Here is a 115,343-nt window from a genome sequence, read left to right on the forward strand (position 1 = left end):
GGGCGGGAACGCCCGTACGGGTGCCTGGCTATCCGCACCGATCGGCTCGATCAATCCGTCCACAGTTCGGGTCTCCTGATCGTTGGGGTTTGAGGCGACCACTTCGAGGTGGGTGGTCGTTGATGGCACGACATGGTGAGTCGTGCGGGTTCAGTCGATGCGGGTGCCGATGCGTCGGAAGAGTTTGGTGGCCAGGATGTATGGCGTCGCGCCGAGTGGCCATTGGGATACGATTTTGCCCCGTCCGGAATGGGCGCGGAAGTAGTTGGTGGTTCCGGCCCAGACGGTCTTGGCGAGTTGATCCTGAACCCAGTCGTTGTATGCGACGAACACCGAGTTACGCACTCGGACACGACTACCGGTCTTCCCGCGGAGCCGCCCGATGAGCGCGGCGGCGAACTTGGCCTGCGCCTGGTAGAACGACACCAGCGGGATCGAGTTCGTGTTCGGTCCGTACATGATGAAGAAGTTCGGGAAGTTGGGCACCATCAGACCGAGCAACGCCTCCGGCTCACCGGCCCACTGCTCGTGCAGGTCGACGCCATGTTCTCCATGAACGCGGAAGTTGCCCAGATAGTTCGCCGCATCAAAACCGGTTGCCAGGACGATCACATCCAGGTCGTGTTCGTCACCGTTGGCATCGATCGCACCTGACTTGGTGAGTCCTTTGACCCCGTGGGGCACAAGCGTCACATGCGGGCTTGTCAGCGCACGATAATAGGTATCACTGACAACGGTTCGGCGGCCTTCGAACGGAAACGTCGGCGTCGCGAGTTTCAGAAGTTCTGGATGATCACCCAGTTCACGCCGCATGAACTCCTGCGCCTCGGCATGCTTACGCCGATTGGTCCGCCCAGTCGATCGTGCATGGCTGGAAAAGTACTGACGCTTGTCGTAGTCGAAGTACAGACGCAGCCGCCGGTACCAGTAGACCGGCGCAAATCGATTGAGCCGACGCTCGACATCGGAGAAATCCCTGCTGTTCTTCGGAAGAAGCCAGTTCGGTTCCAGCTGGAAGATCTTCACCTCAGACGCGACCTTCTCGGCCTCGGTGACGATCTGCACCGCCGAGGACCCCGTGCCGACGACCCCGACCTTCTTGCCCTCCAGCGAAAGACCCTCGATCCAACGCGAGGTGTGACACATGGCCCCCTCGAATTCGGTCTCACCCCGCGCGAACGGCGGCACCAGCGGAATATTGAGGAACCCCACAGCACTGATCACCGCAGTGAACACCCCGTGGTCCTCACCCGAACTGGACGTGACAGTGTACTGGCGCGTCTCATCTGACCACGTGATGTCCTCCACCGTCTCGTTGAACTTCATGTGCTCCAACAGACCATGTTTCGCCGCGACATGATTCAGATACCCCAGCAACTCACGCCAATCAGCATGCGTCCGCGTCCAGTCATACCGCTCATAGGAAAACGAGTACACATGTGACTCGAGATCAACCTCGGCACCGGGATAACGATTGTAAAACCACGTACCCCCAAGCCCCGGCGCCTGCTCGAACATCACAAAATCCTCGATACCCTTGCGCTGCAGCTCGACCGCAGCAGAGATCCCGCTGAATCCGGTACCGATGATTGCTACTCGTACTGGTGTGGCCATGAAAGCTCCTGCTACTGATCGAGACGCCGACAACCGGCTGATACCTATTGGACTAGTGTTTAGTCCTTTAACGGGTTTGTCAAGGACTGCGAGCAGACGAGTTCACAACCCGCCTACTTGACTTGAGCACTCCAACCGCCATCGACGACGATGTCGGTGGCAGTGATGAACGACGCCTGATCCGACAACAGGAAGGCGATCGTATTCGCAATCTCTTCGGGGAAACCGAGCCGACGCATGGGAGTACGGGCCTCCATGTCGGTGCGCCGCGCGGGATTCTCGAGGTACAGGTGCTCGATCATCGGTGTGAGGATCGACCCGGGACACACCGTGTTGCACCGTATCCCCTCCGGACCGAGTTGCAGTGCAAGTGATCTCGAGAGGGAGACAACTGCCGCTTTGCTCACCTGGTAGGCGTCGAGAGGCGAGTCCATTCCCCTCGTCCCGGCGATACTCGCCACGTTCACAATGCTCCGCCCGCGGGCCCGCCTCAATGATGGGAGTGCTGCTGCGATGAGCATGCGAGTGGCGTGCAGGTTCACGCCGAGGGTCACGTCCCACACGGTCTCGTCAGGCTCCAGCGCTGACCCGTCGCGTTCGAAGAACGCGACGCCGGCGGCATTGACGAGGTAGTCGAGACCCTGATCCGCGAACGGCGCCAACAGTGTTGCTTGGGCGCCGGCACGCAGGTCCAGCGGGATGTACGTGGCCTCATCGGGCAGCTCGGCGGGTCGATTCGGCTTGACGTCGGTCGCGACGACGTTACAACCATCGTCGATCAGTCGTCGCGCAGTCGCCAGCCCGATGCCGCCGCCGGCGCCGGTGACGAGCGCAGTCCGTGTCATTCGCCGGCCACGCCGGAGAAGGCCGTGCGCAGGCGGTCGCCGGCGAACTCCATGGCTTCCGATGCGGACGGGAACACTTGGTTGAGACCGAAGAACCCGTGGATGAGGCCCTCGCTCTGGAAGACCTCGACCGGCACACCGGCATCGCGAAGAGCCTGTGCGTACAGCTCGCCCTGGGGACGAATCGGGTCACACTCGGCCAGGACCACGGTTGCTCCGACCAGCCCCTCGTGTTTGGCGTCGAGAACCGCGACCCGATGGTCGCTCGCCCAATCTGCACCTGGCAGGTAGTTGTCCTGGTGCCATTGGAGTTCGTCGCGCTCGAGCATGATGCCGTCGTACTCGGGGTCGAACCCTTTGCTCAGATCGCAGGTCGTCACCGGGTAGACCAACAATTGGTGTGCGAGCGCAGGCAGCGCCTGATCGCGAACATCGATGGCGACCGCGGCGGCGAGATTGCCACCCGCACTGTCTCCGGCCACCGCCACCCGCGTCACGTCGACCGGCAGGTTTCCTTTGGTCCGTGCCCACTCCAGGGCGTCGATCGCGTCGTTGACCGCCGTCGGGAATCGATAGTCCGGGCCGCGGCGGTAGTCCACAGAGAGGACCGCGGACCCTGACGCGGTGGCCAGCAGCCTGGTCGTCACATCGTGCGAATCGATGCTTCCCAGCAACCACCCGCCCCCGTGGTAATACACGGTGAGCGGTAGTCCTTCCGCGCCGGAGGGCAGGTAGAGACGGCCCCGGATCGACTCCCCGTCCTGAGTCGGGATGGTGACTTCACGCGTCGAGTGGATCTCGGGCTTGTCCAGCGCCCCGAAGGTGTCCTCGAAATTCGCGCGGGCGGTTGCCACAGGCAACAGGTGCGCATTCGGACGGCCGGAGGCCTTCGAGTCGTCGATCATTCTCTGCGCGATCGGGTTCAGTGGCATGCTTGTCCTTTCGTAATCAGCTTCGGGAGAGTGAGGAGTCAGACGCGTTCGTAGTAGCGCTTCTTCTCCCAGTCGGTGACCGCCCCTGAGTCGTAGGCGACGAGCTCGTTCTGCGAGGACGCGAGAATGTGCTCGAACTGTTCGTCGCCAAAGGCGGCCCGCAGCATCTTGCATTCTGCGAATCGATCGAGAGCCGCGTGCAAGGACGTCGGCACGGTCTCGATCTCGTGTGCCTGATCCCAGGCATTGCCGGTGAAAACCGCTGGGGTCGGCAGTTCCCGTTGAATTCCGTCGAGTCCCGCCGCGATCGTGGCGGCATAGGCGTAGTACGGGTTCACGTCGGCACCAGGGATGCGGTTTTCCACGCGGAAGGACGGCCCGTGCCCGACCAGACGGAAGGCGCAGGAACGATTGTCGGCACCCAGCGCGATTGCCGATCCGGCGAATTGATCCGGCTGAAAGCGTTTGTACGAGTTGATGGTCGGTGCGAACATCAACGAGATGTCGGCAGCGTGCTCGAGTTGTCCGGCGACGAAGGAGCCGAACTTCGTCGACATCCCACCAGGCGTCATGTCCGACCAGCAGAGGGGCGACTGAGCGGCGTCTGCACTCCACATGCTCACGTGCAGGTGGCACGACGAACCGACCTCGTCGATGTCCGGCTTGGCCATGAAGGTCACGGTGAGATCGGATTGGTGCGCAAGCTGTTTGACACCGTACTTGAAGAGTACGTGTCGATCCGCCATCTCCAGCGTCGAGCAGTAGTCCAGCGTGACCTCTTGCTGCCCCAAACCCCACTCGGGTTTGGACGATTCGATGGGGATTCCGAAGTCGGGCATCAGGTTGCGGATCTGACGGATGAACCAGTCGTCTCTTGCAGACTGAATCATCTGGTAGTCGGATCGATAGTCCGTGGTCATCTTGAGGTTCTGGTAGCCGAGATCCCACGCCTCACGTGGAGACGTCTGCGACAGGAAGAACTCGAGCTCTGAGGCGAACTGAAACGCCAAGCCGACCTCGTCCGCCCGCGCTATCTGACGCTTGAGGATCGTCCGGGGCGCCACGGAAAGGAGTTCGTCATTGTCGCTTTCGTAGGCATCGCAGATCACCATCGCGCAGTTCGGTTCCCACGGCACGTGGCGCAGTGTTGCAAGGTCCGGCACGAGCCGGATGTCGGCCCATCCGTTGGTCGCGTTCGACACCGGCAGGTTGAGTGGATTCATCTCGAGGTCGACCGCGAAGATGAAGCTACTGGCGTTGATGCCGTCGCCGTCGATCCCCAGTGACCGGAAGGCGTTCACCGTCAGGCGTTTACCGACGGTACGCCCGTACGGGTCGGGGGCGGCACAGATGACTGTGTCGATTGTGCCGTCCTCGACCAAGGCGTCGAAGTCCTCGAGGGAGAGAAGCGCCGCGTTACTCATTGATGCTCCAGGTGTCGTGAAAGCTCGAACGGTGTGATGAAATTCCGCAACCACGTCTCGTAGCGCCGCAATTCGGCACTGCGGGTCGCTGCGTACGACTCGACGAAGGGCTTGCCCAGTATCTTGGCCGCGAAGTCACTTGTCTCGAACGCCTTGATCGCGCTCCCGAGATCGTCGGGCAGCGCCGGCCGCCCCTCCGAACCCGATTCGGGAAGATCCAGTTTGTCGTGGAGACCGACCAGGCCGCCGGCCAGCAGCGCCGCAGCGACGACGTAAGGGTTGGCGTCAGCACCCGGCCGGCGATGCTCGATCCGAGCGGACTTCCGACCGCCCAGAAGGGCTCGGCAGGTGGCGTTGCGGTCGTCGCGACCCCAGAACGAGCGGTTGCCGACATACATGGCGGGATCCGCGCGCTTGAAGGAGTTCACGTACGGGTTGAACAGCACAGTGAAATCGTTCATCGTGGCGAGGAGGCCCGCGAGATATTGCGATCCGGTGTCGGACAGCATGTTCGGTTCGTCGACCATGACGTTGCTACCGTCCCGGACCAGGCTGGAGTGCACATGTCCACCGGCTCCGGAGAACTCGCCGAACGGCTTCGCCATGAAGCTGGCGCGCAGGCCGTGCTTGGCGCACAGGTCGCGCAGGTACTGGCGTGACCGTGCTGCACCGTCCGCGGCTTCTTTCGCCGGCGCGGGCGCCAGCGCATATTCGAAGAACCCTGGTCCGAGTTCGGAGTGGAACGCCTCGATCTCGATCCCGACCTGAGTCATCCGGTCGATGTATTCGGATGCCAGAGCGTCGACCTCAACCGAGCGAGTGAGGCTGTACGCGTTCTGTGTCCGCCCGAGCGGCGTCAGCCCCGTCGTCCCGTGAAACTCCGCGCCGGGGGTTTCGCGGAAGATCCAAACCTCGTACTCGTAACCGAGCACGGGCTCGAGTCCGAGCGTGCGGTATTCGTCGATCAGGCCGAGCAAGACGCCTCGCGCCGACGGTCCGAAAGGTTGCGAGTCGGGCCCGACGAAGTCGGTGATCACGGCATCAGTGCCGTCCCTCCACGGGATCGCCACGCGGGTCGACTCGTCGGCGACCACGACGCCGTCGGGGTACCCGTTCCCTGCGTTGCTGAACGTAGTGTCGGCCACGTCGTCGACCAGCGACATGCCATATGCGATGGTGCAGAAGGCCAGCTCCGCCACCGTCTTATCGGAGCGGACCAACTTCCCGCGCAGCCCGAGATCATAGTCGGGAACTTCGATCTGAGTCATCGGCCGTAACTTCGTCATGTCCGTCCTCCTGGTTTCTGCGGTGTACGCCCGACTTTGTGGTAAACGCTCTCCGGGATGAGTGACGGATCGCGGTAGACCCACCAGGTACACGCGGTAGAAGCAGACCTCCCGCTCCACAGCGGAGGTTCGATGACCCGGGTGGGAAAACCGAGTCGATCGATGGGCATCACGACGTTCAGCAGGCAGCAGTGAACGCAGTACGAGCACACACCGATCTCATTCCACGCCCAGTCATGTCGGCGCGAGGTCGTCGCGAAGTCGAACGGAGCCGCGGACCGCGGTGCGCCACCGGTCACCTCCGCATCGAGCATCCGTCCGCCGGATCCGCAGGGCGCGAACCGGAATCCGATCCGGTCCGACTCTTCGATCACTTCGATGTCACCCTGCCGTTCACCGCCGACCAGGTGCGCGTGAAAGCCGTCGACGATGGCGACCATCAGCTGATGGGCGGAGACCTCCCAGGGCTGATTGGACAAGGCGAAACGCTTCTCGTGCAGGTCGTACCAGTCCGCCATGAGGAAGTCCCATAGGTCGCCGAGAACGTCCTCCCCACAGAGTGTGACTGCGATGTCGATGTGGCCGGCCACTCGATCCACGGCACGATCGTGGATACCCAGCCAGATCTGATGCGCCAGGTCGATCAGATCGGCTGCATCCTCATCGCCCACCCTGCACCGCCTGACTGCGTGCATCGTCGCCTCGTGATACTCCGGCCATTCGGCCTGGATGCCGCCCATCGCTTTGTTTCCGATGAGCGCCGCCAGGCGATCAAGCTTCACCTCCACTGCCGCAATGTCCACACCACGGCCCACAATCCATTCCGCGATCTCGCCCGGCCAACGCTCGTAGATGTCGCGGAGCTCGTCGGCCTCCTGCAACGACACCTCGAGCAAGTCGGCGGCGGCATCACCGTCACCGGCTGCCAGCCTCTTCCGAGCTGTGCGAAAGGTGCCTTCAGAGAGTTCCTGCCAGGAGCCGACCCGCGCATGGCGACCGAGAAAGTCGCTGTGGGCGACGACCGTGGAGTTCGGAGACGGGCTCATGTGAGTTCGAATCCGCCGTCGACCAGGAGTTCGCCGCCGGTGATGTAGTCGGCCTGGTCACTCAAGAGGAAGGCCACTGCGTTGGCGATCTCGTCCGGATGGCCGAACCGACCGGCCGGAACCCGCGCATGCAGACTCTCCGGCAGCCGGGTGGTGTCGCCGTGAGCGGCAGCCATCGGTGTGGCGATGAAACCGGGCGCCACGGAATTGACCCGGATCCCACGCTGCGCAAGGGCTCGCGCCGCAGTGCGGGTGAGCATCGACAGTCCGGCTTTGCCGGCCGCGTACTGCGGTGTCGGATCTGGGTCGGTGAGTGCCACCACCCGGTGTGACTCGATGGAACTGATGTTGACGATCGCGCCCACGGTCGCCCGCTCGAGGTGGGGAGTGCCCGCGTCGATGACGTTGTACGCGCCGACGAGATTCACGTCGAGCGCGCGGCTCCACGCTGTCTGGTCGACTCCGACGAAACCGGTGGTCTCGAGAATCCCCGCGCAGTTGACTATGTAGCTGAAACCGTCGCCAGCGTGGCTGTCGATGACCGACTGCAGCACCTCTCGATCACGGACATCGACCGCAGCCGGAACATGCAGATCGGCATGGGGCCCGTCGATGGACTCGGGCTTCCGCAGATCCAGTGCGAGCGTCCGCACACCCGCCGATACGAGGAGCCGCGCGACGGCCGCCCCGATTCCCGATGCGGCACCGGTGACGATCGCTCCTCGTCCGGAGAACGACAGGGCGATGTGTGCGCTCGACTGGCTCATCGTGATTCGTACCTCTCCGCGTAGGCGTTCATGGCTTGTTCGAAACACTCACGCGGTGCGCGAATGACGCCCGCGCCGATCTGTCCGCCGTCGCGCCCTGCCAGACCCACGTCCATGACCGGGAGGATGCCCTTGTCCAGGACCTTGCGCGCATCGACCCCGGTCGGCGTGCCCTGGAACGAGAACAAGGGGATTCGGTACGTGCCGTTCTCACCGTGAGTGATTTCGTACATCTCCCGGTTGCGCTCGATCATGACGTCCGGAGAACCACCTTGGTAGTCCTGGAGCGATAGTGCACACGCCTGCGCGAAGCCACCGAGTCCAACGGTTTCGGTGATCGGACTCTCGCCGCCCATCCAGGTGATCTCGTCCTCGGTGTGACCTTTGAACAACTTGCCCTGGTGGATCGGGGGAGGCCCCTCGAACCACTGGTCACCCAGGCCGGCGAGTTTGATGGCGAACCCTCGACAGCTGAACGCCATCGCTGAGACGAGAGTCGAACCTTCGACGATCATCGCGTCGGCCGAGGCCTTCGCGGCCGCCATCGACAACCGGAGGAAGAAGTAGTCGTTCTCGGCGAGATGTAGCATTGACTCCTGTACACCCGGTACATCATCGCGAACCATGTCGAGGATGGCGGGCAGGATCTCACGGTTGAACAGAATCGACGCCGCCGCGTTACGACTGTGGACTTCATCGCCCATCCGAAGCGCGCGCGCAATGAGGGGTTTGAGGGCGACACCCTCAGTGCGCCGGATCGCTTCTCCGACCACCGGAGCCAGGACTGTGTTGACGTGGAGTAGCCGTTGGTGCACGCCCTCGTCGTAGCAACCGTAGTTCAGTCGGCGCGGTTCTTTACCTTCGTAGAAGTTGCAGAACCCGATGTTGCCGTGCGCTCGATTCTCGACGACGAACACCGGCATCGATGCCGTGTAGATCCCGGCCAGCGAGCCCACTGCCGCGTAGTCATGACAGGCGCCGATCTCGATCTCGCCGCTGTCGAATCCGGCAATAGCCTCCTCGCGCGTCGCCGCCAGACCCTCGAACAATGCTCCACCGATGAGTGCTTCGCGCTGACCGCCGACGTATTCCGCCCACTCCATCGGGGCGCCGGAGGTCAGCACGAGGTTCGCGCGGTAACCGGGGAGCACGTCGCCCGCCGGGGCGACGTCGACGACCCACGGATCAGCCGCGTCAAGCCGAGCGAACGCCTTCTCGTTGGCCGCGTCGATGAAGGTGGAGTCCACCGTCCCGGCCCGGGTGCCCGCTGCATTCACCACGCGACGACACCGCCGTCGACGAGCAGTGTCTGGGCGGTGATGAAGGAGGCACGCGGCGACAGCAGGAACTCGACGGCCTCGGCCACCTCGGAAGGTTCGCCGATGCGCTTGAGCATTGCGTAACTCGCGCTCTTCTCTTCCCCACCGGATACGCGAGCCATCGAATCACTCATAGGGGCGCGGATGACCCCCGGAGCGACATTGTTGACTCGGATTCCGCGGTCCGCCAGTTCCTCGGCAATGTAACGTGTGTAGGCTGCGATGCCCGCCTTCGTCGCGCCGTACACCGAGGCACCGCGGAAGCGGCCGAAGTGGCCGGTGAGACTTCCTACATTGACGATTGCGGTTCCCTCATCGAGCAACGGCGCCACCGCGTCCGTTACCCGCGCCATGCCCGCGATGTTCACCTGAAACATCAGTTCCAGCTTGGCTTCGTCAATCTCTCCCAGAAATGAATCACGGAGTACACCAGCACAATTGACGAGTCCAGCCAAGGTCTCACCCTCGTCGAGCACGGATTGGATGGCCGCGTCCACACTGCTGCGCTCAGCGACGTTCATCTCGACCGCGACGATCCCGTCCCGCGTGATCGTCTGCGGTTCAAGAGCATCGACAGCCGGTCGAAGGTCTGCGGCAACGGGCGTGTAACCCGATTCGTGCAAGCGGTGACAAATCGCTTGACCGATGACCCCGGCGCCGCCGGTCACGATGACTTTGTTGCCCACGAAAGCTCCTTGTAACTCCGAAAGTATCTCTGTGCGAGTAAGACCAGTGTCACGGCTAAAGGGCTATTGGTCAAGTTTTCAGACCATATTTCGTCCGACGCAGACCCGAGGGACTTTTTTCACGCACGCGCTCACCGACAGCAAGTTAAGTTCCATTGGTCGGACAAAGCGCACGTTGCGTACTTTCCATGCGATATGCTAGGTCCAAACGAAGGGAGTGCCCGATGGCTGCCAGCAAGGCATCGTTGGTTCCGGTGCGCCAGATTCCGGCTCACGAATTGGTGCTCGACCAGATCCGGCGCTCGCTCGAGCTCGGCCAGTTCCGTCCGGGCGACAACCTGCCTACTGAGCGGGAGTTGACAGAGCTATTGCAGGTGTCGCGGACCACCGTCCGCTCAGCACTGTATGTCCTCGAACGCGAGGGATTGATCAAGGTGCGTCGCGGACGCGGCGGAGGATTCACCGTCCAAGCACCCAAGTACGACCCCTCCGAAACCCGCCAGGAGATGCGCAAGAACAGAAAGGCGATCCGTGATGCCTTCGAGTACCGAATGGCCGTGGAAGTCGAGGCCACACGGTTGGCTGCGGAACGTCGGCGCGCCGGTGACGTCTCGGACTTGCGCAAACTCCTGACTGCGATGGATCACGCCCTGCAGGTTGCGATGTCAGACCAGACCGCGCATAACGTGGTGGAGTTCCAGACCCTGGACAATGCGTTCCACATGAACATCGCGAAGGCAAGCCAGAACGAGCTCCTCTTGGATGCGGTCGCAGACGCGCGCCGGAAGATGTGGCTACCGGTAGGGGCGGTGTTTGGACGACTAGAGGCCAACGCGAACGACTTCCACGAGGTCATCGTCGACGCCATCGACGATCGAGACGGCCCGCTGGCCGCCGCGAAGATGCAGGAGCACATCGAGGGCACTCGCAAGACCATTGAGTCTTGGCTACGACGCTGAGCGCATGACCCGTCATCCGGGTCTCAGAACACCGACCACTCGGTGAGTTCGGCGAACCTCTCGATGGCTGCTACGCCGCCGGCCGAGTTCCCGTCTGCGTCCAGCGGCGGGCTCCACACGCATACCGTTCCCCGTCCGGGCATCACTGCAAGGACGCCCCCGCCGATACCGCTTTTCGCCGGAAGCCCGACTCGGTAAGCAATGTCCCCCGCGGCGCCGTACATCCCTGAGGTGAGTAGAACCGCGTTGATGCGCCGAACTGTGGCCGGAGCCAGGCCGGAGGGGAGCCGCCTTCTGTCCGCGAGGAACAGCGCGGCCCTGGCGACCGTCTGCACATCGGCCGTGATTGCGCACTGGTGGCAGTACTGGGCGAGCAATCGTTCAATCCCGCAGGACAAACGCCCGTGCTCGGCGAGAACGTGCGCCAACGCCGAGTTCCGATGATCGGCAATCATCTCGGAGACGGCCACATCCTCGTCGACGCTCACCCGCCGTCCGCCGGACTCACGCCGGATCAGATCGACGGTGGCCGCAACCGCGTCGCCTGTACGTTCCAGCAGGCGATCGGTGACCACCAACGCCCCCGCATTGACGAACGGGTTCGCCGGTCGGCCGCCCGACCGCTCGAGTTCGGCGACCGAGTTGAAGTGTGCATTCGTGGGATGCCAACCGACATGAGACCACGCCGAAGGGTCTTGCTGGAGAAGGGCAGTCAAGGCAAACAGTTTCGACAGGCTCTGGATGGAGAACTCGGTCGTGCTGTCGCCGGCGTGGACGATCTGTCCCTCCACCGTCGCCACCGCGATCCCGAAACAACTCGCCGGCACTTGCGCCAGCGCTGGGATCTGGGCCGTCACGCGCCCGTGCTCGGCGGCGCCGGCGCCCACGGTCATCGCCTCTTCGAGACAGGACCTGAGTGCCTCCTCTGTGTGAGCAGGTTGCACGGGTTGAACGGTTGAACGCGACATCGCGACGACTCCATTCAGGGTACGAGGTAGGGCGACCCGGCGAGTGCCGGACATGTGTATCGCCGATGTTAAATTGGCTTAAATAGCCAGTCAATAGACCTTTTCTACCTGCGGTTATGTACTCGACTCAGATCACAACCCTACTTGGCAGCCCTGGAAGTGTGGTCCACGTCTCGTTCATGTGGTCTACTGGTCTTGTTTTTAGTCCTTTAGACCGCGGCTCGCCACCTTCCGGCGGCCCCGGTGTCAAGAAAGGTGGGAGCGATGGCTCTCGACTCGACCAGACCCTCTCCAGGATCGCCCACGGCCGACCCCCCCTCGGCCCATCGGCCCCAACTCAAACGGGGTGCCTTGGGTCTAGCGGGTGTGGTGTTTATGGTCGTGGCGTTCTCCGCCCCCATCACCGCGATGACCGGAAACCTGCCGGTGGCCGTCGGATTCGGCAACGGGATCGGTGCACCCGCCGGGTTCATCATCGCGACGGTGGTTCTGACCATCTTCAGCGTCGGCTTCATCGCTCTCGCCAAGCACATCACCGCCGCGGGCGCGTTCTACACGTTCGTGTCGAGGGGGTGGTCGCGGATCGCCGGCCTCCCGGCCGGAATCCTGTCCATGTTCACCTACATGACGATGGAAGCCGGCCTCGTCGGGATCTTCTCGGCGTTCGCACAACAGGCTGTCGAGGCGCAGTTCGGGCTGGACCTGCCCTGGCTGGTGTACGGCATCGCGTGTCTTGCCGTCATCGCCGTACTGTCACACAAGGACATCTCCCTGGCGGCGAAAGTCCTCGGGGTCGTCCTGATCTGCGAAATCGCGCTGCTGAGCGCAACATCGCTGGTGTCGCTGATGAACGCCCCCGCGGGACTATCGCTCACCTCCCTAAACCCGGCGACCGCGCTACAGACAAACGGGGTCGCAGGCGGAGTCGTCGGACTCGGACTCCTGATGGCATTCTGGTCCTGGGTCGGGTTCGAATCCACCGCGATCTACGGCGAAGAGTCGAAAGACCCGAAGCGGATCGTTCCACGCGCCACCTTGATCGCAGTGGTCGGTATCGGCGTGTTCTACACATTCATCTCGTGGGGCGTGATCGTCGGCAATGGCGGCGACCTGGCAGTCGAACGCGCAGCGAGCGACGACCCGTTCTCCCTCATCTACGCTCCCAGCGCCGCCTTCTTGGGCGAATGGAGTGTGGATGCGTATCAGTGGCTGGCGATCGGGGGGTCGTTCGCCTGTGCGCTGGCCATTCACAACTCGGCCGCCCGCTACCTCTTCGCATTCGGTCGCGATCGACTACTCCCGCACAAGCTCGGTGCAGTACACCCTGTCCACGGGTCACCCTGGATCGCTTCGATCACCCAGACGTTGTTCGCTGCCGCCATCATCGTCGCGTGCGCCATATCCGGGTCGGACCCCTACGGTGTGCTGTTCGTACTCGTCGGCATCATGGCGACCCTGTGTCTGCTGATCGTGCAGGTCATGTGCTCGGTGTCGACGATCGTCTACTTCCACGTGCGCGGCGAGCACCCGGAGACGAAGAACTGGCTGAGAACCCTGATATGTCCGATCATCGGAGCGCTGGGGATGGTGTTCGTCATCTACCTCATGGCGTCGAACATGCGTGCCGCCGCCGGTGGCGCCTCGGACACGCTGCTCTTCAAAGCCATACCATTCATCGTGATCGTCTTGCTGGTCGGCTCCTTGCTGACTGCTCTGTATCTGCGGCGGGCGCACCCAGACGTATATGAGCGCATCGGGTGCACCATTTTCGATGACCTCCCCGCCCGGGACAGCCATGTCCTCGACGATGACCCGAACCCCGGTCACCGCTCCGGCACAGCCGGTCCGGTGACCGGCCAGTAGTAGACACAACACAGCGCTGCGGGAGGCCGGTCACGATGTGGTCGGTCTTCCGCGACCACGATCCGCACCCGAAACATCGCCCGCTCGGGTCGAAAGGAACACATGTCATGACCGACTGGTCGAATAAGAAGGTTCTCGTCACCGGCGCCAGCCGCGGGATCGGCGTCGGGATTGCCGCTGCTTTTGCTCGGGCCGGGGCACGGGTTGCCATCACCGGCCGGGGCCGCGACGCTCTCATCCGAGCGCAGCGCAGCCTGTCAGAACAAACCGGCGCGACATGCGAGATCATCGAAACCGACGTGGCTGAACCGGATTCCTGCCGAAAGATGGCCGACCAGGTGGAGAGCCTCTTCGGCGGCCTGGATGTCTTGTGCGCCAACGCCGGGGTGTATCCCGAGAAGCTGCTCGACCAGATCAGACCCGATGACGTGGCACGCATCTTCGCCATCAACACCTTCGGTACGATCTTCAGCACCCAGGCATGCACCCCTTTGTTGTCCGCGAGCGGGCACGGCCGCATCGTCCTCACATCATCCATCACCGGACCGACGACGGGGTACGCAGGCTTGAGTCATTATGGCGCCAGCAAAGCCGCGCAGCTCGGATTCATGAGGTCAGCAGCACTGGAATTCGCCCGGTCATCGATAACCATCAACGCAATACTGCCCGGGAGTATCCGAACAGAGGGACTGTCCGGACTCGGCGAGGCCGCAATCGCCCGCATGATCGAGACAATCCCCTGCGGACGACTAGGGGAAATCGGCGATATTGGCGCTGCCGCACTATTTTTGGCCAGTGAGGAAGCCAGCTTCATCACTGGGCAGACCCTCACCGTCGACGGCGGGCAAACGCTACCCGAACACGCAGATGCGTTCTGACTCCCTCCCACCGACAGAAAGGTCAGTACCTACATGAATGAACGGCCGGTCATCGCCGTCACCTACAATCTCGAAGAACTTCACGTTCTGGTGCACTGGCGACAGATGTTCCGCGGCATTGTAGAAGCTGGTGCAACCCCGATGGCAATTGACACAGGATCACACCTCATCGACACAGAAACCCTGATAGCCAACGTCGACGGCCTGATCATCTCCGGTGGCGGAGACATCAGCCCGCACCTGTACGGAGGACTCGTCGATGATCCGACACTGTGGGGGGTCAATGACGTCCGAGACGCCAACGAAATCAACATGCTGGCCAGCGCCCAGCGAGTCGGCCGGCCCGTACTTGCGATCTGCCGCGGTCTCCACCTGGTCAACGCGACGATGGGCGGCACGATCTGGCAAGACCTGGACCGAGATCATCCGACGAACGTGTCTCACCGACTCGGCGAACATGCGCTTCTTCAGGCTGCTCATCCAGTCGCTCTCGACCCCGACAGCGCGGTGGCGCGCTGGACGTCGACAACTGCAATCACTGTCAACAGTCAGCACCACCAAGGAATTCGTACGCTGGCACCCAGACTGCGCGCCACCGCGCGAAGTCAGGACGGTATAGTCGAGGGCTTCGAGAACCAAGACGGATCGCTGGTCGGCATTCAATGGCACCCCGAGATCTTCTGGCCCAACGACACCCACTCACTGAATGTTCTCTCGGGATTCGCAAGCGACTGCGCCGCAGCGATCATCCCGAGACGGACTGCAGCCAGCGGCACCATGTGAGAGCCCCTCCACACTTCGTCGTCACTGACCGCCGACCTACCGGTGATCGCCGCCAGGGCGGCCCACGGGGTCACGGCGGTTCTCGTCGTCTCGGTCTGCACGAACGAACTCATGGGGCTGGCCTCTTCGGTCAATGTGGGGATGCGGACCACATTGCGCCCCGGAAACCGAAGATGGCAACTGGACTTGCGAAAGATGCAATCTGAACAGAACAGCGATCCGCCCGGAGCTGTCGTCGACAGCATGCGCGGAGCGGTCGGACCACATCTGCGGGACCTGCGTAAACGCCGGCAGATGAAGCTGTCCGACGTCGCGGACGCGACGGGCCTCTCGACCAGCACGCTCTCACAACTCAAATCCTGTCACCGCCGGCCCACTTTGGATCTGTTGATCCCGTTGACCCAGACCTACCGAGTCACGCTCGATGAGGTCGTCGGCGCCCCCCACGGGGGATCCGCGCATCCATCCGAAACCCATCCGACGACACGGCCGCGTGTATCTCCCCCTGACCCTGGCAGGAGCTCCCGTGCAGGCCTCAGTAGCCGTCGGACCCGCACGCCGTGGCCGGTGAACCACCTCAACGCTCGGTGCAAGAATCCTGCACTCGTGAGGTCTTTCGCCTCGGACACTACTTCGCTGCACGCCAACCGAGTGCGGTCGTCGATCGCGGTGTGCACGTTGTCATAGCCGATCTTAGTCTTCTTGTGTCGGTTGGCAACTGAGATCGCGGCGTCACGGCCGTGCAGGCGCCACCCGCCGCCGGTGGGGGATGCGGCCGAGCTCTTTGACCTCGACGTGGACCATCGATCCCGGAGTGCGGTGTTCATAGCGGTGGGGGTCGCGGCGCGAGTGCCCTCCATACTGGGTTGGGTCTCGCGCTCCTCGCCTATCGCCCCACAATCGACACCTCGGGAGCATTCAACAATCCTGGACGCTCAAGGCGTGAAGGACACTCACCCGACGCTGGCATCTGTATGACTGGCGGTCGGTGACAAAGCAGCTGTCGTCGGCGATGTGCCGCCCTCATCAAATCGGCTGGTCACAATCATGGTCCGCCCGCCGCTGCGCGTATCCGGCCTCCATGAGCCGCATGAGATTCCCGGCCACGGCCACCGCGACGTGGTTCAGATCACGGGCCGTGGTGATCAGCAGGGCGAGCGGCAGCGAGGTCGACGTGGTCATCTCACAGTACCACCGGAACCGAGCCGGCGCGGCAGCCCGACCGGTCGAGCAACGAGCCCAGTCGCTTCGGGGTCTCGAGCGTGACCGAGCGGTCGGCGACGACGAGCCCCGGCACCCGACTCTCGAGCTGCTGCTCGAAATCGGAGAGTTCGCCGACGGTGTGCAACCAGACGCCCATCAGGATGTTCGCGGTGCCGGTGACCTCGCAGCAGACACGGACCTGGGGCAGTTCGTCTAGCGCGTCGACGAGCGTCGAGATCGATCTCGACGATGCCCGTGCCCACACGTTCGCGGTGACAGGCCATCCGCTGATCACATGGGCCACCTCGCATCTGATGGACAGGACGCGTTCGGCGACGAGCGCGGTCAGCCGGCGCCGGACGGTCGGCGCACTCAGTCCGCTCACGGCCGCCAGATCGACCGCGGAACGTCGGCCGTCCTCGGCCAGGGCGGCGATGAGCCGCAGATCCATGTCGTCGGGTTCGTGCGCCAGCGGACGACGCTCGGGACGGTGCTCGGCGAGCACCGACTCGTCGGCGTCGGAGAGCGTGTGCACGCGCCAGCGTTCGCTCTCGCCGAAGACCCGCATCACCACCCTCGTCCGGGTCCGGGCGACGCCCTCTGTCTCGGCGAGGCGCTGCACCCAGTCGCCGAGGAAGCCGAGGTCGGGAACCATCACGGTCAGCAGTAGGTCGCTGTCGCCCGCGGTGCGCTGGATCGTCGCCACGTGCCGGTCCCGGGACAGACACTCGACAAGCGCCTCGCGTCGCGACGACGCCTGAACTTCGACGAAGGCGCTGCAGCGGGTGTTGAGGTACGCGGCCCCGGGGTAGGTCACGATCCAGGCGAGCCCGCGGTCGACGAGCCGTTCCCAGCGGCGGGCCGCGGTCGCCGCGCTCACGCCCACGACGTCGCCGACCACGCCCCACGGCGCCCTCGGGGCTACTTGCAGAGCGTGAACGATCTGATAATCGAGGTCGTCCGGCACGCAACAATCCTGCATCATGCGGGGAGATTTTTTCGGTATCGGCAGACACCGGGACAGTCCCCGGACGCGCTCTTACGTTTCCTTCCAACACCCCAGCGGCCGCCCCGGCGGCCCGAGATCGAGGAGGACGATTCGTGAAGGTCTGCATCATCGGCGGAGGTCACGGCTCTTACGCAGCCGCGGCGGAGCTCAACGAGAAGGACCACCATGTCACCTGGTGGCGGCGGGATGGCGCAGCGTTCTCGTCCCTGGTCGAGCGCGGGACCCTCGACATCGATGATCACCGCGGACGTAGGCAGGTCGGCGTCGACGGTGCCGATCATGTCGAAAGCGGTTCGGGCGGTGGCATCTCGATCGTCGCCGACCTCGCCGAGGCGGTGTCCAATGCCGAGGTCATCGTCGCGCCGGTTCCTGCCTTCGCCCACGAGTCGCTGGCCCGGCAGCTCGCCCCACACCTGCGCGACGGTCAGGTCGTCTACCTGCCGCCGGGCAGCTTCGGGTCCATCGTGTTCGCGCGGGCGGTGCGGGCCGCGGGCAACCCCGCCGACGTCGCGTTCGCCGAGACCGGGACGCTGCCCTACCTCGCTCGCAAGCACGGCGACACCCGCGTCGTGGTCAGCGGATACGCCACGCGTCTGCCCACCGGCGTCTTCCCGGCGCGCCACACCGATCGGGCGCTGGCGGTCCTCGGGGAGGTCTACCCCGCCGTCGAGCGCGTCGAGGATGCGCTCAGCGGTGCCCTGATGAACGCCGGCCCGATCATCCATCCGCCGCTCATCCTGATGAATGCCGGTCCGCTGGAACACTTTCCGTCCTGGGACATCCACAACGAGGGTACTCAGGACTCCGTCCGTCGCGTCACCACTGCGCTCGACGCCGAGCGCATCGCGGTCCGGGAGGCGCTCGGTTACGGCGCGCCGCACTTCCCGCTCGCCGACCACTACACCGCCGACGGTGACGAGTGGATGTACGGCAACGCCGCCCACGAGAAGCTCACCGACAGCGGCGACTGGCGGGAGAACATCGATCTGCACACCCACCGCTACATGACCGAGGACGTCGAGATCGGGCTGGCGCTGCTGAGCTCCGTGGCACGGTGGGCGTCGGTGCCGTCTCCGGTGGCCGACGGTCTGCTCGCCCTCGCCGGTGCGGTCACCGGCCGCCCGGCCGCGACCGGCGGGCGGACCCTGGAGAACCTGGGACTGGCCGAACTCGACTCGTCCGGCATGCGCGCACTGCTCCACGACGGATCGGCACGGTGACGGGCCGCCACGTCGCCGTCGTCGGCGCCGGCCGGATGGGCCAGGGCATCGCCGCGGCACTGGCCTTCGGAAACGTCTCCGTGACGCTCGTCGACCTCCGCGACCGCGGCGCCCACACCGCCGCCTATCGCGACGGGGTCCGCGCGTCGGTTCGGCAGGCACTGGAGCACAAGGTCGCACTCGATCTGCTGGCGGTCGAGGACCTCGAGAACGTCGCAGAACTGGTGACGGTCGTCGGCGAGGTCGACGCCCTCGCGCCGATGGCCGGGGCGGAACTCGTCTTCGAAGCCGTGCCCGAGGTCGCAGAGGTCAAGCGCGACGCGCTCGCGTGGATCGAGGCCATGGTCGGCGGCACCGTCCCCATCGCGTCGACGACGTCGAGCTTCCTCGTCGACGAACTCGCCGGTGCATTGTCGGCGCCGGAGCGCTTCCTCAACGCGCACTGGCTCAACCCCGCTGATCTCATGCCCCTCGTCGAAGTGGCGTCCGGCACGGCGACGAGTCCGGTGGCCGTCGACGCCACCCGCGACCTGCTGCTCGCAGTCGGCAAGGTACCCGTGGTGTGCGCCCCGTCGCCCGGGTACATCGTGCCCCGGCTCCAGGCACTGGTCATGAACGAGGCCGCCCGCATGGTGGCCGAGGGCGTGGCCAGTGTCGAGGACATCGACACCGCGGTCCGCATCGGATTCGGTTCGCGCTTCGCGGTTCTCGGTCTGCTCGAGTTCATCGACTGGGGCGGTTGCGACACCCTCTTCCACGCGTCGAACTACCTCAGCCGCGAGCTCGGGGAGAGGTTCGCACCCGCGCCTCTGGTCGAGACGAACATGACCTCCGGTCGTCGTGGGATGACCGACGGCGCGGGCTTTTACGAGTTCGACCCGGCGACCGTCGCCGACTACCGGGCACAGCGGATCGCCGACTTCGCGCGGGTGCTCGACGCAGTCGGGCGCCTCGCCCGCCACGAGGAGTTCAGCACGGTCGACTGAGGTATCGGGCGACGACCACACCCCGCCACCGGAATCGCCCGGCGGCGCGGTGCGGCACGCCCTGCTGCGTCCGATTCGAATGACCCAAAAGATCGACGCGGTAAAGCTTTTCCCGATTCCCCGCCTGGCGCGGGTTCGACACAATCGATCCATCCACGAGTACAGCCAACGAACGCAGGCCCGCCGGCCCGTTCGCCCACCGATGAGGAGTGATCCGTGGTAACTCTCGACAGTTCTGCACCGCCCGACCCGTCGGCATCGAGCGCCGCCGCGCCCAGGCGGGAGCGAACCACTCGCGTCGCCGTCGCGTCCGGCGTCGGTACGATCATGGAGTTCTACGACTTCGCGATCTACGGCACCGCGACGGCGCTGGTGTTCAACAGGGTCTACTTCAACGTCGACGATCCCTGGTTCGGCACCTTCCTCGGATTCGCGACCTTCGCGGTCGGTTTCGTGATGGCGCCGATCGGGGCCCTGATCTTCGGGCACTTCGGGGACAAGTTCGGTAGACGCAAGTCGCTGACGGCGGCGTTCCTGCTCATGGGCGGGTCGACCCTGGCGATGGGTGTCCTGCCCGATTACCAGGCGATCGGGATCGTGGCCCCGATCATCCTGATCTTCCTCCGCATGGTGCACGGCGTTTCGCGCGGCGGTGAGATCGGCGGCGCCGCCCTGCTCGCCGCCGAGCATGCCCCGACGCACCGGCGTGGTCTGTACGGTTCCTTCGTCACCCTCGGTTCGCCGGTCGGCGGCATCCTGGCCAACCTGTCGTTCGCACTCGTACTGCTGATGCCAATGGAGCAGGTCTTGGCCTGGGGCTGGCGCATCCCGTTCCTCATCGGCGGCATCGTGCTGGCCATCGGGGTGTGGACGCGGTCGAGGGTGAGCGAGACGCCGGACTTCGTCGAGTCCAAGCGGGCCGAGGAGAGTTCGCCGCCGGCCTTCGCCGTCCTCCGGCAGAACTGGCGCCGTGTCGCCCTGGCCGCAGGGATCAACGTCGGCCAGAACTGTTACGCCTTCCTGTTGTTCACGTTCATGCTCTCCTTCTTGACCGAGACCGATCCGGGACGAGGGTTCGATCGTTCGCCGGTGGTCTTCGGAAGCACGCTCGCACTCGCATGCCATGCGGCCACCGTCGTACTCGGGAGCTACCTGTCCGACCGACTCGGCCGCAAACCCGTGATCGGGTTCGGGATGATCACCTCCCTGCTGTTCGCACCGATCTTGTTCTGGGTCACCGCATCCGGGTCCCTGGCCGCCTGCGTCACGGTCATCTCGATCGGGTTCGCGCTGACCGGCTTCGTCTACGGCCCGATGCTCACGACCTTCGCTGAGCTGTTCCCGATCACGCAGCGCTACAGCGGAATCGGCATCGGCTTCCAGGTCGGCGCGGTGCTGGGCGGCGGGCTCGCCCCGATGATCGCGAACCGAATCGTCAGCGCCACCGGCAGTGTGATTCCCGTCGGGATCTACGCCGCGGTACTGATGGCGATCAGCCTCTGCTGCCTGATGATCATCCGGGAAACGGCACCGGCCGTCGCCGGTCGGCCGTCACTCGGGGAGCGTCTTCACAGTTGACGCAGCTTGTTCGACCCCTGACAGCATCCTGTCGTCAACGACAGGATGCTGTCATCACCATGGTGTCCACGGGGGTATCCCCGCCGCGGCGGTCGCACCCGTCGACCAGCGGTGATGTCGAATTGTTGACAATCGTACGATCTGCCGTCACGGTGTACCCATGACTGCCGGCGTCGACTCCTCCACCCGCACCCACCAGACGGCCTCGCTCAGCCCAGCGCTCAAGCAGGCGACGCCCGTCGTCGTCGACCATGCGCTGGGGTCCTGGATTCACGGCACCGACGGTCGCGACTACCTCGACTTCACCACCGGCATCGGCGTCACCAGTACCGGACACTGCCACCCGCATGTGGTCGCAGCCGCACAAGCCCAGTGCGCCAAGGTGATCCACGCCCAGTACACAACGGTGATGCATCCGCCGCTGCTCGAGCTGACCGATCGGCTAGGTGCGGTCCTCCCAGCCGGGCTGGACTCCGTCTTCTACGCGAACTCGGGTTCGGAGGCCGTCGAAGCCGCCGTCCGTCTCGCCCGGATGGCCACCGCCAAGCCGAACATCATCGTCTTCCAGGGCGGATTCCACGGCCGCACGGTCGCGGCCGCCAGCCTCACCACCGCGGGCACACGCTTCTCGGCCGGTTTCTCCCCGCTGATGAGCGGCGTCCACATGGCGCCGTTCCCCTACGCCTTCCGGTACGGCTGGGACACCGAGACCGCCGTCGACTTCGCGCTGCGCGAGCTCGACTACCTCCTGCAATCACGCGTCGCACCCAACGACACCGCGGCGTTCCTCATCGAGCCGGTCCTCGGCGACGGCGGTTACCTGCCGACGCCGCCCCGGTTCCTCCAAGGACTGCGCGAGCGCGCCGACCGGCACGGCATCCTGCTCATCCTCGACGAGGTGCAGGCCGGCTTCGGTCGCACCGGCAAGTTCTGGGGTCACCAGCACGCCGACGGCTTGACCCCCGACATCATCGTCACCGCGAAAGGTCTGGCGTCGGGGTTCCCGATCTCCGCCATCGCCGCGTCGACCGAGCTGATGAGCAAGGCCTGGCCGGGCTCGCAGGGCGGGACGTACGGCGGCAACGCCGTGGCCGCGGCGGCCGCGATCGCGACCCTCGAGGTCATCGAGGCCGAGGGACTCGTGGAGAACGCCCGCGTGCGCGGGGAGCAGCTGCTCGCCGGCCTGCGTGAGGTGTGCGCGCCGTTCCCGGGCATCGGCGACGTCCGGGGCCTCGGCCTGATGGCGGGCATCGAATTCGTCTCCACCGATGCCGCCGGCAACAGGGTGCCCGACGCCCCTGCCGCTGTCGCGGTGCAGCAGGCCACCACTGCACAGGGGCTGCTGACGCTCACCTGCGGGCCGTCGGCCAACGTCGTACGACTCATCCCGGCGCTGGTCGTGACGGCCGACGAGATCGATCTCGGTGTCGCGCGGTTCGGCGCGGCGCTGCACGCCGCACTAGGTTAGGCCGGTGGACATCGCAGACGAACTCGCCGATCTCGGCATCGATGCCGACGCCTCACCCCGACGTCTGGCTGAATACTCCTACGACGCCTCGAATTACCGCATCCCGCCCCGGGCCGTGACCTTTCCGCGGTCCGGGCGCGAGGTCGCCACGATCGTCGCGCGATGCCACGACCGAGGCGTCCCGGTGATCGTGCGCGGCGGCGGTACCTCGATGGCGGGTAACGCCATCGGCGACGGCGTGGTCATCGACCTGTCCCGTCACCTGGATCAGGTGGTGTCGGTGGATGCCGAGACCTCCACCGCCGTCGCCGGTTCGGGCATCGTGCTCACCACTCTCGCCGCACAGGCGCGGACGGCGACGGACGGCCGACTGACCTTCGCCCCCGACCCGTCGTCGGCGTCCCGGGCGACCCTGGGCGGGGCGATCGGCAACGACGCCTGCGGAAACCACTCCGTCCGATACGGACGCACCAGCGATCACGTGATCGAACTCCAGCTCGTCACCGCCGACGGGATGCTGCTGACCGCGACACGCGACGGGTTGTACGCCACCGATCCCCACGACCGCGAGGCTGTGGCGCGGGCCGCCGAGATCACCGCCGCGCTACGAGAACTCGCGTCGGACAACATGGCGATCCTGCGCACCGAACTGGAGACCATCCCCCGCCAGGTTTCGGGCTATCACCTCGCACAGCTGCTGCCGGAGAACGGATTCGACGTCGCCCGTGCGCTCGTCGGGAGCGAAGGAACCTGCGCGATCGTGGTGTCTGCAAAGGTGCGCCTCGTCCCGGTCGCCACCTCCCAGCTCCTGCTCTGCGTCGGCTATCACTCCCCCGCCGACGCCGCGCGCGACGTCCCGGCGATCCTCCCGTTCGCGCCGTCGGCCATCGAGGGCATCGATCGCAAGATCGTCGCGACGATGGCAGCCCGCCGCGGCCGGGACACGGTCGCGGGCCTTCCCGAGGGTTCGGCCTGGCTGTTCATCGACGTCGACTCCGAAAGTGCCCAGGCACAGGGCGAATCCGATGTCCCGGCAACCGCCAAACGGCTCCTCGACCACTTGCGCGGCCAGGGTCGGATGATCGACGCCACCGTCGTCGACGACCCGGCTCGTCGTAAGGCACTGTGGCGCGTCCGCGAGGACGGCGCCGGGTTGTCCTCACGTCTGGCCGACCCCGACGACGAAAGCGTCGGTGGCAACTACGAATCCTGGCCCGGCTGGGAGGATGCGGCGGTCGCCCCCGAGCGTCTGGCCGATTACCTCGACGACTTCGCCGAACTCCTCGACCAGCACAGTCTCACCGGTGTGATGTACGGCCACTTCGGTGCCGGCTGCATGCATGTCCGCATCACGTTCGACCTGCGCACCCCCGAGGGACGCACCGTGATGGACAACTTCTGCACCGACGCCGCGAGACTGGTTGTGCGTCACGGTGGTTCGTTGTCAGGTGAACACGGCGACGGCCGGGCCCGCTCGGCCCTGCTTCCGGTCATGTACTCGCCGGCGATGATGGGCGCCTTCACCCGCTTCAAGTCGATCTGGGACCCGACGGGGAACCTCAACCCGGGCAGCATCATCGACCCGCCGTCCATCACCGCCGACCTCGCTCTCGCCGACGTCCCCCGGCGGACCTGGCCGACCACTTTCGACCTCGGCCACGGCTCCGGAAATGCGCCCCTGGAATCCGCCCTCAGCAGCGACGCTGCTGACGATACGTCGGCGGCGGCCCCCTCGGGGGCGGATGTCAGGGGCGGTTTCGAGGCCACGCCCGAACTCCCGCTCCTCGATCCCTTCGTCCACGCCGTCCAGGGCTGCATCGGTGTCGGCCGGTGCCGCGCCGACAGCGGCGGCGTCATGTGCCCGAGCTACCGGGCGACCCGCGACGAGAAGGATTCGACGCGAGGGCGTGCCCGCGTCCTCCAGGACATGGTGCGCACGGCCCCATCGGTCGACGAGGGCTGGCGCTCACCCGAGGTCGCCGACGCCCTCGAATTGTGCCTGTCCTGCAAGGCATGTTCGACGGATTGCCCGACCGGCGTCGACATGGCCACCTACAAGTCGGAGTTCCTTGACCACCACTACCGCCGCCGTCTGCGCCCGCTGTCGCACTACTCCCTGGGCTGGATGCCGGCCTGGCTGTCGGCGGCCGGAACGGCTGCGCCACTGATCAATCGCGCGCTGTCGTCGAAGATCAGCGGTCTGGCCGCGCGCGCCGGTGGCCTCGACCCTCGCCGGACGATGCCGGCCTTCGCGACCCGGCGCGCCCGCAAGGCGCATCTCGACGACCTCACCCCGGTGACCCCGACCTCGCAGATCATCCTGTTCGTCGACTCCTTCACCCGCGCCTTCCGGCCGCAGGTGGTCGCCGCCGCCGCGGAGGTGCTGGGCGCGACGGGCGAACAGGTCGGCTGTTCCGCGGAGAACTGCTGCGCCCTCACCTGGATCTCCACCGGGCAGTTGGGCAAGGCGCGCAAGACTCTTCGACGCACCGCCGCGAATCTCGACGACGGCACCGACCGACCCATCGTGGTGCCCGAGCCGAGTTGTGCTGCTGCACTGGCCAAGGACCTGCCCGAACTCGTCCCCACCGACAGCGCACGTCGTGTGGCCGCCCGGGTACGCAGCTTCGCCGCCCACCTCCCGACCCTGCTCGACGCGGGATGGCAACCGCCGTCCCTGCCGGACGAGGTGACCCTCCAGACCCACTGCCACGAGTACGCGGTCTTCGGCGCACGCACCGGCACCGCGGTTCTCGAAGCGCTCGGCGTCAGCGTGCGCGCCGCCGACGGATGCTGCGGTGTGGCGGGTAACTTCGGCTTCGAGAAGGGCCACTACGAGGTCAGCATGGCCGTCGCGGAGAACGGACTCGCACCCGCGCTGCGCGACGACCCGAGTCGTCCCGTCGTCACCGACGGGTTCAGTTGCGCGATGGCGGTGGAACACCTCGCCACGGTCGACGACGGACTGGCCGACGCACGCGAGATTCGCGGCGTCCACCTCGCCGAACTTCTCACCTCCACGACCCGACCCCCGACAACGCCCGACGAACCGAGGAGAGCCCGATCATGACGGCCATCGCCACCACCCAGGTCCCCGACGCCATCTCGTCCATCCACACCGATCTGTTCATCGACGGTGAATGGGTGCCGGCCGCCGCCGGCGACCGGTTCGACGTGCTCAATCCCGCGACCGGCGAGGTGCTCGCACAGGTGGCCGACGCCGACGCGGCCGACGCCCGCCGCGCACTCGAGACCGCGGCCGCGCATCAGGCGGAGTGGGCGGCCACCTCGCCGCGCAGCCGCAGCGAGATCCTCTACCGCGCATACGAGATCATCATGAACCGGGTCGACGAGATCGCCTCGGTGATGACGGCCGAGATGGGCAAGCCGCTCGCCGAGGCGAAGGGTGAGGTCGCCTACGGCGCCGAGTTCTTCCGGTGGTTCGCCGAGGAGGCCGTGCGCATCGGCGGCGACCACACCACCACCGGAGACGGCGGGACCCGCATCGTGGTGAGCAAGCAGCCCGTCGGCCCCTGCATCCTGATCACGCCGTGGAATTTCCCGCTGGCCATGGGAACCCGCAAGATCGGGCCGGCCGTCGCGGCCGGCTGCACGATGGTTCTCAAGCCCGCCGAACTCACCCCGCTGACAACGCTTCTCCTCGCCGACATCCTCGTCGAGGCGGGTCTACCCGCCGGCGTGCTGAATGTCGTCACCACCACCGATCCGTCGACGGTGGTCACCGAATGGATGGAGAGCGGACTGGCCCGCAAGGTCAGCTTCACCGGCTCGACCGAGGTCGGCAAGACGCTGCTGCGGCAGGCCGCGGGAACGGTCATGCGCACCTCCATGGAGCTCGGCGGCAACGCCCCGTTCATCGTGTGCGCCGACGCCGACATCTCCCGCGCGGTGGACGGACTCATGCTGGCCAAGATGCGCAACACCGGCCAGGCGTGCACCGCGGCTAATCGGATCTTCGTGCACCGCAGCGTGATCGGCGAGTTCACCGAGCAATTCACGGCAAAGATGGCCGCACTGAAGGTCGGCGACGGCGCCGCCGACGGAACGCAGGTCGGGCCGCTCGTCGAGCCCAAGGCCGTCGCGAAGGTTGCCTCACTCGTCGACGACGCGGTGTCCAAGGGCGCCTCCGTGGCCTGCGGCGGAGAGGCGCCCGAGGGCCCTGGCTTCTTCTACCCGCCGACCGTGCTGACCGGCGTCGGGCTCGACGCCGACCTGGTGCGCAACGAGATCTTCGGTCCGGTCGCGGCGATCATGCCGTTCGGCGACGCCGACAATCCTCTCGACCCGGCTGCCGACGACGAGGTGATATCCCTCGCGAACGACACCGCATGGGGTCTGGTCGCCTACTTCTTCAGCCAGGACGTCGACCGTTGCGCTCGCCTGTCGGCAGCGTTGGAAGCCGGTATGGTCGGGGTCAACACGGGCATCGTGTCGAATCCGGCCGCACCGTTCGGCGGTGTCAAGGAGTCCGGTCTCGGCCGTGAGGGTGGCCGCGTGGGCATCGACGAGTTCCTCGACATGAAGTACACGGCGACGCCGATCCGCCGCTGAAGACGTTCGCTGACAAGTCAATCGCCGAATAGATCGGCCCTCGAACCACCGACGTGTGAGCAAGGAGTAGCAAGCCCATGTACCTCGGTGCTCAGCTGTTCACCGACAGCGAGTACGAACAGCGCCTGACGAAGGTCCGTGAACTCATGGACCGTCAGGGGTTGTCGGCGATCATCGTCACCGACCCGGCCAACATCTTCTATCTGATCGGGTACAACGCGTGGTCGTTCTACACCCCGCAGATGCTGTTCGTCCCGATCGAGGGTGAGATGGTCTTCTACGCCCGGGAGATGGATGCCCGTGGCGCGCACCGCACGACGTGGTTGCCCGACGACCAGATCGTCGGCTACCCGGAGAGCTATGTGCACCGACCCCACGTGCACCCGTTCGACTGGGTCGCGTGGTCACTTCGTCAGCGACACGCGATCGCGCCGGCCTCACGCGGCGGTTCGGTCGGCCTGGAGATGGACTCGCACTTCTTCTCCCCCAAGGCCTATCGCGCACTCCACAACGCGATCCCCGAGTGGAAGCTCGTCGACAACTTCGAGCTCGTGAACTGGGTGCGGTCGGTGAAGTCCGAGGCCGAGGTCCAGCTGATGCGTCAGGCCGGGATGGTGTGTTCGGAGGCGATGCGTGCAGCGATCGACACGATCGACGTCGGTGTGCGGCAATGCGATGCGGCGGCGGCGATCTCGCAGGCACAGATCACCGGGACCCCGGATTACGGCGGTGACTACCCGGCGATCGTGCCGATGATGCCCACCGGCGCGGCGGCCGACACCCCTCACCTCACCTGGCATCAGGGAACTTTCGTCGAGGACGAGGCAGTGGTCATCGAGCTGACCGGCGCCCACAACCGGTACCACTGTCCGCTCGCACGGACGGTGTCGTTGGGTACTCCGCACAAGGAGCTCGACTATGTCGCGAAGGCGACCGCCGAGGGCCTGAACAACGTCCTCGAGGCGATCAAGCCGGGGGTGGCGACGCGCGAGCTCGCCTCCACCTGGAATTGGACCCTGGCCAAGTACGGCCTCGAAAAGCCCTCGCGCCTGGGGTATTCGATCGGTATCGGGTACCCACCGGACTGGGGCGAGCGCACCATCAGCATCCGCTCCGAGGACGAGTCCATCCTCGAGACCAACATGACCTTCCACATCGTCTGCGGAATGTGGATGGAGAACTACGGTTTCGAGCTCTCCGAATCGGTGCGGGTGAGCCCGACCGGCGTCGAGTGCTTCACGTCGTTCCCGCGCGAACTGATCCAGAAATGACCATCGACAACCCAACTGCTGCCTGAGGTGCGAGAAGCCCACGACAACCCAACTGCCGCCCGAGGTGCGAGAAGCCCACGACAACCCAACCGCCGCCCGAGGTGCGAAAAGCCCACGACAACCCAACCGCTGCCTGAGGTGCGAAAAGCCCACGACAACCCAACCGCTGCCTGAGGTGCGAGAAGCCCACGACAACCCAACCGCTGCCTGAGGTGCGAGGAGCGCACGACAACCCAACTGCTGCCTGAGGTGCGAGGAGCGCAAGCGACGAGCCACGAAGGCCTCGAGAGACGAGGTGCACGACATGACCACAACGACCGAGACTGTGAACGACGTACGGCATTCCGGCCCCACGCTGCCTCTGGCCGGGCGGTCGAAGGACCTGGTCGGGTCGATGATCGACTCGTCGACGTCCCTGCTGGCCGCCCAGTCCCATGACATCGTGCGCTTCGCGATGGGTTCACCGGCCGACGAGGCCGTTCCCGCCGACGAGTTCCGTCAGATCGCAGGCGAGATCCTCGACCACACGTCGTTCACCTACGGCGCCACCGAAGGCGAACCGCGGCTGCTGCAACTGCTCGTCGACTACCTCGCCACCACACCCGACCCGTCGACCCACGACCGTCTGGTGATCACCACCGGCGGCATGCAGGGCCTCGACCTCGCCTGCAAGCTGTTCGTCGACCCCGGCGACCTGGTCATCGTCGAGTCCCCGACGTACACCAACGGGAGCGCGACCGCGCTGTCCTACGGCGCTCAACTACTCGAGGTGCCCGTCGACGACGACGGTATGCAGGTCGACCAACTCGCCGATCTGGTGGCGCACACCCACAAGACCCCGAAGGCGATCTACACGATCCCCACGTTCCAGAACCCGTCCGGCGTCACGATGTCGGAGGAACGCCGCCGCGAGCTGTTGCGTCTGGCCCACACCTGGGGTTCGGTCATCATCGACGACGATCCGTACGGACTGCTCCGCTTCGCGGGCACCGACATCCCGACCTTCCAGACGCTGAGCCCCGGCGATCCGCTGATCTTCTCGGTGCGGACCTTCTCCAAGATCCTGGCTCCCGGCTGGCGCGTCGGCTGGGTCGACGCCGATCCGTCGTTGCGGCAGCTTCTCATCAACGGTAAGCAGGGCATGGACACCTGCACCAACGTGCCCAACCAGCACATCGTGGCCGAGTACATCGCGCGCGGTGGCCTCGAGGACCACCTCGCCGGCATCCGGTCGCTGTACCGCGAGCGCAAGGATGCGATGCTCGCCTCCATCGCCCGTCATCTCGGTGACCGCGTCGTCACCACCAACCCGGAGGGCGGCTTCTTCCTGTGGGTGACGCTGCGGGAGGAGTTCGCCGAGATCGACACCCGGGAGCTGTTCGAGATCGCCCTGGCCGACGGCGTCGCCTTCATCCCGGGCCCGGCACTGTCGCCGGGTGGCCGGTTCCGCAACTCGATGCGCCTGTGCTTCGCATCGAGCACGCCGGACCGGATCGACGAAGGTATTCGACGCCTCACGTCCAGTCTTGAGAAGATGGCACGGTGAGCGGTGAACACAAACCTGAGCTGAGTCCGGCCGAGCAGTCGCTCGTCGATCTGATCGACGAGGCCGCGATCACCGCGCTCACGACGGCGCTGGTGGAGGCCCCGAGCGAGAATCCCGGTGGCACCGAGGGCGCCGCCGTCGAGGTCTTGGAGAAGGCGTGCCGCGCGCTCGGATTCGACGTCGACACCCACGAGGTGGCCGCCGGGCGGCCGAACCTGATCGCCACCCTCCCCGGCGGCGACGGCCCGGGCCTGATGTTCCTGGGCCACTCCGACGTGGTCCCGGCGGGCCCGAACTGGACCGCCGACCCGTACATCGTGCGGAACCGCGACGGCCGGCTCTACGGGCGCGGCACCACCGACATGAAGGGCGGGATCGCGTCCGTCGTCGCCGCGATGAGCGTGCTGTCGCGCGCACGCGACCACGGGGTCGAACTCTCCGGCCCGGTGCGCCTGGTGTGCACGGTCGACGAGGAGGAGCACGGCATCGGCGTGCGCGACTTCGTCGGCCGTCCCGCCGATCACGACTTCCTCGGCTGCATCGTCGCCGAACCCACCGACATGCAGATCGTCCGCGGCTGCCGCGGTGCGTCGTACATCGAGATCGACGTGACCGGTCGCGCCGCGCATTCCGGTCGTCCCGCCGACGGACGCAGTGCCATCAATGCCGCCGCGGCGATCGTCGAGATCATCCGCGCCGACCACGAACACCTTCACGAGACGCTCGACGACCTGCTCGGCTGCGGCACCTGGAACGTCGGCACCATTCAGGGCGGACAGGGCATCTCGGTTGTCGCACCGACCTGCTCGCTCGGCATCGACCGTCGCCTGATGCCCTTCGAGGACCCACATGCGATCGCCGAGGATCTTCGGAAAACCTTTCGCGACAAGAACATCGACACCGACGGTATCTCCGTCGACGTCCGCGTCACCATGGAGATGCCCGGTTTCGCGACCGCGGCGGATCACCCGCTCGTCACCGCTGCGGTCGGCTCGGTCACCGACGCCGGCACCGCGACCTCGGTGGGCGGATGGAGCGCTGCGTGCGACGGCGGTTTCGTCAGCCGCGACCTCGGTATCCCGTCGATCGTCCTGGGCCCCGGCAACATCAACACCGACGCACATCAGCCCGACGAGTCGGTCGCCATCGCAGATCTCGTCACTGCGGCAAAGGCGTACACGCTCGCCGGGCTGAGGTTGCTCGGCTAGGCCTCCGACTCCGCCAGCTTCTTCTGCAGCTCCCGGAAGTCGTTCTCCTTGCTGGGGATCTCGGTGCCGCGGATCGAGCAGCCCGCGGTCTCCTTCAGGAACAACAGCGCGACCATGCCGATGGCGCAGGCGCCCATCATGTACACGGCCGGGAAGAGGTTCCAGTCGGTGCTCTCCACAACGGCATCGTTGACCAATGGCGCCGTACCGCCGAAGGCAGCGGTCGCGACGTTGTAGGAGATCGCGAAGCCCGCGTACCGAACCTGGGTCGGGAACATGGCCGGGAAGGTCGCCGAGATGGTGGCGAGCTGCGGAATGTAGAGCGCGCCGAGGATCACGAAAGCCACGATCGCCCAGACGAATCCCTGGCCCATCAGCCAGTACAGCGGTAGCGCAAGGACGAACAGGCCAACCAGCGATCCCCACCACATCGGTTTACGCCCAGTCGAATCCGACCACCACCCGAAGAACGGGATGAGCAACATCATCACGAGCTGCCCGATCAGGTTGACGACACTCGCCGACGTCTCGGTCAGGTTGATGGTGTTCTGCAGGTAGGTCGGCTGGTATGCCAACAGTGTGTAGTTGGCGACGTTGAGCGCGATGACCATGCCGAACATCGTGATGATCGGTCGCCGGTAGTTGACGAGCAGATCCTTGAACCGGGTCCATGCCGAACCCTTGATCTCGTCTTCCTGCTCGAGCTCCTGGAAGACCGGGGTGTCGTCCATCTGCGAACGCAGATACAGACCGATCAGGCCCATCGGCAGCGCGAACAGGAACGGGATGCGCCATCCCCACTGGTCCATCTGCGAATCGGAAAGCCCAAGCTGCAGGAGCAGGACGAATGCCGTACCGCTGCAGAAACCGGCGAGGGTGCCGAACTCGAGGAAGGAACCGTACTTGCCGCGCTTGTTGTCCGGCGCATACTCGGCCATGAATGTTGCCGCACCGCCGTATTCTCCACCGGTCGAGAAACCCTGGATGACGCGGAGGAGGATCAGCAGGATGGGCGCCCATACACCGATCGACGCGTGGGTGGGCAACATGCCGATGAGCGCGGTGGCACCCGAGATCAGCAGAATCGTCATGGCGAGAACCGATTTGCGGCCGATGCGGTCGCCGATGGGTCCCCAGATCATCCCGCCGAGCGGACGGAGCACGAAGGAGATCGCGAAACCCAGCATGGTGCCGATGGTTCCGAAATCACCGGGGAAAAAAGCCTGGGTCAGGTAGACCGAGGCGGCGGCGTAGACGCCGTAGTCGTACCACTCGGTGGCGTTTCCGATGGCCGAGGCACCGATGGCCTTGTGGAGTAGTTTCCGTCCCTCGGGTGACTCCGGGTCCGGGGCGAGCTGCTCATAAGTGTCCGCTGGTGTCGTGTCGCTCATCTGCGCTTCCTGAATGTCATCGGGGGCCGTAACCCGCCCCGCGCTAGGTCATTCCCCGTTGGTGGACCCCTGTGCACGGACGGCAGGCTGCTCGACCATCCATGGACATCCGGATCGCAAGCGATCAGCTTCCGGACGCGGTGAGATCGCCGGCGTCGTCGCCGTCACCGATCAATCGACGCAGCCCGTCGGCCATGTGCTCGATCATCAGCGCATCTGCCTTGGCAGAATCCCCCGCAGCTATGGCGTCCACCAACGCCTGGTGTTCGTCGATCCGTTCCTTTCCCGATGAATATGTTCCTCGCATGGCTCGCAAGCACATTCGTGTCTCCACGAGGATCGTCTCGTGCAGACGCGAAAGGCGCTGGCTTTCCGCGAGTTCCACCAGCGTCTGGTGGAATCCCATGTCCGCCTCGGCCATCCCGGCCCCGTTCGGCTCGTCGACGAACGCGCGCATTGCGTCCACGGCCTCGTCCAGCGCAGCCACCGCCTCTGACTCGCGGTGCGCGATGACCTGTTGTACGGCAGCGCGTTCCACCGCCGTGCGCGCGACGTACATGTCGCGGATGTCGTCTCTCTCCATCGAGACGACGAACAGGCCCCGATTGCGATGGCTGACGAGCAGCCCCTCCGCGGTGAGACGTTGCATCGCCTCACGCAACGGGCCCCGGCTGACGCCCAGGTCTGCAGCGAGACCTGACTCCGTCAACTGCGACCCGGGTGGGAAGTCGCCGTTCGCAATGGCATTGTGCAACTTACGCGCGATGATCGCCGGTGTCGACTCCTGCACCAGTGGCGTGAGCACGCGGCGGCGCGTCGAACCTCCACGTTTCCCCTGGTGAGAAGTGGTACGTCGACCTCCCGGGCCGTCCACGCCCGGGTCGTCCCCATCCACTGTGATCGCCACCGTCATTCCTTCTTTCTTACCGCTCCAAGCGCGCATAGGTGAGCGTTTCACCCCGCGCGCCGCCCATCCAGACGTCGTTGCAAGCCGCCGCAAAGTCTTCCAGGCCCTCCGTGATGGTGGCGAACACGTTCCCCGGTACCCAGCCGACATCGCCGTTGACCAGCAGGTTGTTTCTTCCGTAGAAGACTGCGAGGTCGATCAGCAGCCGATGTTCGGCCGGCGCGGATGTGGGATCGTACCCATATGCGGGGTTGTCCAAAACACCGTCGAAGGTGAAGTAACACAAATCGCCCGGGATCGGGGTGATGGTAGTGTTCTCGGCACCTGGTTCCATCGGCGCGAATGCCGGTAGCAGCGTGTAGATCTCGTTGCGCGCGAATTTGCCGTGGAACACCTGGCCGCCGAGTGGCAGCGCGTCCCAGACCGCGGCGGCCGTCCGCGGCGCCTCGGCGTCGAGCATCCTCGCCACCGCCGTCACGCCTCGTTTCTCGAGTGTCACGGTGATGAATCGTTCGGCTGGCTCGGTCACGGACGATCTCCCAACATCGTGAAGCCAGCGGCCGCCTCGTAGGCCGCCGCGACCCGTAGCACGGTCGTATCCTGGTGTCGCGCAGCGACGAACTGCGCACCGGTCGGCAAACCGTCGACGAATCCACTGGGTACCGTGGTCGCCGGTTGCCCCGTGAGATTGAACGGATAGCTGTAGGGCGTCCATGACGTCCAGTCCGGTGACGCAGACTCTTCCGGAACGGTGCGTCCGGCCTCGAAGGCAACCGTGGGCATCGAGGGTGTGACGAGCAGGTCGAACTCCTCGTGGAAGAGACCCATCGTGGTGCCCATCTCCATACGCAGCGCATTCGCGCTCACGAAATCGCCTGCGGTGAAGTCCCGGTGGCGTTCTAGCGCCTGGAGAAGCAGCGGATCGACTTTCTCCTCCACGCCCGGTCCGAGCCCTCGCACCACCACGTCGGCCCCGGCGAACCAGATGATGTGGTACGCCCACGCCGGGTCGTCCCAGCCGAGGTCCACCTTCTCCACCGTGGCTCCGAGCTGTTCGAGCACCGACACGACGCGATCCGTATTGGCCTGCACTCCAGGATCGTTCGAGCCGAAGCCGAGATCGGAGCTGTACCCGATCCGCAGATCGGAGAGGTCCCGGACATCGGCGATGGCGGCCGCTGTGCTCTCGGTCGGGGTCGGCAGCGCGGACCAGTCCCGCGGATCGTGCCCACTGAGGACGTCGAGCAGCAGCGCGCAGTCGCCGACGGTCCTGGTCATCGGCCCGACGTGCGCGACCGGGGCAAACGGACTCGGCGGGTACATCGGTACCCGGCCCAGCGTGGCCTTGAATCCGACCACGCCGCAGTACGCGGCCGGTATGCGTATCGATCCGCCTCCGTCGGTTCCCACCGACAGCGGGCCGAGTCCGGCCGCCAGGGCCGCGGCAGAACCGCCGCTCGATCCGCCGGATGTCCGCAGCGTGTTCCAGGGGTTCCGGGTGATTCCGGTGCGCGGACTGTCGGTGACGCCTTTCCACCCGAACTCCGGCGTGGTGACCTTGCCCAGCATGACCGCGCCGGCCTCGCGGAGTCGCGCGACCGCGGGGGCGTCGGTGTCCCAGACCATCTGATCCGGCTCGATCATCAGCGAGCCGCGCAACGTCGGCCAGCCACGGGTGAGCAGCAGGTCCTTGATACTGACCGGCACCCCGTCGAGCGGGCCCAGTGGCGTGCCGGCCCGGAAACGCTCGGTGGAGTCCCGCGCGGCGGCGAGTGTCGAGTCCCGGTCGACGAGGCAGAATGCGTTGACGGACGGGTCGACCTGGTCGACGGCGTCGAGCAATTCGAGGGCCACCGCCTCCGGCGTCAGCTCGCCGGTCCGGTATCCGTCGGCCAGTTCGATCGCGCTGAGCCAGCGTGCCGTTCCCGACATACGCCCCCTCGTCTGTCGAAGTTGGTAGATTGTTGACAATCTACCTTGGAGGTGTGCGAGTGACAACCACCGTCGCGATGCTCTATCCCGGTCATGCTGCCGAAGACGACTACACACTCATCGAGTCCGCACTTGTGGCCTCCGGCGCAGCGGTCCGACTGCCGGTGACCATCACCGAGATCGAGTCCGACGACCACACCGTCGATGCCATGGCCGCGGTCGGCGAGCAGGAGCGTCTCGCCGAGGGCCTCCGACGCGCTCAGGTCGACGAGCCGGCGTCGGTGATGTGGGCCTGTACCTCAGGGAGTTTCGTCTACGGCCTCGACGGCGCCCGCCGCCAGGTCGCCGATATCGCCGTGCTCGCCGACCGTCCCGCGTCGTCGACCTCACTGGCCTTCGTCGAGGCATGTCACCATCTCGGCCTGTCCCGGGTCGCGATCGCCGCGACCTACCCCGCTCCCCTGGCCTCACGGTTCATCGGCTTCCTCGGCGACGGCGGGATCGAGGCGGTCTCGCTACGTGCCAACGACATCGAAACCGCTTCCGAGGCCGGAATCCTCGACGGCGACGGCCTTTTCGACATGATCGCGGCCGCCGACCATCCCGACGCAGAGGCAATCCTGATCCCCGACACCGCCCTGCACACCGCGATGTGGATCATCGGACTCGAAGAGAAGTTCGCCAAGCCCGTGCTGACCGCCAATCAGGTCACCGCGTGGCAGGGCCTGCGTCTCGCCGGGATCTCCGCGGTCATAACGGAATTGGGGACTCTGTTCGCCCGTTGACGGTCAGTCGATGACCGCCTTGGCCACCGTTATGCAGGTGGTGATCCACTCGCGATCGTCGGCGGTGAGATTCCGCGACGCCTTCTCCGCATCGTCGATCGCCCAGTGCGCGTTGAGGATCATGCGGACGGTGACCCAGTCGCGCGTACGGTCCGGGTCGAGGCCTGCGGCGTCGACGATCGTGTAGAAGCGCGATCGGATCACCCACCGCGGGTCCCCGTGTCGGCGATCGAGCAGGTTCCACAGCATCGGCGCGGGTTCGTAGTGTGGGTCCCCCGACATCGGTTTCGGATCGATCGCCAGCCACCGCTGCCCGCCGGACGGCGCCGCCAGCACGTTCTCGTGGTGGAGGTCGCCGTGGACGACGACGCCGACCGTCGCCGCGTCGGACAGGAAGTCCCGACCGAGCGAGAGAGCCTGTTCCACAAACCTTCTCGGGACCGGCGCATCCCGGGGCATGGTCTCGAGCCCCGCGAGCCACCGCTCGAGGTGTCGGGTGAGGGGCGTCATCCGTCCGGGAGCAGGTATGTGCAGGACGCCGTACAGGCCGGCGACGACCCGACACGCCTCGTCGTCGTCGACAGAGGTGAGGTCGGTCCGGTCCAGCCGTTCCAGGAGCAGGGCACGTCGCCGTGGGTCGGCGCGCAGCATCCGCACCGCACCACGACCGGCCCAGTGCTGCAGGCCGAGTGCTTCCTGGGCGCCCTCGTCGTCGCCGTCGAAGGCGACCTTCAGGACCGCATGCCGGCCGTCACGACCGATCACCGGGATCACCAGTGACTCGAACCCGTGCCACAGTTCTTCCCCGTCGCGGCGGAGTTCCCAGTCGGCGAGAAGGGCTTCCGCAACGGCCGGCAACCGGCGGAGCCAGTCCACCCAGGCCGGCCCCAGCTCCGACTGGCGCGCCAGGTCCGGCGGGATCCGAAGGACTACTGGTCCCCCGCGGTGATCGCGAGACCGATGGTTCCGCCTGCACCCCGCCGCAACTTGCTGCTGAAGATCAGGACCCGGGCCAGGAGACCGTACTTCTCGATGAGCTTCTTGCGAACATGCGCGGTGCCCTCGGCGTCGAGCACCACCCCGGTGCCGGACACCGGTTCACCGGAGAGTTTGCTGCCGCGCGCATCGGTGGCCTGGACCACCACCTTCGGATTCCGCTTGAGGCGCTTCACTTTCCACGACTCGCTCTCGGTCCACACGAGTAGTCGGTCGCCGTCGAGCACCGCCCACACCGGCGAGGACACCGGGGTGCCGTCCTTGCGGTAAGTGGTGAGCTGCACGTACTTCGCAGATCCTGCCTCGCCGAATGTGTTGGTCGAATCCTGTGAGGTCATGCCGCAATGCTACGGGCGAACAATGACTGAGCGTGGGCTGTCGACCAGTCCGCGGGTGTGATCTCCCCGCCGAGCACACCGGCATCGCAGAGCGTCGCCCACGCGGTCACCTGGTTGGCGGAGAGGACCGGTTTGCCGAGCTCGGCCTCGAGGTCGGCGAGGATGTCGTAGGTCCACAGATTGGTGCAGGAGACGAAGACCGCATCGGCGTCGGGATGGTTCGCGGCACGGATGAGGTCTGCCGTCACGTGGTACGGGATCTTCCAGATCTCGTGATCACGGCCGAGGCCGGCCTGGGCCACGACGCTCCGGCCGGATTCGGCGAGGAAGTCGCAGAGCAATCCGGTGAGCGCCGCGGTGTACGGCGTTGCGACGGCGAGGGTGCCGATGTTCATCGTGTCGAGCGCCCGGATCAGCGCCTCCGATGTCGTGACAGCCCGCTCCGCGCCGGCGGCGAGCATGCAGTTGGAGATCTCGATCGCGCCCGCCATCCCGTAGACGAAACTGCCCGACGCACATGCGTAACCGAACGTCCGCGGCCCGACCGACGAGACAGCCCTGACGGCCGCCGCGATCTCGGCGTGGTTGTTGAGATCCCGGCACAGTTCGACGTCGACGGGCGCGTCGATGTAGCCGGTCCGCGTGAAATACAACGAGACCGAGTCCGGCATCCAACGCCACAACTCCCGGTCGAGAGCCATGTCGAACGGGCACACCATCCCGATGCCGATTTGGGCGTTCATGCTCCGGATGATGGCACATTGTTTGATTGTCTACAATCGCTGCCGGAGTGCGACACTCACCTCGTCCCGAATGACGCATTCATAGGCGTGATCGTTGACGATCCCGGTCGCCTGCATCAGTGCGAACATCGTGGTCGGCCCCACGAAACGCCAACCACGCTTCTTGAGGTCCTTCGACATCGCGATCGACTCCGGCGAGGTTGTCATCGAGTTCGGTACGTGATCACCGGCGGGGGCATATCCCCAGAAGTACGACTCGAGCGAACCGTATTCGTCGATGAGGTCGATGGCCCGCTGTGCGTTGTTGATCGCCGCCTCGATCTTGCCGCGGTGCCGGATGATGCCCGCGTCGCCCAACAGACGCATGACATCGGCGTCGGTGAACCGCGCGACCTTCTCCACGTCGAAGCCGGCGAAGGCGGCCCGGAAGTTCTCCCGTTTGAGCAGGATCGTGCGCCAACTGAGGCCCGACTGGAAGCCTTCGAGGCACACGCGCTCGAACAACGACGTATCGTCGGTGGTCGGGAATCCCCATTCGGTGTCGTGGTAGGTGGTCTCCGGCTCGCGGCCCGCCCAGAAGCAACGCAGCCGACCGTCCGGCCCCGCTATCGTGTCCTCGGACATACGTCTCCTCTCGTGGCGAGGAGGCTACGGCACGGTCACGACAGATGGCCGCCGTTATCGTTCCGTTACCAAAGATTTCGAAAGCATCCCGTTGTGTCTCTCGATGGTCACTTTCTGCCGGCGCCCGCATAGCGTTGAACTCATCGCACCGAGAGCACTCCGGCACCGACGCCCAACCCCGCTCCGGAAGCGTGACAACCCCACTGCGCCAAGGAGTTTCGTGATGCATGAATCCGACCTGAACAACCTCCTTGCCCGCGTGGCGACCGGAGACATGGACGCCTTCGCCCAGTTCTACGACGCCACCTGTGACCGGGTGTACGGCATGACACTGCGAGTGTTGCGCGACCCCGGCTACAGCGAGGAAGCCACACAGGAGACCTTCCTGGCCGTCTGGCGCAACGCCGAGACCTACGACCCCCGCTCCGGTTCGGCACTGTCCTGGATTCTGACACTGGCTCACCGTCGGGCCGTCGACCGCGTCCGGTCGGAGTCCGCCGCGACCCGACGCACCGTCGCCTACGGCATCGCCGACACCGCCCGCGAGGTCGACGACGTCAGCGAGTCGGTCGAACGTCGCGAGATCGCCCGCCTGATCCACACCGGGCTCGAGAGCCTCACCCCCATCCAGCGGCAGGCCATCGAGCTGGCCTACTTCCACGGCCTCACCTACCGCGAGGTCGCCGAGCACCTCGACGTCGCGCTCCCCACGGTCAAGTCACGCATCCGCGACGGCCTCATCCGGCTACGTCAGACCGTGCCGGGCCTGGCCGCGACCGGCTAGTCCCGCCGTCCGCGCTGAAAAGCACCCCTGAGAAACGCCCCTGAAGAACGCCCTCCACGGGACCGCCGTCGACATGGTGTCGACGCCGCCTCTCTGGAGGGTTTCTTTCAGGGGCGTTTTTCGTCGGGCGGCCGAGTACGCGGCGGTCACACCTGCCCGTACGGATGCCATCCGTTGTAGTTCCACTTCCCACCGCGGCGTTCGCGGACCTCGCGCAGACTCATGCCGACGTACCGCTGCTCCAGTTCGGCATCCGGCGCGCCGGTGTAGACCCACCGTTTCGGGTCGAGGTTTCCGTCGGCGTCCTGGTACGCCTCCCAGTAGTCGACGCGGTGCACCGCCCGCACGATGTCCTCGGCGAACACCAGGACCGGGAGGTCGGGCACAGTGCGATGCGGCCCGGCCCGCCAGCCGCTGCGCGCCCACTCGTAGATCTGTTCGGCGCCGGCGTCGGGTCGCGCGGAGTCGTCGACCTTCACCAACACGCACGGCTCGGGCAGCGGAGGTGCGAGCGGCGCCGCGTACTGCAGCACCATCTCGTCGAGCTGGATCGCGCCACTGTGCACGCTGTTCGTCAGCGGGAGTCGTGCCAGATCAGCGAACTCGACCGTGAACTTCTGCACATACGATGCCAACGCCTCGGCAGAGTCGACGACGTCGTCGCCGTGGCGGAGAATCCAGTGCTCCACACCGAAACCATCGGCGTCGATGTCGCGGATGCGGTCCTCGGTCGAGGTCCAGATCGCCGACGGGTCGGCCTCCCCCACCACTTCCGCGGCATCCGGCGGGATACCGGCCAGCGCCGCGCGGGCGTGGTGATGGACGCGGTTGCCGCGTCCTGCTCCCACGTAGAACACGGAGGCATCACGCGGATCGACCAGTGCGTAGATGTAGACGCCGAGCACCGACTGGACTTCGAGGGGAACGGGTTTCGGGGCGCCCGGCGCCGCGACCCCGACCGGCCGCAAAAGGTTGAGGACCGCGTCGACCACCGTGGGCCGCACACCGAGTCCGCCTCCGCGCAGACCACCGATGATGACCTCGCCGGCGCGCTCACGGTCGACGAACCGTCGACCCGCGTGGGCGTCGATCGCGCGCACGACGTCGACGACCTCGGCCTTCCGCGCTCGCGCGTCCCGGGAGGCGGATCGCTCGTCCTCCGGGTCGAGCATCTCGGCGAAGGCCGTCGACTCCAGGAATTCGCCGAGCGCGGTGACCGGTAGCTCGACGGCATCCATCCTGCTCATCGCACGCCCCCGACGACGTGGAGAGTGGGTGGCTTTCGGTTCATGGTGGCGATGATGCCAGTACGCACCTCCCTGGAGTGGTTAGACTCGAACTCGTGCCAGCCTTCAGCCCCCTCGAATGGCCGGTGTTCCGCCAGCTTCGGTCGGGCGACGTCTTCGGACGCGGACCGGCCGTGACGTCGGCGAAGACACGGGCCATCGAACCGCGCACGGCCACCGCCGACCGGGTGGTGCAGAGCGTGTGCCCGTTCTGCGCGGTCGGTTGCGGGCAGAAGGTGTACGTGAAGGACGAGCGCGTCGTCCAGATCGAAGGCGACCCCGACTCCCCCATCTCGCGCGGCCGACTGTGCCCGAAGGGTGCGTCGAGCGAGCAACTCGTGAACAACCCGCTGCGTCAGACCACCATCCGGTACCGCGCGCCCTACGCGACCGAGTGGCAGGACCTCGACCGCGACACCGCGATCGACATGATCGCCGATCGCTTCCTCGAGGCGAGGCGTCGCGGCTGGCAGGAGCGCGACGACGAAGGCCGCCTGTTGCGTCGGACGATGGGCATCGCGTCGCTGGGCGGCGCCACCCTCGACAACGAAGAGAACTATCTGATCAAGAAGCTCTTCACGGCGGCGGGCGCGATACAGATCGAGAACCAAGCCCGCATATGACACTCCGCCACGGTTCCCGGTCTGGGGGCCTCGTTCGGACGCGGCGGCGCAACGCAATCACTGCAGGACATGGCCAACGCCGATTGCATCATCCTCATGGGTGGAAACATGGCCGAGGCACACCCGGTGGGTTTCCAGTGGGTCGCTGAAGCAAAGTCCCGCGGTGCGCGCATCATTCATGTCGACCCGCGGTTCACCCGAACCTCGGCGGTGGCCGACAAGCACATCTCGATCCGTGCCGGCTCCGACGTCGTCCTGCTCGGCGCGTTGATCAACTACGCCATCACCCACGGGAAGTACTTCCGGGAGTACGTGGTCGCCTACACCAACGCCGCGACGCTGGTCTCCGAGGACTTCCGCGACACCGAGGACCTCGACGGCCTCTTCTCCGGGTTCGACCCGGACACAGGCGAGTACGACGCCAGTTCGTGGGCCTATGAGGAACCGGGCGGTTCGAGCCGATCGGAGCACGCGTCGGGAACGGTGGAGTCGCCCGGCGAACCGGACACGGGCCCCTCCGCCGGGGATCGAGCCGTCGGCCACGAACACGGTTCCGGCGGTCCGCCGCTCGAACACGGGGCAACGGTGCGCGACGACTCGCTGGAGCATCCGCGGAGCGTCTTCCAGATCGTGCGCCGGCACTATTCGCGCTACACGCCCGAGATGGTGCGCGACATGTGCGGCATCTCCCTCGCGGACTTCGAGTACCTCGCCCGGTCGGTCACCGACAATTCCGGCCGCGACCGCACGACCTGCTTCGGCTACGCCACCGGTTGGACCCAGCACACCTTCGGCTCCCAGTTCATCCGCGCCGCATCGGTGTTGCAGCTCCTGCTCGGCAACGTCGGGCGTCCGGGCGGCGGCATCATGGCGCTGCGCGGCCACGCGAGCATCCAGGGTTCGACGGACATCCCCACGCTGTTCAACCTGCTGCCCGGTTATCTGCCGATGCCGTCGGCGGGTAAACACGACACCTTCGCCGACTACATCGAGGCGATCACGTCGAAGAACGAGAAGGGCTACTGGGCCCACGCCGAGGATTACATGGTGAGCCTCCTCAAGGCGTGGTTCGGCGACGCCGCGACCGCCGAGAACGACTGGTGCTTCGACCACCTACCGCGCCTGACGGGTCCGGCCGGCACCTACCAGACGACCGTCGACATGCTCGCCGGCAAGGTCGACGGGTATTTCGTCCTGGGGCAGAACCCCGCGGTCGGCTCGGCGAACGGTCGCCAGGCACGGATGGCGATGTCCCATCTGAAGTGGCTCGTGGTGCGCGATCTCAACATGATCGAGTCGGCGACCTGGTGGAAGGAGGGGCCGGAGATCGAATCCGGTGAGCTGCGCACCGAGGACATCGCCACCGAGGTGTTCTTCCTGCCCGCCGCCACCCACGTGGAGAAGGCCGGCTCGTTCACCCAGACCCAGCGAATGGTGCAGTGGCGCCACCAGGCTGTCCAACCGCCCGGCCAGTGCCAGAGCGAGATGGACTTCTTCTTCGAACTAGGGCGTCGCATCCGCGAGCGTCTCGCCGACTCGACCGACGAACGTGACCGGCCGCTGCTCGATCTCACCTGGGACTATCCCGTAGACGAACACGGGAACCCCGAACCCGAGGCCGTGCTGTCGGAGATCAACGGGTACCACGTCTCCGGACCCGATGCCGGCAAGAACCTGACGTCGTACACCGAGATGGCACGGGACGGCTCGACCGCCGGCGGTTGCTGGATCTACACCGGCGTCTATGCGGACGCCCACAACATGGCGGCTCGACGCACTCCCCAGGGTGGCGGCGGCGTCACGCAGCACGAGTGGGGCTGGGTGTGGCCGGCGGACCGTCGGATCCTCTACAACCGCGCCTCCGCCGACCCCGACGGCAGACCGTGGAGCGAGCGTAAGCGGTACATGGAGTGGGACGCCGACGCCGGCCGCTGGGTGGGACCCGACGTGCCGGACTTCCCGGTCGACCTCGCCCCTGACGCCCAACCGGATCCGTCGCTCGGCGGCGTCGCCGCGCTGTGCGGCGACGACCCGTTCATCATGCAGGCCGACGGCAAGGGTTGGCTTTTCGCGCCCCGCGGACTCGTCGACGGCCCGCTCCCGACCCACTACGAACCCCAGGAATCGCCGGTGGTCAACTCGCTGTATCCACAACAGCAGTCGCCGGCGCGGGTGCTCTTCCCACGCGAGGACAACCTCGACGCCCCCAGCGGCGAGATGCCCGGCGCCGATGTGTACCCGTTCGTCTTCACCACCTACCGGCTCACCGAACACCACACCGCGGGCGGGATGAGCCGCTGGACGCCGTATCTGTCGGAACTCCAGCCCGAGATGTTCTGCGAGATCTCCCCGCAACTGGCCGCCGAGCGCGGACTGAGCAACGAGGGGTGGGCGACGATCATCTCGCCGCGCGGTGCCATCGAGGCGCGTGTCCTGGTGACCGACCGGATGACACCGTTGACCATCAACGGCCGTCAGGTGCACCAGGTGGGCCTTCCGTACCACTGGGGCGTCGGCTCCGACGCCGTGGTCAGCGGTGATGCCGCCAACGACCTGATCGGGGTCACACTGGATCCCAACGTGCAGATCCAGGAGTCGAAGGTCGGTTCGTGCGACGTGATCGCCGGCCGCCGCCCCCAGGGCGCAGCCCTGATCGAACTGGTACGTGCGTACCAGGAGCGTGCCGGAGTGACGACCGAGACCGACAACCAGCACATCACCGGAAAGGCGGAGGAGTAGATGGGGCAGCTGTCCGGACCGACCGATCCGACCTCCGACGTCGGATGGCACACGCACGAGAACCGGAAGGGATTCTTCACCGACACCTCGATCTGCATCGGCTGCAAGGCCTGTGAGGTCGCCTGCAAGGAATGGAATTCCAACCCTCGCGACGGCGACCTCGAACTGACCGGCATGTCGTATGACAACACCGTCGCGCTGGGTGCCAGCACGTGGCGACACGTCGCATTCATCGAACAGAGCGCCGAGCGTATCGCGGAGGCCCGCGAGTCGGGCCGTGCACTGGTCGGGCTGGGCATGCCGTCCATGCCGGGTCGTGAGGGGTTCGCTGGTGCCGACCGGCAAGACCCGCCGGCCGGTACCACCGGAGACGAAGACCTCACGCCCCCGGACACCCCCGAGTTCCGCTGGCTCATGTCCTCCGACGTCTGCAAGCACTGCACGCACGCCGGGTGCCTCGACGTGTGCCCTACCGGGGCGCTGTTCCGCACCGAGTTCGGGACCGTGGTCATCCAGGACGACGTCTGCAACGGGTGCGGAACATGTGTCGCCGGATGCCCCTTCGGAGTCGTCGAACGCCGCGCCGACGGCACCGCCGCGCCGACGACCCGATCCGGGGAACGCAAGGGCGAACAACCCGAGGTGCCGAAACGCGGTGTCGCACAGAAGTGCACGCTCTGCTACGACCGACTCCTCGACGATGAGACGCCCGCCTGCGCGAAGACCTGTCCCACCACGTCGATCAAGTACGGCGACCACGACGACCTCGTCGCGGACGCCGAGCACCGCGTCGCCCAACTCCACGAGCAGGGTATGACCGAGGCCCGTCTCTACGGCGCCAACCCCAACGACGGGGTCGGCGGTACCGGCTCGGTCTTCCTGTTGCTCGACGAACCCGAGGTCTACGGTCTGCCACCGGATCCGCGTGTGTGCACCGCCGATCTCCCGTCGATGTACAAGCGGGCCGGCGTCGCCGCGGTGGGCATGCTGGCCGCGGCCGCCGTGTCGTTCCTGCGAGGTGGCCGGTGACGTCGTCGGAGTTCGACTCCTTCCGGCCTCCGGAGCCGCCACGGCGTCGCGGACGCGGACTCGGCGGTAAACGCAAGCGGCGCAGTGGCTTCGGCCAGGGCGAGGGCAACCGCGAGATGTCGATGGTGCCCGACGCCGAATTCACCTCGTACTACGGCCATCCCGTCGTCAAGCCACCGCCGTGGGACGAGAAGGTCGCCGCCTACCTGTTTCTCGGCGGCGTCGCCGGAGGCTCGGGCGTGCTGGCGGCGGGCGCGCAGCTCACCGGACGGGACGAGTTGCGCCGCAACGCGCGGCTCGGCGGACTCGGCGCAGTGGGGCTCGGCGCGATCGCACTCGTCGCCGACCTCGGACGTCCCGACCGGTTCTACAACATGCTGCGCACGTTCAAGGTGACCTCGCCGATGAGCGTCGGTTCGTGGATTCTCTCGGCGTTCAGCGGCGCCCTCGGCGTGGCCGCGGTCGGCGAGATCGACCGGATGACCGGTTCCCGGCTGCCCCTCGGCGTGCTCCGCCCGATGCTGCGCGCGGTCGAGGCACCGGCCGGTCTGGCCGCCGCGGTCGCCGGTCCGCCGCTGGCCGTGTACACGGCGGTGCTGCTGTCGGACACCGCTGTCCCCACCTGGAACGCCATGCACCGCGACCTGCCGTTCGTCTTCGTGAGTTCCGCGAGCCTGGCGTCGAGCGGTCTGGCACTGGTCACCACCCGGACGTCGCAGGCCGGACCCGCTCGCACCCTGGCCGCGCTCGGTGTCGTCGGCGACCTCACCGCGATGCGGGTCATGGAGAGTCGGATGGACCCGGTGACGGCCGAACCGCTACACGACGGCAAGGCCGGAAAGCTCCTGCGGTGGAGCGAACGGCTCGCCGTCGCGGGCGGCGTCGGCGCCCTGGTCAGCGGACGCTCCCGCCCGGTGGCGGTCGCGTCGGGTGTCGCTTTGCTCGCCGCGTCGGCCTGTACGCGCTTCGGCGTCTTCGACGCCGGGATCGAATCCGCGAAGAATCCGCGCTACACGATCGAGCCGCAGAAGCGACGCCTCGCCGCCCGACGCGCAGCCGGGATCACCGACGACTCGATCACGACCGGACCCGCTACCGAATCCTGAGCCCCGCCCCGCGGCTGCTCCCTGATCCGAAAGAACGCGTCGTACCCAGGTCCGAAAGAGCGCAACAACGGCACCCTCCGCTGCCTGAGGTGCGAGGAGCGCAAGCGAGGAGCCACGAAGGCCTGGTGAGACACCGTCGCCTACCCAACCATCGGTCGAGTCGAGGTTCGGCAGTCGGGATCCAGGCGCTCTTCAGGGAGCGGACCCTTTTCAACCCTCACGACGGCCGGTTCACCGGCCGCGGGTACTTCAGGTGCGAGGAGCGATGGCGACGGGCCTCGAAGGGTCACCGAATACGAATTCCCAGCCCGGCCACGGTCTCCCCGATCACCGGATACCCCGGCACCTCCCCGATGACCAGCAACCCGCCGGAGGTCTGGGCGTCGGCGAGGAACAGCAGATCATCCTCGGAAACGCCGTCGTCGGTGCTCAGGTGCGGTCGTACCCAGTCGAGGTTCCGTCGGGTGCCGCCGGAGACGTATCCGTCCCGTAGGGCTTCACGGGCGCCGCTCACGGCCGGAACCGCGCTGCGGTCGAGCACCGCGCCGATGCCTGATGCGCGGCACATCTTGTGCAGATGCCCGAGGAGCCCGAAGCCGGTGACGTCGGTCGCCGCCCGGACACCGGCGTCGACGGCGGCCATGGACGCGTCGCGGTTCAGCGTCGTCATGAGCGCGATCGCCTCGTCGAACACCTCCCCGGTCTGCTTGTGCCGGTTGTTGAGGAGCCCGACCCCGATCGGCTTCGTCAGGGTGATGGGCCGACCGGGCTCCGCGGCGTCGTTGCGCAGCAGCTTCTCCGGTGTCGCGACGCCGGTGACGGCCATGCCGTACTTCGGTTCGGGGTCGTCGATGGTGTGCCCGCCGATGACCGGGCACCCTGCTTCGGCGCCGATCGCGAGACCACCGCGCAGGACCTCGGTCATCAGTTCCATGGGCAGCACACCGCGCGGCCAGCCGACGAGGTTGATCGCGACCACCGGTGTCCCGCCCATCGCGTAGATGTCCGAGAGCGCGTTCGCGGCGGCGATGCGCCCCCATTCGTAGGGGTCGTCGACGACCGGCGTGAAGAAGTCGGCGGTGGACAGCACGGCGAGGTCGTCGCGGATCCGGACCGCGGCGGCGTCGTCACCGTCGTCGAGCCCGACGATGATGTCGTCGCCGGACTGGCCGGTCAGTCCGGCGACCGCCTGCTCGAGCTCGCCCGGCGGGATCTTGCAGGCGCAACCGCCGCCGTGGGCGTATCCGGTCAGTCGGACTGGGGTTTCGCTGCTGACAGTCACCCTGCCGACACTAGCGCCGATCGGATCGCCCATGGGGCGGCCCGACGATGGCTACCATCGGGGAGATGAGGCAAGCAGACGGCGAGTACTACGTCACGGCCGACGAGCTGCAGGCGTTCTGGGAGTCCGGACACGACTACTGGTACATGCGCGAGGACGGCTCCACCGATCTCTACTCCGACGAGCTCGACATCACCCACGGCTGGCCGATCTTCCTGATGAAACGCGATGAGGAATGGCTGGCCAAGTGGCACAACGACTTCCGGCGCGCCGTCGAGGACGACCTCAACCCGAAGCTCATCCGCCATTTCGAAGAGCTGATCACCGAGGGCAATTGGCCGCACCAGCAGGACTGACCGCACTCGAACACAACACGCGCTAGGTTGTAAGTCGCACGGAGGCGTACGGGTCCTGGTGGGCTCCCCGGTCTTCAAAACCGAGGAGGTCGAGTATCTCGGCCTGGCGGGTTCGATTCCCGTCCGCCTCCGCCAGAATTCTCAGGAGGCTGCGTGTCCGACCCACGTCGACGGATTCCGCGCACCGACGCCCTGTTGGCGCTCCCACCGGTGGCGGAAGCGCGGGAGCGACTGGGTGACACAGCTGTTCGGGAGATCATCCGGAATGCCCAGGAGTCGGCCCGACGCGGCGAGCTCTCGCCGGATGACGTCGGACGCCACGTCGCCGACGCGGTGAATGCTCACCGGGTGTCGTCGTCCCGACCGGTCCTCAACGCCACCGGCGTGGTGGTGCACACCAACCTCGGTCGCGCCCCGTTGTCGGCTGCGGCGCTCGACGCGGTCGTCGCCGCGTCGGGTTATGTCGACGTGGAACTCGATCTGCACACCGGTCAGCGATCGAAACGTGGTGCCGCCACCCGCGCCGCGCTGTTGCGGGCCTGCCCCGCGGCGGACGACGCCCTGATGGTGAACAACGGGGCGGCCGCCCTGGTCCTCGCGACCACCGCGCTGGCCGCCGGGCGCGCCGTGGTGATCAGTCGCGGCGAGATGATCGAGATCGGTGCAGGATTCCGGCTCACCGAGCTCATCGCCTCCACCGGGGCCCGCCTGCACGAGGTCGGCACCACCAACCGCACGCATCTGCGCGACTACGCTGACGCCGTCGCCGGGGACGATGTCGGCGCCATCCTCAAGGTGCATCCGAGCAACTTCCGTGTCGAGGGCTTCACCAGCGAGACCTCGTTGGGCGAACTGCGGGATCTGGGACGGGCTCATGGCGTCCCGGTGATCGCCGACATCGGCAGCGGGCTCCTGCAACCCGATCCCCTGCTCCCCGACGAACCGGACGCCACCTCTGCGCTGTCCGCCGGCGCCGACCTCGTGATCGCGAGCGGCGACAAGTTGCTCGGCGGTCCCCAGGCCGGTCTCCTCCTCGGCGACGCCGAACTGATCCAGCGACTCGCCGGACACCCGCTGGCGCGCGCTGTTCGCGCCGACAAACTCGCCCTCGCCGCGATGGAGGCGACAGTCAGCGGACCCCGTCCCCCGGTCCACGAGTACCTGCACGCCGACACCGACCGCCTCCGCGTGCGTACCGAGAATCTGGGCGCCGCAACCGGGTTCCCGATCGTCGAACACGACGGGCGAGTCGGCGGCGGTGGCGCACCAGGTGTGCCCCTGCACGGCTGGGCGGTGCGTCTGCCGGTGAGCACCGCACAAAGTCTTCGACTCGGCGACCCCGCCGTCCTGCCACGTGTCCACGACGACGCGTGCCTCATCGACCTGCGCTGCATCCCCGAAGCCGACGATCCTCTGGTCCTCGCCGCGATCAAGCAGGCGACATTCGACGCGTGAGGTCTCGCCGATGACGTACGTGGTGGCCACCGCGGGGCACGTCGACCACGGCAAATCGACGCTCGTCCGCGCTCTCACCGGCATCGAACCCGACCGCTGGGAGGAGGAACGCCGCCGCGGTCTGACGATCGATCTCGGTTTCGCCTGGACCACACTGCCGTCCGGTGCCGATGTCGCCTTCGTCGACGTCCCGGGGCACGAGCGGTTCATACCCAACATGCTGGCCGGACTCGGTCCCGCACCGGTCGTGTTGTTCGTCGTCGCCGCCGACGAGGGATGGAGCGCCCAGTCCGACGACCACCGCGACGCGCTGGCCGCGCTCGGCATCGAACACGGACTGCTGGTCATCTCGCGTGCCGACCGGGCGACCGACACCCGCATCGACGACGTGATCGCCTCCGCCCGCGTCGAATTGGCCGACACCGGGCTCGCCGAAGCGCCGGTCGTGGTGGTGTCCGCACCCGAGGGCCGGGGTCTCGACGAACTCCGCACGACCCTTGACGCGGTCCTCGCCCGGACGCCACGACCTCCGACGTCGGGTCGCGTGCGTTTCTGGATCGATCGCGCATTCACCCGCACCGGGGCGGGCACCGTGGTCACCGGCACGCTGGCCGCCGGAGCCATCGGTGTCGGCGACACCCTCGAGTTGGTGGGTGCCGACGGGTATCGGGCGGTCGACGTCCGCGGATTGCACAGCGAGGGAACCGCTCTCACGACCGCGGCGCCGGTCAGCCGGGTCGCGGTCAACCTCCGCGGCGTCGGCGTCGACACTCTGAACCGGGGCGACGCCCTCGTCACTCCGGGCGCGTGGCATTCGTCGGCCCAGGCCGACATCAGGCGGGTGGGCGGTGTCGCGTTCGATGATGTGCCCGAGCAACTCGTCGTCCACCTCGGCTCCGCGGCACTCTCGGCCCGGCTCCGCCCCTTCGACGCCGATCATGCGCGTCTGACATTCGCGCGTGCTGTGCCGCTTTCACGGGGCGACCGCCTGGTACTGCGCAATCCCGGGCAACGGATCGTCGGCGGTGGGATCGTCCTGCATCCCGACCCGCCGGAACTCCGCCGACGCGGCGATTCGGCTCGTCGGGCAACGGCTTTGGCGCGGATGAGCGACGCCGACGGGGCCGCCGAGGAGGTCGCGCGACGCGGCGCGATGCGCGTCGCGGAGCTACAGCGGCTCGGCCTCGTCGGCGAGGGGGACGCGGCACCGGCGGGTGTTCGTGTCGTCGACGACTGGTGGGTCGACGAATCAAGCTGTGCCGCATGGGCCGAGCGTCTGCGCCGCGCTGTCGTCGAAGTCCATGCGCGGGACCCGATCGCGGCCGGTCTGTCGAGGTCGGGAGCTTCGGTGATGCTCGGGCTTCCGGACGGGGCGCTGTTGCCGACGGTGGTCGCCGGCGCCGGGCTCGTGTCCGTGGACGGGCACCTCTCGATCCCGGGTCATGTCCCGGATCTCGGTGACGCCAAGGAGGCGATCAGCGCTCTGGAGCGACGTCTGACCGAGCACCCGTTCCGCGCCCCCGAGGCCGACGACCTCAGCGCGCTCGGCTTGGGGGCCAGGGAACTCGCCGCCGCCGAGGGCACCGGCCGCATCCTCCGACTTCCCGACGGCGTGGTGTTGTTGCCGACCGCACCGGCACTGGCGATGCGAACCCTGGCCGCCCTGCCTCAACCCTTCACGACGAGCGAAGCGCGCCAGGCACTCGGTACGACGCGGCGCGTGGTGATCCCGCTGCTCGAACACCTCGACCGCCGGGGGTGGACCCGACGCATCGACGCCGGCCACCGTGAGGTCGTCCGCTGAGCTGCTGACCCGTACCGCCGAACCGGTCAGGCAGGTCACCGATACAGCAGAGGGGCCCACCCCCGGAGGGATGGGCCCCTGTGTGGCTGCGGCCGGTCAACCCAGCACCAGCGACTCACCGTCGGCACTGACGTTCACCGGAACGATGTCGCCGTCGCGGATATCGCCCTTGAGCAGCTGCTTGGCGAGCTGGTCGCCGATGGCCTGCTGCACCAGGCGGCGCAGCGGACGAGCACCGTACAGCGGATCGAATCCGCGTGCGCCCAGCCATTCCTTGGCCTTCGGCGAGACCTCGAGGTCGAGGCGACGCTGGGCCAGCCGCTTCTTGAGCTGTCCGATCTGGATGTCGACGATTGCCACCAGCTCCTCGGGGCTCAGCGGGTCGAAGATCACCACGTCGTCGAGGCGGTTGATGAACTCGGGCTTGAAGGCCGAGCGCACCGCGTTCATGACGTGTTCCTTGTCGCCACCGGCGCCGAGGTTCGAGGTCAGGATCAGGATGGTGTTGCGGAAGTCCACCGTCCGTCCCTGGCCGTCGGTGAGACGACCTTCGTCGAGCACCTGCAGCAGCACGTCGAACACGTCCGGATGCGCCTTCTCGATCTCGTCGAACAGGACCACCGTGTACGGCCGACGCCGCACCGCCTCGGTCAGCTGACCACCGGCCTCGTACCCGACGTAACCGGGTGGAGCACCGACGAGCCGTGCGACGCTGTGCTTCTCGCCGTACTCGCTCATGTCGATGCGGACCATCGCCCGCTCGTCGTCGAACAAGAACTCGGCGAGCGCCTTGGCCAGCTCGGTCTTGCCGACACCGGTCGGGCCGAGGAACATGAACGAACCCAGCGGCCGATTCGGGTCGGCGACGCCGGCCCGGGCACGACGCACCGCGTCGGAGACGGCCTCGACGGCAGCCTTCTGCCCGATGACGCGCTTGCCCAGCTCGTCCTCCATGCGCAGCAGCTTCGCGGTCTCACCTTCGAGCATGCGTCCGGCCGGGATTCCGGTCCACGACGACACGACCTGCGCCACGTCGTCGGGTCCGACCTCCTCCTGGAGCATCACGTCCTGGCCGGGATCGGTACCGGTCTTCTCCAGCGCGGCCTCGAGTTCCTTCTCCAGGCCGGGGATTCGGCCGTACCGCAGCTCGGCAGCGCGTCCGAGGTCACCGTCGCGCTCGGCGCGCTCGGCTTCCCCGCGGAGACGATCCAGCTCTTCCTTGAGGTCGCGCACCGCATCGATGGCGGTCTTCTCCGACTGCCACCGCGCGGAGAGCTCGTTGAGCTTCTCCTTCTGGTCGGCCAGTTCGGCGCGAAGCTTCTCGAGCCGTTCCTTCGACGCCGCGTCCGTTTCCTTCTGCAGCGCCACCTCTTCGACCTCGAGCCGACGGACGATGCGCTCGACCTCGTCGATCTCGACGGGGCGCGAGTCGATCTCCATCCGCAGCCGCGATGCCGCCTCGTCGACGAGGTCGATGGCCTTGTCGGGGAGGAAGCGTGAGGTGATGTAGCGATCGGAAAGCGTTGCGGCGGCGACCAATGCGGAGTCGGTGATGCGCACACCGTGGTGTACCTCGTACCGATCCTTCAGGCCGCGGAGGATGCCGATGGCATCTTCCACCGACGGTTCGCCGACGTACACCTGCTGGAAGCGACGCTCGAGTGCGGCGTCCTTCTCGATGTACTTGCGGTACTCCTCGAGCGTCGTGGCACCGACCAGCCGCAGCTCACCCCGGGCGAGCATCGGCTTGATCATGTTGCCGGCGTCCATCGCGGAATCGCCTGTGGCACCGGCTCCGACGATGGTGTGCAGCTCATCGATGAAGGTGATGATCTGGCCGTCGGAGCTCTTGATCTCGTCGAGTACGGCCTTCAGCCGCTCCTCGAACTCACCGCGATACTTCGCGCCGGCGACCATCGAACCCATGTCGAGGGAGATGACGGTCTTGTTCCGGAGCGATTCGGGCACGTCACCGGCGATGATGCGCTGGGCGAGGCCCTCGACGATCGCGGTCTTGCCGACGCCGGGTTCACCGATGAGGACCGGGTTGTTCTTGGTCCGTCGGCTGAGCACCTGCACGACGCGACGGATCTCGGTGTCGCGACCGATGACCGGGTCGAGCTTGCCCTCGCGGGCCGCTGCGGTCAGGTCGGTCGAGTACTTCTCGAGCGCCTGGTAGGTCGACTCCGGGTCCTCGCTCGTGACACGCCGGCTACCGCGGACTGCGACGAACGCATCGCGCAGCGCCTGCGGTGTTGCTCCGGCGTTGTGCAGCAACTTGGCGACATCGGAGTCACCGGTCGCCAGACCGACGACAACGTGCTCGGTCGAGACGTACTCGTCGCCGAGTTCAACGGCCAGCTGCTGAGCAGCACTGACCGCCGCGATCGATTCGCGGGAGAGTTGCGGGGTGGCACTGGCCTGCGCGACCGTCGGCATGCGGTCGACCAGCATCTGGGCCTGCGCGCGAACATTCGACGGGTCCACGCCCACTGCCTTGAGCAGCGGCGACGCGATGCCGTCGGACTGATCGAGCAGTGCCACCAGGATGTGGGCGGGCCGCACGTCGGGGTTGCCAGCACTGGCCGCCGCCTGCACAGCAGCGCTCAATGCCTGCTGAGTCTTCGTGGTGGGGGTGAAGCTGTCCACTCGCGTGCACCTTTCTCTTTAGTCCAACAGGCTCAAGTATGAGCCATACGGAGGATGCAACGCCAACAAAGTTGAGTCCATTCCGCTCATGCCTACTTAGTTTGTGATGTGCGTCACTCATTCCAGAATCACCGTTCCTCGGAGGAAGCGCCAGTCAGAAGCGGCGCATCTGCTGCCGGGGTCGCGATTTTGTGCATCTACGGGACCTTCGTACTGCCAAGTGAGAAGAGCCTCAGCGATGCGGACTCACATTTCAGTGGACAGACGTACACTGAAATCATGTCTGTCGATCCTGCCCGCACTCGCGAATTGCCGGCACTGGCGGCTCTGGGTCGCGATGAGCTGAACAAGGCGGTCTCGGGCATCGCGGCCGTTCATTCATCCGTCGCCGATACCGTGTTCGCGGGTCTGCGCGTGGCGTTGGGCGCGAGGGCCCGTCCGGCTCAGATGGTGCACGACGCGATCAGCACATCCGTCTATTCGGCGATCACGTCGACGGTCGACGTGGCCGGCGACCTGGCCGAGTCACTGACCGTTCACAGCAACGGTGTCCCGTCGGAGACCAAGCGAGGCGCTTTGGCCCTCGGCATCCTCGACGGGTTGATCGGTGATCAACTGACCGCCGAGCGTTCTCCCCTGGCTCCGGACGCCGCGGTCCGCGTGAACGGGGCGGTCGTTCCGATCACCCCGGACGGTCTGGCGATCGCTTTCCCCGAAGCGTCGGGCCACCTGACGGTTTTCCTGCACGGCCTGATGGAGACCGAGTTCGCCTGGGCGCTCGGCGACAGACCCACGTACGGCGCTCGTCTCGCCGACGATCTCGGCAGCACCGAGGTTCAGATCCGGTACAACTCGGGACGCCACATCAGTGACAACGGCCGCGATCTCGCACGACTACTCGACGATCTCGTTCTGCTGTGGCCGGTTCCGGTCACCGGCCTCACGCTCATCGGCCACTCCATGGGCGGCCTGGTCATCCGCAGCGCGTGCCATCAGGGTGTCGCCCGTGATGCGTACTGGCCCAAGCTCGTCCGACACACCGTATGCCTCGGGACTCCCCACCTCGGGGCCCCGCTGGCCCGCGGAGTCCACCGCGCGACGGCGGCCCTGCGCCTGTGGCCGACGAGCCGACCGTTCGGCACCCTGCTCGGGCGTCGCAGCGCCGGGGTTCGCGACCTGTTCCGCGGGGCGGTCACCGAGGAGCACTGGCGCGACACCGACCCGGAGGCCTTCTCCCAGCCCGCCGTCGACTATCCGCCCCTGATGGAAGGTGCGCGACATCTCTACGTGACAGCCACGGTGACCCAGCGCCCCGACCACCCGTTCGGCCGCATCGTCGGCGACGGACTGGTGCTGACCAACAGCGGAGGTGGTCGAGATCGGAAACACCACCTCGGCTTCGAAGTCGACGACGGCTTCCACATCGGCGGTGCCCATCACTTCACCCTGCTCAACAGCGATGCGGTCTACGACTGGATGCTCCCACTGCTGAAACCTCGGCGCGCGCTTCCGCCGGGCACCCTCTGATCTGCGAGCGCGTTGCACCGGTCGTGCGCTGTCCCTGAAAACCGCCCCCGGGAACCGCCCTCCAGACGGCGGCCGACTACATAGTGTCATCGGTGCCGTTGCACGGGGCGCCTTCTGGGGGCGGTTTTCAGTCATTGGTGACATCTGGGCCCACCGCTGCGCGCAAGCTTCGGAACCGCTCCCACTTCGGCCCAACCCCCACGCGCAAGCCGCAGACGGCACCTCTACCCGGAACTCGCGACTCTCCGTCGGTGCGAGCCGGTGCGCACCCGCCACCACAACCCCACCCACGACACGACGACCAGCGCAGCGACCAACCCGCGCACCAACCCGAGCGCTGATTCCGGATAGATCACCCCGGTCAGGTAGTTGTCGATGAATCCGGTGGGCGGCAATCCTTTCTCGCCCGCCTGGTGCCGCGCCCAGTTCTCGGCGTCGGTCAACGGGCAACCCAGGCCAAGGCCCACCGACGCGATCCCCCACGCGACGGCGACGAGGTGCAGCAGAACTGTGCGCGGCCACCGCCAGGCGATGAACCCGCCGAACATCACGTACAGCAGGAACATCATGTGCAGGACCGCTATGCCGTCGGCCAGGACCCGATATGGCATGTATCCAGCGTAAATGGGGCGGGTTCGTCATTCTGCGGATCCGGCACACACCTATATCGGACACTCGAAGCGAGAAGCATCCGCTCGACGGAAGGACGCCATCGGTGAGCACGAGCATGACCGACTAGGCCGCCAACGTATTCGCCGACCCGACGGCGTACGCCGACGAGCCGCGACTGCACGCGGCGATGGCTCACCTCCGGGCGCACAACCCGGTCGCGTACGTCGACAAGGCGCCGTACCGCCCGTTCTACGCGATCACCAAGCACGCCGACATCATGGACATCGAGCGCGATCACAATCTGTGGCTCAGCGAGCCGCGACCCGTGCTGGTGACCGCCGTGGCCGACGACTTCGCCAAGTCGCAGCTCGACTCCGGCGCCGGTCTGCGGACGCTGATCCACATGGACGATCCCCACCACAAGAAGGTGCGGGCGATCGGACAGGACTGGTTCCGGCCAAAAGCATTGCGCGATCTGCAGATCCAGGTCGACGCACTCGCCAAGCGCTATGTCGACAAGATGGCCGAGATCGGCCCCGAATGCGACTTCGTCGAGGACATCGCCGTCCACTTCCCGCTGTACGTCATCATGTCGCTGCTCGGGCTCCCCGAAGAAGACTTCCCCCGTATGCACCAACTCACCCAGGAGATGTTCGGCGCCGACGACAAGGAGTACCAGCGCGGCACCACCATCGAGGAGCGGATGGCAACGCTGCTCGACTTCTTCGACTACTTCAGCAAGCTGACCGCCTCCCGTCGCGCGAACCCCACCGGCGACCTCGCATCGGCAATCGCCAACGGCCGCATCGACGGTGAACCCCTCTCCGACGTCGACACCGCGTCCTACTACGTGATCGTCGCCAGCGCCGGCCACGACACCACCAAGGACGCGATCTCCGGCGGTCTGCGCGCACTCATCGAGAACCCCGACCAACTCGACCGCCTCCGTCGCGAGCCCGACCTCATCGGCACCGCCGTCGAGGAGATGATCCGCTGGACCACACCGGTCAAGGAGTTCATGCGCACCGCCGCCGCGGACACGACGGTACGTGGCGTGCCCATCGCCAAGGGCGAATCCGTCTATCTCGCTTACACTTCCGGGAACCGTGACGAAGAGATTTTCGACGACCCGTTCACCTTCGACGTCGGGCGCTTCCCCAACAAGCACCTCGCCTTCGGTTACGGCGTGCATTTCTGCCTCGGCGCAGCACTGGCCCGGATGGAGATGAGAAGCCTGTTCAGCGAGCTGATCCCGCGTCTGGACTCAATCGAGTTCGCCGGCGAACCCGAGTTGGCCGCAACCGTGTTCGTCGGCGGACTCAAGCACCTGCCGATCCGCTACTCGCTGCGCTGAGACGCACGCATCGAAGCCGACCGAATTGGGTACACCGACTTCCATGACCCACTTCGACTTCTACTTCGATCCGGTGTGTCCGTTCGCTTGGGCCGCGTCGCGATGGCTCCATGACCGCGCGGCCGCACACGACGCCGAGGTCGACTGGCATCTCATGAGCCTCGCGATCCTCAACGAGAACGAGGAGCCCGAGTCCGACGAACAGCGCCGCCAACTCGAGACCGCCCGCCGGCTGGGTCGCGTCGTCGCAGCTGCGACCGCGAAAGCCGGTGCGGACGCGATCGACCCGCTCTACACAGCACTCGGCAAGCGAATCCACCATGCCGGCGACGAGATGACACCCACCGTCGTCGCCGAGGTGCTGACCGAGGCCGGTCTCCCCGCCGAACTGGCCGACGCCATGGACGACGCATCGTTCGACGACGCGGTGCGCGAATCCCACCAGCGCGGTCAGGATGCACTCGGCGAGGACGGCGGCAGTCCCATCCTCGGCATCGACGGCACCTTTTTCTTCGGTCCCGTACTCGCCGACCTCCCGACCGGCGACGAGGCCGACGCCCTCTACTCCGCGCTCGTCACCCTCGCGGGCACCTCGACCTTCGCCCAGCTGAAGCGCCCCGCCGACCCCCCGGCATTCTCGTGATCAGCGGATCTCCAGGTCGACGCGCTCGTCGTAGAAGCAGATGAGGTCCCGCACGGGCTCCGCGTCGTGCAGCGGATCGGTGTAGGTCCACGCGACGTCGGGGATCACCTCGTCGCCGACGATTGCCGACCAGTACGTCGCCTGACCCTTGTAGGCACACACGGTGACGGTGTCGGACCGCTGGAGGACGTCCATCCGAACGTCCTCGCGTGGGATGTAGTGCCGAACCGGCAGGTGGGTCTCGAGGAGCAGCGTCGGGTGTCGGCTCTCGGCCAGCACGGTGTCACCGATCCGCACGACGACGTGTCTGCTGGTGGGCAGGCAGTCGATGCGTTGGTACGGGTCGTGCGCGTGTCCCATCACGGTCTGCTCCTCTTCGCGCCATTCGTCGAAGGCATCCCAGTCGAGCAGCGCGTAGTCCGCGAGATCGGGGTCGTCGACCCGGAAGCCGGCCCCGGCGAGGGTCCGCCCGTCGGCCACGATGTCGTACGCCGCGCCCGGAGCGGTGTGCAGCGCAAACGGATGGGCCGGGGTGAGGATCGGCGGGTGCTGTGCGGGCGGCACCGTCGGTGTGTGGTGTTCGAGCTGTCCGACGACGTCGGCCAACGGCACCGCATAACAACCCACCACCCGGTACGGTTCCCAGACCTGGATCGGCGCAGTCGAATCGACGACCACCCGACCGTCGACGAATGCCCGGACACGACGACGCATGTCCGTCCATCGAAGCAGACCCATCTGGGACTCCGTGACTTCATCCAGTGACGTGGCCATGGACCGATGGTCCTCCGGCTCGCAGACATTCGCCAGGGGCTTCACCGGTGACCGCACTGCAACGCGGCCAATCCGGATATCGGACCCACCTGGTGCCACGATGAGAGGGTGGCCGACGCACCAGACAGCGAATCTCCCGAACGGCGATCGGGCGATGCCGACTGGAACCGGGCGGAACGCGACGAGACCGAGACACAGCGCCTCGACCGCAACTGGAATTCCCTGCTCCAGGAGTTGCGCGTGGTGCAGACCGGAGTGCAGATCCTGACCGGGTTTCTCCTGACGTTGCCATTTCAGGACGGCTTCGAAGAGTTGGGCGGTGCGCTCCGCGTCGTCTATCTGGTCACCGTCTCATTCGCCGTCGGGGCAGCCATACTCCTCGCCGCACCGGTCGCTCTTCACCGCGCGCTGTTCCGCCGGCACCAACTCGGACTGCTGGTCAACCGCGCGCACCGTCTGGCCTTTGCCGGTCTCGCACTGCTCGGTCTGGCACTGTCGGGTGCGATCACCGTTGTGTTCGGAGCCACCGCAGGGCCCGTGCCCTCGGTCGTCGCCGGCCTCTGCACGTTCGTCCTGTTCTCCCTGGCCTGGATCGTCCTGCCGCTGACCGCCCGGGCGACGACCCCCGCTCCCGGCGACGACCGCCGTTGACAGTCCAGGCACCACGCAGGTAGGCAGACGAGGTGACCACTGCGCCGAGCTTCACCGAAACCCGCTTCGACGAAGTCACGGTGTTGGAACCCGCCGGCGGCGGAGCCTTCCCGCGCGGCAACACCGTGATCGCGCACGGCTCCGAGGCGACGCTGGTCCTCGACCCCTCCCTCGACGTCGACCACGACCCGGTCGGCGCGGATGCCGTCATGATCAGCCACGCACACGAGGACCACATCGCCGGACTGCGCCACTTCGACACCGCCAAGTTCGCGCATCACGACGAGGTCGGCGGGGTGCGCTCACTGCAGGTGCTGCTCGACGGTTACGGGCTCACACCGGAGGAGCGCGCCGCAGTCGACGCCCAGATCGGCGACACCTTCGCGCTCACGCCCGGCTTCCCCGAAGCCGAGGGCGTCGGCGACGGGCACGTCTTCGACCTCGGGGACATCACCGCGACCGTCATCCACCTTCCCGGGCACACCCGCGGACACTGCGGCGTCCTCGTCGAGCCGACCGGCTTCTTCTACATCGCCGACATCGATCTCACATCGTTCGGCCCCATGTACGGCGACGTCGGCAGCAGCGTCGACGACTACCTGGCCTCCATCGCGCGGGTGCGCGAGGTCGACGCCCGCTGGTACGGGACCTTCCATCAGAAGGGAGTCGTGGAGGGTGCCAAGGACTTCCGCGAACGTCTGAACGCATACGAAGGTGTGATCCACCGTCGTGAGGAACGTCTGCTGGAGTTCCTGGATCGGCCACGACGACTCGACGAGATCGTCGAGCACCGTCTCGTGTACCGGCCGCATGTGCAGCTGCCGTTCGTCAACGCGGTCGAGCGTCGTACGGCCGGACTTCATCTCGAACGTCTCATCCGCCAAGGGCAGGTCGCACACTCCGACGACGGACGGTATCACCCTCTCTGAGAGCATTTTTCGGCCGGCGTCGATCAACTCACCACTGCCGTAAGGAGCCCACCACTTCCGCCAGGACTCGTTCGGTTCGCTCCCGGCCCAACGCCTGCTCGGCGCCGACGACCCGGATCACGAGTGCACCATCCGGCCTGGGACACCCTTCGATCTGCAACAGCCACCGCGTCAAGCGGGGCGGGAACGCGTGCAGGGCTCCACCGGAGGACGGCGGCTCGACGACGGGTGACCATCCGAGCAGGACCGGAACCGGGAACAGGTGGTCACCATCGGCCGCTCGACCCGCCAGGTCCAGGACCTCTTCCAGAGGTTGCGACGCCTCACGAATACACCTGCGGCGCAGCGTGACCGAATCCTCTGGCTTGTGGTCTACCAGGGGTGTGACGACAGCGAGCACATGGTTTGCGACGACGCCTTCTGAGCCCGGTGGTCGAGTCGACACGGCGGTGGCAGCCATGACACCCTCCTTTCCGGAGGACCCGCGCAGAGCGATGGCAACCACGTGGCCGAACGCCTCGAACGGCGTCATGCGTTCGGCCGAAGCCCGAGCCCGGAAGCGGCGGTAGGTGGTTGAGTCAACCACTTCGCGTCGACGCAGGGCGACATCGATCCGGCACTCCCCCGGATCGATGCCATCGAACTCGAAGATCGAGTCGTACTGGGTGAGTAGTTGTTTCCAGAATCGGCGTCGCTCGAGCTCATCCGGTCCGTTGGCTACATCCGGGTCGCGCCGAGGAAGGGGGCCGGCGGGCAGTTGCTCTCCGTTCAGCAGCATCTCGGCGTCTCGTGCGAGCACAGCCAGCGACTGCCCATCTATCGCGATGTGATGCAACACGGCCACCGCGCCGAACAACGAATCGCCCGGCCCGACGAGAAGTCTCACCGCCAGTGGCGGCGAGTTCCGGACATCGAGAACTTCCGCCATCTGTCTGGCCTCGGATCGCAACCACTCGCGGTCCGGCTGCTCCGTGACCGAGACCCGAGTGACCACCGATGCGAGCGCGACCTCGGGCAACGTGCGGCACACCGGCCCCGACGGGGTGTCCGGAAAGGTGGCTCGCAGAGCCGGGTGCCGATCGCGGAGTGCGGCAACAAGCGCCGCCACCTGGGTCGCGAGCGGACGGGCATCTGGGTCCGGGACCCACGCCACGCAGATCAACTGTGCGAGAGGGTCACCCGGCAACCGCACGACGGTCCGTTCAGCAGCGGTCAGCCTCCGGTCACCGACTCCGTCCCGGGTTGACGACGGCGTCGCGACATCCGTCGGAACCGACGACGACTCGGTCATCCTCTCCACGAGGGACGCCAGATCGGGCGCGGTGAGTACATCATTCGGGCCGATCTCCGGATGCCCCTGCGCCGCCAGTCGTCGAGCAACTTCCACGACCCCGAGTGAATCACCGCCCTGATCCACGAAACCGAGGACCGGGTCCGGTGATTCGATGCCGAGGACATCTCCGATCACCCGCATCAGCAGTTCTTCGACAGGCCCGGACGCCGCTCGCGTCGACTCGAAGACCGGCAACGGATGGTCGCGCAGCGCCGCCAGGCCGAGCTTCCCCGTCGCGGTGCGGGGGATCTCGTCGATCATGACGATGATCGCCGGAACCGTGTACGACGGAAGGCGCTGCGCCAGCGCGTGCCGGAGTACATGTGGTTCGGGCGGATTCGCGGGATCGTCCGCGACGACGAAGGACACGAGACCCGGCTTCCCCGAGGGCAGCTCCCGCAAGGTGGTGACGCAATTACGGACTCCGGCACAGCCGGACAGTGCGACGTCGACCTCGCCGAGTTCGATTCGCACGCCGCGTAGTTTCACCTGCCCGTCACGCCTACCGAGAATCCTCAGCTCCCCGTCGCTGGTCCAGGCGGCCACATCCCCGGTCCGGTACATCCGCGCGTCGTCGGACATGGTGCACGCGACGAAGGACTGCGCCGTCGACCCGGGATCGTCGAGGTACCCGTCGGCCAGTGCGACCCCCGCACAATGCAACACCCCCAGCGCCCCGGGTGGTTGCGGCCGACCCCGCCGATCCAGAACCGCTTCCACGACGCCGACCATCGGCGGCCCCACCGTGATGGTCCCGCGTGACGGCAGCGGACGGGAGATGTTGATACTGCATCGGGTTTCGGTGGGCCCGTACGCATTCCGGATCGATACCCGATCCGCCCAGCGTTCGACGAGATGCCGCGGGAGCGTCTCCCCGCCGACGATCACCTGGGAGAGCCCGTCGGCGACCTCAAGCGGTACCGTCTCGAGCACCGACGGCGTGACGATCATGTGCGAGACATGCCCCCGACGAACGACGTCACCGAGTTCGTCACCACCGCGAACCGATCCTGGGGCGACCACCAGTGCCGCGCCGGTGGCGACCGCCGCCAGCATCTCCACGATCGCGGTGTCGAAGGTCGGCGAGGCCGCGTGCAGCAATCGCGACCGAGGTGACAGCCCATATGACGTCCGGATGTCCGCGACCAGCGCGGGGATACCGCGGTGCGGCATGACCACGCCCTTCGGCTCTCCGGTGGAGCCCGAGGTGAAGAGAACATAGGCCGCGTCGTCGGGTCCTCGATCGAGCCCGCGTAGGCAATCATGTTCAGCAGCTTCGGAAGCCACGAACCCTGGGTCCCCGACGTCGGGGGCCGGCGACAGCCAGCGCACAGCGGCGTCCACACCGGATCCGTCGGCGCGCAACCCGACTCGTGCGCCCACGCGCGCGACGAGCGACCGCACCCTTTCCTCGGGGATGGCACCACCACCCAGCGGCACCCAGACCCCACCGGCCATCAACACTGACCAGAACGCGACGACCGATTCCGGCGACCGTTCGGCATGCACGACCACCGGGTCACCACCGACCACGCCGGCAGCGGTGAGCACCCGCGCCCCACGGTAGACCCGTTCGGCGAGTTGGGATCGCGACCACACCTCGCCGTCGAAGATGACGGCGGGAGCCGACGGATCGGCGTCGCAGTACTCGGAGAACAGCGCCGCAGTCGGGGTGTACGACGGTGCGGGAGGCCCGCTGCGGTACCGGAAGCGATCCCACTCCCCCTCGAGAAAGACCGCGTCGTCAGGAATCGGCACACCGTGGTCGATCTCGCGCAACAACGCGGTGAGGTAGGAGTCGAAACGCAACGCCAGTGCCGACAGCGTTGCCTCGTCGAACGAGGCTGCGGGCGCCTCCCAGGTGATGGCGCGACCGCCGGTCTCATCCGCCGGATGAATGGTGACGACCACATCGACGACCGGTCCGGTGCGCATCACCTCGAGAGACCAGTGCAGACCGTCGACAACCGGCGGAGAGAAGGCGGGCAACAGATTGACCACCACGCCGAAAGCAGTGACATCGTCGCGGTCGCGCAACATGTCCTCGCGAGGGTAGAGCTGGTGCCGGAGGGCACCGATGATCGCCGACGACACCGCTTCGACCGCATCGGGGGCGGTCAGGTCGCCGATTCCTCGAAGATCCAGCGGTACGACGTTCGAGAGCGGCTGGACGGCGCGGCGTCGAACTGCCGAGGTCCGCGCAGCCACGGGAAGCGCGATCCCGACGTCGGGAGAATCGAGCAGTCGAGCACACAGACCGGCCAGTGCCGCGACGAGTTCGTTCGCTCCGGCCGGTCGACAACCCGCCGAACGCCTTGTCACGCGGATGATCTCGGATGTCATCGAGGTGGCAGTTCCCGACAGCGATGACGGTTGATAACCGTCGAGGACGCGATCCCAGTACTCCGCGTCGACTCCTCGACGTCGAGAGTCGGCATACCTCGTCTCATCGGACGCCAACTCGTCGGCGTACGCGACAGCGAGGTCTCCGGGAACTGCCCCGCCGCCGTACACATCTGCCACATGACCCATCACGCGGAGAAGCCCTGCGCCATCGGTCAGGACGTGGTGAGCCCGTATCACCCACCTGTGCAGGTTGTCGCCCAGGAGGTGCAGTTCGCTGCGGAACAATGGCCGGGCCAGGTCCGCGCCGTCCGCGGCGTCGATGAATTGTTGTGCCCGACGCTCGCTTTCGGTATCGGGATCATCGCATCGACACAGATCGACCTGCTCGATGACCTCGACCGACGAGGCAGCGGCGCGGAGCGGTTCCAGCGCGCCCGCACGGCCTGGAACTGCGTCGACCGGCGAGTACCCAGGCGGAATGTGTACATCGAGCCAGCCCACGTGGGCGAGGACGTCACGCGTGGTGTCGATCAAACGCTGAACGCGCAGTGGGCCCTCGAGCGTGAGCCCGAAGGCGACGACATGGGAGACCTCCGGATGCAGCGTCTGCGACACCCACAACGCTCGTCGCGTCGTCGTCACCGAACGTCCTCAACCGCGCCCACAACTCGAACGTAGCCCCGTGCAGATGAAAGGCTCCTGAGGAAAGAGACCCTCGGCCTCTGCGGTCGACACAACCGCAGAGGGGTCACGCCCCCAGCGCCCTGGCGAACAGGGGCCAGGACTGGTGCATCTGGTCCTGCCAGTAACCCCACGAGTGGGTGCCGACCGCCGGGAACCGCACGACGGCCGGGATACGAAGGGCCGCAAGGCGCTGGGCCAAGGTGACCGTGCAGGTCCGGGCCGCGGCCTCGCTGACTCCGCCGGCCGTCACCTGCGCGGCAAGCTTTCCGACGTCCCCGCGGACGGAGCGGTCGCCCGGATTGTCGTGCCCGCCCGGAATTCCGGTGGCGGCACTGATCCACAGCGCCGGGGTGCGTCGGGCCAGCTTGTGGGCGTTCAGAACGGGATCCTGCGCAGCCCACTGCGGGTCGCCCGGCAGCCCGTACATGTTCGTCGCGTCGGCCCCGTACGGCACGAATGCGACATTTCTCAACAGCAGCTGTCCGGTCGGCGTCGCGGTATCGGCACAACCCGAGTAGGCACCCACGGCGCGGTACAGACCGGGATGGTTCTCCGCCAGGCGGATCACCGAGTTCCCGGCCATCGAGATCCCGGCGATGCCACGGGACCGCCCGAATCTGTACCCACCGTGCCTCCCCTCGAACGTGGCAGGCAATTCAGAGGTCAGGAACGTCTCCCAGCGCAGCGGTCGCGGCGTCTTCACCTGGTATCGGAAGTTCGCCGCCGGGTCCACGCGCCGCCAGTCGGCGTAGTAGCTCGCCGCCCCGCCGATCGGGGTCACGGTCCAGACGTTCTTGTTGAAGTAGAAGGCGTTCGCGTCGGTGGCGTGGGTCCAGTCGTCGTCCTCCTCGCCGCCCGACGACCCGTTCAGCATGTACATCACCGGCGCAGCCTGGTTGCCGTTCGCCGGCGTCTGCACCAGCAGCGGAACCTGCGTCTGCATCGACGGGGACCACACCGAGGCGACGAAATTCCGTGGCGACGTCCAGGTCTGGCGATAGGGCGCCCCGGGGCTCGCGTGTGCATACCGGACGCCGTCGAGCGTGCGGGCCTCCGCAACGCCGGCTCCGCCTACGAACAGTCCGGCGACCAGCGACACCACGGCGAAGATCGAGACGATGACGGCGCGTCCGGCCGGTCGCGTGCGATTCATTCGGTTGCTCCCGGGTCGAGACACCGGGGCTACCGCTCCCGGCTGAGGCATCGTAGGCACGCTCGGTTGTACCCGGGGCCACATCGCGCAAACGCTGTGGACACCGGAATCGTGCGGTGACAACCGAATGCGAAGATACCGGCATGCTCACTCCTGACGACGTCCACAACGTTGCCTTCGGAAAGCCGCCGATCGGAAAGCGCGGCTACAACGAGGACCAGGTCGACCAGTTCCTCGACGACGTGGAGGCGACCATGCGGGATCTCTATGACCGTCTCGCACGCTACGAGGGCCGCCCGCCGTGGTGAAACCGGTTTCACCTTGACGTTCATCTGACCTCGACTCCGCCGGGCCGAACCGACGTACTACCGTTTGTCGTGTAACTCGACTCGGAGGTTTTACTGTGCAGAACATCGGCGTCATCGGCGGCGGCACCATGGGAGCTGGCATCGCGGAGGTGTGCGCGAAGTCCGGCAGCGATGTCGTCATCATCGAGGTCAAGCAGGAGTTCGCCGACGCCGCGCGGGCGCGCGTCGAGAAGTCCCTGTCCCGCGCCGTGAGCAAGAACAAGCTCAGCCAGGAGGACGCCGACGCCGCGCTCGGCCGTCTGCGCGTCAGCCTCGACTACGCCGACCTCGCCGACCGCGACCTGGTCATCGAGGCCGCCCCCGAGAACGAGCAGCTCAAGCGCGACATCTTCGCGCGTCTCGACGAGGCCGTCGGCGAGAACACCATCCTGGCCACCAACACCTCGTCGATCCCGATCATCAAGGTCGCCACCGCCACCAAGCGCCCCGAGCGCGTCGTCGGTGTCCATTTCTTCAACCCGGTCCCGGTGATGCCGCTGGTCGAGATCATCTCGACCCTGGTCACCTCGCCGGAGACCGCCGAAGCTGTCAGCGCGTACGTCAAGGACGTCCTCGGCAAGAACCCGGTCAACGCCGGCGACCGTTCGGGCTTCATCGTCAACGCACTGCTCATCCCGTACCTCTGCCAGGCCATCCGGATGTACGACTCCGGTTACGCCTCGGCCGAGGACATCGACACCGCGATGAAGGGCGGTTGTGGTTACCCGATGGGCCCGCTGACCCTCGTCGACACCATCGGCCTCGACATCACCCTCGCCGCCGCCGAGTCGCTGTACGACGAGTTCGCCGAGCCGCACTTCGCGCCGCCGGCACTGCTGCGCCGCATGGTCGACGCCGGTCACCTGGGCCGTAAGTCCGGACGCGGTTTCTACACCTACTGATCTATCGGGACGATCCCGACAGAACGCCCCCGCGGCGGCGCACCAAGCGTCGACCGGGGGCGTTTTGTCGTCTTTGGGTAGAACGCCCCCGGCGTCAAACCCGGTTGTGACCCACCTCACTTGACCTGTAAGCGACTGTGGCACAACAGATATCGGATCGCCGCTGTCGCGGATATCGGCAGGGAGGTTACGTACCGGGTCATCGAGGCAACACTCTGGTCGTACACATCCCAACGCGGATGAGAAGGGAGCGAGACCGAATGACTGTTTCGACCACCACCGTCCACCAGCAACTTCGTGCAATCCTCGCGATGACGCACACCGAGATCCAGATCGCCGAGACGCGTCAGGCCCAGGCCCGGACCGACGCGATCCGCAAGGAGCTCGCTCAAAATGCCGAGAACGCGCAGCTGCGCGCCGTCGCCATCGAGGAGGCCCTCCGCGAACGTGGCGGCCTCGTCGACGTGATCCGCCCCGTGATCGGCCGGGTCGGCGCCCTCGTCAAGACCGTCGTCGAGCAGGCCCAGCCGCTCGACGAGGCACTCCTCGACGACCTCGCGCTCGAACAGCGTCTCCTCGCGCGTTCGACGTACCTCAAGGCACTCGCGACCGGCCAGGAGGACAAGGCTCTCGTCGACCTCGCCGAGAAGCTGATCGTCGCCCACACCGCGACGGTCGACTGGCTGACCACGGTGCTCGCCGAAGAGGCACTCGGCGGACCCACCGCGCTACGTCGAGGCCCGACCCAGTGGGTCAGCGGGCTCGCCGCGCGCGCACTCACCGCACCGGCCAACGGCGCGTCGTGGGCCATCGACCGGACTGCCGACTTCGCTCGACAGATCCCCGATCCGATCGCGTTGGTACGCAGCCGATTCGCGACCGCCGTCGACGACGCCGCAGATGCCGCAGCGCGCGCCGGTGACGCCATCGAGAACGCCGGCACCGCTGTCTCGAAGACCGTCGCAGCCGGACGCGATGCAGCGCTCGAAGCCGTCGAGGACAGCGCCCGCGACAACGGCGCCAAGGGTGCCGCGGACGCGCTCCACCAGCTCCGCGAGATCACCGGGACCGTCGAGGCCGAGGACCTGCCGATCGAGGTTTACACCGACCTCAACGTCGGCGATGCCGTCGCCGCGGTCAAGGAACTCTCCACGCCGGCCGATCTGCGGGTGACCCTCGCCTACGAGGAGACCCACAAGAACCGGCAGCGGGTGGTCTCGGCAATCGAGATCCGTTTCGCCGAGCTCGCCAAGGAACTGGTCGGCATCGACAGCTGATCTGACTCAAGGCAACACGACGGCCGTCATCCTCTCGGATGGCGGCCGTCGTATGTCCGCACCCGCTCGTCTGACTTCACGCTCACGGGATCCGTTCGCGCTCACCTTTATCCGCTGGCTGCCAGCCTTGTCGTGAGACAGGTTGGTAGCCAGGGTGGGAATGGAGCCGTTATCGTGTGAGCGCGAACGGATGCAGTGAGCGAAAGTCGTGACCGATTCGCCGAAACCGCAGTTCACACGCGCAGCGCCGTCGTAGTGTCGCGCGATGACCTTCCGCACCACAGCAGTCACCGCCTTCGCCGCGGCTGCACTTCTCACGCCCGTCCTGCTGGGACCGGCCGCCGCGAATGCGACACCCTCCACGGGGGTTTCGGCGGTCACCCTCGCCCACACCGACATCCCGGCCGGACTCCTGCCGTTCATTCCGCAGGGAGCGCACGTCGAGGTTCGCGAGATCACCATCGCCCCCGGCGGCACCACCGGTTGGCACTACCACGACGCCCAGATCTACGGCCTCGTCCGGCAGGGCACGCTCACCCACCCGGGCGCGGACTGCAAACCGGTCGTCTACCGGGCGGGCCAGATCATCGAGGAGCCCGGCGGGAAGGCCAACACCCACGAGGGGACCAACCTCGGCACCGTCCCGGTGATCCTCGACGTCCTCTACGTGATGCCGCCCGGCAAGCCGCTGTCGGAGGATGCCGACGCACCGGCCTGCGCCCAGCCGTAGGCACCCATTGCCCTAACGAAACGGGAACGAATCGGTGTAACCGCAGGTCACAGGGCCGGGGTGGACGTACCGTCGCCCGATGACCCCTACGATCCGCACAGTCACCGGCGGCGTCGTCGCGGCGGCTGCCCTCCTGGTGCCCGCGCTCGTCGGCCCCGCCACCGCGAATGCCGCGACCTCGACCGGGGTCTCGTCGAAAACGCTGGCCCAGACCGAGATCCCGGCCGGGCTCCTGCCGTTCATCCCGCAGGGAGTGGACATCGAGGTCAAGGAGACGACCATCGCGCCCGGCGGCACCACCGGCTGGCATCATCACGACGGCGAGACCTTCGCATTCGTCCGGCAGGGCACGCTCACCCACCCGGAGTCGGACTGCACACCGACGATCTACCCGGCCGGAAGCATCTTCAGCGATCCACCCGGCGAGAAACACGTCCACGAGGGCAAGAACGTCGGCGACGTCCCGGTGGTCATCGTGTTCCTGTACCTGACGCCACCCGGCAAGCCGCTGTCGCAGGACGCGCCGGCGCCGGCCTGCGCCGAGTCGTAGGCGGCATCGGGGCCTCGATCCCGGACGACTCACGTCGCCGCAGCCGTAGACTCCTCAGCCATGCACCGTCGCGTCGTACTGGTTGTGTCGCTACTCCTGGCCATCGTCGCCACCTCACTGCCGGGCGTCGGCACCGCCCGCGCCGACTCAGCACTGGTCTCCGCCCGATCGGCCGTGTTCGGCACCCACAACGTCGACCAGGCCACCGGCGCGGTCCGGAACGACCGCGTCATCTTCTCCTGGTTCGGCGTCTCGAGTTTCGCCGTTGCCATGGCGGGTCAGGTGTTCCTCACCGACGCGTGGGTGCCCAACGCCTACCGCAACCAGGTCCCGACGACCCGCGCGCAGATCGCTGCGATCAAGCCGTCGCACATCCTGATCGGGCACGGGCACTTCGACCATGCCGCCGATGCCGCCGACATCGCGAAGGCGTCCGGTGCTCGCCTGGTCGGGTCGGCCGGTCACTGCGCCTTCTTCCGCCGGCCCGGCGTCGCCTGCGACGCGGTGGCCGCGACCGGCGCACGTCCCGGCAGCACCCAGATCTACCACGGCATCCCGGGAATCACGGTCACCGCGATGAGCAACATCCATTCCACTCTCAAGGCGCCCACTGGGCAGCATCCCCCGCTGCTGCCCATCCCACCGAGCGACCGTCTGGTCACCGACCCGCCGCATGCGGACGAACTCGGCCGTCTCGCCGAGCATCTCGACGATCCGGAGGGCGGCGCCGTCCTCTACGCCTTCTCCGTCGGCGGCCGCCGGATCGTCTGGAACGATTCGGTCGGTCCGGTGAGCCAGGATCCCGGCGGTCGGGCGATCCTCGCCGGCCTGCGCACTCTCGGTCCCGTCGACCTGCATGTCGGGTCCATCCAGGGGTTCAACGAGATCACCAACGGCCTGGGCGACCCGATGCGCTACATCGACGCGTTGCAGCCGAAAGTCTTTGTGCCCAACCATCACGACGACTGGTTTCCGGTGATCGCGACCCCCGCCGTCAACCGCGAACGGGCCTTCTTCGACGCCCTGAAAACCATCGACGCCCGTCCCGAGGTGCGCTACCTCCGCGACCCGGAGGACTACCTTCGTCCCGACCGCGTCACGCTTTCCCTGCGCTGACCGGGCGTAAACCCGCTGTTCCCGCGGAGTTTTGATCAGATCCAGAAAAACGACGTGAACTCGTAGGCGGTGTGCCTATGGTGGTCGCGTGGCATCGACATCGGACTATGCCCAGCAACTCCGGGCCGCGGACCTTCGAGTCACCCAACCACGGGTGACGGTCATGCATGCCGTCGACGAACATCCCCACACCGACACCGAGACCATCTACGGCATCGTCCGCCAGACGCTGCCCAACGTGTCCCGCCAGGCCGTCTACGACGTCCTCCGGGCACTCACCGAGACCGGTCTCATCCGGCGAATCCAACCGTCGGGTTCGGTGTCCCTCTACGAATTCCGCACCGGCGACAATCATCATCACGTTGTCTGCAGGTCCTGCGGAACCGTCGAGGACGTCGACTGCGCGGTCGGTGAGGCACCCTGCCTCACCGCCTCCCAGGATCACGGTTTCGTCCTCGACGAAGCCGAGGTCATCTTCTGGGGACTCTGCCCGGATTGCGTCAGTACGGCCCCGACCTGATCACATCCGTGATCGCAGCCCAACCGGTTCCACCATCGAAAGGAATGTCGTGACCTCCGACAGCCGCCCACCGAATTCCGCAGAAGACACCCGGAGCAACAGCGAGAGCGAGAACCCGGCGATCCCGTCGCCGGAGCCGAAAGCGCATGCGCCGCTGACGAACAAGGACTGGTGGCCCGAGCAGATCGACCTGTCGGTCCTGCACGCGCATTCCCCGCTGTCCAACCCGCTGGGCGAGGACTTCGACTACAAGAAGGAATTCGCGAAGCTCGACGTCGAGGCACTCAAGGCCGACCTCGTCTCGCTGATGACCCAGTCGCAGGACTGGTGGCCCGCCGACTACGGCCACTACGGCGGCCTGTTCATCCGCATGAGCTGGCACGCGGCCGGCACGTACCGCATCTTCGACGGCCGCGGTGGCGGCGGTCAGGGTGCGCAGCGTTTCGCCCCGCTCAACAGCTGGCCGGACAACGCCAACCTCGACAAGGCACGACGCCTGCTGTGGCCGATCAAGCAGAAGTACGGCAACAAGCTCTCGTGGGCGGACCTGTTGGTCTTCGCCGGCAACGTCGCGCTGGAATCCATGGGATTCAAGACCTTTGGCTTCGGCTTCGGTCGCGAGGACATCTGGGAACCGGAAGAAGTGTTCTGGGGCCCCGAGGACCAGTGGCTCGGCACCGACAAGCGCTACTCCGGTGAACGCGAACTGGCAAAGCCGTTCGGCGCCACCACCATGGGCCTGATCTACGTCAATCCCGAAGGGCCCGAGGGCAAGCCGGACCCGATCGCGGCCGCCTACGACATCCGGGAAACCTTCGCGCGGATGGCGATGAACGACGAGGAGACCGCAGCTCTCATCGTCGGCGGCCACAGCTTCGGCAAGACCCATGGTGCCGGCGACGCCGACCTCGTCGGTCCCGAGCCCGAGGCCGCACCGATCGAGCAGCAGGGCCTGGGCTGGAAGTCCAGCTACGGCAGCGGCAAGGCGGAGGACGCCATCACCTCCGGCCTGGAGGTCGTCTGGACCAACACGCCGACCCAGTGGGACAACAGCTTCCTCGAGATCCTCTACGGCTACGAGTGGGAGCTGCAGAAGAGCCCGGCCGGGGCATGGCAGTACGTCGCCAAGGACGGCGCGGGCGCGGGCACCATCCCGGACCCGTTCGGCGGACCGGGACGTGCACCGACCATGCTGGTCACCGACGTCGCCCTTCGCGAGTCGCCGATCTACGCCGACATCACCCGCCGCTGGCTCGACCATCCCGAGGAACTCGAGGTGGCCTTCGCCAAGGCCTGGTACAAGCTGCTCCACCGCGACCTGGGGCCGGTCACCCGCTACCTCGGACCGTGGGTTGCCGAGCCGCAGATCTGGCAGGACCCGGTGCCGGCGGTCGACCATGAGCTCGTCGACGACTCCGACATCGCGTCGCTGAAGGGCAAGCTGCTCGAGGCACTCTCGCCGACCCAGCTGCTCAAGACCGCGTGGGCGTCGGCGGCGAGCTTCCGCAGCACCGACAAGCGCGGCGGCGCGAACGGTGCACGCATTCGCCTCGAGCCGATCAAGAACTGGGAGGTCAACGAGCCGAGCGAGCTCGCCAAGGCCCTGCCGGTCTACGAACAGATCCAGAAGGATTTCAACGACTCGGCGTCCGGCGGCAAGAAGGTGTCGGTGGCCGACCTGATCATCCTCGGTGGCGCCGCCGCCGTGGAGAAGGCCGCCGAAGCAGCCGGTTTCCCGGTCACCGTGCCGTTCACACCGGGCCGCACCGACGCCTCGCAGGAGGAGACCGACGTCGACTCGTTCGAGGTGCTCGAGCCCGCGGCCGACGGCTTCCGCAACTACAGCCGTGGCGGTGAGAAGGCCCCGCTGGAGCAGCTGCTGCTCGAGCGCGCCTACATGCTCGGCCTCACCGCTCCGGAGCTCACCGTGCTGATCGGCGGACTCCGTGCACTCGACGTGAACTACGGCGGTTCCAAGCACGGCGTGTTCACCGATCGTCCGGGCGTGCTGTCGAACGACTTCTTCCGCAACGTCGTCAGCATGGACTACGAGTGGAAGTCGGGCACCGACGAGAACGTCTACGAGGTCGTCGACCGCTCGTCGGGCCAGACCAAGTGGACGGCGACCGCCGCCGACCTGTCCTTCGGTTCGCACTCGCAACTGCGCGCGCTGTCCGAGGTCTACGCTCAGGACGACAACGCCGAGAAGTTCGTCAATGACTTCGTCAAGGCGTGGGTGAAGGTGGCGAACAACGATCGTTTCGATCTGGGCTGATCCAGCCTGATCGATCGGGAGCACCCCGCGGACCAGGGCCGCGGGGTGCTTCCGTGTCCGGGGGCGGGTTATAGTCTGGATTGAGCAATTGACCAATCCGTCAATCCGTCAACTGAACCGTGAGCCCACCCCGACCGCCGCTGGAGTGACCCGTGACCGATACCGGCCCAGACAAGCCGCTGTACGAGATCAAGGCCAACTTGTTCAAGGCCCTCGCGCACCCCGCTCGCATCCGTGTCCTCGAGGTGCTCAGCGCCAACGGTGACCCGACGCCGGTCAGTGAGCTCCTCGCGGCCACCGACCTCGAACCGACGCTGCTGTCACAGCATCTGGGCGTCCTCAAGCGCCACCGGGTGGTCACCGCCGACCGCGTCGGCAACGCCGTCTTCTACGAGCTCGCCCATCCGAAGATCTCCGACCTGCTGGTCATCGCGCGCACGTTCCTGATCGACACCCTCGACGCACAGCGTGAGCAACTCGACGCCATCTCGTCCCTTCCACCGGTGACCCGCCGGTGAGTACCGACGCCGTCACCGGCACTCTCTCCCGGGTCAAGGGGTTCGTTCCTCGACGCAGCGACTACGCCGACCTCCCCCGGAGCTGGAAGACCGACATCCTCGCCGGTGTGACCGTCGGTATCGTCGCCCTCCCGCTGGCGCTCGCCTTCGGGATCAGCTCCGGCGTCGGCGCCGCCGCGGGCCTGATCACTGCGGTCGTCGCCGGTCTCGTCGCCGCGGTCTTCGGCGGCTCGCACGTCCAGGTGTCCGGACCCACCGGCGCGATGGCCGTGATCCTGGCACCGATCGTCGCCGAACACGGCCTGAGCAGCATCGCCTTGGTCACCGTCCTAGCGGGACTGCTGGTGCTGATCGCGGGCGTACTCGGCCTCGGGCGAGCAGTGACGTTCATCCCGTGGCCGGTCATCGAGGGCTTCACCCTCGGCATCGCGGCGATCATCTTCCTGCAGCAGGTGCCGGCCGCGTTCAACACGGCAGCCCCGGCGGGCATGCGAACCCTCAACGCGGCGATCGACGTCGTCGTCCACGCCGACTGGTCGAAGGCCTGGGCCACCCTGGCCGTCGTCGTGATGGTCGCGGTGATCATGGTGGTGCTGCCGCGTATCCATGCCTCCATCCCCGAATCCCTCACCGCCGTCATCGCGGTCACCCTGGTCGTCTACTTCACCGATGTCTTCGACGTGGCGACGATCGGACAGCTGCCGTCGTCGCTGCCCGCGCCCTCGATCCCGCACGTCGACTCCGAGGCACTGCGTGCGATGTTCGGCGCGGCGGTGGCGATCGCCGCGCTCGCCGCCATCGAATCGCTGCTCTCGGCGCGGGTCGCGGCGACCATGTCGCCGACCGGCCCGTACGAACCCGACCGCGAGCTGTCCGGGCAGGGTCTGGCGTCGATCGCGTCGGGTCTCTTCGGCGGCATGCCCGCGACCGGGGCGATCGCCCGTACCGCGGTCAACGTGCGGTCCGGCGCCCGCACCCGGGTCGCGGCGATCGTGCACTCGCTGTTGCTGCTGGGCGTCGTCTATCTGGCCACCGGCCCGGTGTCGGAGATCCCGCTCGCCGCGCTCGCCGGCGTGCTGATGGTGACGTCGTTCCGCATGGTGTCCGTCGGTACCGTCCGCGCGATCCTGCGGTCGACCCGTTCGGACGCCCTGATCTTCGCGGTCACCGCGGTCATCACCGTGACGCTCGACCTCATCGAGGCCGTCGAGATCGGCATCGTCGTCGCGGCGTTCTTCGCACTGCGCCAGGTCGCCCAGCGGGCGAGCGTGACCCGCGAGCCGCTGCCCGGGCCCGCACGACCCGGCGACGAGCGCATCGCCCTGCTCCGCCTCGACGGCGCGATGTTCTTCGGCGCTGCCGAGAAGATCTCGACCACCATCTCCGCGGGCGCCGACCGCAACGAGTCGGTGTCGGTCGTCATTATCCGGATGTCGCACCTCGGCATGCTCGATGCCACCGGTGCCCGTTCACTCGCCGAGATCGTGACCGATCTGGAGAAGCGCGGCATCACGGTGATCATCAAGGGCGTGCAACCCGAACACCTCGGGCTGCTCGAAGGTGTCGGTGTCGTCGACTCCCTACGCCACGACAACCATCTCGTCGACACCCTCGACGAGGCGATCGCCCACGCGCGGAGTCACGTCGAACGCGAGAGAATGTGAACTACCTGCATCGACGCGGGTTCCGGAGGTACCGGGACGTCCCGGCTCCGGCGGCATCAAACCACAAGACCCGAGGCCCCTGAACGCGAGGCTGATCACAGGGGGCAGAATCGGGGAGTAGTTGTCACACGAGCACACCGCAAGCGTGGTATCGGTGAAGCCTGACTCACAAGGTCGCCGGCGACACCGGTTAATACAGACAGAATCGAGAACATTAGGCATGAGCACCCAGAAGCCGACCATCATCTACACGTTGACCGACGAAGCCCCCATGCTCGCCACCCACGCGTTTTTGCCGGTGGTGCGCACGTTCGCCGGAGCGGCCGGCATCGAAGTCGAGACCAGCGACATCTCGGTCGCTGCGCGCATCCTCGCCGAGTTCTCCGATCTCCTCCCCGAAGACCAGAAGGTCACCGACAACCTCGGCGAACTGGGCAAGCTCACCCAGGAACCCGACACCAACATCATCAAGCTCCCCAACATCAGTGCCTCGGTGCCGCAGCTCCTCGCCGCGATCAAGGAACTGCAGGAAAAGGGCTACGACCTTCCCGACTTCCCCGGCAACCCGAAGAACGAGGAAGAGCAGGCGATCCGCGACCGGTACACCAAGTGCCTGGGCAGCGCGGTCAACCCGGTTCTGCGTGAGGGCAACTCCGATCGCCGCGCGCCGAAGGCCGTGAAGGAGTACGCGCGCAAGCACCCGCACAGCATGGGCGAGTGGTCGATGGCATCGCGTACCCATGTCGCGCACATGCGCGAGGGCGACTTCTACCACGGTGAGAAGTCGATGACCGTCGAAGGCGACCGCAAGGTCAAGATGGAACTCATCCCGGACGACGGCAGCGAGACGCTGATCCTCAAGCCCGAGGTCGACATCACCGACGGCGACGTCATCGACAGCATGTTCATGAGCAAGAAGGCGCTCATCAAGTTCTACGAAGAGCAGATCGAGGACGCCTACAAGACCGGCGTCATGTTCTCGCTCCACGTCAAGGCGACGATGATGCGCGTCTCGCACCCCATCGTCTTCGGCCACGCGGTCAAGGTCTTCTACCGCGACGCCTTCGAGAAGCACGGCGCACTGTTCGACGAGCTCGGCGTCAACGTCAACAACGGCCTGTCGGATCTGTACGACAAGATCGAGTCGCTCCCCAGCGCCCAGCGCGAGGAGATCATCGACGACCTGCACAAGTGCCACGAGCACCGTCCCGAGCTGGCCATGGTCGACTCGGCCCGCGGCATCTCGAACTTCCACTCCCCCAGCGACGTCATCGTCGACGCCTCGATGCCCGCGATGATCCGCGCCGGCGGCAAGATGTACGGCGCTGACGGACGCCTCAAGGACACCAAGGCGGTCAACCCGGAGTCGACCTTCTCCCGCATCTACCAGGAGATGATCAACTTCTGTAAGACCAACGGGCAGTTCGATCCCACGACGATGGGCACCGTTCCCAACGTCGGCCTGATGGCGCAGAAGGCCGAGGAGTACGGCTCGCACGACAAGACCTTCGAGGTCCCGGTCGGCGGCACCGCCAACATCACCGACATCGAGACCGGTGAGGTCCTGCTGACCCAGACCGTCGAAGAGGGCGACATCTGGCGCCTCTGCATCGTGAAGGACGCCCCGATCCAGGACTGGATCAAGCTGGCCGTCAACCGATGCCGCGACTCGGGCATGCCGGTCCTGTTCTGGCTCGACCCGTACCGCCCGCACGAGAACGAGCTGATCAAGAAGGTCCACAAGTACCTTCCCGACCACGACACCGAGGGTCTGGACATCCAGATCATGTCGCAGGTCCGCGCCATGCGTTACACCCTGGAGCGCGTCGTCCGCGGCCTGGACACCATCTCGGCCACCGGCAACATCCTCCGCGACTACCTCACCGACCTCTTCCCGATCCTGGAGCTCGGCACCAGCGCGAAGATGCTGTCGATCGTGCCGCTGATGGCCGGCGGCGGTCTCTACGAGACCGGTGCGGGCGGTTCGGCACCGAAGCACGTCAAGCAGCTCATCGAGGAGAACCATCTCCGCTGGGACTCGCTGGGCGAGTTCCTCGCCCTCGCGGTCAGCCTCGAGGACGTGGGCAAGAAGTTCGACGACCAGCGTGCGGTGATCCTGGCCAAGGCACTCGACGCGGCGACCGGCAAGCTGCTCGAGAACGACAAGGGCCCGTCGCGCAAGACCGGTGAGCTCGACAACCGCGGCAGCCAGTTCTACCTCGCCCTGTACTGGGCGCAGGAGCTGGCCGGCCAGACCGAGGACACCGAGCTGGCCAAGCAGTTCGCGCCGCTGGCCGAGACCCTCGCCGCGAACGAGGAGAAGATCGTCGAGGAGCTGAACTCCGTCCAGGGTCAGCAGGTCGACATCGGCGGTTACTACTACCCGGACTGGGACAAGACCGCTTCGGTGATGCGGCCGAGCAAGACCTTCAACGAGGCGCTCGCTTCGCTGGACCTCTAGTCCTCGCTGTACCCATCGAAACGCCCCGGGTGATCCGTTCACCCGGGGCGTTTTTCGGCACTACCGTCGACCCCATGACCGATGCCGACATCAACTACTACTTCGATCCCGTGTGTCCGTTCGCGTGGATGACGAGCAAATGGGTCCGTAAGGTCCAGGCGCAACGCGACTACGGTGTCGACTGGCGGTTCATCTCGCTTCGGCTGCTGAACTCGCACATCGACTACGCCGCGCATTTCCCGCCCGAGTACGAGGCGGGGCACACGGCCGGACTCCGGCTTCTCCGCGTCGCTGCGAGCATCCGCCGAGAGCACGGACGGGACGCTGTCGATCCGTTCTACGTCGCACTGGGCACCAGGTTCTTCGAGGAGCACACCGGCACGTACACGGTCGACAACACCGACCACCGCGGCACCGTCGACTTCCTCACCCCGGTACTGGAGGAGCTCGGGTTACCCACCCATCACGTCGGTGCGCTGGAGGACACCGGCTTCGACGCGGAGATCCAGGCCGAGACCGACGAGGCACTCGCCCTCACCGGACGTGATGTCGGCACGCCGATCATCCACTTCCAGCCGCCGAACGGCGTGGCGTTCTTCGGGCCCGTCATCAGTCGCCTGCCGAGCGACGAGGACGCGGTCACCCTGTGGGACCATGTGATCGGGCTGGCGAGCTTCCCCGGGTTCGCCGAACTCAAGCGGAGCCTGCGGGAGAAACCGCAACTGCGTGCCTTCGGCGTGACCGACGACGAGACGCCCGAGCAGGAAGACTGGCACGCCGGCAGCCGACGGACGAAGAAGGGCTGAAACCGCCCGGGTCTCATGCTTGACTCGAGTGCATACGGGTACCCGACGCGCATGGCACACGCACAAGCACGTCTGGCACTGATCACCGGCGCATCGAGTGGCATCGGCCACGAACTGGCGGAGCTGTTCGTCGCCGACGGGTTCGATCTGATCATCTGCGCTGAGGATTTCGCGGTCGACGACGTCGCCGACCGGCTGCGGGCACGGGGCCGTGAGGTCACTTCAGTCCGTGCCGATCTGCGTACCGCCGAGGGCGTCGAAGCGCTCTACGCCGCTGTACAGAGCACCGGTCGGCCCCTCGCTGCGGCAGCACTCAACGCCGGTATCGGACACGGTGGCGCCTTCGTCGACACCGACCTCGCCGAGGACCTGTCGATCATCGACCTCAACGTCCGGTCCACCGTCCACCTGGCCAAGCTCGTGCTCCGCGACATGGTCGAGCGCGACTCCGGCCGGCTGTTGATCACCTCGTCGATCGCCTCGATGATGCCGGGTAGCTTCCAGGCCACCTACAACGCGTCCAAGTCGTTCCTGCAGTCGTTCGCGGAGGCCCTACAGAACGAGTTGAAGGAGTCGGCGGTCAGCGTCACCTCGTTGATGCCCGGGCCAACCGAGACCAACTTCTTCCATCGCGCCGAGATGGACGACACCCGCATGGGCCGGATGTCGAAGGACGACCCGGCCGAGGTCGCCAGGCAGGGTTACGAGGCGATGATGAGCGGCGAGGCCCGGTCGGTGGCTGCGTCGGCGATGACGCGAATCATGGCCGGGGCGAGCATGATCACCCCTGACGCGGTGAAGGCTGCACTCCATCGCGTGCTCGCCGCACCGGGGTCCGGCTCCAAGAGCTGAGGGACGTCAGGAGCCGGAGCCCTTGACCGGCACCGCCGACCTCCAACGCTCGGTGTAGTCGGAGATCCGGGTGTCCTCGGTGTACGTGGAGTCGATCAGATACAGACCGGGCAGCGAGCACACGGCGCCGAGTTCGACGAGCACCGGCTTCAGCAGCAGGTCGGGGGCCATGGCGTGCGCCGGTCCGGCGCCGAGCATCAGCGGCACCGCGGTGACGTCGCGCAGACCGTCGCCGGTGGCGAACTGATCCAGGAAGAGCTTCAGGACGCCGGTGTAGGTCGCCTTGAAGGTCGGGCTCGCGAAGACGACGAGATCCGACGACGCGACGGTTTCGACGGCCACCTTGACCTTCGCGTCGCCCCAGCCGAGGAGACCCGGACCGAGTTCGATGACGTCGACGATGTGGTCGGGTGCGGAACCGGTCAGCGATTCGGCGAGCCGGTTGGCCGCGTCGAGCGTTCGCGAACCGGGTTTCGGATTACCGACGACGACGGTGGTGGTCATGGCGATGCCTCTCGTTGTTTCAGCCGTCGGTCGACGGCGCGGTCAGACGGCCTAGGAATTCCTGGGTCCTTGCCAGCGACCACATTTCGGCCATCTTCTGTTGCATGTCGAAGAGGTTGGCATGGTGGATCGCCGGATCGCGATCTCCCACAGCATCTTCGACGACGATCGGGATGAAGCCGTGCTGCATCGTATCGAGTGCGGTGGCCCGGACGCACCCACTCGTCGACAGTCCGGCCAGGAAGACCGTATCGATACGCAGCGAGTTCAGGTACGAGTTCAGGCTCGTTCCGAAGAACACGCTCGCGTTCCGGCGCGGTTCGCCGCGATCACCCAGGTTTGGGATTCCAGTGCGCGCGTCTGCAGTTCGGCCAGGAAGAGGTCCTCCCGTGATCCCAACGACGAGACGATGGCCAGCATCACCTCGGCCCCGAGTGCACGGGCGACCGCCCAGTATTCGGGGAAGGTCCGGTCGTAGCAGATGACACAACCGAAGCGGGTGCCGAGCAGATCGGCGGTCGCGGGCGCCGGGCCCGGTACGAAGTGGTACTTCTCGTCGATGTCGATGCCGCTGACCTTGCTCGCCGGCAGCGACAGTTTCCGATAGGCGGGCATCCGGCCGCCGTGCGGGGTTCGCCAGTCGACGACCTCTCCCGCGCCGTCGATCAAGACGACCGAGTTGTGGAAGGTGCCGTCCGTCGTCCGCTCATAAGTGCCGAAGGCGAAGGCGCAGCCACGCTTTCGTGCAATCGCCGCGAATCGTTGCGTCGCCTCCCCCGGGATGGTCTGCGCCCATCCGGTCCGGTCGGTGTCGTGGCTGGTGCAGAAGTAGGGCGCGGTGATCAGCTCCGGCAGGACGACGAGGTCCGGCGCATCTCCTGACGTCACACCCTCGACCGCGTCGACGAGCCGTTCCAGATTGTGGTCGACGTTGTCGGTGAGCTCACCGATCTGCACGACCACGACATCCAACGATTGCAGCATCACTACCCTTTGTCAGTTGCCGTCTCCTCGCCGGTGAGTAGGTGAGGAGCTTGCGACGAGCCGCCCCCCACCGGTTGAAAAGGCGAGGAGCTTGCGACGAGCCGCCCCCTCGCTGGTTGAGTAGGCGAGGAGCTTGCGACGAGCCGCCCCCTCGCTGGTTGAGTAGGCGAGGAGCTTGCGACGAGCCGTATCGAAACCACCTGGCGAGCAGGCACACTCGATGCCCGCTCACCAGGCGCCTGCCTCACGCCGCGGCGGCGTTCTCCTGACGGCACTTCATCAACGGCTGGATTCGGGTGCCGAACGTGTCCACGCCCTTCACGAAGTCGTCGAAGGTCAGCATGATGCCCTTGACGCCTTCGAGTTCGGCGACCTGGTCGAGCATCTCGGCCACGGTCTCGTACGAACCGACCAGGGTGCCCATGTTGAAGTTCACCGCACCCTCGGGCAGCGAGATCGTCTTGGCGGTAGAGCTGTCGTCGGCAGTCGCGTCGGCGGCGGACTCGTCGGCCATGTAGCCGAGCGCGGCGAGGTCCGCGTTGTCGTGGTAGTCCTGCCACTTCGCCTGTGCCGCTTCGTCGGTCTCGTCGGCGATGATCATGAACAGGACCATGGCCCCGACGTCCCGCCCACTTTCCTTGGCGGCGGCGACCAGTGTCGACGTCGATTCCTCCACGGCCAGCGGGGTGTTGATTCCCGAGCCGAGGATGAACTTGAAGTCGGCGTTCTCGGCGGCGAACTTCATACCGGTGTTCGATTGTCCCGCAGCGACGATCAGGGCCGCCTTGGCCGCCGGCGGCGGCGACAGGACACAGTCGTCCATCGTGTAGTGCTTGCCCTTGAAGTCGCTGGAACCTTCGGCCCACAGTTCGCGAAGGACCTTCACGTACTCGCCGGCCTGTTCGTACCGGTAGCCGAAGTATTCCTCGCCCGGCCACAACCCCATCTGGGTGTATTCGCCCGGCGCCCAACCGGTCACGATGTTCACTCCGAACCGTCCCGGGGCGATCGAGTCGATGGTGCTGGTCATGCGCGCGACGATCGCCGGCGGCAGGGTGAGGATGGCGGTCGAGGCGAACAGTTTGATCCGATCGGTCACCGCCGCGAGACCTGCCATGAGCGTGAAGGATTCGAGGTTGTGGTCCCAGAACTCGGTGTCGCCGCCGAAGCCGCGGAGCTTGATCATCGACAGCGCGAAGTCCAGCCCGTGTTCTTCGGCCTTCTGCACGATGGTCTTGTTCAACTCGAATGACGGCATGTACTGGGGCGCACTCTTGGAGATGAGCCAGCCGTTGTTGCCGATGGGGATGAAGACGCCGATTTCCATGTCACTCCTACGCTGCGTGGTCATGAGAACCTGCGCGTGGCATAGCTGCGCCGCGCATGGTTTTCGCCGTTGGTTTGCGATCCAGTGGCGGCCCCGCTGCCACCCTCCGGCCGTACCGGCCGGGTGTCCCCGAACTGGATGCATTCGAATGTATGCAGGGTTTTTGCGTGACGGTGTTCCTCGGGTTACCGAGATGTTGCCGAGGGGATGCTCGGTTTCAGACGCCGTCGGGGCATGGTCCGGCACTGCCGCGGCCGACCCATTCGACACCGAAGGCGCGGTGGACCGGGGTGCCCGCGGCGCCGTCGATCCGTGCGAGGAGAAGCTCGGCCGCGGCCAGCGCCATCTCCTCGAGGGGCTGGCGTACCGTCGCGAGATCGAAGATCGACCAGCCTGCGAGGTCGAGGTCGTTGTAACCGACGACCGAGACATCATTCGGCACAGCGAGTCCCAGCCTCTTTGCAGCGTCGAGGGTTCCGAAGGCCACATAGTCGGTGGCGCAGAACAAGGCGATTGGCCGGTCAGATCGGCCGAGCAGGCGCAGGCCGCCGTCGAGTCCGGTCTTTGCGTCGACCTCCCCGCGGTACACCAGCGTCTCGTCGAGATCGGCTCTGAGCCTTGCCAGTTCGTCTCGGAACCCGGTCTCGCGGAGCTTGATGCTCGGGTTGTCGGCCGGTCCGGAGATCAGTTCGATCCGACGATGCCCCAGGTCGACGAGATGCTGTGCGACGAGCCTCCCGCCACCGATGTTGTCCGACGTGACGCGGTCGACCCGGCCGGCCTGCGCGCTGTCGACGTCGCGGCTGAGGATGACCAGCGGCATCCGCCAGTCGAGCATCTCCGAGACGACCGGCGAATCGAGTCGGGCCGAGATGTAGACGACCCCGTCGACCAGTCCCCCGCGCAAGGCCTCGAGGTCCTTGTCCACGGTGCCCGTCGGACCTTCGCGGTCGCTGAGCAACAACACCCGATAGTCGTCGCGGGCGAACCGGTCCTGAAGTGTGTTGGCGAGTACCGGAAACGACGGGTTGCGCAGGTCGCCGGTCACCACCCCGATCGTCGACGAGCGGCGCGTGATGAGACTCCGCGCGGTCACGTGCGGGACGTATCCCATTTCCTTGGCCAGCGCCTGGATGTGGTCGCGGGTCTCCTTGATCACCCGCGGGTCGTCGCGCAGCGCACGCGACACCGTCGACTGCGACACCCCCGCCCGGCGGGCGACGTCGTAGCCCGTGACGGGTTTGTTGCGCACGACGGAGATTCTAGAAGGCCACGACCGCTCGAGCCGTGGCGAAACGTCTAGGCGACGGCCGGGGCACGGTCGACGCGACGTCGTCGTAGGACGAACGTGGCGCCCGTGGTGACCACCAGCGCGACGATCGTGACGATGGCGACCCACACGACGGCGGTCGTCTCACCCTGGGCGGTGGCCAGGATGCCGAGGAACGCCCAGATCAGCGTGAGCGAGTAGGCGACGAGCACGGAGCCGACCGCGGCGGTGACTGCGAGACCGAAGAGCCCACACAGGATGAGAACTGTGAGCTGCCAGCCGAGGGACTGCGGGTCGGAGAGGTCGGCGCCGATGGCGGCCGCCCAGTTCTGGAACACCGCCGCGGTGGCCCAGGCCGCGTAGATGCCGACCAGGATTCGGGCGAGCACCCGCAACCAGCCAGGCGCCTCGTCGTCGGCGGGGCGCGCCGCGATGCGTGCGGCGTCGAGCAGGACCACCGTCATCACGGTCAGCACGATCGGGGTGACCCATGTCCATTCCGCCGCGGACACCAGGATCCAGCTGGCCGCGCCGGCGAAGGCGATTTCCAGATCGATGAGGAGACGACGCGGATCTGCGGTCCCCGTCGCGCCCTTCCACACCGCCGCGAGTGCGAAGACGACGGACAGCAAGTAGATCAGGCTCCAGATGGAGAACGTCCAGCCGGCCGGCGTGATGAAGAGATCGGTCGTCGACTCGTTGGGTGAGGCACCGATCCCGGAGAACGGCACGACCGGCGCAACCACCTGCGCCACTGCGAGAATCACTGCGAGCCAGGTGATCGGACCGGAGACGCGTGTCAGGGGTGCCATGACATCCACCGTAGGCACACGCCCGGAACCAACCCGAGAAAATGCCGTTGACCTGCGGCATCGCCGACCGGCGGCGCCGATCAGGATGCACTGTCCGCCGTTTCGCGATCCACCGGCCGGGTCACGGCCGACTGCGTCGTCCTCCGTGTACGACCCAGGACCAGCCCGATCGCGATCGCCGAGGTGACCGCGTAGACGACGCCGATGCTCACGGCTCCGCCGATCGTTCCGGCCAACTGGCCGGCGACGCCGTCGAGCACCACCATCACTCCGGCACCGCTGTAGGCGAAGGCCGAGAACGTCGCCGCGACGCGGCCCTGCTGGATGGGTGTGAGCCCCACGGTGATGTACGCGAGCGCGACCCGGTACCCGCCGGCCTGGCCGATGCCGCCGATGACCGTGCCCAGCAGGATGACCTCGAGCCGGCCCATCGCGAGACCGGCGATGGCGATCGACCAGCCCAGCGCCAGCAGTGATCCCACTGCCGGCAGGGTGGTGATGACGCGAAGACCCACGCCGGCGAAGTTGGCCAGCATCGAGACGATCAGGCATGCGCCGCCGACACATTGGGCCACGAGCAACGAGTCGCTGATGCCCGTCGCGAGGATCGCGTTCGGCATCGCACCGACCGCGAGTGCGCCGATCGCCCAGGCGAGCGCCCCGACGAGGTATGCACCGGGGTCGCGGGATCGAGACGAGTCGACCACGACGTCGAGATCACCGGTGTGTGCCGACGGTACGTCCGCGAGCTCCGGTTCGACGACCAGCGGTGCGGGATCACGGTCCGGTGCAAGGAGATCCGGCGCCGCCCGCAATCCGGCGAGCAGGAAACCGAGGCAGATCGTCATCGCGACCGGGTGAACGGCGTAGACCGTCACCAACTGCCAGGGCAGATACACGGCGATGAGGATCGCCGCGATGAGGCCGGTACCGGCACCGATGAGCGAGCTGGTCGCCATGAACGCACGCCCCTTCTCACCGCGGGCGGCGACCATCATCGCCGCCGCCGCACCGGTGCTCAGCGCCACCGACGAGCCCGTCATCAACCGGCCGGGAAAGAGCAGTAGCGGGTACCAGGCGCCGACGATCTCCACGAGGTCACCGACGATGGCCGTGAGGAACGCAATCGGCAGGACCTTGCGCGTGTGCCGGATCAGTGGCCCGCGAGCCGAGATCAACAGGATCACGATGAGGGCGACGAAGTACGTGGCGAACAGGACCGCGGTGGCGGCGGGCCCGAAGCCGTGGCGGTCCATGTAACCGGGTAACAGCGGCGTCATCGCGTTCGAGCCGCAGATCGCGAGGATGAAACCCACACCCGATGCCCCTGCGAGCAAACGGGTTCCGGCATCGCCTCGGCCCGCCGCGACCTTCACTGTCATGTGTCCTGCCTCCTTGCCACCGGTGGCCGTGAAGGCGCCGGACGGCACCGTCGGCATCACCGTGCAGGAATACTCAATCCGACCGCTGTAACCGATCGGCAACCTGATCGTGGCGCCCGTATTGCGCACGTCGGTCATCGACCAGCGGCACTCTGACCTGCCCGAATCCACGCCGCCGGCCGAACCACGCCGGTTGTCACCGCAGATCCGGAGGCGGCCCGAGCATTCTGAGAGCCGCACGAACGACTAACCTGACCGGTCACGGATGTTCGAGAGGAGTTCAGGTGAGCGGCAGGGTTCTCGCACTCGTTCACGGTGTGCGGCCGGAGTGGCGCGAAACGGTTCTCGGTTCGTTGCTCCCCGCCTTCGCCGACCGCGGGTTCGACGTCGTCATCCGGGACGTCGAAGACGAGCCTCTCTCCGAGGCAAGTGGATTCGACCTGGTGTGCGTGACCGGTTCTCCGGATTCGGCCTACGATGCCTCGCTGCCGTGGGTGCAACTCGAACTCCGGTACCTCTCCGACACGATCGCCCAGCAGGTACCGATCTTCGGTGTCTGCTTCGGCGCCCAGATCCTCGCGCGGGCGCTCGGTGGTTCGGTGGCACCGAGCACGCGTCCAGAGCACGGCTTCGTCACCGTCAGCACCACCCGCCCCGATCTCGTCGAGGCCGGCCCGTGGATGGAGTTCCACCACGACACGATCACCGTGTCCGACGTGGCCGAAGTGATCGCGGTCAACGACGCAGGGGTCCAGGCCTACGTCTCGGGACCGCACCTGGGTGTGCAGTTCCATCCGGAGATCACCCCGGACTGCTTCTCCGCGTGGCGTGAGGGATTCACGAGCGCACGGTCGGGCAGCGGCGACCGCTCGGTCGACACCCGGGCCCTCGCGGCCGAGATCGACGCCTCTGCCGAGCTGGCCGCAGCCCGCTGCGACCGGCTCGTCGGTCGGTTCCTCGAGCACGCCGGGATCGGTGTCACTGCCGCCTGAGGTGCGAAGAGCGTAAGCGACGCCCCCTGCCGCCTGAGGTGCGAGGAGCGCAAGCCGCCGGGCTGAGTAGCGACGAAGGAGCTTATCTAAGTCGACGAGCCCCTAAGGCCCGGTGCCCCACTCTCGACTCAGCCCGCCACCTGAAGCCCCGCGTACCTCTCCGACATCGGAGCATCGAGTTCCCAGTCGGCGAAGTCGTACAGGTCGGTGGCCACCTCGGTGATGACGCCGCGAAGTTCGAGCTGCTCGAGCCACCGCTCCGGGACGACTCCGATGCCGTCGCGCGCGCCGAGCAGGTTGCCGGTGATCGCCCCGGTCGAGTCCGAGTCACCGTCGTGGTTGACGGCGAGCACGACCGCCGCTTCGAAGTCGCTTCCGACGATCGCGCAGTAGATCGAGATCGCGAGCGCTTCCTCCGCCACCCAGCCCTCGCCGAGTCGGGAGATCGCTTCCTCGGGCGCGACGGCGTCGGACGCGAGCCGTTCGGCGAGTTCGATGGCGGCCAAGGTCTCCTCGTGCTGCGGCTTGGTCCGCAGGATGTCTTTCGACGCCGCGAGCGCCTCGTCGAGCGTGGCGCCTTCGACGAGTTCGCGGACCATCACTGCGAGAACACCACCGGTCAGCGACCCCGACGGGTGTCCGTGGGTCAATGCGGCGATCGCGGTCCCGAGGTCGAAGGTGCCGACCGCCGACCACTCCGCACGTGAGGCGAACAACCCGACCGGCGCGGCCCGCATGACTCCGCCGCAGCCCTTGCTGTCATTGTCGGCCGGGGTTCCCGGGCGCGTCGTGGAACGCAGTGCACTAAGGCAGGTGTTGCCGGGGGCGCGTTGGCTGTGCAGTTCTCGGTGACCCGTCAGCCAGCTGGTGCGCTCCCCCATCGGCAGCACGCCGTGCCGGGGATGTTCGCCTTGCGTGATGAACCATCGGAGATACGCGCGCGCAGTTGCTGCCGCAAAACAGGAGATACCGCCATCGCAGTCCCGCAGCCACGCGCGCAGCAATCCCTCGGCCGTGAAGAGGGTCATCTGGGTGTCATCGGTGATGGTTCCGGTGCCGCCGTACGCCGGCGCATAGGAGGTGATCCCCGACGGGCCGAACCGCTCGATGATGGCCGAGCGAGACATGAACTCGACCGATCCCCCGAGCGCGTCGCCGACCGCACCCCCCACGATGCAACCAACAAAATGTTCCTTCATCGGCGTCACCTGCACTTTCCACAGTGTTCTGACCATATTCACACGGGCGGACCCGGTTCGCAGGCCGGAGACCCGATTGAGGTGTGCGCCTCGACGCGCCGAGCCGGTGAACGCCATCGATGCAGGTAGACAGCCCAAACGACTGGGGCGCTTGACCAACTCGGGCGCCACGAGCGTTTTGTCAGACCTCCGCTGTACAACTGAAAGCACAGAAATTGATGACGGAGCAGTAGCCGACGACGGTCCCACCCAACCGCGTTCACGCCCCACGAAAGGGACGGCTCCCGCCATGATCGCCACCCACACCACTCCGCTCGACCAACTCATCGACCAGCTCATCGAGATCACCCCGCCCACCGACGACCCCACCGGCATCGAGACACACGGGCAGCTCAGCCGGTGGATCTTGCTGCGCAACCTCGCCGATCACCGAATCGGCACGCACGCAGCCAAGCTCGCTGATCTGCGCGTCGCGGAGAAAACAGGCTCGACCACCAAGCGACTGTTGATCGAGATGGGCCTCCCACCCGCAGTAGCCGCTCGCACCACCCGCATCGCCGACAGCTTCGGCACTTTGAGCAAGGTCGAGGCCTGCGCTGCCGATGGGAGACTCTCCGGCGAGATCGTCGATGCCATCGTCCGCGGCCTGGTGACCATCGAGAATCGCTCGCCCACAACACTTTCCGACGACGATCGCATCGATCATGAGACCGAACTCCTCACCCAGGCCCTGTCGGGTGCCACACCCGCCGAGATACAGAAGCATGCCCACACCATCGGCAACACCATTGCCGACGACGAGGGCGGCATCCCCGCATGCGACAACCGAACCCTGAACACGCTGTCCCACAACATCACCGACGAAGGCCGTGTCGAAATCCAAGCCGACGTGACGCAGTCCGTGGGCGAGAAGTTCATCGCCATGATCGACGAACGCTCCATGCCGCGTCCCGAACCCGACGGCTCCCCCGATCGACGCTCGGCAACCGAGATTCGCGCGGACGCACTCGAGGTGCTGTTGGACCAAGCCGCAGTGGGTGCGGCGATGGACACCATCGGGATACCACGAGCCCAGACGATCCTGACCATCCCCGCCGAAGGTACTGATCCGGCATCCCTACCCTGGACCGGATCCGTCACGCGGGCAGTTGCGAAGCAGCTGTCGTGCGACGGGACCCTGATCGAGGCCATCATCGACGGCGAGACAGTGCCACTCGAGATGGGTCGTGAACGACGACTGTTCCCGATGCACTTGCGCAAGGCGATCATCATCCGCGACGAGTCGTGCATCAAATGCGGTGCGCCGCCGTCCCATACGCAGGTTCACCACATCCGGCACTGGTCCGACGACGGTGAGACCGACCTCGACAACGGTTGCCTGCTCTGCCAGCGCTGCCACACCCAGGTCCACCACCACGGCTGGGACATCATGATCGGCTTCGACCGCCACCCCTGGCTCATCCCGCCGGCCGACATCGACCCCCGACGCCGCGCACTCCCGGCCTACAACCGCCGCACCATGCGCCTCGACGACGCCGCCTGACCCGCAGACTCACGCGCAGCACCTTCCGCACCCGGCGATCAGCCGGGGCCGCGTTCGATCTTTGACAACTCCACAGTGTGAAGTGCCGAGTGGTTTCGATACGGCCCGTCGCAAGCTCCGCGCCTACTCAACCAGCAGATGTGGCGGGGGCGCACCCACCGTCGGCCGAGTAGTCCCGCGGAGGTGGCGTGGCGTCACCACCGCCGCCGAGTAGTCCCGCCACGCCCGCCGAGGTGACGTGGCGTCCCCACCGCCGGCCGAACAATCCAGTCGCCCCAGCCAAGGTGACGTGGCGTCCCCACCGCCGGCCGAGTAGTCCCGGCGCGCCCGCCGAGGTGACGTGGCGTCCCCGTCGCCGGCCGAGTAGCGACGACCGAGCGCAGCGAGGGCGCCGCGTATCGAGGTCACCTCGCCGGCAATACGACCGGCCACCCCACTGCCATCTCTCGAACATACGTGCGATAATTCCGGGGTGGGCATGAAGTGGATTGGCGGGGACAACGGCCAACCACAAAGGCCGGCGTTCGTGCGGGTCGGGCACAAGGCGGTGCTCATCGACCTGGGTGCGCTCTACCCCAACGCACCCCACTTCACCGGCGAGTACAACCCCGAAGGTCTGCAGATCAGGTCGGTCCACCTCGGCGTTCTCACCGAGTGGGGGCGCGACGAATGGGGTGCCTGGTACGGCAAGGTCACCTACACGATCACCGCCAAAGACCGGCAGGAGAAGGTGACGCACTGGGTTCCGTCCTGGGCGCTACGCCCGGCCGGGGACTCGCCGAGGTCCCGACGCTGACACGGTCGGGTCCAGCCCGGCGACCGTCAGGGCAGATCCACCTTGCTCGCCAGCCAGCGGCCGTCGACCTTGTCCATGGTCATCAGCACCCGGCTACGGTCGACGCGCGGTTCGGGGCTGGCGCTGTTGGTGATCGACTGGTCGACGAACAGCATCACCACGACCCGATCGGCGGTCGCCGATTTCACGCCCGCGTCGATGACGACGCCCTTGCTGGTGGCCTTGTTGTCTACAAGCATCTGCTTGAGCTGGCTGCTCGACCGTGAGTACATGTCCTTGAACTCGCCGGTCGCGCCGCCGAGGACGTCGGTGAAGTTCTGGTCGATGCTGCCGGAGTCGATGCTCGTCAGCGTCACCGCATACTCCTCGCCGTCGTCTCCTTGGCGGCGGGTGCGTCGGCCGCCTCAGAGGCCTCGGCGTCGCCGACCTCGATCTCGGTGGTCTCCAGGGCGGTCTCAACGGAGTCGGTGTCAGCGGAGACGGTGCCAACGCTGACGGTATCTGGGGAGGCCTCGCCCACCACCGATTCACTGCGTGCTCGACGCGACCTGCCCCCGCGCACCGGCGACTCCTTGACCACGCGTGATGGTCGCCTCGATGAGCTTCTACCTCTTCCGCCGCAACGGGGACCAGTTGATCACCGACGCCGGCATCGAGCGGCTCCAGATCACCCGCGGCGTCGCGGTCGTACGCATCCTCGCGTTCTCGGCGGTGATGAACGTGATCCTCGCGGTGTTCTTCCTCGGCTTCAACCTGGTCAACATGCACGCCGACGTCGCACCCACCGACGTGCCGAGTTACCTGCACCAGAACATGTGCGGTCTCGCCGAGAACCCGCCCTGCCCGCACCTGAAGTGACGGTCAGGGCCGGTCGCCCAGCGTCACCGGCCGGTCCGGGTCCGACGACCACTGGGAGAACGACCCGGGGAACAGCGTCGCGTCGACGCCGACGATCGCGAGTGCCGCGATCTCGTGTGCCGCGTTGATTCCGGAACCGCAGTAGACGACCACCTCCCGACCGTCCCCGGGGACGACGCCGACGTCGGCGAAGCGTCGACGCAGGTCGTCCTCCGACCGGAACCGGCCGGTCTCGTCGAGGTTGTCGACGGTCGGGGCGCTGCGAGCTCCCGGGATGTGCCCGGCGCGCGGATCGACCGGTTCGACGTCCCCGCGGTACCGCTCGCCGGCGCGGGCGTCGAGCAGGGTCGCGGTGCCGGCCGCGACGTCGTCGATCGTCACGACCGGGAGGTTCCCGCCGGTCAGCGTGACCGTTCCGGCACGCGGCCGCCCACCGTCACCGGTGGTCGTGCGCAAGCCCTCGGCTCGCCAGGCGGCGAGACCGCCGTCGAGCAGGCGTACGTCGGCGATGCCCGCCCAGCGCAGCAGCCACCACGCCCGGGCTGCGGCCAGGTTGCCCGAGTCGTCGTAGACCACGACCGGTACGCCGTCGTTGATTCCCCAGCTCTGCGCGGCGGCCTGGAGGTCTTCGATCGCGGGAAGCGGGTGCCGACCACCGACCGCCCCGGACGACGGAGCAGCGAGCTCGGAGTCGAGGTCGACGTACACCGCGCCGGGGATGTGGCCCTCCCGGTAAGCCTCGCGACCGTCGAAGTCGCCGAGCTGCCAGCGCACGTCGAGGACCACGGGCGGCGTCCCGAGCAGCATCTCGGCCAGGTCGAGCGGGTTGATCAGTACATCGCTCATGTCGGCCAGCCTATCGACGCCCCGCCCACACCCCGGCGAAGGCCTACGGCCCGCGATGCGAGAATGGGGCGGTCCGCATCTGCGGGACACTCTCCGCGATTCACAGGGGGCCTTTCGTGGCGCTGTTCCTGGCCGTGCTGGTTCCGGCGGTCTTCTTCGGTCTGATCACGTTCTGGCTTCACCGCCGGATCGTCCGCGCGACCGAACTCCCCCGCCCGTGGTCGGGTGTCGCCGACGTCGCGCTCACCGTCATGTGGGCCTTGGCCGTCGTGGGCTTCGCGAGTGGCCGGACTATGGACCCGTCGTGGGCCCGGCCGATCGGCACCGCCGGCCTGATCTGGATCGGCGCGGTCTTCTATCTGTTCCTCGGACTCGCGGTCATCGGTCTGATCTCGTTCGGGGCGAACATCATTCGCCGGGTCCGGCGCCGCAGCACCGGGGTCGGCGAGACGGCCGACGCGGCCCCGCGCAGGCTGCGCCGGATGCGGATCGCGACCGCTGCCGTGGTCGTCGTCGCGCTCGGGGTCACCGGCTACGGCGTGTTCGAGGCCTCCCGACCACAGGTGACCGAGGTCAGCGCGACGTTCGACAACCTGCCCGCACCATTCGACGGCCTCCGTATCGCCGTGGTCTCCGACCTCCACCTCGGACCCGCGCGCGACGCCTCGTTCACCCGGCGCATCGTCGACGACGTCAATGCACAGAACCCGGACCTGGTGCTCCTCGTCGGAGACCTCACCGACGGCAAGATCCCGTACGTCCGCGACACCCTGGAACCGCTCACCGATCTCCGCGCACCCCTCGGGGTGTTCGGCGTCAGCGGCAATCACGAGTACTACTCCGACGACGGCGGCCGCTGGCTCGACACCTGGGAGTACTACGGAGTGCGCACACTGCGGAACACGCGGGTGCCGCTGACCGTCGACGGCGCCACCATCCAGCTCGCCGGCGTGTACGACGCCACGGCGCCCGAACCCTTCGAACCCGATCTCCGTGCTGCGCTGGAGGGTTCGTCACCCGAGGACTTCGTGCTGCTGCTCGCACATCAGCCGAAGCAGGCCGCCGAGGCCTCCGAACTCGGCGTCGAACTCCAGTTCTCCGGGCACACGCACGGTGGGCAGATGTGGCCGATCCGCTATCTCGTTCCGCTGCAGCAACCGTCGGTCGCCGGACTGGACCGGATCGGGGACACCGTGCTGTACACAACCCGCGGCGCCGGGGCGTGGGGTCCGCCGGTGCGGGTTCTCGCCCCGCCGGAGATCACCATGTTCACGTTGCGCGCGCAGAGGTAACAGCGGGGCGTCGTTTCGATACGGCTCCTCGCTGCGCTCGTCGCCTACTCAACGAGCAGGAGGGCCCCTCGGCAGCGGGGCGTCGTTTCGATACGGCTCCTCGCTGCGCTCGTCACCTACTCAACGAGCATGCAGGAGGGCCCTCGGCTGCGCTCGTCGCCTACTCAACGAGCAGGAGGGCCCTCGGCTGCGCTCGTCGCCTACTCAACGACCGTGAAAAGCACTCGGCCAGCGGAGGTCTCCCCACCGCTGGCCGAGTAGGCCCGAGGGGCTACCCGAGGGCCGTATCGAGGTCAGGCGTTGATGTCCGACGGATGCTTCGCGAGCGGCGTGACCTTGATGTCCATATACGGGAACAACGGCAACCCGGACAGAAGCGTGTGCAGCTCGTCGTTGGATTCGACGTCGAAGATCGAGTAGTTGGAGTACTCGCCGACGATCCGCCAGATGTGCGGCCACTTGCCGGAACGCTGCAGGTCCTGGGAGTACGCCTTCTCCCGGGCCACGGTCTCGGCCCGGACGTCCGGGTCGAGGTCGTCGGGGATGTTGACGTCCATCCGAACGTGGAACAGCATCACTTCTCCGGATCGAGGACGAAGTCGTAGGCCACGGTGTAACCGCCCTGACCGTCGTCCTGCGGATCGAGGATCAGTTCCGGCTTGACCGCGCTCGCGACGTCGTCGTCGTTGTGCGCGTCGCCCGGGAAGTACAGCTGCGCGGTCAGCTGCTCGTGGCCGGGCGCCGAGACCTTCAGGTGCAGGTGCGCGGGACGCCAGGGGTGCCAGCCGGCGGCGGAGATCATCTTGCCGCAGGAGCCGTCGGTCGGGATCATGTACGGCGCCGGGCGGATCGTGGTGATCTCGAAGCGACCCTCGTCGTCGGCGGTGAAGGTGCCGCGCAGGTTCCACTCGGGGATGCCCGGTGCGAACTGCGAGTAGAAGCCGTCGTCGTCGGCGTGCCAGAGTTCGACCTTCGCGCCCGGCAGAGCGTTGCCGTCGACGGTGCGCACCTGGCCGTTCCAGACCAGACGATCGCCCTTCTCGCCCTCACGCATCGGCAGGGTGCCCTTCGAACCCAGCTCGGGGGCGTTCGGGACGTAGTACGGACCCTCGATGCTGCCCTTGTTGCCCTCGCGGTGTTCGGTCGCGACGTCCTCGACGACGTGCTCGACCCACACGTCGAGGAACAGCGGCCATTCGCCGTCCTGACCGACGTTGATGAGCCATGCCTTGAGGGCGTTGTACTCGTCGTAGGTGACCTTGTGCTTGCGGATGGTCTCGTGGACTCCGGCGAGGACGTCGTTGATCAGGGTGGCGACGCGCTCCGGCGGGGTGCCCTTGACGGCCTCGAAGGGAGACTTGTCGGCGTGGAAGCGCTCGGTGGCGGAGGCTCCGGAGGCTGCGGCGGTGGCCACTTCCTGGGGGTGCTCGACTGTGGTCATCAGTTTCTCCTCGGTGGGTTCACGGTTCCCGGGGCTGCCGGGAAACACGCTGTAGGGGTGTACTTCTCAGGTTGTTCAGTTGTTGTCGGTGCGGAAGTGCTCGAGCTTGTCCGGATCGATCTCGAAGCCGATGCCCGGCGCGGTCGACCGGTGGAGATGGCCGTCGCGGATCTGCAGGGGTTCGGTGAGCAGGTCGTCGCTCATGTCGAGGAAGTTCGACAGCTCGCCCGCATAGCGCGAGGTCAGTTCGAAGGCACTGCCGAACGCGAGCGCGCACGCGGTGCCGACCTGGCCGTCGATCTGGTTGCCCATGACCACCGGGATGCCGAGCCCCTCGGCGAGGTGGTGGGTCCGACGCGAGGTGGTGAAGCCGGTGCGCGCGGTCTTGATGCTGATCGCGGTGGCCGACCGACCTAGGATCTCGCGGGTCACGTCGGCCGGCGTCGGCACCGACTCGTCGGCGATGAACGGAACGTCGAGCTGCTCGACGAGCCATCGGCGACCCATGACATCGGCTGCGTCGCAAAGCTCTTCGGCGAACAGGAGGTCGAGGTCCGACATCTCTTTCATGGCACGCGCGGACTCCGCGGCGGTCCAGCCGCGGTTGCCGTCGACGTAGAGTTCGATCTCGTCGCCGAACCGCTCGCGCAGTGCGCGTACAACGGCGGTGTCGAGGGTGACCGGATGGCGGCCGACCTTCACCTTGAAGGTGCGGATGCCGTAGGTGTCGACCATCTTCTCGGCCTCGGCGACCATCTTGGCCGGCTCGGCGAAACCGAGCATGTGGCTGACGCGCATCCGGTCGGTGAAACCGCCGAGCAGGTCGCCCACGGGGAGGCCGAGGGACTTGCCGAGCGCGTCCCAGATCGCCATGTCCACCGCGGATTTGGCTGCCGGGTTTCCGACGGTCCGCGCCATCCGGGACGCAACCACCTCTCGTTCGAGAAGGGACAGCCCGACGATCGCAGGTGCGAAGATCGTGTCGATGACGGTGATGATCCCGGCCTGGGTCTCGCCGTAGGTGAAGGGGCGCGGCGGGGCCTCGGCGACGCCGACCACGCCGGTGTCGGTGTGTACCCGCACCAAGACGTGGTTGGCCTCGTGGACCTCACCCGAGGCGAACCTCAGGGGTTTCACGTACGGGATCGCGAATGGAATGGCTTCCACGCGAGTGATCTTCATCGTTCATCTCCAAATCGGGCACCGAGCTGAGCAGCGGATGCGAAGGCGGTGGCCTCGAAGGCGGTGGCCTCGAAGGCGGTGGTCTCGAAGGCTGCGGCGATGGTGTCGGCGACTGCGGCGATGACCGGGTTGTCGACGCCGCGACGCCAGGCGAGGGCGACCTCGACGGTGTCGGCATCGACGAGATCTCGGACGACGAGTCCGTCGAGCGGCAGTGCGCGCACCGAAGCCGGCAGAACCGCCACCCCCAATCCGGCGGCCACCAAGGCGAGCAGGACCGTCGTGCCGGTCGCCTGGTGAGCGCGCTGAGGGACGAAACCCGCTGCGCGGCAAGTCCGCATCGCAGCGTCGTTGACGGCCGAGTCACGGCTGTCGTACATCACGAAGGGTTCGTTGCGGAGGTCGACAGCCGACACCACCGGTTCGACGGCGAGGCGATGATCCGCCGACACCGCGAGGACGAGCGGTTCGTGGTCGATGACCCGGGTCTCGATGTCGTCACCGATGGCCGGCGGACGCAGGAGCCCGAGGTCGATCGCACCGGCCCGCAGGGCGTCGCACTGACCGGGGGTCAGCATGTCGGACTGGATGTGGAGGTCCACGTCGGGGAGTTCACGCTTGACGACCCGGGCGATCCGGGGCAGGTGCGAGAACGCGGCGATGCCGGTCAGGCCGAGCCGGACGAGGCCGCTGCGTCCGGCGGCGATGCGCCGGACCCCGTCGACCGCCTCGTCGACCCCGGCCAGGATGCGCTCGGCCTGGACGCGCAGGTACTCCCCCGCGGGGGTGAGCGAGACCTGCCGGGTGGTGCGGATGAAGAGCGTGACGTCGAGCTCGGCCTCGAGCTGGCGAATGGCATAGGAAAGCGCCGGCTGGGCCACGTGCAGGGTTGCCGCAGCCTGACCGAAATGGCAGGTGTCGGCGACCGCTGCGAAGTAGCGCAGGTGCCTCAGCTCCATGACCTCGCCTTTTGTCGTCGGAATCCGCTCGGCGATCCGATGTGACCCGGACCACGTCCTACACACGGTAGATCGGAGATACATACATGACAAAGACCTGTGATGACCTTATTCATCGCCACTATTTATCAATGGGCACCTAGGTCAGGACCGGCGAATGCCCTGGTGTGATCGCCGCCACGTGGTGCCAGAGTGCAGTGAGCAGCCCATCACTGGAGGTTTATCGACCATGACCGCGTCCGTTTCGGAGCACCTGAACCACGTGAACACGGTCCTCGACGACGCCGTCGTCGATGACCGGACCGCCGGCGTCTACCGCGCCAACCGCCGTATCTTCACCGACGAGGACATCTTCGAACTCGAGATGAAGCACATCTTCGAGGGCAACTGGATCTACCTGGCCCACGAGAGTCAGGTGCCCAACCCCGGCGACTACTTCACCACCTACATCGGCCGGCAGCCCGTGGTCATCACTCGCGACAAGAGCGGTGAGCTCCACTGCCTCATCAACGCATGCGCCCATCGCGGTGCGATGATCTGCCGTCGCAAGACCGACAACCGGATGACGCTCACCTGCCCGTTCCACGGCTGGACGTTCCGCAACGACGGCACCTTGCTGAAGGTCAAGGACCCCGAGGGGGCCGGCTACCCCGACACCTTCGATGTCAACGGTTCGCACAACCTGACCAAGGTGGCGCGTTTCGACAGTTACCGGGGCTTCCTGTTCGGCAGCCTCAACGACGACGTGCAGTCGCTCGAGGATCACCTCGGCGACACCCGGCTCGTCATCGACATGCTCGTCGACCAGTCGCCCGAAGGGCTCGAGGTGTTGCGCGGCGCGTCGACCTACACCTTCGACGGCAACTGGAAGGTCCAGGCGGAGAACGGCGCGGACGGTTACCACGTCACCGCGACCCACTGGAACTACGCGGCCACCACCTCGCGACGCAGCACCGGCGAGTCGAAGAACGACACCAAAGCACTCGACGCAGGTGGCTGGGGCAAGTCCGGCGGCGGCTACTGGTCGTACCCCAACGGCCACCTCTGCCTGTGGACCTGGGCCGCCAATCCGCAGGACCGCCCGCTGTGGGACAAGATGGACGAGCTCAAGAAGATCCACGGCGACGCCAAGGGCGAGTTCATGGTCAAGGGTTCGCGCAACCTGTGCCTGTACCCGAATGTCTATCTGATGGACCAGTTCTCGACGCAGATCCGCCACTTCCGGCCGATCGCGCCGGACAAGACCGAGGTGACCATCTACTGCATCGCCCCCAAGGGGGAGAGCGACTCCGCCCGCGCGCACCGCATCCGCCAGTACGAGGACTTCTTCAACGCCTCGGGTATGGCGACGCCGGATGACCTCGAGGAGTTCCGCTCGTGCCAGCTCACCTTCCGCGCGCAGGCCGCGCCCTGGAACGACATGAGCCGCGGTGCCGAACACTGGCTGACCGGACCGGACGAGGTCGCCGAATCGCTGGGTATGACCGGGGTCATCTCGGCCGGCGTCAAGAACGAGGACGAGGGTCTCTACCCCGTCCAGCACGGCTACTGGCTGGAGACGATGCGCGCCGCGGCCGCCGCGGAAGAGCACTCCACCACCGCAACCGCCGAGAACCACTGAAGGGGAACGCGATGACGACCGCAGAGACCAATGCCGCGACCGGGACCGAGGCCGGCGGAAAACTGGTCACCCAGAACATGATCGAGCAGTTCCTCTACCGCGAGGCGCGCTATCTCGACGATCGTGAATTCGAGAAGTGGCTCGAGTGCTACGCCGACGACGTCGTCTACTGGATGCCGTCGTGGGACGACAACGACCGCCTGACCGAGGATCCGCAGCGGGAGATCTCGCTGATCTATTACGGCAACAAGGGCGGGCTCGAGGACCGCGTGTTCCGCATCCGGACCGAACGGTCGTCGGCGACCTCGCTCCCCGATCCGCGGACCAGTCACAACATCAGCAACGTCGAGGTCATCGACCGGCGCGGCGATCTCGTCGACGTCCGGTTCAATTGGCACACCATGTATTTCCGGTACCACACGATCGACCCGTACTACGGCACGTCCTTCTACACCATCGACTTCTCCGGCGATCAACCGTTGATCCGGCGCAAGACGATCGTGCTGAAGAACGACTACATCCACCATGTGGTGGACATCTACCACTTCTAGGACGCGTTGACATGACTGTCACCACCGATCAGGGCGTCGGCACCACCGCCGACCACGCAGACGACGGGACACCGACGCACCAGGTCGCCCTGTCCTTCGAGGACGGGGTCACCCGGTTCATCACCTGCCGCGAGGACCAGACCGTCGCCGACGCGTCGTACCGGCAGCGCATCAACATCCCGCTGGACTGCCGCGACGGTGCGTGCGGAACCTGTAAGTCGTTCTGCGAGTCCGGCGACTACGACGGCGGAATCTACATCGAGGATGCGCTGTCCGACGACGAGTCGGCCCAGGGATTCGCTCTCCCCTGTTGTATGAAACCGAAATCCGATCTGGTGCTGCAGGTCCCGGCCACGTCGGACATCGCCAAGACCCAGGCCTCCCGGTTCACGGGCACCGTCGTCGAACTCGAACGTCTCTCCGAGTCGACGATGCGCCTGGAGATCCGGATCGAGAACCGGGGTGAGCTGGCCTTCCTACCCGGCCAGTACGTCAACATCGAGATCCCCGGCACCGACGACGGATCCGGCGATCCGGTCAGCAGGTCCTACTCGTTCGCCAACGGGCCGCACGAGGATCGCCTGGTCTTCCTGATCAAGTTGACCCCCGGTGGCGCGATGTCGACGTATCTGACCGATCGCGCGACACGTGGCGAACCGATCTCCTTCACCGGCCCCCACGGATCGTTCTTCCTCCGCGAGGCGAACCGACCGGTGCTGCTGCTGGCCGGTGGCACCGGGTTGGCCCCGATCCTGTCGATGCTGCGAAAGCTGCACGCCGACAACAGCGGACGCAAGGTCCACCTCATCTACGGCGTCTCCACCGACACCGACCTGGTAGCGCTCGACGAGATCGAGTACTTCGCCGGGAAGCTGCCCGGATTCACCTGGGACCACTGCGTGTCCGACCCCGCGAGCACGGCGGTCAACAAGGGTTACGTCATGAGCCTCATCGAACCCGGGCATCTCTTCGACGGGGATGTCGCGATCTACCTCTGCGGTCCGCCGCCGATGGTCGAGGCGGTGCGCAAGCACGTGGCGGAGGCCGGGATCGAGCCGACAGGGTTCTACTACGAGAAGTTCGCCCTCGCAGCGACATCCGTTGCCCCGGGCGAGAACGCACCGACGGTCGCGCCGATCGCGTCTGCCGCACCGGACGTCCCGGCGGACGAGGGCATCATCGCCTCCCCGGACGCCCGCGCGATCGCCGGGCAGATCACCCTGCCGCCGGCCGACCTCTCAGCCGTGCCGGGTCGCCCCGGCACCCGGGCCCCGGACGACTCGCTCGTCCGGATCGCCGGCCAGCGTATGTGGCCGAGCGAGATCGGTGATGCGGCACTCGATTCGGACGCGGGATCATTGCGCCCCGCAGGGACGGCCCGGGCCATCGCCGGCCAGGAGATCTTCCGTCCCGGCGACGTGGCCCCGCTGCACGAACCGGCACCGGCGCCACCAGCCCCGACCCAGGTGTCCGAGGAGCCCGAACCCGGAACCGCGACGTCCACCGTCGTCGGTTCACAGGGCTACCAGATCGGTGAGGAGCATCCGGCGATCTTCGAGTCCGACGCCCTGTTCGAGGCGCGCGCCGCCCTCGAACTCGGCGCACTGGAGCTGACCTTCGGACGTCTCACCACACAGCAGCTCGCCGGCTATCGGCTCCTGGCCGATGCGACCGTGCCGTATGTGGACGGTGAGCACTTCGTCGACGCCGCCGAGTACACCGAGACGAATGCCGCGTTCCATGACTATCTGTTCACCCTGACCGGCAACGACCATCTGCTCGAGGCGTACAAGGCGCTCGGCGTGAAGGGCCGGATGAGCGAGGTCCTGCGCAACGCGACCTGGTGCCATCCCCTCTGCGCCCAGGACCACCTCGACATCGTCACCGCCTTCGAGTCCGGCGATCACGACGGCGCCCGCGCCCTGATCTCGGCCCACGCCGATCGCTCCAAGCAGACGATGCGCCGTGCGATGGCCGACGAGATGGCCGCCCGTCGTCCGCGTTTCGTCACCCCCGGCCGCTTCGCCGGAAAGGTCGTCGTCATCACCGGTGCGGCACAGGGCATCGGCGAACAGGTCGCACGTCGGATCAGCGCCGAGGGTGGGAAGGTCGTCGTGGCCGACCGGTCCGAGCTCGTCGACGAGGTCGCGCACGATCTCGACGCGACCGGTCCCGGTGCGGTGTCGGCGATCGCCGACCTGGAGAGCTACGACGGAGCGGAGTCGGTGATCCGGCGCGCGGTCTCGTCGTACGGTCGCGTCGACGTGCTGATCAACAACGTCGGCGGCGCCATCAACTTCAAACCCTTCGTCGAGTTCACCGACGCCCAGATCCGCGCGGAGATCGACCGCTCACTGATGACGACGCTGTTCGCCTGCCGCGCCGCGCTGCCCTCGATGGTCTCTCGCGGTGGCGGGGTCATCGTCAACGTCTCCTCGGCGGCCACCCGAGGGATCAACCGCATCCCGTATTCGGCCGCGAAAGGTGCGGTCAACGCGCTGACGGCGTCGCTGGCCATGGAGTACGCCGACGACGGAATCCGGGTGGTGGCCGCCGCTCCGGGCGGCACCGAGGCTCCCCCGCGGCGTATCTCACGCGGTACCCCCGAGCCGCGGAACGAGGTGGAGGCCCAGTGGTTCCAGGCGCACATCGACCAGACGCTCTCGTCGTCGCTGATGCACCGATACGGCAGCCTCGACGAGCAGGCGGCGGCGATCTGTTTCCTCGCCTCGGACGAGGCGTCCTACATCACCGGAACGGTGCTGCCCGTCGCAGGTGGCGATACCGGGTAGCACCCGGTCCTAGGATGGGACGATGACGGTCGCCGGCCGGGACACCACCCACATGGTCATCTCCACCGTGTGTGCCGGCCGCGACCGTGAGATCGACGTCCTCACCGAACGTCTCCGCGGGACCTCGGGAACAGATCTCCTGGTCGTGACCGGCGAACCCGGCATCGGCAAGTCGACGCTCCTGAACCGGATGGTCGACCTCCACCGCCGAACAGCCGGCGACGCGCACACGCTTGTCGCGCAGGCGTCCCCGTGGCAGTCGCGGTCCCCGGGAGCGCTGATCCGGCAACTGACACAGGACACCACCGGCGCCACGCCGACGACCCCCGGCGGACTCGTCGAAAGCCTCCTCGCGGTGATCCCGGACGCCGACGAACAGCCGACGCTCATCGCGGTCGACGACGCCGACTCCGCGGACGAGGAGTCGCTCCAGGCTCTCATCACGCTCACCCGCGAGCACCGGTCGCGCCGCATCCTGATCGTGGTCACGACCGCGCGGCCGGGCATTCGGTTGGCAGGCTGGACATTCGACGAGTTACGACTGGACGGCGTCGGCCCGGACGCAGCACCCGAGATCGCCGCGCAGCGCGGGATCGTGCTGCACCCGGTGATGCGCGACGAGTTGCTCGCCCACACGCGCGGGAACCCGCGCGACATCGTCGCACTGCTCGACGAGGTGCCCGCCGGGACCTGGGCGCGCAGCGGCGGACGCCTCCCCGCTCCCCGACGCGTGGTCGACGAGGTCCGGGCCGCACTTCCCGCTCCGGGGACTCCCGCACGTGCACTCATCGAGGCCCTCGCGATCCTCGACGCGAATGAGCCGCTCTCCACCGCGATCGAACTCGCCGGCATCGACGATCCGCTGTGGGCCATCGACGATGCCCGCAGGACCACCCTGATCACCGCCGACGGCGCCCTGACACCTGCGGAGGCGCAGCCGCGGCTGACCACACCCCTCGTCCGGGCGGGCGTTCTCGAGATCATGGGCATGACCGCCGTCGGCGAGGCTCATCGCCGGGCCGCGGAGGTGGTCGCCGATCCGGCCCGTCGCCTCCATCACCGGGTCGCCGCCACACCGACCCCGGACGCGGACCTGGCCGACGACCTGGCCGGACTCGCCCGCACGCGCGGCGCCGAGGGTGCCTGGGCCGAGGCCGCGCGCCTCTATCGCCAGGCCGGACGTCTCACCCCGGACACACTCGAACGCGACACCCGGATCACTCTCGCGGTCGATTCCCTTCTCGCGGCGGGTGATTGTGTCGGGGCCGGGGCACTCGTGCCGACTGTCGAGAGTCTGCGGGAGACCCCGCTGCGCAATGCGACCCTCGCCTACCTCGCCATCCTTCGCGGCCGCTCGGCGGAGGCACAACTCCGGCTCGACCGCGCCTGGGGCATCGTCAACGCCCAGCGCGAACCCGACACCGCCGCATTGGTCGCGCAGCGATACGTGCTGCACAACCTCGTCCGATGCCAGGGCTCGGAACTGGTCACCTGGGCCGACCGCGCGATGGCGATGGCGGTGGAGGGCTCCGCCGCCCGGATCGAGGCCGCCGTGATTCGCGGTCTCGGCCTCGCCTGGTCGGGTCAACCGGAAGCGGCCCGCGCCGAATACGATTCGATCACCGAGCGCATCCGGTACGGCGCGCAGGCACAGCGCGCCACGATGGGACGCGGCTGGTTGCAACTCAGTCTCGACGAGATCGACGCCGCCCGTACCAATCTCGAAGCCGCCGTGTCGATGGCCCAGCTCGGCGGCTCCACCCGGATCTCGTTGTGGGCGTTGGCCTGGCTGGCCCGGGTCCAGTTCCTCACCGGGGACTGGGACGAGGCGATGCGCGGGGTCGACGCCGGTCTCGCCCTTGCGCGGAGCAGCGGCATCGAACTCGTCACCCCGCTCCTCGACTGGACCGCGTGCCAGATCCACTCGTCGCGCGGCAACTGGGACGAGGCCGATCGGCACATCGCGCACAGCTCCACGTCGATCGGCGACTACGAGATCATGCGCATCCCCGAGATGCTCGCCCGCGCCCATCGGGCCGAGGCAGCGGCCGAGTACGCGAAGGTCATCCGGATCCTCACACCGCTCGTCACGATGTCCGAAACCGTTCCCGCACTGTCGGAACCGGGCCTCTGGCCGTGGGTGGACATACTCGCGAACGCGCAGGTCATCGAGGGTCGTCTCGACGAAGCGGATCGTCTCCTCCACCGGTACGAGGCGCGCGCCGCCGAACGTGGCCACCGGTCGGCGGCGGCACGTCTGAAATACGCGCGGGGTCGGCACCTGGGCGCGACCGGCGACATCCACGGAGCCCGTAGGACCTTCGAGGAGGGGCTCGAACTGCTCGACGGCCTCGGACTCCGCTACGACCAGGCCCGGGTCAACTTCGCCTACGGACAAACGCTGCGTCGGGCCGGCAAGAGACGCGCCGCCGACACCGTCATCGGCACCGCCCGTGAGCTCTATCTGTCACTCGGAGCGACCGCTTTCGTCGAGCGGTGCGACCGGGAACTGAAGGCCGGCGGACTGACCACCTCGCGGGCCGACCGCGACGGCGCACCGAGGGACGCCGGCGAGCTCACCCCGCAGGAGGAGGCGGTGACCACCCTCGTGGCCCGCGGACTGTCGAACCGCGAGGTGGCCGCCGAACTGTTCATCTCACCGAAGACGGTGCAGTACCACCTGACCCGGATCTACGCGAAGCTCGGGCTGCGGTCGCGCGCGGAGCTGGCCGCGTCACGGCGCTGATCGACCAGCGGCGCTCCGGTCTTCTCGGCGACGGTGTCGAAGTCGACCCCCGGCGCGAGCTCGACGACCTCGAAACCCGTTCCGGCGACGTCGAACACACCGAGGTCGGTGATCACCCGGCTGACCATCCCGCGACCGGTCAGCGGCAGGGCGCAGTGGTCGAGGAGCTTCGGTTCACCCTTCTTGGTGACGTGCTCCATCAGGACGATCACCTTGCCGGCACCGTTGACGAGGTCCATCGCGCCACCGATGCCCTTCACGAGCGCGCCGGGCACCATCCAGTTGGCGAGGTCGCCGTTCATGGCCACCTGCATACCGCCGAGGACGGCCACATCGACGTGTCCGCCGCGGATCATCGCGAAGCTGGCGGCGGAGTCGAAGTACGACGCGCCGGGCAGCACCGACACGGTCTGCTTGCCGGCGTTGATCAGGTCGGGATCGACCTCGTCGCCGTAGGGGAAGGGTCCGACGCCGAGGATGCCGTTCTCGGCGTGCAGGAAGATGCCGGAGTCGTCGGGCATGTGGTCGGGGATCAGGGTCGGCAGGCCGATCCCGAGGTTGACGTAGTCGCCGCGGGTGAGTTCCTTCGCCGCGCGGGCGGCCATCTCATTCCGGTTCCAGGTCATGGCAGCTCTCCTAAACGGTGGCGACGGTGGGGCGTTCGCGGATGGTGCGCTTCTCGATCCCCTTGCGCGAGGCCTGTTCCGGGGTCAGTTCGAGAATGCGCTGGACGAAGATGCCCGGCAGATGGATCTCGTCGGGTCCGAGTTCGCCGACCTCGACGACCCTCTCCGCCTCGACGATCGTCGTGCGGCCCGCCATCGCGGCCGGCGGGTTGAAGTTGCGTGCGGCAGCATGGAATCTGCAGTTGCCGGCGGTGTCGACGACCGCGGCACGGATCAGTGCGTAGTCGGTGACGATCGCTTCCTCGAGCACCATCGGCTTGCCGTTGAAGGTGCGGACCTCCTTGGGCGGGGAGGCCTCGGCGACGGTACCGTCGGCGTTGTAGCGCCACGGCAGGCCACCTTCTTCGACGAGGGTGCCGACACCCGTGGGAGTGAAGAAGGCGCCGATTCCGGCGCCGCCGGCACGCATCCGCTCGGCGAGGGTGCCCTGCGGGGTGAGTTCGACGGTGACCTCACCGGAGAGGAATTGGCGTCCGAACTCCTTGTTCTCGCCGATGTACGAGGCGATCACCTTGTCGATGCGACGGTTCTCGAGCAGCAGACCGAGTCCCGCTCCGTCGACGCCGCAGTTGTTGGAGACGATGGTGAGGTTCTTCGCGCCCTGGGCGAGGAGTGCGTCGATGAGGAATCCCGGGATGCCGGCGAGACCGAAGCCGCCCACCGCGAGGCTCGCCCCGTCGGGGATGTCGGCGACGGCGTCGGCGGCCGAGTCGGCCACTTTGTCGTAACTCATTGCTGCTCCAGGTGTTCGATCAGTGCGGGGTTGATGATGTCGGGCTGCTGGGCGTTGGCCAGGTGCGCCGCGTCGGGGACGACGAGGAGGCGGCCGTTCTGGACGTTGGCGGCGATCTCCTCGAGTTTCGCGGGCGGGGTCGCCGGGTCGTCGGAGCCGGCGATGGCCAGTGTCGGTGCCGCGATCGACGGCAGGTCGCCGCGGAGATCCATCTCGGCGATGACCTCGCAGCACGAGGCGTACCCCTCGGCCGGGGTCGCGGCGACCATGTCCTCGTGGTACTTCCGGGACTCCCCGTAGGTGCTGAGGTATTCGGGCGTGAACCACCGCTGCACAACGGATTCGGCGACGGCACCGGTGCCCTGTTCGCGTACCGTGGCCGCCCGGTCGAGCCAGGCTTCCCGCGGCGGGAGCTGAGCTCCGGTGCAGAACAACGCGACCCGGTTGACCCGTTCGGGATTCCGGGCGGCGACCCGCATCATGGTCATGCCACCTAGCGAGAGCCCCACGAGGTGAGCACGCTCGATGTCGAGGCGGTCGAACAGGGCGATCACGTCATCGGCGAGGTCGTCGATCGTGTACGGCCCCTGCGGAACCGGAGATTCTCCGTGGCCGCGGGTGTCGTAGCGGACGACGCGGAACCGCGCTTCGAGTGCGGCCAGCTGCGCATCCCACATGCGATGCGTGGACCCGAGCGAGTTCGACAGGACGACCGTGGGACCGTCGGGACGACCCGACACGACTGCGTGTACCTGCACCGGGGCGCTCATCGGGTGGCCTCGAAGATCGCGGCGAGACCCTGGCCGCCGCCGATGCACATGGTCTCGAGGACGTAGCGCGCCTCGCGGCGTCGTGCCTCGTAGGCGGCGGTGGCGAGTATTCGACCGCCGGTCGCACCGATCGGGTGGCCGAGGGAGATCCCGGAACCGTTGGGGTTCAGCCGTTCGTCGCCGGCGTCGATCTTCCACTCGTCGAAGCAGGCGAGGACCTGTGCGGCGAAGGCTTCGTTGAGTTCGATCAGGTCGATCTCGTCGAGGGTGAGGTCAGCGCGGTCGAGGGCAGCTGCCGTGGCGCTGACCGGACCGATACCCATCGTCTCGGGCTCACATCCGGTCACGGCCCAGGAACGCAGGGCGAGAAGGGGTTCCAGTCCACGACGCTGTGCTTCGGCGCGGGTGGTCACCACGCACATGGCCGCGCCGTCGTTCTGTCCGGACGCGTTGCCCGCGGTGACCGTGGACTCCGCGTCGAGCTTGAGCCGGATGGGACGCAGCTTGCCGAGCGATTCCGCGGTGGCGTCGGCTCGCGGGTGCTCGTCACGGTCGACGACGGTGTCGGGCTTGCCGCGGCGTCCGGGGATCGTGACCGGCACCAGTTCGTCAGCGAAGCGGCCTGCCTCATGGGCGGCGACAGCCCGATGGTGCGACCGCGCGGCGTACTCGTCCTGGTCGGCCCGGGAGATGCCGTATTTCGCACGCAGGTTCTCGGCGGTCTCGATCATCCCGCCGGGTACCGGATGCGATTCGCCGCCGGCGGTGAGACGTCCACGGTCGAGGCGGTCCATCAGTTCGACGCCACCTTGCTTGATCCCCGACCGCAGACCGAGCGCGTAGTGCTCGACATTCGACATCGACTCGGCACCCCCGGCGACCACGAGACGCGCGCCGCCGGTCGCCACCGACGACGCCGCGGTCAGGATCGCCTGCAGGCCCGAACCGCACCGGCGATCGATCTGCATGCCGGGGACACCGACACCCAGGCCGGCGTCGAGGGCCGCGATGCGCCCGAGCGCCGGCGACTCACCACTCGCGTACCCCTGCCCGAGGATGACATCGTCGATGTCGCCCTCGCCGAGGCCGGTTCGCGTCGTCAGTTCCTTCAGCAGGTCGGTTGCCAGGCGGGTGACCGGCACGGAGGAAAGCGCCCCACCCATGCGCCCGACGGGGGTGCGCAGGGGTGAACAGAGAACGATGTCCGTGTCCGCGGTAGTCGAAGTAGCCATGCGCCCAGCCTAGGGACCAGCAGCTATATGGAGAAGTATCCATTTGGGCTCCTTTGATATGACGTGAGTATCAATGGGTACGATGACCGCATGGAGCTGCGCCACCTGCGGTACTTCCGCGCCGTTGCCGAGGAACTGCACTTCGGCCGTGCGGCCCAACGCCTGCACATCGCCCAGCCGCCGCTGTCCCAGCAGATCCGGCAACTCGAGGAGGAACTCGGCGTCGCCCTGCTCGTCCGGTCCACGCGCCGCGTCGAACTGACCGCCGCCGGCGAGGACTACCTCCGTCAGGTCGAGGCGATCCTCGACTCCGTCGACGCCGCGGGACGACGGGCGCAGCGCATCGCCGACGGCCGGCAGGGCAACCTGGCCATCGGATGCGTCGGATCGGCGACCTACTCGCTGCTCCCCCGCTTCGTGCGCGCACTCCGCGACGAGCTGCCCGACGTCGACGTCAGCGTCCGTGGCGAGATGTTGGCCCCCGAACAGCTGGCCGCCCTGGAGTCGGGCGACATCGACCTGGCGCTGCTACGGATGCCGGTGGAGACGCACGGGCTGCATGTGGAGTCGATCCGAACGGACCGGCTGATAGTCGCTCTTCCCGCCGATCACCCGCTCACCTCGACTCCCGAGGACCAGGCGGTGGACATCGCGCAGCTCCGTGGCGAGGACTTCATCTCCCATGTCGGCGGCGGCCGGTCGGTCATCGCCGGAGTCCTGGCCGCCACGTCGGAACGCGCGGGATTCGTGCCGCGCATCCGGCACGAGGTCGAGGAGACGTCGACGCTGGTGACACTGGTCGCCGCGGGACTCGGGGTGGCCATCGTGCCCGAGCCGACCTCGGCTCTCGGTGTGGCCGGCGTCGTCTACCGGCCCCTGTCCGCGCCGATCGACCACGTCGATCTAACCGCCGCCTACGCCGCGGCGCGTCGGACCCCGCTCGTCGACCGGGCGGTGGAGGTCCTGCGGACGCTCTCCTGAACGCACAAACCCACCCTTTTTCGGCAGATCCACCACCTCAAATGGGGTGGAAGTGCCGAAAAAGGGTGGGTTTGTGGAGGTTTCAGATCAGCGGTGCGTGAAGTTCGGGTCCCGCTTCTCGACGAAGGCGGCCATGCCCTCGGTCTGGTCGTCGGTGGCGAAGGTCGAGTAGAACAGTCCGCGCTCGGCGCGGACGCCCTCGGTCAGGCCCGACTCGAACGCACGGTTGACGGCCTCCTTGGCGAGGGCCGACGCGATGAGCGACTTCGACGCGATGACCGCGGCGATCTCGATGGCCTTGGCGAGGGCTTCTTCCTTGGGGAAGACGCGCGACACGAGGCCCGCACGCTCGGCCTCTTCGACCTTCATGTTGCGGCCGGTGAGGATCATGTCCATCGCCTTGGCCTTGCCGACGGCGCGGGTGAGGCGCTGCGAGCCACCGATGCCGGGAATGACACCGAGGTTGATCTCCGGCTGGCCGAAGACGGCGTTGTCGCCGGCGATGATGAAGTCGCAGAGCATGGCGAGTTCACAGCCGCCGCCGAGGGCGTAGCCGGTGACCGCGGCGACGATCGGGGTGCGGGTGCGTGCCAGCTCGTCCCAGGCGCCGAAGAACTGCTGGTTGGCGACCTCGGCGTAGGTCTTGGTCGACATCTCCTTGATGTCCGCACCGGCGGCGAACGCCTTCTCCGAACCGGTGATGACGATGGCACCGATGGCCTCGTCGACGTCGAATTCCTTGACGACGCCGACCACTTCGTTCATGAGCTCGGAGTTGAGGGCGTTGAGCGCCTTCGGGCGGTTGAGGGTGATGACGCCGACGCGGCCGCGGCGTTCGACGAGGATGGTCTGGTATTCGGTCACGAGTGTCCTTCTTCCGGTTGAGGTGGTCGGTCAGGCAGGGAACGTCAGGTCGTGCGGCAGCGGCGCGAAGAACGCGTCGACGCCCGCCTCCGAGAATTCTGCCCAACTCGGGTTGCGGTCCTTGTCGATGACCTGCGCGCGAATGCCCTCGGCCATGTCGGGATGCAGGAGGCACCGGAGGGAGACGCGGTATTCGCGGACCAGGGTGTCCTCGAGGGTCGCGTCGTTCCCGGCCTCGCGCAGCGAGCGCAGCGTGACCGCCAGAGCGGTGGCGCTCTTGGCCGCGATGGTGTCGGCGGTCTTGGTCGCCGTCTCGGTGCCGACCGCGCGGCACCGCTCGATGATCTCCGAGATGGTCTCGGCGGCAAAGGCTTCGGAGATCCATTCACGCTGTGCGGCGAGCTCGGACTCGGGAGCCTCGGTGGCGTACTCCGCGATCGCGGCGTCGACGCCGGTCGTTCCGATGGCCTCGATGAACGCGGGCAGCGACTCGGAGGGGACGAAGTGGTCGGCGAGACCCATGGCGATGGCGTCGGCGCCGCGGAGGTGGGCCGCGGTGAGGCCGGCGTACAGGCCGAGCCCGTCCGGGACCCGCGAGAGCAGGTGTGTACCACCGACATCGGGGACGAATCCGATGCCGACCTCGGGCATGGCCAGACGGGTGCGGTCGGTCACGATGCGCACGTTGCCGTGTGCGGAGACGCCGACACCGCCGCCCATGACGATGCCGTCCATGATCGCGACGTAGCTCTTGGGGTAGCTCGAGATCGCAGCGTTGAGGCGGTACTCGTCGAACCAGAACTTTGCCGACGGCGAGTTCTCGGCGACGATGTCGGTGGAGTCGGGATTGCCGCTGAGCGCCGAGGCGTCGCGGTGGATCGCGACGATGTCACCGCCCGCGCACAGTCCGCGTTCGCCGGCGCCATACAGGACGACGGCCTTGACGGTGTCGTCACCGGCCCATTCGTCGAGTCGCTCCGCGATCTCGGTGGCCATCTCGTGGTCGATCGCATTGATCGACTTCGGACGGTTGAGGATCAGCGACCGCGCCGACCCGTTCTCCTCCGTCAGGACAGACGGGACCAGCACTGATTGTTCCGACACGATCGAAACTCCTCTCCACACCGACAGGCCTCCACAGATGGTTGCATATCCTAGTAACAGAGGCTAGACCCCGGGCGTTCGACGGTAGTGAGGTTAGGGTGGCCTCATGGGCTACTCGAGAGCGCGCGTCCGTGGGGTCGATGACCTGACGCCCAACCTGCGACGACTGACATTCGACGTCGCGGACCTGCCCGGCCTGGGACTGCCCGGCGTCGCCGACGAGGCGGTGGGCATCTACTTCCCTGCCGAATCGCAGCGCTCGACGCCCGACATGCAGTGCCGCGACGGAATCTGGGCCTACTACGACCTCGACCCCGCGCCGGACGGGCGCAATTACTCGATCCGCGCGGCCGACCCGGCAGCCGGCACCGTCGTCGTCGACTTCGTGATCCATGCCGCCGGGCCGGCGACGACGTGGGCCCAGCGCACCGAGCCCGGCCACGAGGTCGTCATGACGCACGCGCGCAGCTGGTTCGCGCCACCGACCGGCACCGGCCGCCTCGTCCTGGCCGCCGACCTCGCCGGACTCCCCGCGCTAGCGCGGATCATCGAGGATCTCCCGGTCGTCGACGGCGTGACCGTGGTGGCCGAGGTGCCGTCGCCAACCGATCTCACCTACCTACCCGAGCGGAAGGTCGAGACGATCACGCTGATCGGCGGCAACGGACGAACCCCGAGCCGGCTGGCCGAGACCGTCGCAGCACTGGATCTCCCGGACGCCTCCGCGTACTGCTGGTTCGCCGGGGAGGCGTCGGAGTCACGGGCCGTCCGCAAACACCTGCGCAGCGAATTACGTTGGGGCCGCGAGTCCTACGACGTCATCGGCTACTGGCGGCAGGACAGCGAACGCTGGACGCAGGCGTACTCCGAACGCAGCACCGAGCTGTTCGCGGTGTACCGGCAGGCACTCGCCGAGGGGAAGACCGAGAAGGAAGCATCAGAGGAGTTCGACGAGGCGCTCGAACGGGTCGGGCTCTGACCCGCAGGTTCACTCGACGTTCCGCGTGACCCGCCGGAGCAGGTTCACCAGCATCTCGATCTCCTCGTCATCGAGATCGTCGAGCATCTGATGTTCGCTCTCGATGCGGCGGGGGAACTCCTCGTCGACGAGTGCACGCCCTGCTGAAGTCAACGACAGCAGGACCACGCGGCCATCACGTTCGAGTCGCTTCCGCTCGACCAAGCCCATGGCGACCAATCGTTCGACGTTCTTGGTGGTCGACGCCCCGGAGATGCCGGCAACCGACGTGACCTCGCTGGCCCGGAGCGGCACGTCGCTACGCGCGAGTGCACCGAGGACATCGAACTCGGTCCGGGTGATCCCGCGAGGAGCGAGGTCACGGTCGAAACGTGCGAGTGCCAGCGAGCCGATCCGCACGATGCGCCCGATGACATCAACCGGCCGCATGTCGAGGTCGGGATACTGCGCCGCCCACTCCCGGCGGGCACGGTCGACATAATCGGACGACCCTCCAGAACGCTCCGACATGCGCCGATCCTAACCCTTCGCAGATGTTTCATCGATAATTTACCGAGAAAGTATTATGGTGGACGGGTGCCCGACTCCCCCGCCTCGACCCGTGACCGCAGCCGTCTGCAGCATTCGCGCAGGGCATTGGCGCATTCGGTGTCCCCGGCCGCGTGGCGCGGCACGCTGGAGTTCCGTCGCGCCGACCCCACCGTGGCGATCGCCGTGCGCGTCGGGCTCGCCGGCGCGATCGTCCTCGTTGCCGGCGGCCTGCTCGGCCGGACCGAGATCGCCGGGTTCGCCGCCCTCGGCTCACTCGCCGCCGCGTTCCTCCGATACGAGCCCTACCCCCGACTGGCCCGCAAACTCGCGGGTGTGGCCGGACTGATCGTCGCCTACACAGCGTTCGGCGCCGCCCTCGGTGTCGCGGGCGCGCCCATCTGGACGCAGGTGGTGCTGGTCTCGGCGGGCGCCGGTATCGCCTACTGGCTCACCTTGGTCTTCGGGATCACCGGCCCCGGCCCCGTCGTCATGATCTTCGCCGCCGCGGGCGCGGCCGGATTCGCGAACACATGGGCCGACGCCGCCTCCGCCACCGGGGCCGCCGCGCTGGGCGGCCTCGTCGGTTGGGCCGTGGCGATGGCCCCCGCTCTGTCCCATCCACACAGTCCTTCCCGGGTGGCCGTGGCACGCGCCCTCGCGGCCGTGTCGGCAACCGAACAGCAAGGCGACCAGGCGGTCGCAGCTGCGCGAGCGGTGATCACCCGGGCCCGGGAGACCATCGCGCTCACCCCACAACGACGCGTCGACGAACACGTCCACGAACTGATCGCACTGCTCGACGCCGCGGAGAACGCCCTCTGCGGGCGCGAATCCGGGCTGTCCCGGCAGGACGACTTCGCGCGACTGGAGGCCGAACTCCGCAAGGTGCGCAGCGACATCCGAACGCCCCGGACACCCGACACACCTCTGCCGGTCTCGGCCTCGTCCCCGGATTACCTTCGCGCCGCGATGGACAAGGCGTTGTGGTTCAGCGCCTCTCGCATGGCCGTCGCATCGCTGATCGCCGGCACGTTGGCGGTCGCCGTCGGACTGGACCACCCGCTCTGGGCGATACTCGGCACGATCGCCACGTTGCAGGGCGTGAACTACGGCCACGCCGTTCAGCGCGGCATCCAACGTCTACTCGGAAACACCGCAGGCGCCCTACTCGCCGCCGCAGTGATCTTCGCCGACCTCGGTTACTGGCCACTCGTCGTGATCGTCGTGGCCTGCCAGACCGCCGCGGAACTGACGGTGACCCGCAATTACGCACTGGCCTCGACCTTCGTCACCGCCATGGCACTACTGGTGACCTCGATCGGCCACCCCGCCGGCACCGGCATCGCGGCCGCCCGTGTCGGCGACACGCTCGTGGGTGTCGTCGTCGGAATTCTCGTGGCAGCGTTGACCATCCGTCCCGACGACCGGCACCACCTGACGGCGCCCGAACCTACGGAGAAGTCGGCCGACTAACCCCCTTCGGGAGACTCCTCGTCCTTCGCTTGATCCTGGGCGATCGCCACGCCGACCGGATCGACGACGGCGTTGACGAAACGGGCCAGTCGCGCGGTGGGCGGCTTGGCGATGAGCTCCGGGCCGCCCTGGGCAACGATCTGCCCCTGTTCCATGAAGACGACCCGATCGGAGACCTGCTCGGCGAATCCCATTTCGTGCGTGACGCTGATCATCGTGAGCCCCTTCGTGGCAAGCCTTTTCATGACCAGCAGAATCTCGGCCTTCATCTCCGGGTCGACTGCGGAGGTGACCTCGTCGAAGAGGACCACGCGCGGTTGCATGGCGAGCGTCCGCGCCATGGCCACACGTTGCTTCTGCCCACCGGAGAGCTGGCCGGGGTAGGCGTCGATTCGGTCCCCGAGGCCGACCTCCTCCAGCAGTTCGATCGCCCGGGCACGTACCTCCGCCCGCGGCTGCCCCAATGAATTCACCGGCGAGTCCATGACGTTCTCGATCACACTCATGTGTGGAAAAAGGTTGAAGGACTGGAAAACCATGCCGACATCGCGACGCAACTCGCGGAGATCGCGTCCTCGGAGGTGCTTCTGCTGCCCCTTCGCATCCGGC

Annotated in this window: 99 protein-coding genes, 1 tRNA gene and 2 pseudogenes (1 of these 102 running past the window's edge); 53 read left to right on the forward strand and 49 right to left on the reverse strand. The window is 66.9% G+C overall.

What is annotated here, in order from left to right:
* Positions 1 to 150: 150 nt before the first annotated feature.
* From M1L58_RS08775 to M1L58_RS08815, 9 genes are all read right to left on the reverse strand, one after another.
* A complete protein-coding gene (locus tag M1L58_RS08775) occupies positions 151 to 1,614 on the reverse strand; it encodes a flavin-containing monooxygenase (protein ID WP_248658592.1) in 1,464 nt (487 codons plus the stop codon).
* A gap of 113 nt (positions 1,615 to 1,727) precedes the next feature.
* Positions 1,728 to 2,459 (reverse strand): SDR family NAD(P)-dependent oxidoreductase, encoded by a 732-nt coding sequence (locus tag M1L58_RS08780; protein ID WP_248658593.1) that lies wholly within the window; start codon positions 2,457 to 2,459, stop codon positions 1,728 to 1,730.
* A complete protein-coding gene (locus tag M1L58_RS08785; protein WP_248658594.1) occupies positions 2,456 to 3,391 on the reverse strand; it encodes an alpha/beta hydrolase in 936 nt (311 codons plus the stop codon). The genes M1L58_RS08780 and M1L58_RS08785 overlap by 4 nt, the downstream gene beginning before the upstream one ends.
* Positions 3,392 to 3,429: 38 nt before the next feature.
* Entirely contained in the window at positions 3,430 to 4,815 is a 1,386-nt protein-coding gene (locus tag M1L58_RS08790) for a glutamine synthetase family protein (RefSeq protein ID WP_248658595.1), read from the reverse strand.
* Positions 4,812 to 6,083: a glutamine synthetase family protein gene (locus M1L58_RS08795; protein WP_248658596.1), complete on the reverse strand. Its 1,272-nt coding sequence runs from the start codon at positions 6,081 to 6,083 to the stop codon at positions 4,812 to 4,814. The genes M1L58_RS08790 and M1L58_RS08795 overlap by 4 nt, the downstream gene beginning before the upstream one ends.
* 14 nt (positions 6,084 to 6,097) lie before the next feature.
* Entirely contained in the window at positions 6,098 to 7,147 is a 1,050-nt protein-coding gene (locus M1L58_RS08800) for a hypothetical protein (RefSeq protein ID WP_248658597.1), read from the reverse strand.
* Positions 7,144 to 7,914, reverse strand: a complete 771-nt coding sequence (locus M1L58_RS08805; protein ID WP_248658598.1) for an SDR family NAD(P)-dependent oxidoreductase — start codon at positions 7,912 to 7,914, stop codon at positions 7,144 to 7,146. Before M1L58_RS08805 ends, M1L58_RS08800 begins: the two co-directional genes overlap by 4 nt.
* Entirely contained in the window at positions 7,911 to 9,194 is a 1,284-nt protein-coding gene (locus tag M1L58_RS08810) for a DUF1116 domain-containing protein (RefSeq protein ID WP_248658599.1), read from the reverse strand. The genes M1L58_RS08805 and M1L58_RS08810 overlap by 4 nt, the downstream gene beginning before the upstream one ends.
* Positions 9,188 to 9,919, reverse strand: a complete 732-nt coding sequence (locus M1L58_RS08815; protein WP_248658600.1) for an SDR family NAD(P)-dependent oxidoreductase — start codon at positions 9,917 to 9,919, stop codon at positions 9,188 to 9,190. Before M1L58_RS08815 ends, M1L58_RS08810 begins: the two co-directional genes overlap by 7 nt.
* 224 nt (positions 9,920 to 10,143) lie before the next feature.
* On the opposite strand from M1L58_RS08815, the gene M1L58_RS08820 reads away from it, so the two are divergent.
* Positions 10,144 to 10,878 carry a FadR/GntR family transcriptional regulator gene (locus M1L58_RS08820; protein ID WP_248658601.1) on the forward strand — a complete coding sequence of 245 codons (735 nt, stop codon included), beginning with the start codon at positions 10,144 to 10,146 and terminating at the stop codon, positions 10,876 to 10,878.
* Between the two features lie 23 nt (positions 10,879 to 10,901).
* Here the strand turns inward: M1L58_RS08820 and glsA are convergent, their stop codons facing one another.
* Positions 10,902 to 11,771 (reverse strand): glutaminase A, encoded by an 870-nt coding sequence (glsA, locus tag M1L58_RS08825; RefSeq protein ID WP_248658602.1) that lies wholly within the window; start codon positions 11,769 to 11,771, stop codon positions 10,902 to 10,904.
* 450 nt (positions 11,772 to 12,221) lie between these two features.
* Between glsA and M1L58_RS08830 the strand changes: the two genes are divergently transcribed.
* From M1L58_RS08830 to M1L58_RS23475, 4 genes are all read left to right on the forward strand, one after another.
* Positions 12,222 to 13,709, forward strand: a complete 1,488-nt coding sequence (locus M1L58_RS08830; RefSeq protein WP_248658603.1) for an APC family permease — start codon at positions 12,222 to 12,224, stop codon at positions 13,707 to 13,709.
* A gap of 107 nt (positions 13,710 to 13,816) precedes the next feature.
* Positions 13,817 to 14,587, forward strand: a complete 771-nt coding sequence (locus M1L58_RS08835) for an SDR family NAD(P)-dependent oxidoreductase (RefSeq protein WP_248658604.1) — start codon at positions 13,817 to 13,819, stop codon at positions 14,585 to 14,587.
* A 33-nt stretch (positions 14,588 to 14,620) separates the two neighbouring features.
* The gene (locus M1L58_RS08840) at positions 14,621 to 15,370 is read left to right on the forward strand and encodes a gamma-glutamyl-gamma-aminobutyrate hydrolase family protein (protein WP_248658605.1); all 750 of its coding nucleotides are present in this window, start codon (positions 14,621 to 14,623) and stop codon (positions 15,368 to 15,370) included.
* A gap of 243 nt (positions 15,371 to 15,613) precedes the next feature.
* Positions 15,614 to 16,057, forward strand: a complete 444-nt coding sequence (locus M1L58_RS23475; protein ID WP_374112686.1) for a helix-turn-helix domain-containing protein — start codon at positions 15,614 to 15,616, stop codon at positions 16,055 to 16,057.
* A 339-nt stretch (positions 16,058 to 16,396) separates the two neighbouring features.
* On the opposite strand, the gene M1L58_RS08850 is transcribed toward M1L58_RS23475, so the two are convergent.
* Together M1L58_RS08850 and M1L58_RS08855 are read right to left on the reverse strand one after the other, a co-directional pair.
* Positions 16,397 to 16,552 (reverse strand): hypothetical protein, encoded by a 156-nt coding sequence (locus tag M1L58_RS08850; RefSeq protein ID WP_248658606.1) that lies wholly within the window; start codon positions 16,550 to 16,552, stop codon positions 16,397 to 16,399.
* Between the two features lies 1 nt (position 16,553).
* Positions 16,554 to 17,540 (reverse strand): Lrp/AsnC family transcriptional regulator, encoded by a 987-nt coding sequence (locus M1L58_RS08855; RefSeq protein WP_248658607.1) that lies wholly within the window; start codon positions 17,538 to 17,540, stop codon positions 16,554 to 16,556.
* Positions 17,541 to 17,674: 134 nt separating this feature from the next.
* On the opposite strand from M1L58_RS08855, the gene M1L58_RS23480 reads away from it, so the two are divergent.
* The 9 genes from M1L58_RS23480 (at position 17,675) to M1L58_RS08900 (ending at position 31,431) form a co-directional block, all read left to right on the forward strand.
* Positions 17,675 to 18,802 (forward strand): NAD/NADP-dependent octopine/nopaline dehydrogenase family protein, encoded by a 1,128-nt coding sequence (locus M1L58_RS23480; RefSeq protein ID WP_248658608.1) that lies wholly within the window; start codon positions 17,675 to 17,677, stop codon positions 18,800 to 18,802.
* Positions 18,799 to 19,788, forward strand: coding sequence for a 3-hydroxybutyryl-CoA dehydrogenase (locus M1L58_RS08865; RefSeq protein WP_248658609.1), 990 nt, complete (start codon positions 18,799 to 18,801; stop codon positions 19,786 to 19,788). Before M1L58_RS23480 ends, M1L58_RS08865 begins: the two co-directional genes overlap by 4 nt.
* A 216-nt stretch (positions 19,789 to 20,004) precedes the next feature.
* Positions 20,005 to 21,366 carry an MFS transporter gene (locus tag M1L58_RS08870; RefSeq protein ID WP_248658610.1) on the forward strand — a complete coding sequence of 454 codons (1,362 nt, stop codon included), beginning with the start codon at positions 20,005 to 20,007 and terminating at the stop codon, positions 21,364 to 21,366.
* A 160-nt stretch (positions 21,367 to 21,526) separates the two neighbouring features.
* Positions 21,527 to 22,834, forward strand: a complete 1,308-nt coding sequence (locus tag M1L58_RS08875) for an aspartate aminotransferase family protein (protein WP_248658611.1) — start codon at positions 21,527 to 21,529, stop codon at positions 22,832 to 22,834.
* 4 nt (positions 22,835 to 22,838) lie between these two features.
* Positions 22,839 to 25,904 (forward strand): FAD-binding and (Fe-S)-binding domain-containing protein, encoded by a 3,066-nt coding sequence (locus tag M1L58_RS08880; protein ID WP_248658612.1) that lies wholly within the window; start codon positions 22,839 to 22,841, stop codon positions 25,902 to 25,904.
* On the forward strand, positions 25,901 to 27,406 hold the full coding sequence (locus M1L58_RS08885) for an NAD-dependent succinate-semialdehyde dehydrogenase (protein ID WP_248658613.1): 1,506 nt from the start codon (positions 25,901 to 25,903) through the stop codon (positions 27,404 to 27,406). Before M1L58_RS08880 ends, M1L58_RS08885 begins: the two co-directional genes overlap by 4 nt.
* Positions 27,407 to 27,483: 77 nt before the next feature.
* The gene (locus M1L58_RS08890) at positions 27,484 to 28,677 is read left to right on the forward strand and encodes a M24 family metallopeptidase (protein WP_006867933.1); all 1,194 of its coding nucleotides are present in this window, start codon (positions 27,484 to 27,486) and stop codon (positions 28,675 to 28,677) included.
* A 304-nt stretch (positions 28,678 to 28,981) separates the two neighbouring features.
* Entirely contained in the window at positions 28,982 to 30,223 is a 1,242-nt protein-coding gene (locus M1L58_RS08895; protein WP_248658614.1) for an aminotransferase-like domain-containing protein, read from the forward strand.
* Positions 30,220 to 31,431 carry a M20 family metallopeptidase gene (locus M1L58_RS08900; RefSeq protein ID WP_248658615.1) on the forward strand — a complete coding sequence of 404 codons (1,212 nt, stop codon included), beginning with the start codon at positions 30,220 to 30,222 and terminating at the stop codon, positions 31,429 to 31,431. The genes M1L58_RS08895 and M1L58_RS08900 overlap by 4 nt, the downstream gene beginning before the upstream one ends.
* On the opposite strand, the gene M1L58_RS08905 is transcribed toward M1L58_RS08900, so the two are convergent.
* The 4 genes from M1L58_RS08905 to M1L58_RS08920 all read right to left on the reverse strand — a co-directional run bounded on the left by M1L58_RS08905 (position 31,428) and on the right by M1L58_RS08920 (position 35,661).
* Positions 31,428 to 32,822, reverse strand: coding sequence for an MFS transporter (locus M1L58_RS08905; RefSeq protein WP_006867930.1), 1,395 nt, complete (start codon positions 32,820 to 32,822; stop codon positions 31,428 to 31,430). The genes M1L58_RS08900 and M1L58_RS08905 overlap by 4 nt on opposite strands.
* 124 nt (positions 32,823 to 32,946) lie before the next feature.
* Positions 32,947 to 33,735, reverse strand: a complete 789-nt coding sequence (locus M1L58_RS08910) for a GntR family transcriptional regulator (RefSeq protein WP_248658616.1) — start codon at positions 33,733 to 33,735, stop codon at positions 32,947 to 32,949.
* A gap of 10 nt (positions 33,736 to 33,745) precedes the next feature.
* Entirely contained in the window at positions 33,746 to 34,258 is a 513-nt protein-coding gene (locus M1L58_RS08915; protein ID WP_006867928.1) for a DUF3830 family protein, read from the reverse strand.
* Positions 34,255 to 35,661, reverse strand: a complete 1,407-nt coding sequence (locus tag M1L58_RS08920) for an amidase (RefSeq protein WP_248658617.1) — start codon at positions 35,659 to 35,661, stop codon at positions 34,255 to 34,257. The genes M1L58_RS08915 and M1L58_RS08920 overlap by 4 nt, the downstream gene beginning before the upstream one ends.
* 59 nt (positions 35,662 to 35,720) lie before the next feature.
* Here M1L58_RS08920 and M1L58_RS08925 point away from each other — a divergent pair, with 59 nt between their 5' ends.
* Complete coding sequence (locus M1L58_RS08925; RefSeq protein WP_248658618.1) at positions 35,721 to 36,446, forward strand: maleate cis-trans isomerase family protein; 726 nt, start codon at positions 35,721 to 35,723, stop codon at positions 36,444 to 36,446.
* A gap of 3 nt (positions 36,447 to 36,449) precedes the next feature.
* On the opposite strand, the gene M1L58_RS08930 is transcribed toward M1L58_RS08925, so the two are convergent.
* Genes M1L58_RS08930 through M1L58_RS08945 form a run of 4 tightly spaced genes read right to left on the reverse strand, consistent with a single transcriptional unit; the run spans position 36,450 to position 39,147 of the window.
* Positions 36,450 to 37,322, reverse strand: a complete 873-nt coding sequence (locus M1L58_RS08930) for an aminoglycoside phosphotransferase family protein (RefSeq protein WP_248658619.1) — start codon at positions 37,320 to 37,322, stop codon at positions 36,450 to 36,452.
* Positions 37,323 to 37,375: 53 nt separating this feature from the next.
* Entirely contained in the window at positions 37,376 to 37,780 is a 405-nt protein-coding gene (locus M1L58_RS08935; RefSeq protein ID WP_006867924.1) for a PPOX class F420-dependent oxidoreductase, read from the reverse strand.
* A complete protein-coding gene (locus M1L58_RS08940; protein ID WP_006867923.1) occupies positions 37,777 to 38,523 on the reverse strand; it encodes a maleate cis-trans isomerase family protein in 747 nt (248 codons plus the stop codon). The genes M1L58_RS08935 and M1L58_RS08940 overlap by 4 nt, the downstream gene beginning before the upstream one ends.
* A gap of 30 nt (positions 38,524 to 38,553) precedes the next feature.
* Positions 38,554 to 39,147 (reverse strand): DNA-3-methyladenine glycosylase I, encoded by a 594-nt coding sequence (locus M1L58_RS08945; protein WP_248658620.1) that lies wholly within the window; start codon positions 39,145 to 39,147, stop codon positions 38,554 to 38,556.
* Positions 39,148 to 39,370: 223 nt separating this feature from the next.
* Between M1L58_RS08945 and sigK the strand changes: the two genes are divergently transcribed.
* Entirely contained in the window at positions 39,371 to 39,931 is a 561-nt protein-coding gene (sigK, locus tag M1L58_RS08950; protein ID WP_006867921.1) for an ECF RNA polymerase sigma factor SigK, read from the forward strand.
* Between the two features lie 146 nt (positions 39,932 to 40,077).
* Here the strand turns inward: sigK and M1L58_RS08955 are convergent, their stop codons facing one another.
* A complete protein-coding gene (locus tag M1L58_RS08955; RefSeq protein WP_248658723.1) occupies positions 40,078 to 41,169 on the reverse strand; it encodes a GIY-YIG nuclease family protein in 1,092 nt (363 codons plus the stop codon).
* Between the two features lie 104 nt (positions 41,170 to 41,273).
* Here M1L58_RS08955 and fdh point away from each other — a divergent pair, with 104 nt between their 5' ends.
* Genes fdh through nrfD form a run of 3 tightly spaced genes read left to right on the forward strand, consistent with a single transcriptional unit; the run spans position 41,274 to position 46,714 of the window.
* Entirely contained in the window at positions 41,274 to 44,579 is a 3,306-nt protein-coding gene (gene fdh, locus M1L58_RS08960; RefSeq protein WP_248658621.1) for a formate dehydrogenase, read from the forward strand.
* Positions 44,580 to 45,608, forward strand: coding sequence for a 4Fe-4S dicluster domain-containing protein (locus tag M1L58_RS08965; RefSeq protein WP_248658622.1), 1,029 nt, complete (start codon positions 44,580 to 44,582; stop codon positions 45,606 to 45,608).
* Complete coding sequence (nrfD, locus tag M1L58_RS08970; RefSeq protein ID WP_248658623.1) at positions 45,605 to 46,714, forward strand: NrfD/PsrC family molybdoenzyme membrane anchor subunit; 1,110 nt, start codon at positions 45,605 to 45,607, stop codon at positions 46,712 to 46,714. Before M1L58_RS08965 ends, nrfD begins: the two co-directional genes overlap by 4 nt.
* Positions 46,715 to 47,000: 286 nt before the next feature.
* On the opposite strand, the gene selD is transcribed toward nrfD, so the two are convergent.
* Positions 47,001 to 48,029, reverse strand: coding sequence for a selenide, water dikinase SelD (gene selD, locus M1L58_RS08975; protein WP_248658624.1), 1,029 nt, complete (start codon positions 48,027 to 48,029; stop codon positions 47,001 to 47,003).
* A gap of 32 nt (positions 48,030 to 48,061) precedes the next feature.
* On the opposite strand from selD, the gene M1L58_RS08980 reads away from it, so the two are divergent.
* From M1L58_RS08980 to selB, 4 genes are all read left to right on the forward strand, one after another.
* The gene (locus tag M1L58_RS08980) at positions 48,062 to 48,352 is read left to right on the forward strand and encodes a hypothetical protein (protein WP_227026331.1); all 291 of its coding nucleotides are present in this window, start codon (positions 48,062 to 48,064) and stop codon (positions 48,350 to 48,352) included.
* A gap of 40 nt (positions 48,353 to 48,392) precedes the next feature.
* Positions 48,393 to 48,487 (forward strand) — tRNA-Sec (locus M1L58_RS08985).
* A gap of 18 nt (positions 48,488 to 48,505) precedes the next feature.
* Positions 48,506 to 49,807 (forward strand): L-seryl-tRNA(Sec) selenium transferase, encoded by a 1,302-nt coding sequence (selA, locus tag M1L58_RS08990; protein ID WP_248658625.1) that lies wholly within the window; start codon positions 48,506 to 48,508, stop codon positions 49,805 to 49,807.
* Positions 49,808 to 49,817: 10 nt separating this feature from the next.
* The gene (gene selB, locus M1L58_RS08995; protein WP_248658626.1) at positions 49,818 to 51,611 is read left to right on the forward strand and encodes a selenocysteine-specific translation elongation factor; all 1,794 of its coding nucleotides are present in this window, start codon (positions 49,818 to 49,820) and stop codon (positions 51,609 to 51,611) included.
* A 96-nt stretch (positions 51,612 to 51,707) separates the two neighbouring features.
* Here selB and clpB read toward each other — a convergent pair whose 3' ends face one another.
* Positions 51,708 to 54,260 (reverse strand): ATP-dependent chaperone ClpB, encoded by a 2,553-nt coding sequence (gene clpB / locus M1L58_RS09000; protein ID WP_006867617.1) that lies wholly within the window; start codon positions 54,258 to 54,260, stop codon positions 51,708 to 51,710.
* Between the two features lie 279 nt (positions 54,261 to 54,539).
* Between clpB and M1L58_RS09005 the strand changes: the two genes are divergently transcribed.
* Positions 54,540 to 55,787, forward strand: coding sequence for an esterase/lipase family protein (locus tag M1L58_RS09005; protein ID WP_248658627.1), 1,248 nt, complete (start codon positions 54,540 to 54,542; stop codon positions 55,785 to 55,787).
* 224 nt (positions 55,788 to 56,011) lie between these two features.
* Here the strand turns inward: M1L58_RS09005 and M1L58_RS09010 are convergent, their stop codons facing one another.
* Positions 56,012 to 56,398 (reverse strand): DUF2784 domain-containing protein, encoded by a 387-nt coding sequence (locus M1L58_RS09010; protein WP_006867615.1) that lies wholly within the window; start codon positions 56,396 to 56,398, stop codon positions 56,012 to 56,014.
* Between the two features lie 176 nt (positions 56,399 to 56,574).
* Between M1L58_RS09010 and M1L58_RS09015 the strand changes: the two genes are divergently transcribed.
* Both M1L58_RS09015 and M1L58_RS09020 read left to right on the forward strand, forming a co-directional pair.
* Positions 56,575 to 57,753 (forward strand): cytochrome P450, encoded by a 1,179-nt coding sequence (locus M1L58_RS09015; RefSeq protein ID WP_248658724.1) that lies wholly within the window; start codon positions 56,575 to 56,577, stop codon positions 57,751 to 57,753.
* Positions 57,754 to 57,796: 43 nt separating this feature from the next.
* A complete protein-coding gene (locus tag M1L58_RS09020) occupies positions 57,797 to 58,396 on the forward strand; it encodes a mycothiol-dependent nitroreductase Rv2466c family protein (RefSeq protein WP_248658628.1) in 600 nt (199 codons plus the stop codon).
* On the opposite strand, the gene M1L58_RS09025 is transcribed toward M1L58_RS09020, so the two are convergent.
* Positions 58,397 to 59,170 (reverse strand): DUF427 domain-containing protein, encoded by a 774-nt coding sequence (locus M1L58_RS09025; protein ID WP_248658629.1) that lies wholly within the window; start codon positions 59,168 to 59,170, stop codon positions 58,397 to 58,399.
* Positions 59,171 to 59,278: 108 nt separating this feature from the next.
* Here M1L58_RS09025 and M1L58_RS09030 point away from each other — a divergent pair, with 108 nt between their 5' ends.
* The gene (locus M1L58_RS09030; RefSeq protein ID WP_154882552.1) at positions 59,279 to 59,821 is read left to right on the forward strand and encodes a DUF6328 family protein; all 543 of its coding nucleotides are present in this window, start codon (positions 59,279 to 59,281) and stop codon (positions 59,819 to 59,821) included.
* 32 nt (positions 59,822 to 59,853) lie between these two features.
* On the forward strand, positions 59,854 to 60,750 hold the full coding sequence (locus tag M1L58_RS09035) for an MBL fold metallo-hydrolase (protein ID WP_248658630.1): 897 nt from the start codon (positions 59,854 to 59,856) through the stop codon (positions 60,748 to 60,750).
* Positions 60,751 to 60,778: 28 nt separating this feature from the next.
* Here the strand turns inward: M1L58_RS09035 and M1L58_RS09040 are convergent, their stop codons facing one another.
* Together M1L58_RS09040 and M1L58_RS09045 are read right to left on the reverse strand one after the other, a co-directional pair.
* Positions 60,779 to 65,071: an amino acid adenylation domain-containing protein gene (locus M1L58_RS09040; protein WP_248658631.1), complete on the reverse strand. Its 4,293-nt coding sequence runs from the start codon at positions 65,069 to 65,071 to the stop codon at positions 60,779 to 60,781.
* Positions 65,072 to 65,177: 106 nt separating this feature from the next.
* Positions 65,178 to 66,266 carry an alpha/beta hydrolase gene (locus tag M1L58_RS09045; protein WP_248658632.1) on the reverse strand — a complete coding sequence of 363 codons (1,089 nt, stop codon included), beginning with the start codon at positions 66,264 to 66,266 and terminating at the stop codon, positions 65,178 to 65,180.
* Between the two features lie 143 nt (positions 66,267 to 66,409).
* Between M1L58_RS09045 and M1L58_RS09050 the strand changes: the two are divergent.
* The 13 genes and pseudogenes from M1L58_RS09050 to M1L58_RS09110 all read left to right on the forward strand — a co-directional run.
* Positions 66,410 to 66,538: pseudogene (locus M1L58_RS09050) on the forward strand (DivIVA domain-containing protein); the annotation flags it as partial.
* 131 nt (positions 66,539 to 66,669) lie between these two features.
* Positions 66,670 to 67,515: a 3-hydroxybutyryl-CoA dehydrogenase gene (locus M1L58_RS09055; protein ID WP_006867606.1), complete on the forward strand. Its 846-nt coding sequence runs from the start codon at positions 66,670 to 66,672 to the stop codon at positions 67,513 to 67,515.
* A 260-nt stretch (positions 67,516 to 67,775) separates the two neighbouring features.
* Complete coding sequence (locus tag M1L58_RS09060) at positions 67,776 to 68,792, forward strand: ferritin-like domain-containing protein (protein WP_248658633.1); 1,017 nt, start codon at positions 67,776 to 67,778, stop codon at positions 68,790 to 68,792.
* Positions 68,793 to 69,057: 265 nt separating this feature from the next.
* Positions 69,058 to 69,522 (forward strand): cupin domain-containing protein, encoded by a 465-nt coding sequence (locus tag M1L58_RS09065; RefSeq protein WP_006867604.1) that lies wholly within the window; start codon positions 69,058 to 69,060, stop codon positions 69,520 to 69,522.
* A 79-nt stretch (positions 69,523 to 69,601) separates the two neighbouring features.
* Positions 69,602 to 70,072 carry a cupin domain-containing protein gene (locus M1L58_RS09070; RefSeq protein WP_248658634.1) on the forward strand — a complete coding sequence of 157 codons (471 nt, stop codon included), beginning with the start codon at positions 69,602 to 69,604 and terminating at the stop codon, positions 70,070 to 70,072.
* Positions 70,073 to 70,132: 60 nt separating this feature from the next.
* Positions 70,133 to 71,188, forward strand: coding sequence for an MBL fold metallo-hydrolase (locus tag M1L58_RS09075; protein ID WP_248658635.1), 1,056 nt, complete (start codon positions 70,133 to 70,135; stop codon positions 71,186 to 71,188).
* A gap of 88 nt (positions 71,189 to 71,276) precedes the next feature.
* Positions 71,277 to 71,708, forward strand: coding sequence for a Fur family transcriptional regulator (locus M1L58_RS09080; protein ID WP_006867601.1), 432 nt, complete (start codon positions 71,277 to 71,279; stop codon positions 71,706 to 71,708).
* Positions 71,709 to 71,757: 49 nt separating this feature from the next.
* Positions 71,758 to 73,983: a catalase/peroxidase HPI gene (gene katG, locus M1L58_RS09085; protein ID WP_006867600.1), complete on the forward strand. Its 2,226-nt coding sequence runs from the start codon at positions 71,758 to 71,760 to the stop codon at positions 73,981 to 73,983.
* Between the two features lie 152 nt (positions 73,984 to 74,135).
* Positions 74,136 to 74,501 (forward strand): ArsR/SmtB family transcription factor, encoded by a 366-nt coding sequence (locus M1L58_RS09090; RefSeq protein WP_248658636.1) that lies wholly within the window; start codon positions 74,136 to 74,138, stop codon positions 74,499 to 74,501.
* Positions 74,498 to 76,165 (forward strand): SulP family inorganic anion transporter, encoded by a 1,668-nt coding sequence (locus tag M1L58_RS09095; protein WP_248658637.1) that lies wholly within the window; start codon positions 74,498 to 74,500, stop codon positions 76,163 to 76,165. Before M1L58_RS09090 ends, M1L58_RS09095 begins: the two co-directional genes overlap by 4 nt.
* 220 nt (positions 76,166 to 76,385) lie before the next feature.
* Complete coding sequence (locus M1L58_RS09100) at positions 76,386 to 78,626, forward strand: NADP-dependent isocitrate dehydrogenase (RefSeq protein WP_248658638.1); 2,241 nt, start codon at positions 76,386 to 76,388, stop codon at positions 78,624 to 78,626.
* A 74-nt stretch (positions 78,627 to 78,700) separates the two neighbouring features.
* Positions 78,701 to 79,432: a mycothiol-dependent nitroreductase Rv2466c family protein gene (locus M1L58_RS09105; protein WP_040536630.1), complete on the forward strand. Its 732-nt coding sequence runs from the start codon at positions 78,701 to 78,703 to the stop codon at positions 79,430 to 79,432.
* 51 nt (positions 79,433 to 79,483) lie between these two features.
* Positions 79,484 to 80,284 carry an SDR family NAD(P)-dependent oxidoreductase gene (locus tag M1L58_RS09110; protein ID WP_248658639.1) on the forward strand — a complete coding sequence of 267 codons (801 nt, stop codon included), beginning with the start codon at positions 79,484 to 79,486 and terminating at the stop codon, positions 80,282 to 80,284.
* A gap of 6 nt (positions 80,285 to 80,290) precedes the next feature.
* Here the strand turns inward: M1L58_RS09110 and M1L58_RS09115 are convergent, their stop codons facing one another.
* From M1L58_RS09115 to M1L58_RS09145, 7 genes are all read right to left on the reverse strand, one after another.
* Complete coding sequence (locus tag M1L58_RS09115) at positions 80,291 to 80,788, reverse strand: NADPH-dependent FMN reductase (protein ID WP_248658640.1); 498 nt, start codon at positions 80,786 to 80,788, stop codon at positions 80,291 to 80,293.
* Positions 80,789 to 80,807: 19 nt separating this feature from the next.
* Positions 80,808 to 81,089, reverse strand: coding sequence for an isochorismatase family protein (locus tag M1L58_RS09120; RefSeq protein WP_374112685.1), 282 nt, complete (start codon positions 81,087 to 81,089; stop codon positions 80,808 to 80,810).
* Positions 81,068 to 81,772, reverse strand: a complete 705-nt coding sequence (locus M1L58_RS09125) for a carbon-nitrogen hydrolase family protein (RefSeq protein WP_248658641.1) — start codon at positions 81,770 to 81,772, stop codon at positions 81,068 to 81,070. The genes M1L58_RS09120 and M1L58_RS09125 overlap by 22 nt, the downstream gene beginning before the upstream one ends.
* A 244-nt stretch (positions 81,773 to 82,016) precedes the next feature.
* On the reverse strand, positions 82,017 to 83,099 hold the full coding sequence (rutA, locus tag M1L58_RS09130; RefSeq protein ID WP_248658642.1) for a pyrimidine utilization protein A: 1,083 nt from the start codon (positions 83,097 to 83,099) through the stop codon (positions 82,017 to 82,019).
* A gap of 217 nt (positions 83,100 to 83,316) precedes the next feature.
* Entirely contained in the window at positions 83,317 to 84,351 is a 1,035-nt protein-coding gene (locus M1L58_RS09135; protein WP_248658643.1) for a LacI family DNA-binding transcriptional regulator, read from the reverse strand.
* A gap of 47 nt (positions 84,352 to 84,398) precedes the next feature.
* The gene (locus M1L58_RS09140; protein WP_248658644.1) at positions 84,399 to 85,181 is read right to left on the reverse strand and encodes an MFS transporter; all 783 of its coding nucleotides are present in this window, start codon (positions 85,179 to 85,181) and stop codon (positions 84,399 to 84,401) included.
* A gap of 80 nt (positions 85,182 to 85,261) precedes the next feature.
* Positions 85,262 to 86,563 (reverse strand): MFS transporter, encoded by a 1,302-nt coding sequence (locus tag M1L58_RS09145; protein WP_248658645.1) that lies wholly within the window; start codon positions 86,561 to 86,563, stop codon positions 85,262 to 85,264.
* A gap of 284 nt (positions 86,564 to 86,847) precedes the next feature.
* Between M1L58_RS09145 and M1L58_RS09150 the strand changes: the two genes are divergently transcribed.
* Positions 86,848 to 87,555: a type 1 glutamine amidotransferase gene (locus M1L58_RS09150; RefSeq protein WP_248658646.1), complete on the forward strand. Its 708-nt coding sequence runs from the start codon at positions 86,848 to 86,850 to the stop codon at positions 87,553 to 87,555.
* 128 nt (positions 87,556 to 87,683) lie between these two features.
* On the opposite strand, the gene M1L58_RS09155 is transcribed toward M1L58_RS09150, so the two are convergent.
* Complete coding sequence (locus M1L58_RS09155; protein ID WP_248658647.1) at positions 87,684 to 88,754, reverse strand: ADP-ribosylglycohydrolase family protein; 1,071 nt, start codon at positions 88,752 to 88,754, stop codon at positions 87,684 to 87,686.
* A gap of 289 nt (positions 88,755 to 89,043) precedes the next feature.
* Between M1L58_RS09155 and M1L58_RS09160 the strand changes: the two genes are divergently transcribed.
* The gene (locus tag M1L58_RS09160) at positions 89,044 to 90,297 is read left to right on the forward strand and encodes an HNH endonuclease (RefSeq protein WP_248658648.1); all 1,254 of its coding nucleotides are present in this window, start codon (positions 89,044 to 89,046) and stop codon (positions 90,295 to 90,297) included.
* 478 nt (positions 90,298 to 90,775) lie between these two features.
* Positions 90,776 to 91,093, forward strand: coding sequence for a hypothetical protein (locus M1L58_RS09165; protein WP_248658649.1), 318 nt, complete (start codon positions 90,776 to 90,778; stop codon positions 91,091 to 91,093).
* 26 nt (positions 91,094 to 91,119) lie between these two features.
* Here M1L58_RS09165 and M1L58_RS23485 read toward each other — a convergent pair.
* Positions 91,120 to 91,673: pseudogene (locus tag M1L58_RS23485) on the reverse strand (hypothetical protein).
* 17 nt (positions 91,674 to 91,690) lie between these two features.
* Between M1L58_RS23485 and M1L58_RS09175 the strand changes: the two are divergent.
* The gene (locus M1L58_RS09175; RefSeq protein WP_248658650.1) at positions 91,691 to 91,951 is read left to right on the forward strand and encodes a spirocyclase AveC family protein; all 261 of its coding nucleotides are present in this window, start codon (positions 91,691 to 91,693) and stop codon (positions 91,949 to 91,951) included.
* A 3-nt stretch (positions 91,952 to 91,954) separates the two neighbouring features.
* Here the strand turns inward: M1L58_RS09175 and M1L58_RS09180 are convergent, their stop codons facing one another.
* Positions 91,955 to 92,797 (reverse strand): sulfurtransferase, encoded by an 843-nt coding sequence (locus M1L58_RS09180; RefSeq protein WP_248658651.1) that lies wholly within the window; start codon positions 92,795 to 92,797, stop codon positions 91,955 to 91,957.
* 116 nt (positions 92,798 to 92,913) lie between these two features.
* Here M1L58_RS09180 and M1L58_RS09185 point away from each other — a divergent pair, with 116 nt between their 5' ends.
* The gene (locus M1L58_RS09185) at positions 92,914 to 94,089 is read left to right on the forward strand and encodes a metallophosphoesterase (protein WP_248658652.1); all 1,176 of its coding nucleotides are present in this window, start codon (positions 92,914 to 92,916) and stop codon (positions 94,087 to 94,089) included.
* A gap of 293 nt (positions 94,090 to 94,382) precedes the next feature.
* On the opposite strand, the gene catC is transcribed toward M1L58_RS09185, so the two are convergent.
* The 4 genes from catC to M1L58_RS09205 form a co-directional block, all read right to left on the reverse strand.
* The gene (catC, locus tag M1L58_RS09190) at positions 94,383 to 94,664 is read right to left on the reverse strand and encodes a muconolactone Delta-isomerase (protein ID WP_006867540.1); all 282 of its coding nucleotides are present in this window, start codon (positions 94,662 to 94,664) and stop codon (positions 94,383 to 94,385) included.
* Positions 94,664 to 95,530 (reverse strand): catechol 1,2-dioxygenase, encoded by an 867-nt coding sequence (gene catA, locus M1L58_RS09195; RefSeq protein ID WP_248658653.1) that lies wholly within the window; start codon positions 95,528 to 95,530, stop codon positions 94,664 to 94,666. Before catA ends, catC begins: the two co-directional genes overlap by 1 nt.
* 75 nt (positions 95,531 to 95,605) lie before the next feature.
* A complete protein-coding gene (locus M1L58_RS09200) occupies positions 95,606 to 96,712 on the reverse strand; it encodes a mandelate racemase/muconate lactonizing enzyme family protein (RefSeq protein WP_248658654.1) in 1,107 nt (368 codons plus the stop codon).
* Entirely contained in the window at positions 96,709 to 97,671 is a 963-nt protein-coding gene (locus M1L58_RS09205; RefSeq protein ID WP_248658655.1) for a LysR family transcriptional regulator, read from the reverse strand. The genes M1L58_RS09200 and M1L58_RS09205 overlap by 4 nt, the downstream gene beginning before the upstream one ends.
* Before the next feature lie 229 nt (positions 97,672 to 97,900).
* Between M1L58_RS09205 and benA the strand changes: the two genes are divergently transcribed.
* The 4 genes from benA to M1L58_RS09225 are packed head-to-tail and all read left to right on the forward strand — an operon-like array spanning position 97,901 to position 105,381.
* Positions 97,901 to 99,292 carry a benzoate 1,2-dioxygenase large subunit gene (gene benA / locus M1L58_RS09210; protein ID WP_248658656.1) on the forward strand — a complete coding sequence of 464 codons (1,392 nt, stop codon included), beginning with the start codon at positions 97,901 to 97,903 and terminating at the stop codon, positions 99,290 to 99,292.
* Positions 99,293 to 99,303: 11 nt separating this feature from the next.
* Entirely contained in the window at positions 99,304 to 99,843 is a 540-nt protein-coding gene (gene benB, locus M1L58_RS09215) for a benzoate 1,2-dioxygenase small subunit (protein WP_282578507.1), read from the forward strand.
* A gap of 11 nt (positions 99,844 to 99,854) precedes the next feature.
* On the forward strand, positions 99,855 to 102,635 hold the full coding sequence (benC, locus tag M1L58_RS09220; protein WP_248658657.1) for a benzoate 1,2-dioxygenase electron transfer component BenC: 2,781 nt from the start codon (positions 99,855 to 99,857) through the stop codon (positions 102,633 to 102,635).
* 22 nt (positions 102,636 to 102,657) lie between these two features.
* Positions 102,658 to 105,381, forward strand: coding sequence for a helix-turn-helix transcriptional regulator (locus M1L58_RS09225; protein WP_248658658.1), 2,724 nt, complete (start codon positions 102,658 to 102,660; stop codon positions 105,379 to 105,381).
* Here M1L58_RS09225 and M1L58_RS09230 read toward each other — a convergent pair.
* Genes M1L58_RS09230 through M1L58_RS09245 form a run of 4 tightly spaced genes read right to left on the reverse strand, consistent with a single transcriptional unit; the run spans position 105,327 to position 108,802 of the window.
* Positions 105,327 to 106,007 (reverse strand): 3-oxoacid CoA-transferase subunit B, encoded by a 681-nt coding sequence (locus M1L58_RS09230; protein ID WP_248658659.1) that lies wholly within the window; start codon positions 106,005 to 106,007, stop codon positions 105,327 to 105,329. The genes M1L58_RS09225 and M1L58_RS09230 overlap by 55 nt on opposite strands.
* Positions 106,008 to 106,017: 10 nt before the next feature.
* Entirely contained in the window at positions 106,018 to 106,800 is a 783-nt protein-coding gene (locus tag M1L58_RS09235) for a CoA transferase subunit A (RefSeq protein WP_248658660.1), read from the reverse strand.
* Complete coding sequence (gene pcaD / locus M1L58_RS09240) at positions 106,797 to 107,570, reverse strand: 3-oxoadipate enol-lactonase (protein WP_248658661.1); 774 nt, start codon at positions 107,568 to 107,570, stop codon at positions 106,797 to 106,799. Before pcaD ends, M1L58_RS09235 begins: the two co-directional genes overlap by 4 nt.
* Entirely contained in the window at positions 107,567 to 108,802 is a 1,236-nt protein-coding gene (locus M1L58_RS09245; protein WP_248658662.1) for an acetyl-CoA C-acetyltransferase, read from the reverse strand. The genes pcaD and M1L58_RS09245 overlap by 4 nt, the downstream gene beginning before the upstream one ends.
* A 90-nt stretch (positions 108,803 to 108,892) precedes the next feature.
* Between M1L58_RS09245 and M1L58_RS09250 the strand changes: the two genes are divergently transcribed.
* The gene (locus M1L58_RS09250) at positions 108,893 to 109,783 is read left to right on the forward strand and encodes a LysR substrate-binding domain-containing protein (RefSeq protein WP_248658663.1); all 891 of its coding nucleotides are present in this window, start codon (positions 108,893 to 108,895) and stop codon (positions 109,781 to 109,783) included.
* Positions 109,784 to 109,870: 87 nt separating this feature from the next.
* Here the strand turns inward: M1L58_RS09250 and M1L58_RS09255 are convergent, their stop codons facing one another.
* Together M1L58_RS09255 and M1L58_RS09260 are read right to left on the reverse strand one after the other, a co-directional pair.
* Entirely contained in the window at positions 109,871 to 110,647 is a 777-nt protein-coding gene (locus M1L58_RS09255) for an enoyl-CoA hydratase (RefSeq protein ID WP_248658664.1), read from the reverse strand.
* Between the two features lie 30 nt (positions 110,648 to 110,677).
* Entirely contained in the window at positions 110,678 to 111,751 is a 1,074-nt protein-coding gene (locus M1L58_RS09260) for an enoyl-CoA hydratase/isomerase family protein (RefSeq protein ID WP_248658665.1), read from the reverse strand.
* A 106-nt stretch (positions 111,752 to 111,857) separates the two neighbouring features.
* Here M1L58_RS09260 and M1L58_RS09265 point away from each other — a divergent pair, with 106 nt between their 5' ends.
* Positions 111,858 to 112,730, forward strand: coding sequence for a siderophore-interacting protein (locus M1L58_RS09265; protein WP_248658666.1), 873 nt, complete (start codon positions 111,858 to 111,860; stop codon positions 112,728 to 112,730).
* Between the two features lie 9 nt (positions 112,731 to 112,739).
* Here the strand turns inward: M1L58_RS09265 and M1L58_RS09270 are convergent, their stop codons facing one another.
* Positions 112,740 to 113,240: a MarR family winged helix-turn-helix transcriptional regulator gene (locus M1L58_RS09270; RefSeq protein WP_248658667.1), complete on the reverse strand. Its 501-nt coding sequence runs from the start codon at positions 113,238 to 113,240 to the stop codon at positions 112,740 to 112,742.
* Between the two features lie 66 nt (positions 113,241 to 113,306).
* Between M1L58_RS09270 and M1L58_RS09275 the strand changes: the two genes are divergently transcribed.
* Entirely contained in the window at positions 113,307 to 114,734 is a 1,428-nt protein-coding gene (locus tag M1L58_RS09275) for an FUSC family protein (RefSeq protein ID WP_248658668.1), read from the forward strand.
* On the opposite strand, the gene M1L58_RS09280 is transcribed toward M1L58_RS09275, so the two are convergent.
* Positions 114,731 to 115,343, reverse strand: partial view of an amino acid ABC transporter ATP-binding protein gene (locus tag M1L58_RS09280; protein ID WP_248658669.1) — the 3' portion only. It continues 212 nt past the right edge of the window; the window shows 613 of its 825 coding nt (coding positions 213-825); the start codon falls outside the window, past its right edge — the gene reads right to left on this strand; it ends in the stop codon at positions 114,731 to 114,733. The genes M1L58_RS09275 and M1L58_RS09280 overlap by 4 nt on opposite strands.

It is taken from the genome of Gordonia sp. C13 (genome assembly GCF_023218005.1).
In the GTDB taxonomy this organism is placed as follows: Bacteria; Actinomycetota; Actinomycetes; order Mycobacteriales; family Mycobacteriaceae; genus Gordonia; species Gordonia namibiensis.

Bases quoted from the DNA above. Each gene is read 5' to 3' on its own strand.
- M1L58_RS08775 (WP_248658592.1), bottom strand. From the start codon at position 1,614: ATGGCCACACCAGTACGAGTAGCAATCATCGGTACCGGATTCAGCGGG.
- M1L58_RS08780 (WP_248658593.1), bottom strand. From the start codon at position 2,459: ATGACACGGACTGCGCTCGTCACCGGCGCCGGCGGCGGCATCGGGCTG.
- M1L58_RS08785 (WP_248658594.1), bottom strand. From the start codon at position 3,391: ATGCCACTGAACCCGATCGCGCAGAGAATGATCGACGACTCGAAGGCC.
- M1L58_RS08790 (WP_248658595.1), bottom strand. From the start codon at position 4,815: ATGAGTAACGCGGCGCTTCTCTCCCTCGAGGACTTCGACGCCTTGGTC.
- M1L58_RS08795 (WP_248658596.1), bottom strand. From the start codon at position 6,083: ATGACTCAGATCGAAGTTCCCGACTATGATCTCGGGCTGCGCGGGAAG.
- M1L58_RS08800 (WP_248658597.1), bottom strand. From the start codon at position 7,147: ATGAGCCCGTCTCCGAACTCCACGGTCGTCGCCCACAGCGACTTTCTC.
- M1L58_RS08805 (WP_248658598.1), bottom strand. From the start codon at position 7,914: ATGAGCCAGTCGAGCGCACACATCGCCCTGTCGTTCTCCGGACGAGGA.
- M1L58_RS08820 (WP_248658601.1), top strand. From the start codon at position 10,144: ATGGCTGCCAGCAAGGCATCGTTGGTTCCGGTGCGCCAGATTCCGGCT.
- glsA (WP_248658602.1), bottom strand. From the start codon at position 11,771: ATGACCGTGGGCGCCGGCGCCGCCGAGCACGGGCGCGTGACGGCCCAG.
- M1L58_RS08830 (WP_248658603.1), top strand. From the start codon at position 12,222: ATGGTCGTGGCGTTCTCCGCCCCCATCACCGCGATGACCGGAAACCTG.
- M1L58_RS08835 (WP_248658604.1), top strand. From the start codon at position 13,817: ATGACCGACTGGTCGAATAAGAAGGTTCTCGTCACCGGCGCCAGCCGC.
- M1L58_RS08840 (WP_248658605.1), top strand. From the start codon at position 14,621: ATGAATGAACGGCCGGTCATCGCCGTCACCTACAATCTCGAAGAACTT.
- M1L58_RS23475 (WP_374112686.1), top strand. From the start codon at position 15,614: ATGCGCGGAGCGGTCGGACCACATCTGCGGGACCTGCGTAAACGCCGG.
- M1L58_RS08850 (WP_248658606.1), bottom strand. From the start codon at position 16,552: ATGACCACGTCGACCTCGCTGCCGCTCGCCCTGCTGATCACCACGGCC.
- M1L58_RS08875 (WP_248658611.1), top strand. From the start codon at position 21,527: ATGACTGCCGGCGTCGACTCCTCCACCCGCACCCACCAGACGGCCTCG.
- M1L58_RS08885 (WP_248658613.1), top strand. From the start codon at position 25,901: ATGACGGCCATCGCCACCACCCAGGTCCCCGACGCCATCTCGTCCATC.
- M1L58_RS08890 (WP_006867933.1), top strand. From the start codon at position 27,484: ATGTACCTCGGTGCTCAGCTGTTCACCGACAGCGAGTACGAACAGCGC.
- M1L58_RS08895 (WP_248658614.1), top strand. From the start codon at position 28,982: ATGACCACAACGACCGAGACTGTGAACGACGTACGGCATTCCGGCCCC.
- M1L58_RS08905 (WP_006867930.1), bottom strand. From the start codon at position 32,822: ATGAGCGACACGACACCAGCGGACACTTATGAGCAGCTCGCCCCGGAC.
- M1L58_RS08910 (WP_248658616.1), bottom strand. From the start codon at position 33,735: ATGACGGTGGCGATCACAGTGGATGGGGACGACCCGGGCGTGGACGGC.
- M1L58_RS08920 (WP_248658617.1), bottom strand. From the start codon at position 35,661: ATGTCGGGAACGGCACGCTGGCTCAGCGCGATCGAACTGGCCGACGGA.
- M1L58_RS08935 (WP_006867924.1), bottom strand. From the start codon at position 37,780: ATGACCTCACAGGATTCGACCAACACATTCGGCGAGGCAGGATCTGCG.
- M1L58_RS08940 (WP_006867923.1), bottom strand. From the start codon at position 38,523: ATGAACGCCCAAATCGGCATCGGGATGGTGTGCCCGTTCGACATGGCT.
- M1L58_RS08945 (WP_248658620.1), bottom strand. From the start codon at position 39,147: ATGTCCGAGGACACGATAGCGGGGCCGGACGGTCGGCTGCGTTGCTTC.
- sigK (WP_006867921.1), top strand. From the start codon at position 39,371: ATGCATGAATCCGACCTGAACAACCTCCTTGCCCGCGTGGCGACCGGA.
- M1L58_RS08955 (WP_248658723.1), bottom strand. From the start codon at position 41,169: ATGGATGCCGTCGAGCTACCGGTCACCGCGCTCGGCGAATTCCTGGAG.
- M1L58_RS08965 (WP_248658622.1), top strand. From the start codon at position 44,580: ATGGGGCAGCTGTCCGGACCGACCGATCCGACCTCCGACGTCGGATGG.
- selD (WP_248658624.1), bottom strand. From the start codon at position 48,029: ATGGGCGATCCGATCGGCGCTAGTGTCGGCAGGGTGACTGTCAGCAGC.
- M1L58_RS08980 (WP_227026331.1), top strand. From the start codon at position 48,062: ATGAGGCAAGCAGACGGCGAGTACTACGTCACGGCCGACGAGCTGCAG.
- selB (WP_248658626.1), top strand. From the start codon at position 49,818: ATGACGTACGTGGTGGCCACCGCGGGGCACGTCGACCACGGCAAATCG.
- M1L58_RS09005 (WP_248658627.1), top strand. From the start codon at position 54,540: ATGTCTGTCGATCCTGCCCGCACTCGCGAATTGCCGGCACTGGCGGCT.
- M1L58_RS09010 (WP_006867615.1), bottom strand. From the start codon at position 56,398: ATGCCATATCGGGTCCTGGCCGACGGCATAGCGGTCCTGCACATGATG.
- M1L58_RS09020 (WP_248658628.1), top strand. From the start codon at position 57,797: ATGACCCACTTCGACTTCTACTTCGATCCGGTGTGTCCGTTCGCTTGG.
- M1L58_RS09025 (WP_248658629.1), bottom strand. From the start codon at position 59,170: ATGGCCACGTCACTGGATGAAGTCACGGAGTCCCAGATGGGTCTGCTT.
- M1L58_RS09045 (WP_248658632.1), bottom strand. From the start codon at position 66,266: ATGAATCGCACGCGACCGGCCGGACGCGCCGTCATCGTCTCGATCTTC.
- M1L58_RS09060 (WP_248658633.1), top strand. From the start codon at position 67,776: ATGACTGTTTCGACCACCACCGTCCACCAGCAACTTCGTGCAATCCTC.
- M1L58_RS09065 (WP_006867604.1), top strand. From the start codon at position 69,058: ATGACCTTCCGCACCACAGCAGTCACCGCCTTCGCCGCGGCTGCACTT.
- M1L58_RS09070 (WP_248658634.1), top strand. From the start codon at position 69,602: ATGACCCCTACGATCCGCACAGTCACCGGCGGCGTCGTCGCGGCGGCT.
- M1L58_RS09075 (WP_248658635.1), top strand. From the start codon at position 70,133: ATGCACCGTCGCGTCGTACTGGTTGTGTCGCTACTCCTGGCCATCGTC.
- M1L58_RS09100 (WP_248658638.1), top strand. From the start codon at position 76,386: ATGAGCACCCAGAAGCCGACCATCATCTACACGTTGACCGACGAAGCC.
- M1L58_RS09105 (WP_040536630.1), top strand. From the start codon at position 78,701: ATGACCGATGCCGACATCAACTACTACTTCGATCCCGTGTGTCCGTTC.
- M1L58_RS09110 (WP_248658639.1), top strand. From the start codon at position 79,484: ATGGCACACGCACAAGCACGTCTGGCACTGATCACCGGCGCATCGAGT.
- M1L58_RS09115 (WP_248658640.1), bottom strand. From the start codon at position 80,788: ATGACCACCACCGTCGTCGTCGGTAATCCGAAACCCGGTTCGCGAACG.
- M1L58_RS09125 (WP_248658641.1), bottom strand. From the start codon at position 81,772: ATGCTGCAATCGTTGGATGTCGTGGTCGTGCAGATCGGTGAGCTCACC.
- rutA (WP_248658642.1), bottom strand. From the start codon at position 83,099: ATGGAAATCGGCGTCTTCATCCCCATCGGCAACAACGGCTGGCTCATC.
- M1L58_RS09140 (WP_248658644.1), bottom strand. From the start codon at position 85,181: ATGGCACCCCTGACACGCGTCTCCGGTCCGATCACCTGGCTCGCAGTG.
- M1L58_RS09145 (WP_248658645.1), bottom strand. From the start codon at position 86,563: ATGACAGTGAAGGTCGCGGCGGGCCGAGGCGATGCCGGAACCCGTTTG.
- M1L58_RS09155 (WP_248658647.1), bottom strand. From the start codon at position 88,754: ATGAAGGAACATTTTGTTGGTTGCATCGTGGGGGGTGCGGTCGGCGAC.
- M1L58_RS09160 (WP_248658648.1), top strand. From the start codon at position 89,044: ATGATCGCCACCCACACCACTCCGCTCGACCAACTCATCGACCAGCTC.
- M1L58_RS09165 (WP_248658649.1), top strand. From the start codon at position 90,776: ATGAAGTGGATTGGCGGGGACAACGGCCAACCACAAAGGCCGGCGTTC.
- M1L58_RS09175 (WP_248658650.1), top strand. From the start codon at position 91,691: ATGAGCTTCTACCTCTTCCGCCGCAACGGGGACCAGTTGATCACCGAC.
- M1L58_RS09180 (WP_248658651.1), bottom strand. From the start codon at position 92,797: ATGAGCGATGTACTGATCAACCCGCTCGACCTGGCCGAGATGCTGCTC.
- catC (WP_006867540.1), bottom strand. From the start codon at position 94,664: ATGCTGTTCCACGTTCGGATGGACGTCAACATCCCCGACGACCTCGAC.
- catA (WP_248658653.1), bottom strand. From the start codon at position 95,530: ATGACCACAGTCGAGCACCCCCAGGAAGTGGCCACCGCCGCAGCCTCC.
- M1L58_RS09200 (WP_248658654.1), bottom strand. From the start codon at position 96,712: ATGAAGATCACTCGCGTGGAAGCCATTCCATTCGCGATCCCGTACGTG.
- M1L58_RS09205 (WP_248658655.1), bottom strand. From the start codon at position 97,671: ATGGAGCTGAGGCACCTGCGCTACTTCGCAGCGGTCGCCGACACCTGC.
- benA (WP_248658656.1), top strand. From the start codon at position 97,901: ATGACCGCGTCCGTTTCGGAGCACCTGAACCACGTGAACACGGTCCTC.
- benB (WP_282578507.1), top strand. From the start codon at position 99,304: ATGACGACCGCAGAGACCAATGCCGCGACCGGGACCGAGGCCGGCGGA.
- benC (WP_248658657.1), top strand. From the start codon at position 99,855: ATGACTGTCACCACCGATCAGGGCGTCGGCACCACCGCCGACCACGCA.
- M1L58_RS09225 (WP_248658658.1), top strand. From the start codon at position 102,658: ATGACGGTCGCCGGCCGGGACACCACCCACATGGTCATCTCCACCGTG.
- M1L58_RS09230 (WP_248658659.1), bottom strand. From the start codon at position 106,007: ATGACCTGGAACCGGAATGAGATGGCCGCCCGCGCGGCGAAGGAACTC.
- M1L58_RS09235 (WP_248658660.1), bottom strand. From the start codon at position 106,800: ATGAGTTACGACAAAGTGGCCGACTCGGCCGCCGACGCCGTCGCCGAC.
- pcaD (WP_248658661.1), bottom strand. From the start codon at position 107,570: ATGAGCGCCCCGGTGCAGGTACACGCAGTCGTGTCGGGTCGTCCCGAC.
- M1L58_RS09245 (WP_248658662.1), bottom strand. From the start codon at position 108,802: ATGGCTACTTCGACTACCGCGGACACGGACATCGTTCTCTGTTCACCC.
- M1L58_RS09250 (WP_248658663.1), top strand. From the start codon at position 108,893: ATGGAGCTGCGCCACCTGCGGTACTTCCGCGCCGTTGCCGAGGAACTG.
- M1L58_RS09265 (WP_248658666.1), top strand. From the start codon at position 111,858: ATGGGCTACTCGAGAGCGCGCGTCCGTGGGGTCGATGACCTGACGCCC.
- M1L58_RS09270 (WP_248658667.1), bottom strand. From the start codon at position 113,240: ATGTCGGAGCGTTCTGGAGGGTCGTCCGATTATGTCGACCGTGCCCGC.